This is a genomic window from Streptomyces himalayensis subsp. himalayensis, from assembly GCF_013778455.1.
Lineage (GTDB): Bacteria > Actinomycetota > Actinomycetes > Streptomycetales > Streptomycetaceae > Streptomyces > Streptomyces himalayensis.
The window spans coordinates 115343-230685 of record NZ_JACEHE010000006.1; the positions used below are offsets into that span (position 1 = coordinate 115343).

Consider the following 115343-nt stretch of genomic DNA (forward strand, 5'->3'; position numbering starts at 1 on the left):
CTGGCCGGCAGGGCCACGCTCCGGGTCGGCGGCACCCGCGTCAGGGCCGTACTCGCCGACGTACAGGATGCCGGTGGCCTTGTCGACGCTGAAGCGGAACGGGTTGCGGAAGCCCATCGCGTAGATCTCGGGCCGCGTCTTGTCCGTGCCGGGTGCGAAGAGGTTGCCCTCGGGGACGGAGTACGAGCCGTCGGCGTTCACCTTGATCCGGAGGATCTTGCCCCGCAGGTCGTTGGTGTTGCCGGACGTGCGCTGGGCGTCGAAGGCCGGATTACGGTCGGCACGCTCGTCGATGGGCGTGTAGCCGTCCGACTGGAAGGGGTTCGAGTCGTCGCCGGTCGACAGGTACAGGTTGCCGGCGGCGTCGAAGTCGATGTCGCCGCCGACGTGGCAGCAGATGCCGCGTGAGGCCGGGACGTCGAGGATCTTCGTCTCGCTGGCGGAGTCGAGCGTCCCGTCGGTCTTCAGCACGAAGCGGGAGAGTCGGTTGACGCCGTCGAACTTCGCGAAGTCGGCCGCGGTGCCGGTCTCGGGGGCGTCGCCCGCCGGGGTGTCCAGCGGCGGGGCGTAGTAGAGGTAGATGAAGCGGTTGTCGGCGAAGCCGGGGTCGACGCCGACGCCCTGCAAGCCCTCCTCGTCGTGCGAGTAGACGTCGAGCTTGCCCGCGAGCCGGGTGTTGCCCGCGGCGTCGGTGATACGGAGCTCGCCGTCGCGTGAGGTGTGCAGGACCGAGCGGTCCGGGAGCACCGCGAGGGACATGGGCTCGCCGACCTCGGGCTCGCCCTTGGCGAGGGTGACCTGCTGGAAGTCCTCTGCGGCGGCCGCCGAAGCCGTCTTCGACGCGTTCGTCTCGGGGTCGGCGGCGCCCGCCGGCGGTACGGCGAGGGCGAGCGAGGCGCCGGCGAGGAGCGTGCCGGTGAGGAGTGCGAGTGCCTTGCGGAATCTCAGACGCTCTCTGTTTCCAGTGCTGTTTCCGGATTTCCTGAGCACGAAGTGCCTCCAGGGAGGGTGCCAGTCGTACGTGGCGGGTGCGGGATGCCGGGGTGCGCCGTCACCCCGGAGCGAGCTGTGTCGCGAACGTGTACGCCGTGCGCGGTGCGCAGCGATGCGTGTGTCGCGTACATCTCAGGCGTATGCCTCAAGGACGGTAGCCACGTTTGTCCGTGACCGAAAGCCCTTGGACAGCAAGGAAGTTGGACTTTTTCCTGCATGAGGACAAACCGGGTTCCGGGCAGGCCGGACCGCCCCGGCGCGGACCATTCCGCGCCGGGGACAAGGAGCTCGGTCAGGGTCTGCCGGGGCTGGTCGGCGCTCCCGAACCGAGGCTGGTCGGCGCTTCCGAACTACCGGGGCAAGTCGGCTCTCCCGAAGTACCCGGGCCTAGTCGGCGCTCCCGAACGCCGCGTCGAAGGACGCCGACGGCGGCTCGAAGTCGTACGCCTTCAGGCGCTGCAGGGCCTCAGGTGCGCCCTGCAGACGGTCCATGCCCGCGTCCTCCCACTCGACCGAGATGGGCCCGTCGTACCCGATGGAGCGCAGCATCCTGAAGACGTCCTCCCAGGGGACGTCGCCGTGGCCGGCCGACACGAAGTCCCAGCCGCGCCGCGGGTCGCCCCACGGCAGATGCGAGCCGAGGCGCCCGTTGCGGCCGTCCAGCCGCTTGCGGGCCTCCTTGCAGTCGACGTGGTAGATACGGTCGCGGAAGTCCCACAGGAAGCCGACGGGGTCCAGGTCCTGCCAGACGAAATGGCTCGGGTCGAAGTTGAGGCCGAACGCCGGGCGCCGGTCGACGGCTTCGAGGGCGCGCTGCGTGGTCCAGTAGTCGTACGCGATCTCGCTGGGATGTACCTCGTGCGCGAACCGCACGCCCTCCGCGTCGAAGACGTCCAGGATCGGGTTCCAGCGCTCGGCGAAGTCCTCGTAGCCGCGCTCGATCATCCGCTCGGGAGCGGGCGGGAACATGGCGACGAGGTGCCAGATGGACGAGCCGGTGAAGCCGATGACGGTGTCGACGCCGAAGGCGGCCGCGGCCCGTGCCGTGTCGGCCATCTCGGCCGCCGCCCGCCGCCGTACGCCCTCGGCCTCGCCGTGGCCCCAGATACGCGCGGGCAGGATCGCCTGGTGCCGCTCGTCGATGATCGCGTCGCACACGGCCTGGCCGACGAGGTGGTTGGAGATCGCCCGGCATTTCAGGCCGTACTTGTCGAGCAGCTGCCGCCGGGATGGCAGATACGAGTCGTCGGCGAGCGCCTTGTCCACCTCGAAGTGGTCGCCCCAGCAGGCGAGTTCGAGGCCGTCGTATCCGAAGTCGCGGGCGAGCCGACAGACCTCCTCGAGCGGCAGGTCGGCCCACTGGCCGGTGAACAGGGTGAAGTCGCGGGGCATGGACGGGGCCTCCTAGACCGATGAAACAGATGACGCCGATGAAGCATGGGAATCGGAATCCGTGGCCGTTGCCGCGGCCGGGGCCGGCGGCACGGGCGTGTACACCGAGTTCTTCGCCGCGCTCTCCTCCACCGCCGCCAGGACACGCTGCACACCCAGCCCGTCGGCGAAGGAGGGTTCCGGTACGACGCCCGTCGCGATGGCGGTCACGAGGTCGCGGGCCTGGTGGACGAAGGAGTGCTCGTACCCGAGACCGTGGCCCGGCGGCCACCAGGCCTCGAGATACGGATGGTCGGGCTCGGTGACGAGGATGCGGCGGAAGCCCGCGCTCACACCCGGCTCGGTGTGGTCGTGGAACGACAGTTCGTTGAGCCGCTCCAGATCGAAGGCGAGCGAACCGCGTTCACCGTTGAGCTCCAGACGCAGCGCGTTCTTGCGGCCTGTGGCGAACCGAGTGGCTTCGAAGGAGGCGAGCGCGCCCGAGGCGAACCGGCCTGTGAACAGCGCCGCGTCGTCGACCGTCACGGTGCCGAGTGGCCCGCCGCCTCCCGTAGCGCTGAGCCCCGCCGAAGCCCCGGCGAGCAGCGGCCGCTCCCGTACGAAGGTCTCGGTGAGCGCGGACACGCCGACGAGGGGCTCGCCCGCCAGATACTGCGCGAGGTCGACGATGTGCGCGCCCAGATCGCCGAGCGCCCCCGATCCCGCGACCTCCCGCTGCAGCCGCCAGGTGAGCGGGAAACCGGGATCGACCAGCCAGTCCTGCAGGTACGTGACGCGCACATGACGCAGGGCGCCCAGCCGGCCGTCGGCGACCATCTTCCGGGCCAGCGCGGTCGCCGGCAGGCGACGGTAGTTGAAGCCGACCATGGCGACCTGGCCGCGGGCCCGTGCCTGTTCGGCGGCCTCGGCCATGGCCTCGGCCTCCTCGACGGTGTTGGCCAGCGGTTTCTCGCACAGCACGTGCTTGCCCGCCGCGAGCGCGGCGAGGGCGATCTCCGCATGGCTGTCGCCTGGTGTGCAGATGTCGACCAGGTCGACGTCGTCACGGGCGATCAGTTCCCGCCAGTCGGTCTCCGCGGCCGCCCAGCCGAGCCGGTCGGCCGCGGCCCGTACGGCGTCCGCGTCGCGCCCGCAGATGGCCGCCAGCTCCGGCCGGCACGGCAGGTCGAAGACGCGCCCGACGGTGCGCCAGCCCTGGGAGTGGGCTGCGCCCATGAACGCGTAGCCGACCATGCCCACGCCGAGCCGGCGCTTCATGGAACCGGCACCGGTGCCGACGTCGACTGGCCCGGTGTCGGCGCTGATTCCGACCGGCCCGGCTCCGGCTGCCACCCCGCTCTCGGGCTGCTCCGGCTGTCCCATACGGATTTCCTCCTCGTGGTCGACGCTCTGTGGGGGCGGGCGTACGCATCACTTGAAGCCGGTGGACATGTACTGGTCGACGTTGTCCTTGTCGACGACGGCCGAGTACAGGGTGAGGGATGCCGGGATCTCGAACTCCGCGAGACCCGACACGCCCTTGGACTGCCCGAGCGCACGCGCCAGATCGATGGCCGAGGCGGCCATGGTCGGCGGATACAGCACGGTGGCCTTGAGTACGCCGTTGTCGGCCTTGATCGCCTGGAAGGCGGAGAGCGCGCCCGCGCCACCGACCATCAGGAATTCGTCGCGGCCCGCCTGCTCGATGGCGCGCAGGGCACCGACGCCCTGGTCGTCGTCGTGGTTCCACAATGCGTCGATCTTCGACTGGGCCTGCAGCAGCTGCGCCATCTTGGCCTGGCCCGACTCGACGGTGAACTCGGCGGCCTGGCGCGCGACCTTCCTGATGTTCGGGTAGTTCTTGAGCGCGTCGTCGAAGCCCTGGGTGCGCTGTTTCGTCAGCTCCAGGTTGTCGATCCCGGCGAGCTCCACGACACGTGCGTTCTTCTTGTCCTTGAGCTTCTCGCCGATGTAGTGCCCGGCGTTCAGGCCCATGCCGTAGTTGTCGCCGCCGATCCAGCAGCGGTACGCCTGCGGGGTGTTGAAGATCCGGTCGAGGTTGACGACGGGGATGCCCGCGCGCATGGCCTTGAGGCCGACCTGCGTGAGCGCCTTGCCGTCGGCCGGGAGGACCACCAGGACGTCGACCTTCTTGTTGATCAGCGTCTCGATCTGGCCGATCTGGGCCGCGGTGTCGTTGGAGCCCTCGGTGATCTCGAGGGTCACGTCCTGGTACCTCTCGGCCCGCTTCTTGGCGTTGTCGTTGATCGCGTTCAGCCACCCGTGGTCGGCCTGCGGGCCCGCGAAGCCGATGGTGACCTCCTTGCCGGGCTTGTCGTCCGCGACCGGCTGGTCGTTCGCGGTGGACTCTTCCTTGCTGGGTTCGTTGCTGGTGCAGGCGGTGAGGAGGGCACCGGCGGAGACGGCGGCGGTGCCGAACAGCAATCCTCTGCGGCTCGTGAACTCTGGCATGTCGGTAGACCCTTTCCTCAAGTCGTGCTTGCGGTACGGCGCTGGACCAGCACGGCGGCGACGATGATCGCGCCCTTGGCGATCTGCTGGACGTCGCTCTGCAGGTTGTTGAGGGCGAAGATGTTGGTGATCGTGGTGAAGATCAGGACGCCGAGGACGGAGCCGGTGATGGTGCCCCGGCCGCCGCTGAGCAGGGTCCCGCCGATGATCGCGGCGGCGATGGCGTCGAGTTCGTAGAGGTTGCCGTTGGTGTTCTGGCCCGAGCCGGACGTAGAGGCGCTGACGGCGTACGTCGATGCCCGCCAGTCGTGCCGCCTCCGCGTTCCCGCCGACGGCGACGGTGCGCCGGCCGAAGGTGGTGCGGTTCAGCACCAGCCAGCCGACGACCGTGACGGCCGCGAAGACGAGGACCAGCGGCGGAACACCGAGGATGTACGCGTCACGCTCCCCCAGGTCGAGAATCCCGTCGACGGTGACGACCTGCGTCCTGCCGTCGGTGATCTGCAGGGCGAGGCCGCGTGCGGAGGCGAGCATGGCGAGCGTCGCGATGAACGGCACCATGCCGCCGTACGCGATGAGCAGCCCGTTGACCAGTCCGCAGCCGACGCCGACGAGCACCGAGGTGAAGAGGATGCCCCCGAAGCCGTACTCCTGGGTGGCGACGGTCGTGGCCCACACCGAGGCGAGCGCGACGATCGCGCCCACGGACAGATCGATGCCGCCGGAGACGATGACGAAGGTCATGCCGACCGTGACGACACCGATGACGGACGACTGGGTGAGGACGAGCTGGAGGTTCCTGGTGTCCAGGAACTCGTCGGGCTTGGTGATGCCGCCGACGACGATCAGCGCGGCGAGCACGCCGAGGAGCGACAGCGTCCGGATGTCGGCCCGTGCCCACAGGGTACGGAGCGGACTCCCGCCGTCCGCGGGGTCTGACTTGCGGGGGCCGGTGGATGGGGGCCGAGTCCCGGCGTCCGTCTGGCCCTGCTGCGCCGGAGAGGCGGGCTGCGTCATGACGTCGGACTCCCTTCCGTGGTCACGGGGGCCCCGGTGGTCGTGCTGGTCACGGAGCTTCCTTCCATCACGAGGTCGAGTACACGGTGTTCGTCGAGCTCCCGGGCCGGCGCCGTGTGCACGACGTGACCCTCGCGGAGCACCAGCACACGGTCGGCGAGCCCGAGGACCTCGGGTACTTCGCTGGAGACGAGGAGGACGGCGAGGCCGTCGTCGGCGAGCCGCCGGATGACGGCGTACAACTCGGCGCGGGCGCCGACGTCGACACCCCGGGTGGGCTCGTCGAGCAGGAGGACCCGGCAGCCGCGCAGCAGCCAGCGGGCGAGTACGGCCTTCTGCTGGTTGCCGCCGGAGAGGGTGCGTACGGGAACTGACGGGTTGTCGGGGCGCAGCGACAGCTCCCGCGTGGCCTTCCGAGCCGCGTCACGTTCGGCGGACCGGTCCAGCCAACCGCCCCGCGAGAAGCGGGACATGGACGAGACCGACACATTGCGGGTGACGGACTCGAGCATCAGCAGCGCCTGCGCCTTGCGCTCCTCGGGGGCGAGCCCGAGCCCCGCGCGGACGGCGGCACGGACGCTGCCGGGCTTCAGCGGTTTCCCGTCAACCAGCACCCGGCCCGCACTCGGCTTGCGCGCCCCGTAGACCGTCTCCAGGATCTCCGAGCGCCCGGAGCCGACGAGCCCCGCGAGGCCGACGATCTCGCCGGGACGCAGTTCGAGGTCGAGGGGCGCGAACTCGCCGTCGCGGGCGAGTCCTTCGGTGGTCAGTACGGGTGAGGGACGAGCCGCCCCCGCGCCGGAGGGCCGGTCCGGGAAGACGTACTCGACGTTGCGGCCGGTCATCAGGGCGACGACCTCCCGCGTCGGGGTGGCCTTGGCGGGCAGCCCGACCGCGACGGCACGGCCGTCCTTGAGGACGGTGACGCGGTCGCCGATCGTGCGGATCTCCTCGAGGCGGTGGGAGATGTAGACGACGGCGACACCGTCGGCGGTCAGATCGCGGACGATACGGAAGAGGTTGTCCACCTCGTCCGGGTCGAGGGCAGCGGACGGCTCGTCCATCACGATGAGCCGTACGTCGTGGGAGAGCGCCCGCGCCATCGACACGATCTGTTGCTGGGCGGCGGAGAGATCACCGACGAGCCGGGCCGGGTCGATCTCCGGGTGCCCGAGCCGCTTGAGGAGCGCCGCAGCCCGGGCACGCGCCTCCCGTCCCCGTACGACGAACCCTGCCGCGGTCGGCTCGTGGCCGAGGAAGACGTTCTCGGCCACGGACAGGCCCTCCACCAGGTCGAGTTCCTGGTAGATCGTGGCGATGCCGAGGCGCATGGCGGCGATGGGCGAGCGGAGGACGACGCGTTCGGAGCGCCAGGTGATCGCGCCGTCGTCGGGCTGGTGAGCGCCGGCGAGCACCTTGATGAGGGTCGACTTCCCGGCGCCGTTCTGGCCGAGCAGACAGTGGACCTCACCGGCCTGGACTTCGAGGTCCACACCGTCGAGCGCGCGGACGCCCGGGAACGACTTGGTGATGCCGGACATGGTGAGCAGAGGTGGTTCTGGTGCCATGGCGGTTCCCCTCGGCGGGTGCGGCCGGTGAGCGGGTGCGATTCAGGGCGTGTACTGATATGTCGGGTAGGGCAGAGCAGGGCGCTGTACTGGGTGTGCCGTTCTGCCGGGGGTGCCGGCAGTACTGAGTGTGCTGCGGGTGGTGGTGCGGCTCTTGCGCGTACTACTGGTGCTGGTGCGGCTCTTGCGCGTACTACTGGTGCTGGTGCGGCTCTTGCGCGTACTACTGGTGCGTGTGCATACCGGCCATGGCCGGTACGGCTACCGGTCAGGCCGGTGAGAACAAGTGGTCGCTGATGAGCCGGGCCGCGCCGGTGACTCCGGCCGCGGGTCCCAACTCGCCGAGGACGATGGGGAGGTTGCCGGTCGCGAGGGGCAGCGACTGGCGGTAGACCTGCGTGCGGATGGCGGCGAGCAGCGTGTGGCCGAGGCCTGTCACGCCGCCGCCGATCACCACCAGGCCGGGGTTGAAGAAGCTGACGAGTGAGGCGATGACCTGGCCGGTGCGGTTGCCGCCTTCGCGGATGAGGTCGAGCGCCGTGGCGTCGCCGGCGGCGGCCGCGGCGGCGACATCCGCGGCGGTGAGCCTCCCGGCCGCCTCGAAGCGGGTGGCGAGCTCGGCTGAGCGTCCCTGCTGGGCGGCCTCCTCGGCGTCACGGGCGAGGGCAGCGCCGCTGAAGTGGGCTTCCAGGCAGCCCCGGTTGCCGCAGGCACAGGGCCGTCCGTCCGGTTCGACCTGGATGTGGCCGATGTCGCCGGCGCTGCCCGTCGTACCGCGGTAGACCTCGCCGCCGACGACGATGCCGCAGCCGATGCCCGTACCGATCTTGACGCAGAGGAAGTCGCCGACGGAGCGGGCGACGCCCGCATGCTGCTCCCCCATCGCCATGAGGTTCACGTCGTTGTCGACCAGGACGGGGCAGCCGAGTTCCTGGCTGAGGGCTTCTCGTACGGGGAAGCCGTCCCAGCCGGGCATGATCGGCGGCGCGACCGGCACGCCCTCGGGGAAGCGGACCGGTCCGGGGACGCCGATGCCGGCCCCGTCGAAGCCTTCGGCGAGCCCGGAGGCCTTCAACTTCGCCGCCATGGAGAGCACTTGCTCGAAGACGGCGACCGGGCCCTCGCGTACGTCCATGGGCTGGTTGATGTGCCCGAGCACCTCCAGCTCCGCGTTGGTCACGGCGACGTCGATCGAGGTGGCCCCGATGTCGACGCCGAGGAAGCGCAGGGCGGGGGCGAGGCGGATGTTGTGGGAGCGGCGGCCGCCTCGCGAGGCGGCGAGACCGTCTGCGACGACGAGCCCGGTCTCCAGCAGCCGGTCCACCTCGACGGCGAGCTTGGAGCGGGACAGATCGATCTGGTCGCCCAGCTGTGCCCGCGAGTTGGGGCCACCGTCACGCAACAGCCGCAGCAGTCGCGCCTGATGTGCGTTCGCGGGCCGAGCCGTCATACGTCTCACATGCCCCTCCCCGCCTGATCGGCCTGCCTCCATCGGGCTTTGGAGGGGAACGTAGCAGTGCCTGCCGGGAGTGGGAAGAAGATGCGCAGGAATCGACCATGACTTTTTCCTGCGACAGGACAAAGGGCAGGCGGCCCAGCTTCCAGGAGATCACTGGGCCGGGCTCCGCGCACCGTCCGTCAGTGGACCGAGGCCCATGCAGTTGCGGTCGTCTGATCCGCGGCCCGGGCGGATGGGGGCATCCCGGCCCGGCTGCCCGAGCCGCCGCCCTCAGGACTCCTCGCGCGCGTGATACGTCTTGCGTGTGTGCTCCGTGTGAGCGCGCATGACCTGCGTGGCGCGCTGCTCGTCGCGGGCCGAGATCGCCGCGATCAGGTCCCGGTGCTCGATCCAGGACTGCTTGCCGCGCTGCCGGGCGACCGGCGTGTAGTACCAGCGGACGCGCCGGTCGACCTGCCCGGCGAGTTCGGCCAGGACGAGGTTGCCCGCCAGTTCCATGACCTTGGCGTGGAACGCGGCGTTGGTCGCCACCACCAGGTCCACGTCACCGTCCTCGACCGCCTGCTCGCCCGTCGCGCAGAGCTCTTCCAGCGCGGTGATCCCCGCAGTGCCCGCGTTGGCGGCGGCCAGCCGTGCGGCCTCGGCCTCCAGCAGCGTACGCACCGTCAGAAGCTGGTCCGCCTCGTCCTCGGTCGGCTCGTGCACGAACGCGCCCTGGGCCGGGCGCAGGTCGACCCAGCCCTCGGTGTTGAGGCGCTGCAGGGCCTCGCGCACGGGCTGCCGCGAGACACCGAGATGCCCGGCCAGTTCGCTCTCGACGAGGTGCTGGCCGGGCTGGAGGGCGCGGGTCGTGATGAGTTCGAGCAGCGCCTCGTAGACCCGGTCGCGCAGGGGACCGGGTCGTTCGAGCCTGGGCACCGCTCCCTGCGGCAGTCCTGTGGACAACATCGCGGTCCCCCTCCTGGGCGGCGGACAAGCCAGCATGACGTCAATTGGCTTTCGTCTACAGTCTACTGAGCACAATGGCCAGCACCAGAGAGAGTCGGGCACGTCACACCGCGCCATGGCCGCCCCACCGGCCGGCCACTCACCGCCTCACGGACAGCGCCTCCGGGCACATGGACGGCGTCTCCACCTCAGGGACAACGCCTCCGCCTCAGGCACAGCGCCTCCACATCAGGGACAACGCCTCCGCCTCAGGGACAGCGCCTCCACATCAGGGACAACGCCTCCGCCTCAGGACAGCGCCTCCGCCTCACGGACAGCGGACGACCTGCCCCGCATACGACAGGTTGCCGCCGAATCCGAAGAGCAGCACGGGATCCCCGGTGCCGATCTCGCCGCGCTCGACCAGCTTGGACAGGGCGAGCGGAATGCTCGCCGCCGACGTGTTGCCGGAGTCGACGACATCGCGGGCGACGACCGCGTTCACGGCGCCGATCTTCTCGGCGAGCGGCTCGATGATCCTCAGGTTCGCCTGGTGCAGCACGACCCCGGCCAGGTCCTCCGGCGCGAGGCCCGCACGCTCGCATGCCTGCCGGGCGATGGACGGGAGCCGGGTGGTGGCCCACCGGTAGACGCTCTGCCCCTCCTGCGCGAAGCGCGGCGGGGTTCCCTCGATGCGTACCGCGTGACCCATGTCGGGCACGGAGCCCCACAGCACCGGCCCGATGCCGGGCTCGGCGTCCGGGGCGCTCGCCTCGACGACGGCGGCCCCCGCGCCGTCGCCGACGAGGACGCAGGTGGTGCGGTCGCTCCAGTCCGTCACGGCGGACATCTTGTCGGCGCCGATGACGAGCGCCCGCGCCGAGGCCCCGGCCCGTACGGCGTGGTCGGCCGTGGCCAATGCGTGGGTGAAGCCCGCGCAGACGACGTTGAGGTCCATGACGGCAGGGGACGGGATGCCGAGCCGGGCGGCGACCCGCGCGGCCATGTTCGGGGAGCGGTCCTCGGCCGTGGAGGTGGCGACGAGCACCAGATCGATTTCGCCGGGCGTCAGGCCCGCGGCGGCCAGGGCCTTGGCGCCGGCGTGCGCGGCCAGTTCGTCGACGGGCTCGTCGGGGCCGGCGATATGGCGGGTGCGGATGCCCACCCGGGACCTGATCCACTCGTCGCTCGTGTCGACCATGCCCGCCAGGTCCTCGTTGGTGAGGACCTGGGCGGGCTGGTAATGGCCGACTGCGGCGATGCGTGAGCCGTTCATGGGCGAGCCCCCTCGTGGCGGAGATACGGGACTCACCAGTCTGGTAAGCGACTCACGGGTACGAGGTGACGTAAAGCGACAGGATTGGGGCGCCCCGCTTGTCGGTTTCCCTCATGCCGTACAGCCGTGCCGCGCGGCCTTGCCGTACAGCGCCGGGCGCCCCCGGCAGCCGGAACCTCAGCCGGTGAAGAGCTGCGTCGCCTTCTGCACCAGTTCGTACACCCCGTAGGCGAGCGGCACGCCCACCCACAGCCAGGCGAAGAGGATCAGTCCGCGGCGCCTCGGACTAGGCGGACTGCTCGTGCCGGACGGTGTCGTCATCGGCGGCCTCCCTCGGGGCGGGGATGTGGTGGCGGGGGTGGACGGGGCGTACGAGCTCGTTGGCGACGAAGCCGACGACAAGCAGGCCGATCATGATGGTGAGCGACAGACCGTAGAGGCCGGAGCCGTGCTTGCCGGCCTCCTCCTGACTGTCGGCGACCCAGTTGACGATCAGCGGGCCGAGGACGCCGGCGGTGGACCAGGCGGTGAGCAGCCGGCCGTGGATGGCGCCGACCTGGTAGGTGCCGAAGAGGTCCTTCAGATAGGCGGGGATCGTGGCGAAGCCGCCGCCGTAGAAGGAGAGGATGACCAGCGCGCAGACGATGAACAGGGGCTTGGACGAGTCACCGAACTGCGTGATCAGCAGGTACATCAGGGCACCCACGCCCAGGTACAGCCGGTAGATGTTCTTGCGGCCGATGAGGTCCGAGGTCGAGGACCAGCCGATGCGTCCGGCCATGTTGGCGGCGGAGAGCAGCGCGACGAATCCTGCGGCCGCGGAGACCGACACCGGCGTCTCCGTGTCCGCGAAGAAGTCGGTGATCATGGGCGCGGCCTTCTCCAGGATGCCGATGCCCGCCGTCACGTTCATGCACAGCACGACCCACAGACACCAGAACTGCGGGGTACGTACGGCTTCGCGAGCCGAGACCTGGACGCCCTCGATCGGCGACGGCCCGGACGGGGTGGGACGCGAGTCCGGGCGCGGCACGCGTACGAGCAGCACGCCCAGCGACATGAAGACGGCGTACGTCAGGCCGTGCACGAGGAACGCGAGCGCGATGCCGGACGGATCCGCGCCGAAGGACTCGAGCATCTGAGCCGACCACGGGGAGGCGATGAGGGCGCCACCCCCGAAGCCCATGATGGCGATGCCAGTGGCCATGCCCGGCCTGTCCGGGAACCACTTGATCAGCGTTGATACGGGCGAGATGTATCCGATGCCGAGTCCGATCCCGCCGACGAAGCCGTAGCCGAGCACGATCAGCCAGTACTGCTCGGTGGCGGCGCCGAGCGCGGCGATCAGGAAGCCGGAGGAGAAGCAGCACAGCGCGACCGTCATCGCCCAGCGTGGCCCGTTGCGTTCCACGAGCGTGCCGCCGAACGCGGCGGACAGGCCCAGCATGACGATGCCGAGCTGGAAGGGCAGGGCGCTCTGGGTGCCGCTGAGGCCGAGCGCGGACTCCAGTGGGGGTTTGAAGACGCTCCAGGCGTAGGCCTGGCCGATGGAGAGGTGGACGGAGAGGGCTGCCGGCGGAACGAGCCAGCGGCTCCAACCGGTTGGGGCGACGGGTGGGCTCATGATCCCGAACGATAGAAACCTGTACGGGACTTGGGAAGACGTTCGGGGACACGAACCCGTCGACATGCTTGAGCAGCGCAAAGCCCCGCCGTGTCCCGCCCCGTCTCCCCGCCACCCATTCCCGCTCGTGGTACGGCCGGCATCGGGCGAACTCAGGTGCGTTGCCATGGAAGGCAAAGCAGTTCTGCCTAGGCACGGCGGGGCCGATGAGCGAAGGTCAATGCCGAACGATGGTCCGGGCGATGATCCGGCTCACGAGGCGTGGCGCCATGCGCCGTGCCGTCCACATGGCGTGGGTGCCCCGCCCAGGGAAGGCCCATAACCGGCCTCGCGCCAAGGCACGGTCCATCGAGTCCAGCACCGCATCGGTGGTCAGGCCGGGGCGTGGCCCGAACATGGCAGGCGCGTCACGGCGCATGCGATCCAGCATGGGAGTCTCCACGGCAGGCGGGCAGACACACAGGACCTGGATGCCTTGTTCGCGGCACTCAACCGACAGGGTCTCGGCGAGGAGGTGGACTGCGGCTTTTGCCGCGCCGTACCCCCCTCCCTGGGGTACGGGTACCCAGCCGGCGATGGATCCGAGCAGGATGATCTGCCCGCCGCTGCGGGACGCCATGACGGGGACGACGGCGTGGATCAAATGGAGCGTGCCGCCGTAGATGACGTTCATCAAGCGGAGTGTGTCGGCGGGGTCCTGGTCGAGCAGCTGTCCCACTTTGGCGATCCCAGCGCTGTGAACGAGCCGCCGCGGTGAACCGATTTCGTCGCTGATCCGCTTGACCGCTTCGGCTACTGCCGGCGGGTCGGTGATGTCGCAGACGAACGGGCGGATGTTCGGGCTGCATTCGGCCAGCGAATCGAGCCCGGTGTCGCTGATGTCGACAGCTGCGACAGACCAACCGCTGTCGGCCAGCCGCAGGGCCGCTGCTCTGCCGATACCGCTGGCGGCGCCGGTCACAATGGCTATATCGGGCTGGGAATTTGGCATCCCTTACTCCTGTCGGTTGGGAGCTGTGGACGGATTCCGGGGACGGCCGGCCCGGCCGACGCGTGGGCAATACACCTTCCCCGGCACAGTGCTACCCAGTCGATATGCGACCGACGCCCTGGATGACTCGGGCCGACTGCACCTCTCGCACGGGACGGCCGAGTGACGGTCGCCGTCACAGAGCCGTCGCAGCTGCTGCGCGAACCCTTGCTGGGCCAAGTTCCATACTGTAGACAATATTTCATCGACACTTGCTGTTCCTTTGCTTTCCCTCCGGTTTCCCTCGACCGAACGGAGCGCCCCACAGTGAAAGTCGCAGTTCTCGGTGCCGGTGCGATCGGCGCCTACGTCGGGGCCGCGCTGCACCGCGCAGGCGCCGACGTCCATCTCGTCGCCCGTGGACCGCATCTCGCGGCCATGAGGCAGCACGGAGTGCAGGTTCTCAGCCCGCGCGGCGACTTCACCGCGCGCGCCCACGCCACCGACGACCCGGCCGACATCGGCCCGGTCGACTTCGTCTTCCTGGGGCTCAAGGCCAACTCGTACGCGGCGTGCGGGCCGCTCATCGAGCCGCTGCTGCACCAGGACACGGCCGTCATCGCCGCCCAGAACGGCATCCCCTGGTGGTACTTCCACCGGCACGGCGGCCCGCACGACGGTCAGCGCATCGAGAGCGTGGACCCCGACGGCGCGGTCAGTGCGGTGCTCGCGCCAGAGCGGGCGATCGGCTGCGTCGTCTACGCGGCGACGGAGCTCGAAGGCCCAGGAGTGGTACGCCACTTGGAGGGCACCAGGTTCTCCATCGGCGAGCCCGACCGCTCGGTGTCCGAGCGCTGCCTGGCCTTCAGCGAGGCGATGCAGGCCGGCGGCCTGAAGTGCCCGGTCGAGCCGGACCTGCGGGGCGACATCTGGGTCAAGCTGCTCGGCAACATCTCCTTCAACCCGATCAGCGCGCTCGCCCGCGCCACGATGCGTCAGATGTGCCTGCACGGCGGCACGCGCCGGGTCATCGAGATCATGATGGCCGAGACGCTGGCGGTCGCCGAGGCCCTGGGCTGCAAGCCGGGCGTCTCCATCGAGCGACGCCTTGCGGGCGCGGAGCGCGTCGGCGACCACCGCACCTCCACTCTCCAGGACCTGGAGCGCGGCAAACCGCTCGAACTCGACGTGCTGCTCGCGGCCGTCGTGGAGCTGGCGGGGATCACCGATGTGCCGGTGCCGACGCTCCGTACCGTCCACGCCATCTCGGACCTGCTGGCCGACCGCATGAGGAGCGCGGCATGAGCAACAGGGCACGCAAGAGGGACCGCACGCCCAAGACGTACAACCGGCTGACCCACCCCCTCGTCCGCGACTCCCGGGACGAGCCGTTCCGCCGCGCCACCTGGGACGAGGCGCTGACCCGCGCCGCCGACGGACTCCGTGCGGCGCGGGGAGCCTTCGGGATGTTCTCGTGTGCCCGGGCGACCAACGAGATGAACTATGTGGCACAGAAGTTCACGCGGGTCGTGATGGGCACGAACAACGTGGACTCCTGCAACCGCACCTGTCACGCCCCGAGCGTCGCCGGCCTCTCGGCGGCGTTCGGGTCGGGCGGCGGCACCTCCTCGTACGAGGAGATCGAGCACACCGATCTGATCGTGATGTGGGGCTCCAACGCCCGCTTCGCACACCCGATCTTCTTCCAGCACGTGTTGAAGGGCATCAGGAACGGCGCCCGGATGTACGCGGTCGATCCGCGGCGTACGAGCACCGCCGAGTGGGCGGAGAGCTGGCTCGGGCTGAACGTCGGCACGGACATCCCGATGGCGCACGCGATCGGGAGGGAGATCATCCACGCGGGCCTCGCCAACCACGCCTTCATCGAGCGGGCGACGAGCGGCTTCGAGGAGTACAAGCAGCTCGTCGAGCCGTGGACGCTGTCGCTCGCCGAGAAGGTGACGGGTGTTCCGGCGGCCGCGATACGGGATCTGGCGCACGCGTACGCCCGGGCCGAGCGGGCACAGCTGTGCTGGACGCTGGGCATCACCGAGCACCACAACGGCACGGACAACGTACGGGCGCTCATCAACCTGTCGCTGCTGACCGGGCACGTGGGGCGGTACGGCTCGGGGTTGCAGCCGCTGCGCGGGCAGAACAACGTGCAGGGCGGCGGCGACATGGGCGCGATCCCCAACCGCCTGCCGGGCTTCCAGGACATCCTCGACCCCGACGCACGGGTGAAGTTCGAGTCGGCGTGGGACACGGTCATCCAGCCCCGCTACGGGCTGAATCTGACGGAGATGTTCGAGGCCATGGAGGAGGGCTCGCTCAAGGCCGTCTACTGCATCGGTGAGAACCCGGCGCAGTCGGAGGCGGACAGCGAGCAGGCGATCCGGCGGCTGAAAGCCCTGGACTTCCTGGTGGTACAGGACATCTTCCTCACGAAGACAGCCGAGTTGGCCGATGTCGTGCTGCCCGCCACGGCGGGCTGGGCAGAGACGGACGGCACGACGACCAACAGCGAGCGGCGCGTGCAGCGCGTACGCAAGGCGGTCGAGCCGCCCGGCGAGGCCCGCGAGGACATCGACATCATCTGCGACCTGGCCGCCCGGCTCGGCCACGAATGGAAGTACGCGGACGCCGAGTCGGTCTGGAACGAGCTGCGGTCGGTTTCGCCGGACCACTACGGCATGACGTACGAGCGGCTCGAGGAGCACCAGGGCATCCAGTGGCCGTGCCCCGACACCGAGAGGCTCGAACCGACGTACCTGCACGGACGGTTGTGGGATCCCGACCCGGCGCGGCGAGGCCGGCTCGCGCCCTTCGGGCTGGTCCAGCACGACCCGCCGGTGGACCTCACCGACGAGGAGTTCCCGATCCGGCTGACGACCGGGCGGCGCCTCGACTCGTACAACACCGGTGTGCAGAGCGGCGGTTTCGCGTCTCCGCTGCGGCGCGGCGAGTACGTCGAGCTGTGCCCTGAGGACGCGGAGCGCTACGGGGTCGTGGTGGGCGAGGAGGTCCGGGTGTCGTCGCGGCGGGGCTCGGTGGTGGCTCCGGTGTGGGTCGACCCGGGTCTGCGTCCAGGCCTCGCCTTCATGACCATGCACTTTCCCGACGAGGTGGACACCAACCAGCTGACGATCGAGGCCAACTGCCCGATCGCGGGCACCGCGGAGTTCAAGGCGTCGGCGATCCGCATCGAGAAGCTGACCGAGAAGCCCGCCCAGAAGCTGGCCGAGAACGCGAACGCACCTGTCACGGCCGTGAGGAGCTGAGGTAGCGACATGGATCTGCACTTCGGTGACAGCAAGCCGACGGACGAGGAGCGGGCGGCGGTCGACGCGCTGCTCGGCCCGCCCGAGTCGGCGTGGGAGGGCGCCGACGACCGCACCGACGCCGACCTGAGGTGGGCGCGCGGGGGCCGCGAGGCACGGGAGCGGCGCGACCTGCTGTTGCCGGGGCTGCACGCGGTCAACGACCGCGTGGGGTGGATCAGTGAGGGCGCCCTCGACTATCTGTGCCGGCGGCTCACGGTGCCGCCGGCGGAGGCGTACGGGGTCGCCACGTTCTACTCGATGTTCTCGATGCGGCCACGGCCCGCGACGGTGCTGCACGTGTGCACGGATATCGCATGCGCGGCCGCCGGGGCGGCGGAGGTGTGCGCCGGGGTGGAGGCGCGGCTGGGGCCGGGGAGCGGGGTTTCGGTGGAGCGGAGCCCGTGCCTGGGGTTGTGCGAGCGGGCGCCGGCGGCGTTGGTGGTGCGGGCGGGGGCGCCTGCGGCGGGCTTCTCCCCTGCCCCGCCCCTTCCCGGCAGCATCGATATGCGGCTCCGCCGCGGGGGGGCTGCTGCCCCAGACCCCGCTGTCGGCGGCTCCGCCGCCTCGTCCTCAAACGCCGGACGGGCTGGAATATCCGGCCCCGGCGCGGAAAATTCAGCCCGTCCGGCGCTTGAGGACGAGCCCGAAGGGCGACTTCGGGGGTCCAGGGGGCGGAGCCCCCTGGTTACGGGAAGGGGCGGGGTGGGGGAATCCTCCTACGCGACCGCCGTCGCCGCCCCCGCCACCATCGACTCGACCATAGCCACCGCGACCGCCCCGGAAAGCGCCCCGGCCGAGCCCCCCGCCACCATGGCGGTCCCCCAGGCCGGCCAACCCGGCCTGATCCTCCTCCGCCGCATAGGCGCAGTAGACCCGACCTCCCTGGACGACTACCGCGCCCACGGCGGCTACGAGGCGCTACGCCACGCATTCGCGATCGGCCCCGCCGGCGTGATCCGCGAAGTGACCGACGCAGGCCTCGTCGGCCGCGGCGGCGCCGCCTTCCCCACAGGCCGCAAGTGGCAGGCGACGGCCTCCCAGCCCGACCATCCCCACTACCTCGTCTGCAACGCAGACGAGTCGGAACCCGGCACCTTCAAGGACCGGGTGATCATGGAGGGCGACCCGTACGCGCTGATCGAGTCGATGACGATCGCGGGGTACGCGGTCGGCGCGCACAAAGGCTACGTGTACCTGCGCGGCGAGTACCCGCGCGCCCTGCACAGGCTGACCCACGCCATCGAGCAGGCACGCGCGCGTGGCCTGCTCGGCGACGACGTCCTCGGCCAGGGCTACGCCTTCGACATCGAGATCCGCCGCGGCGCGGGCGCGTACATCTGCGGTGAGGAAACGGCCCTCTTCAACTCCATCGAGGGGTACAGGGGCGAGCCCCGCTCCAAGCCCCCGTTCCCGGTGGAGAAGGGCCTGTTCGGCAAGCCGACGGCCGCCAACAACGTTGAGACGCTCGTGAACGTCCTGCCGATCCTCACCATGGGAGCCCAGGCGTACGTAGCGATCGGCACGGAGAAGTCCACGGGCCCCAAGCTGTTCTGCGTGTCGGGCACCATCGAGCGCCCCGGCATCTACGAGTTGCCGTTCGGCGCCACGCTCGGCGACCTCCTCGACCTCGCCGGCAAGCCCGACAACCTCAGGGCGGTACTGCTGGGCGGCGCCGCAGGCGGCTTCGTACGCCCCGACGAGCTGGACATCCCGCTCACCTTCGAGGGCACCCGCGAGGCCGGTACGACACTCGGCTCCGGTGTCGTCCTGGCCCTGGACGACACCGTCCCGCTCCCCCGCGTCCTGCTCCGCATCGCCGAGTTCTTCCGCGACGAGTCGTGCGGCCAGTGCGTGCCGTGCCGCGTCGGCACCGTCCGCCAGGAGGAAGCACTGCACCGGATCGCGGAGCGCACCGGTGCCGCCGCGGCCGGCGACATCGCGCTGCTGCGCGAGGTGGGCCGCGCCATGCGGGACGCCTCGATCTGCGGCCTGGGCCAGACCGCCTGGAACGCCGTGGAGTCGGCCATCGACCGCCTGGGGGCATACGAATGACCGCGCTCGACCGGCTTGAGGTGTACACGACCGCCGTGGAATCCGTCATCGATCACCTGGGGGCCTGCTCATGACCGCCATACCGCTGGGGTCACCCCGCCGTCTCATCGAGTTCACGCTGGACGGGCAGGAGGCCAGGGTCCCCGAGGGCTCGACGATCCTCGACGCCTGCCGGGCGGCGGGCAAGGACATCCCGACGCTGTGCCAGGGCGACACGCTCACCCCGAAGAACGCCTGCCGCGTGTGCGTGGTCGAGGTGGAGGGCGCCCGCACGCTCGCCCCGGCCTGCTCACGCAAGGCCGAGCCGGGCATGGATGTGCTCACCGACACCGAACGCGCCCGCCACAGCCGCAAGATCGTGCTCGAACTCCTCGCCTCCTCGGTCGACTTGTCGACGACACCGAAGGTCGCCGAGTGGATCAAGGAGTACGAGGCGAAACCGGACCGCTTCGGCCCGGATGCGGCGCGGCTCAACGAGGAACCCAAGGTCGACAACGATCTGTATGTGCGCGACTACGACAAGTGCATCCTCTGCTACAAGTGCGTGGACGCCTGCGGCGACCAGTGGCAGAACACCTTCGCGATCTCGGTCGCGGGCCGCGGCTTCGACGCCCGTATCGCCGTGGAGCACGACGCGCCGCTGACCGACTCGGCGTGCGTGTACTGCGGCAACTGCATCGAGGTGTGCCCGACGGGCGCACTGTCCTTCAAGTCGGAGTTCGACATGCGGGCCGCGGGCACCTGGGACGAGTCCGCCCAGACCGAGACGACCACCGTGTGCGCGTACTGCGGAGTGGGCTGCAACCTCACGCTGCACGTACAGGACAATGAGATCGTGAAGGTCACCTCGCCGCACGACAACCCGGTGACCCACGGCAACCTCTGCATCAAGGGCCGCTTCGGCTACCAGCACGTGCAGAACCGGGACTGATCGAGACTTGGGGCTTGAGACATGGGACGCGTCACCGAGCGACGGCGGGTGATCCGGATCCGGGACGGGGCCGTCAGCACCCGCCCGGACACACTCGTCGCCGAGGAACCCCTCGAGATCCGGCTGAACGGCAAGCCGCTGGCCATCACGATGCGCACCCCGGGCGACGACTTCGCGCTCGCGGCGGGCTTCCTGGTGAGCGAGGGGGTGCTGGGCTCGGCGGCCGAGCTGCAGAACATCGTGTACTGCGCCGGGGCCACGCAGGATGGTTCGAACACATACAACGTCGTCGACGTGAAGCTGGCTCCCGGTGTTCCCGTCCCCGACATCACCCTCGAACGCAACGTCTACACGACCTCCTCCTGCGGCCTGTGCGGCAAGGCGAGCCTGGACGCGGTGCGGACCACCGCCCGCTGGGCCATCGACGACACAGGCGACGGCGACACTCCCCCGGTCCGGCTCGAACCCGAGCTGCTCGCGAGCCTCCCCGACCGGCTGCGCGCCGCTCAGCGGGTGTTCGACCGGACCGGGGGCCTGCACGCGGCGGCACTGTTCACGGAGGACGGGGAGCTCCTTGACATACGCGAGGACGTGGGCCGCCACAACGCGGTCGACAAGCTGGTGGGGCGCGCCCTGCAGAACGGCGGTCTGCCCCTGTCCCGCACGATCCTCCTGGTCTCCGGCCGGGCGTCCTTCGAGCTCGCGCAGAAGGCCGTGATGGCGGGCATCCCGGTGCTGGCCGCGGTCTCCGCCCCGTCCTCGCTCGCCGTGGACCTCGCCGCCGAGACCGGCCTGACGCTGGTCGGCTTCCTGCGGGGCGCCTCCATGAACGTGTACGCGGGTGAGCACCGCATCGCCCTGCGGGCCGCGGCCGCCCAGGGCTGACCGGCTCCCCGCTGCACGGCGGCGGGGCCCCGGCCGACGGGGAGCGCCCCCTGCGCCGGCCGGGCCTCGCCTCACCGGCGCCGAGCAAGTCGCGGCGCTCGGCCTGACATCCGACCGGAGGGGAGGGGCCGTTCCGGTTGCCCGCGCCCGCGGGAGGGCCTGACCCGTCGACCCGACGGGAGGTGTCAGCGTCCCCCCGGCCATCCACTCACGACGAGTCCCGCACCACGAGTTGCGTGGGCAGAACAACGTGCCGACGCGGCGCTTCGGAATCGTTGATCTCCTCCAGGAGGAGGTGGGCGATGGTGCTGCCGATCTCTTCGACGGGCTGGCGCACGGTGGTGAGGGGCGGACTGCTGTGGCGGGCGATGATGGAGTCGTCGAAACCGACCACGGCCACGTCGTCCGGGATGCGGCGCCCGGCCCGGCGCAGCTCCACCATGGCGCCGGCGGCCATGACGTCGGATGCCACGAACACGGCGTCCAGGTCCGGGACTTGTTCGAGAAGTGAACGCATGGCGATCCCGCCTCCCGCCTCGGTGAAGTCGCCCGCGGCCACAAGTTCCTCCCCGGCCGGACGGGCTGCCTCCGTCAGGGCCTCCCGCCAGCCCTGAAGCCTGCTGCGAGCCACGTCCATGTCCAGCGGTCCGGTGATCGTGGCCACTTTCGAGCGCCCGCGTGACAGCAGGTGCCGCACCGCTGCCGCGGCCCCGCCCGTGTTGTCCGAGTGGACGTGGGCCAGCGACTCGCCGGGGCCGCGGCGGCCGGCCAGCACGGTCGGCAGACCCAGGTCCTCAAGGAGCCCCGGCAGGGGATCGTGCTCGTGCACGGATACCAGGAGCACACCGTCCACCCGGCGCTCCGCGACCGACTCGGTGAGCTGGTCGCGTTCCCCCTGGTCACGGACGAGCACGAGCTGCAGCTGCGTCCTGGTCTCGGCGAGCGCGGCGCTGACACCGCGGATGACCGCCGAGAAGTACGGCTCCGACCCGAGGCGGCTCTCCGACTCGGGTATGACGAGGGCTACCGAGTTGGTCTTACTCGTCACGAGGCCTCGGGCCACGGAGTTCGGAACGTACTGGAGCTCGGCGATGGCGGCCAGTACGGCGGCCCTGGCCTTCTCGCTGACGAGTTCGGAGCCGTTGATGACCCGTGAAACCGTGGTCCGCCCGACCCCCGCTCGCGCGGCCACCGTCTTGATGGTCGGCCGCTGCCTTCCCCCCATGGCTCCTCCCTCGCCGCCGTGCCGTGGGGACGGCGTTCACCTGGGCATTGTGCCAGACGGGTGGCCGCGATCCGTCACGTTGCTGCGGGCCTCCCGCTCCATTTCCTGAAAAACAGGTCAGTTCAACTTCTTGACAGGGGTGTTGGGTGGCGGCGACGCTTCGAACCACTTGGTGGGCACGTTCCCACCCGCGTTTGGGAACGTACCCAGTAGACAAATCGGGCCGCTGAGCGGGCCGTACGGCTGAAGTTCCGGCGCGTCGACGCCGCCGCTAGGAGGACGGAATGAGCAAGGCCCGCAAGCAGTTGCGTACAAAAGTCGTGGCCGCAGTCTCGGCTGTGACGGCCCTGGGCATGGTCGTGGGCTGCAGTGGAGGCAGCGACACGGGGACCGGCGGGGGCCGGAAGGACGGCAAGGTCACCATCACCATGGGGCTCTTCGGCGTCATGGGCTTCAAGGAGACCGGCCTCCTCGAGAAGTACATGAAGCTGCACCCGGACGTCGTCATCAAGGCGGATGTCGCCGGTGACGAGCAGACCTACTACACCGCACTGCAGACGCACCTGGCCGCCGGCAGCGGTCTGAAGGACATCCAGGGCATAGAGATCGGCCGCGCCAAGGAACTCGTCGACACGCAGAAGGACAAGTTCGTCGACCTCTCGGACGTCTCCGGAGCCGACCACTTCCTGCCCTGGAAGCTCAGCCAGGTCACCGCATCCGACAAGAAGGTGATCGGGCTCGGCACGGACATCGGCCCGATGGCTGTCTGCTACCGCAAGGACTTCTTCGAGCAGGCCGGACTGCCCACCGACCGCGACGAGGTCGCGAAGCTGTGGGAGGGCGATTGGTCCAAGTACGTCGAGGCAGGCAAGCGCTTCACGAAGAACACGAAGAGCAAGGTCGCCTTCATGGACAGCTCCAGCGGCCTGTTCAACGCCATGATCTACGGCAGTTCGCAGCAGTTCTACGACAAGAGCGGCGAGCTCATCTATGCGAAGAACCCGGTGGTGAAGGATGCCTGGAGCCTGGCGTCCGATGCGGCCACGTCCGGGCTGACCGCCAAACTCCGGCAGTTCCAGCCCGGTTGGGACCCCGGCCTCGCCAACAGCACGTTCGCCAGCACGGTGTGCCCGGCCTGGATGCTCGCCCACATCAGCGAGAAAGCCGGCCCGAAGAACAAGGGCAAGTGGGACGTCGCCAAGGCACCCCAGGGCGCCAACTGGGGCGGATCGTTCCTCGGCGTCATGGAGCAGAGCCCGGTCAAGAAGGAGGCGAAGGAGCTCGTCGCCTGGCTCACGGCTCCCGAGCAGCAGGCCTACCTCTTCGAGAAGATCGGCAACTTCCCGTCGTCCGAGGCCGCCTTGAAGATGCCCGAAGTGGCGGACGGGAAGTCCGACTACTTCGGCGGCGCGCCCATCGGCGAGATCTTCGGCGCGGCGGCCAAGGAGATCCCCGACGAGCAGGTGCTCGGCCGCAAGGACGGCACCATCAAGGACATCTTCTCGCAGGGCCTGACGCTGATCGAGGCGCAGAACAAGAGCCCGGAAGAGGCCTGGAAGACCACTGACGAACGCATCGAGAAGGCCGCCGGCTGAGCGTTCCGCCCTTCGCCGCAGGCGCCCGGCGACGCGCATCCCGCGTGGCCGCCGGGCCCTCGGCCCCCACCCGCTTCCAAGGAAGGATCCCTTCCGGTGGCCACCTCCACCAAGACGTCCCAAGGCGGTGCTCTCGGCACCGCTCCCCCGGCCGGGAACCGCGCGAGCGGGGACCGCCAGGGGCGGCGGAACCTGCTGCACCGCCTCGACCTGCGTGGCGCGCCGTACGCGTTCGTCGCCCCGTTCTTCGTGGTCTTCGCGGCCTTCAGCTTCTACCCGCTGCTCTACACCTCCTGGATCTCGCTCCATCGCGTCGAGATGTCGTCGCTGAACCTGATGGAGTGGGTCGCGTTCGACAACTACACGGCGCTGTGGCACGACGACCGCTTCTGGAACGCGCTGGCCAACACCTTCACCATCGGTGTGATCTCCACCGTGCCGCAGCTGCTGATGGCCCTAGGCCTGGCCCATCTGCTCAACTACAAGCTGCGTGGTTCGACGTTCTTCCGCGTCGCGGCCCTGACTCCGTACGCGACGTCGGTCGGGGCCGCGGCCCTGGTGTTCACGATGCTCTTCGAGCGCGACTTCGGCATGATCAACTGGATGCTGGGCCCGTTCGGTGTGGACAACATCGACTGGGAGAACAACAAGTGGGCGGCGCAGACGGCGATCTCCACCATCGTGATCTGGCGCTGGACCGGCTACAACGCCCTGCTCTACCTCGCGGCCATGCAGGCCATCCCGCAGGACCGCTACGAGGCGGCCGCCATCGACGGGGCATCCCGCTGGCAGCAGTTCCTCAAGGTCACGGTGCCGGGCATCCGTTCCACCATCGTCTTCACCATCGTGCTGTCCACGATCGGCGCAACGCAGCTCTTCGGTGAGCCGCTGATCTTCGGCCAGGGCCCCAACGGCATCACCGGCGGTGCGGACAACCAGTACCAGACGCTGGGCCTGCTGCTGTACGAGGAGGGCTGGAAGAACTACCAGATGGGACGGGCCGCCACCGTCGCCTGGGCGATGTTCCTGCTGCTCATCCTCGTCTTCGTCGTCCAGCGAGTCCTCAAGCGCGCCCTGGCGCGCAGTTCCTGACCAGGAGACCTCCATGACCACTGACAGCCTCCCGGTCCGGACGGCCGACGCACGCACCCGTACCGCGTCCGACGGCACGCCGTACGGCCGCCGCCGCCCACGTCTGTCGCTACGCCAGCGGGCCGGCCGCCAGCACCACGCGGGGCCCGTCGCCTATGTGCTGCTCGGCCTGGCCGCGCTGTTCTCCCTCTTCCCGCTCTACTTCACGATGGTGGCGGCGTCGAGCGACAACACGCGCGTGACGCAGACGCCCCCGCCCTTCCTGCCCGGCCCCCATCTGCTCGAGAACCTGGGCAAGGCGTGGCAGGACGCCGCGCTCGGCAAGGCCATGGTCAACAGCCTCATCGTGGCCGGGGTCATCGCCCTGTCCACCGTGCTGTTCGCCACGCTGGCCGGGTTCGCCTTCGCCAAGCTGCGCTTCAGGGGCCGCAACATCCTGCTGATGCTGGTGATCGGAACGATGATGATTCCGCCCCAGCTCGGTGTCGTGCCGCTGTTCATGATGATGGCGGAGCTGGGGTGGGGGCAGAAGCTGCCCGCCGTCATCTTCCCCACACTCGTCAGCGCGGTCGGCGTGTTCTTCATGCGGCAGTACCTCTCCGAAGCCCTGCCCGACGAGCTGGTCGAGGCGGGGCGCGTGGACGGAGCGCACTCGCTGCGCATCTTCTGGAGCATCGTGCTGCCCGTCGCGCGGCCGGCCATGGCCGTGCTGTTCATGATCACGTTCGTGCACGCGTGGAACGACTTCTTCTGGCCGTTCATCGCGCTGGACATGAGCAACCCGACGGTCCCCGTCGCCCTCACGCAGCTCAGCGCGGGCTATGTACGCGACCAGTCGCTGATCATGGCCGGTGCCCTGCTCGGCACCTTGCCCCTCCTCGCCATGTTCGTCGTCTTCGGACGCCAGATCGTCGGCGGGATCATGCAGGGCGCGGTCAAGGGCTGAGCGCGCCCGGATGCCCCGTGACGGACGCCCGCCAGGCCGGGCGTCGACTCCCCTGCTCCACCCCACCTCATCCGGAAGGACCTCCGTGACCACCGCAACCCGACGTTCCGCGCCCGCCCCGGGGACCGCCGCCGCCCGTACGTTTCCCCTGGGATTCACCTGGGGCACCGCGACTGCCGCATACCAGATCGAGGGCGCCGCCACCGAGGACGGCCGCACTCCGTCCATCTGGGACACCTACTCCCACACCCCCGGCAAAGTGCGCAACGGAGACACCGGCGACGTGGCCTGCAACCACTACCACCGCTGGCGCGAGGACGTCCGGATCATGGCCGACCTCGGTGTGAGCGCCTACCGCTTCTCGCTGTCCTGGTCGCGCGTGCAGCCGACCGGCCGCGGCCCCGCGGTCCAAAAGGGGCTCGACTTCTACCGTCGGCTGACCGACGCCCTGCTCGAGAAGGGCATCCAACCGGTCGTCACCCTCTACCACTGGGACCTTCCGCAGGACCTGGAGGACGCAGGCGGCTGGCCGGAGCGGGTCACCGCCGACCGGTTCGCCGAGTACGCCACCCTGGCCGCGCGGGCGCTCGGGGACCGGGTCAGGACCTGGACGACCCTCAACGAGCCCTGGTGCAGCGCCTTTCTCGGATACGCGTCGGGGGTGCACGCACCCGGGCGCACCGATCCGGTGGCGGCTCTGCGTGCGGCGCACCATCTCAACCTCGCGCACGGCAAGGCGGTTCAGGCACTGCGTGCGGAACTCCCCGCCACCGCACAGACGTCGATCACCCTCAACCTCCACCACGTCCGCTCCCTCACCGACGGCGCGGAGGACAAGGAGGCGGCCCGCCGCATCGACGCGCTGGGCAACCGGATCTTCACCGGCCCGCAGTTGGAAGGCCGTTACCCGGAGGACCTCCTGCAGGACACCGCCCGCCTGACCGACTGGTCCTTCGTTCGCGACGGAGACACCGCCCAGATCAACCAGCCGCTGGACTTCCTGGGAGTCAACTACTACACACCCACCCTCGTGTCGGCCGCGACCGGCGAGGGCAGCCACGGTGCCGACGGCCACGGCCGCAGCGACCACAGCCCCTGGCCCGGCGCCGACGACGTGGCCTTCCACCTCCCGCCGGGCGACACGACGGCTATGGGCTGGGCGGTGGACCCCAGTGGCCTGTACGACCTGTTGCTGCGGCTGAAGGCCGACTTCCCCGCGCTCCCGCTGATGATCACCGAGAACGGCGCGGCCTTCGACGACTACGTCGACCCGGCGGGCCGGGTCGTCGACCCGGACCGTATCGCGTATCTGCGGGGCCATCTCACGGCCGTGCACAGGGCGATCGAGGCGGGCGTCGACGTCCGCGGCTACTTCCTGTGGTCCCTGCTGGACAATTTCGAGTGGGGCTACGGGTACAGCAAGCGGTTCGGCGCCGTCTACGTCGACTACCCGACCGGGCGGCGCATTCCCAAGGCGAGCGCCAGGTGGTACGCCGACGTGGCCCGCTCGGGAAGGGTGCAGGCCGCGGACGACGACGCCCGGTGACGGGGTTCCGGGCCGCCTGTCCGGCGGACGCTCCCGTCAGCTGGGGCGCCCGGATCGGCTGAGGCGGCCGGTCAGCGGGCGCCAGGCGAGGACTGCACCCGCACAGCAGGGGGTGAACGGGGCGGTTGGTCCATGACCGCCGCCCCGAGGGCCCTCGAGGGCCGCCCCTCCGCACCAGCGCACCGTCGCTCCGGCTCACCGTCGCCCCGTCGCTCCGGCCCACCGTCGCCCCGTCGCTCCGGCCCACCGTCGCCCCGTCGCTCGGAGTGTGCGGCAGGCCGGCTCCTGCCTCCGATCCGGCCCGCTGGCGCTTGGTTCGCGGCGTGTGCTGCCGCGGCCCGGTGGGCGAAGCACACCCCTTACGCAGGCGGCATCCCGGAATCGACGCCCTGTGCCCCGGACACTCCGTACCCCCACCCTTCGGCGATCTCCACGAGGCGCTCCGGCAGCCCGGAGCAGTCCGTGGCGGTACGGGCGGGCTGGATGCGGCCGGAGCGGATCTTCTCGCTCCAGTCGCCGATGTGAGGCCGGAACTTGCCGTGGTCCTGGGAGCCGTAGTCGAGCATCGCCTCTTCCCACTCGATCCCCAGATAGGTACATATGCGGCGGGTCTCGCGCTCGGGGTCGGCGGTGAGGTCCTCGTACGCGACCGTGACGCCGTCCAGCGCCTCCTGCGCCTGCTCCAGGCGCTCGGCGTACCGCTGGACCTCGGCGTGGATCTCGTCCAGGTCGGGTTCCTGGCGGCGGGCGGTGAGCGACTCCACGACGGCTGCGGGGTGGCGGATCAGGAAGATGTAGCGGGCCTCCGGCCAGGCACGGCGGAGGCGGGGCCACATCAGGGTGTTGGCCGGGGTCTTGTCGACGATGAGGTCCTTGCCGCTGCGTTCGAGCTCGTGGCTCAGCACGCGGTCCCAGAGCATGTGCTCGAGCTCCTCGCGGTTCAGACCCAGTGCGCGCATGGCGGTGACGGTGAAGTCGCGGTCCTCGCGGACATGGAGGGTGCGCAGGTGCATCTCGTGCGGGGCGCGGATCCGTGAGTGGCTGTTGAGCAGCACCCGCAGCAGCGTGGAGCCGGACCGTACGGGGGAGAGCAGGAACACCGGGGACTCGACGAGACGGCGGGCGGGTTCCACCGCCGGTCCCTCGGGTCGGGGCGCACGCTGGGCGGGAATCCCGTCGAGAGGCCGCGCCTGAGCCGCTGCCGAGGGCTTGGGGGCCGGCGGCTTGAGCGCCTCGCCCAGAAGTCTTCCTCTGCGCCGCAGCCCCTTGCGTACGGCATCCCAACGGGGGTCCTGCACGGTGGTGCCACCTTCCCTGATCGTGATTTCTCGGCCCCTGGCCCACTCTGGCCTCAGCCGTTCCCCCGTCGGGGACACCTCATTGGGTCGAAGAGAATTCCTGGTTAATCACAGGCAAATCGGAGACGGCACATCCCGCACACAGACACCGGGCCGGTCCGCGACGGCACATCAGCCGACGCGGTATCTCCGAGCACCGGGTGGCCCCCGCCCCCGTGCGGCAGGGTTATCCGGCCTCCGCACATCAGCCGGAACGTGTCGCCGTACCGGCCGCGGTTCGTTCAGCCGTGGGCGCCGGCCGAGCCGTGACGGGGTCGGCCGCGTCCGTGTCGCGAGCCCGGCGCCCAGCGATCACCGCGCAGACCATGAGCTGCATCTGATGGAAGAGCATCAGCGGCAGCACGGCCAGCGAGGCCTGCGCACCGAACAGCACGCTCGCCATGGGAAGCCCGGAGGCCAGGGACTTCTTGGAGCCGGCGAACTGGATCGCGATCCGGTCGGCCCGGTCGAAGCCCAGCCGCTTGCTGCCGTACCAGGTGAGCGCGAGCATCACCGCGAGCAGCACCGCTTCCACACCGAGCAGCGCGGCGAGCCGCAGCGGGGTCACCTGGTGCCAGATGCCCTGCACCATGCCCTCGCTGAAGGCCGTGTAGACGACGAGCAGGATCGACACGCGGTCCACCTGCCCGAGGACCTTCTTGTGGCGCCCGACGAATCGGCCGATCCAGCGGCGCAGCAACTGCCCTGCCAGGAAGGGCACCAGCAGTTGCAGCACGATTCTCACCAGCGAGTCCGCCGAGAACCCGCCGCCGGTGCCGCCGAGGAGCGCCGCCGCGAGCAGCGGCGTCAGGACGATTCCGGCGAGCGAGGAGAAGGACCCGGCGCAGATCGCGGCGGGCACGTTGCCGCGCGCGACCGACGTGAAGGCGATGGACGACTGGACGGTCGACGGGACGAGCGTGAGGAACAGGAAGCCGCTGTAGAGGGCGGGTGTCAGCACGTACGGGACGAGCCCCCCGGCCGCGAGCCCCAGCAGCGGAAAGACGACGAACGTAGAGGCGAGAATCGTGACGTGGAGGCGCCAGTGCCGCAGTCCGTCGAGCGCCTCGCGGGTCGACAGCCGCACGCCGTAGAGGAAGAACAGCAGCGCCACGGCGGCCGTGGAGGCGCCCGATGCGACATCGGCGGCGGTGCCCCGGGCGGGGAGCAGAGCGGCGACGGCCACCGTCGCGAGCAACGCCAGGATGTACGGATCGATCGGCAGCCGGCTCGGCCACTGCAGGCGTTTCACGGTGCTCCATGCTCTCGGTGCTCGGTGCGGGGTTCCCCCACGCCGTGCAGGCAGTGGGGGCGGGTCGTGCCCTCTCCATCTTCCTCTTGATCATCGTGATCGGGAATCCGCTATACCGCTCTGACTGTCATCACATATCGCGATGAGCGCGCGCTAGGCTGGCCCTCGTGTACGACCCGTCCCAGCTGCGTACGTTCCTGGCGGTGGCACAGACGCTGAGCTTCACGCAGGCCGCCCGCAGGCTCGGGCTGCGTCAGTCCACGGTGAGCCAGCATGTGCGTCGCCTGGAGGACGCCACGGGTCGGCAGCTGTTCAGCCGTGACACCCACTCCGTGGAGCTGACCGAGGACGGCGAGGCGATGCTCGGCTTCGCGCGCCGCATCCTCGAGGTCCACGAGCAGGCGTCGGCGTTCTTCACCGGTACGCGGCTGCGCGGCCGGCTGCGCTTCGGCGCCTCCGAGGACTTCGTCCTCACCCGGCTCACGGAGATCCTGGAGTCCTTCCGCCACGACCATCCGGAAGTCGATCTGGAACTGACGGTCGAGCTGTCCGGCACGCTGCACGAGCAGCTCGCCGCCGGGAAGCTCGATCTCGTACTCGCCAAGCGGCGCCCGGAGGACCCGCGGGGCGAGACCGTCCGGCACGACAAGCTGGTATGGATCGGGTCGGAGCGGCTACGCCTCGACCCCGACCGGCCCCTGCCGCTCATCGTGTATCCGCCGCCCGGCATCACCCGCGCCCTCGCACTCGAGGCGCTCGAGCGGCAGGGCCGCGCCTGGCGCATCGTCTGCACGAGCGGCAGCCTCAACGGCCTGATCGCGGCGGCCCGCGCGGGCCTCGGCGTGATGGCCCACTCCCGCGGCCTGATCCCGCCAGGCCTGGTGCGCGTCCCGGACCGGGCGGGCCTGCCGGAGCTCGGCGAGGTCGACTTCGTACTGGTCCACGGGCGGCGCCGGCCCTCCGCACAGGCCGCGGCGGACGCGCTGGCGGCGGCGATCCTGGCGGGCGGGGACCGGCTGCACCGGGAGCGCGGCTAGGGGGCCGGGGACGCCCGGTCAGGACCAGCCCCACAGGGGGACCTGCGTGCCGTGCCCCGGGTTCCGCGTGGCGTGACCGCGTCGTACAGATTCCGTGGAGATTACGACGGTGAAGATCGCCGAGCACTCATGATTCTGTCCCGGCCTCCCCCCATGTAGCCCCATTTATAAGCCTGACCTGTGCATATGGCGCCCGGTCCGGCGAAACGTCACCCCTCCCGCGGCCTCCCGTCGTGAGGTACCGTCACCCGCGCTGTGCGGAGCGTCACAAGGAGCATCATTGCGCGAGTTCACCACCCCTCCGTTGGCGCTGCCGCCGCCGGTGGGCGGCCTGGCCGACGCCGTGTTCGACCATGCCCTCGAGGAGCCGCTGCGCATCGCTCTCGGCCGCAAGGGAGACGACGGACAGTGGCATGACGTGACCGCCGGCGAGTTCCGCGACGAGGTGCTCGCGCTCGCCAAGGGACTGCTGGCACAGGGCGTACGGTTCGGGGACCGCGTCGCCATCATGTCCCGTACGCGCTACGAGTGGACGCTCTTCGACTTCGCGCTGTGGACGATCGGTGCCCAGGTGGTGCCCGTCTACCCCACGTCCTCCGCCGAGCAGGTCTTCTGGATGATGCACGACGCCCAGGTGACCGCCGCCATGGTCGAGCACGAGGACCACGCCATGACGATCGGCTCGGTCATAGACCGGCTGCCCCAGCTGCACCGCCTGTGGCAGCTCGACGAGGACGCGGTGCAGGAGTTGTACGAGGCCGGGGCGCACATCGACGACGACGTGGTGCACCGGCACCGCCGCGCAGTCACCCCGGAGTCCGTCGCGACCGTCATCTACACCTCGGGCACCACCGGCCGCCCCAAGGGATGTGTGATCACCCACGGGAACTTCATGTTCGAGGCCGACACGGTGATCGAGCGCTGGGAGCCGGTGTTCCACTCCAAGCGCGGCGACGAGGCGGCCACTCTGCTGTTCCTGCCGCTCGCGCACGTCTTCGGCCGCATGGTGGAGGTCGCGGCGATCCGCGGCCGGGTGAAACTCGGACACCAGCCGCAGCTCAACGCGGCCGCCCTGCTGCCCGATCTGGCCGCCTTCAGGCCGACGTTCATCCTGGCCGTGCCGTACATCTTCGAGAAGGTCTTCAACGCTGCCCGGCGGAAGGCCGAGAAGGACGGCAAGGCAGGGGCGTTCGCCAAGGCGGTCGACGTCGCCGTGCGGTACGCGGACGCCGTGGAGGCCAAGGCCTTCGGTACAGGCCCGGGCCCGTCCCCCGCGTTGCGCATGCAGCACCAGCTCTTCGACAAGCTCGTCTACTCCAAGGTGCGCGACGCGATGGGCGGCCGGGTGCGGCACGCCATGTCCGGCGGCTCGGCGATGGACCGGAAGCTCGGACTGTTCTTCGCGGGCGCGGGCGTCCTCGTCTACGAGGGGTACGGGCTGACGGAGTCGACCGCGGCCGCGACCGCCAACCCGCCCGAGCGCACTCGCTACGGCACGGTCGGACTGCCCATTCCGGGGGCGACCGTGCACATCGCGGACGACGGCGAGGTGTGGCTGCACGGCGGGCATGTCTTCCAGGGATACCTCAACGATCCCAAGGCCACCGACGCCACCCTGCACGACGGCTGGCTGGCCACCGGCGACCTGGGCTCGCTCGACGAGGACGGCTACCTCACGATCAGCGGCCGCAAGAAGGAGATCCTGGTGACCTCCAGCGGCAAGAGCGTGTCCCCGGCCGTCCTGGAGGAGCGGGTCCGCGACCATCCGCTGGTCGCGCAGTGCATCGTCGTCGGCAACGACCGCCCGTACATCGCCGCCCTCGTCACCCTCGATGCGGAAGCCGTGGAGCACTGGCTGCAGATGCGCGGCAAGCCGACGCCGAAGCCGGCCGATCTGGTGCACGACACCGATCTGGAGACCGAGGTACGGCGTGCGGTCGTGGCCGCCAACACGCTGGTCTCGCAGGCGGAGTCCATCCGGACCTTCCGGATACTGGCCCACCAGTTCACCGAGGAGCACGGTCTGCTCACCCCCTCGCTGAAGCTGAAGCGGAAGGCGATCGAGCAGGCGTACGCGACGGAGGTCGAGGCGCTGTACCGCGCGTGATCCCCGGCCGACGGGCTCTCGTCATTTTCTGACGGTCCATCAATTACCGATGCGTCAGTTATTGACGCCTCGTCAGGTCGCACACACAATTTCGGTCACCCTGACGAGGAGGGGACCCGACGTGTTGCGACCCATCCGCACCCTCGCCGCAGCGGCCGCCGCGCTGCTGCTCGCCACCGCCTGCAACTCGGCCGCCACCAGCGGTTCAGGATCCGGGGACGGCAAGACCGGTTCCGTACGCGGAGTGACCGACGACTCCATCAAGGTCGGCGGGATCGTCTCCATGACGACCGCCAGCGGCTACAGCAAGAAGGACACCGACCTGGGCGCGAAGGCCCGCTTCGACCGCGCCAACGCGGAGGGCGGTGTGGGCGGCCGGAAGATCGAGTACCTGGGCGCGGAGGACGACGGGCAGGACCCCGCCAAGAACCTGGCGGCGGCACGCAAACTCGTCCAGCAGGACAAGGTGTTCGCCGTCGCCCCGATGAGCTCGGTCACCTTCTCCGGCGCCGACTTCCTGCAGAAACAGAAGGTTCCCACGTTCGGCTGGGGCACTCTCCCGTCGTTCTGCGGGCCCACGTACATCTACGGCTTCGGCGGCTGCATGGTGCCCTCGCCCGGCGGCACGATCTCCCAGACGTGGCCGGAGGGGCTGAAGGACGTGATGGGCGGCTCCAAGGGCAAGAGCGTGGCGATCCTCGCCACCGACAACGACGCGGGCAACTTCGCCATCCGCACCTACAGCCAGAGTTTCACGTCGGCGGGTTACGAGGTGACGTACGCCAAGGCGGCGGTGCCCGCGACCTCGGTGCCCAGCGACTGGTCCGCGTACACGAAGGAGATCCTGCGCAGCGACGCCGGCAAGGCACCTGATGCCGTGGTCTCCGTGATGCAGACGCCGTACAACATCGGGCTGTTCACGGCGATCAAGCGCACCGGGTACAAGGGCGTGATCACCGATCCGACCGACTACGACCCGGGGCTGCTGGCAAAGAGCGCAACGAGGAAGGCGCTGGACGGGGTGCACGTGCTGCTGTCCTTCCAGCCGTTCGAGCAGGACACCGCGGCGATGAGGCAGTTCAAGGAGGACATCAGGAAGGCCGCCGGTAAGGATGTGCCCCTGAATATGCATATGGTCACCGGTTATATGTCGGCCGACCTCTTCCTCGCTATCGCCGAGAAGGCGGGCGAGGACCTGACCGTCGCGTCCTTCCAGAAGGCGGCGAACGGGTTCTCCGACACCGGCACGCTCGTCGGCGACCGTGCCGAGCCCAAGGGACGGACGGAGTCCTTCGGGTGCGGGGCGCTGGTGCAGCTCAAGGACGGCAGGTACGAGGTGTCGTCGCCGTTCGAGTGCTACGAGCCGATCCCCTTCAAGTAGCCGTCGAGGTCAGGGACTTGAGGGAGACGCCATGTCGGATCTGCTGGGGTTCGTACTGAGCGGACTGGTCTCGGGCGCGCTGTACGCGCTGCTCGCCACGGGCCTGGTCCTGTCGTATTCGGCGTCGGGCCTGTTCAACTTCGCCCACGGCGCCACCGCCTACCTCTGCGCGCTCGCCTTCTACGAGCTGCACTCCGGCTTCGGCTGGCCCGCCGTGCCGACGGCGCTGCTGCTGGTGTGCGTCGTGGCGCCCGCGCTGGGCTGGGGGCTTGACCGGTTGATGTTCCGCAAGCTGGCGCGGGTCGGCGAGACCGCGCAGATCGTGGCGACGATCGGTCTGCTCGTCGCGCTGCCCGCTCTGGGCCTGTGGGTGGTGGAGCTGCTGGAGGGCGCGGGCGCGCCGGTGAAACCCGCCGAGAACCAGTTCGGGCTGCCGGGCGTGGGACCGAGCCCGGCCACGTCATGGCAGCTCGTGGACGGCGTCGGGGTCGACTCCGACCAGCTGATCACCTGGGTGTGCACGGCGGTGGTGGCGGTCGGGCTGTGGGTGCTGATGCGCCACACACCGCTGGGGCTGAAGCTGCGGGCCGCGGTCGACAATCGCACCCTTGTCGAGCTGCGCGGGATGAGCGCGGACCGGCTGTCGTCGGTGGCGTGGATGCTGTCGTCGGCGCTGGCGGGCCTCGCCGGAGTGCTCGCCACTCCCCTGCTGGGCCTGTCGGCGCACGACTTCACGCTGTTCCTGTTCGTCTCCGCGACGGCGGCGGTGCTCGGCCGGTTCGCGTCGATCCCGCTCGCCTTCGCGGGCGGCCTGGGCCTCGGCGTGCTGCAGAACCTCGTCGCGGGATACGCGTCCTTCGCCGACGGCATCACCGGATTCCGTACCGCGGTGCCGTTCCTGATCCTCTTCGCCGGGCTGCTGTTCCTGACGCGACGGCAGCGTACGGCGGGCACGGCGGCCTCCGACGCGCCGCCGATCGACTATCTCGCGGGCCGGTCATGGGCGAGGCGCTGGGGGCCGTGGGCAGTGGCCGCCGTGCTGCTGGCCGTGGCCTTCTACACCGTCACGACTCCTTTCTGGAGCGGCATCCTCGCCCAAGGGCTCGCGATCTCGCTGGTCTTCATCTCGTTCACGGTGGTGACAGGCCTCGGGGCGATGGTGTCGCTGGCGCAGGCGACGTTCGTGACGGGCGCGGCGCTGGTGGCGGGGCTGCTGATGAGCCACGGATGGCCCTTCGCCGCAGCCGCACTGGCCGGCACCTGCGCAGCCGCGCTTCTCGGCGCGCTGGTGGCGCTTCCGGCGCTCCGGCTCGGCGGCCGCTCCCTCGCCCTGGCCACGCTGGCGCTCGCGTTCCTGGCAGACCAGGTGCTGTTCCAGATGGGCTGGTTGAGGAACGGCGACACCGGCTGGGAGATCCCGCGGGCGCTGTTCGGTCCGGTGGACCTCAACGACGACCGGGCCATGGGCGTCGCGATGCTCGTGCTGGTCACGGTGGCGGTGGCGGGCCTGAGCGCCCTGCGCGGCTCGCCGTCAGGCCGCGCCATGCTGGCGGTGCGCTCGGCGCCCGCGGCCGCCATGGCGTCCGGCGTCTCCGTGGTCCGTACGAAGCTACTGCTCTTCACGCTGTCGGCGGGGCTCGCGGGCTTCGGCGGCGTGATGTACGCGTCGTACAACACCCGGATCACCGCGACCGACTTCACGGCGATGACCGGGTTGATCTGGCTCGCCGTGGTGGTCGCGGCGGGCGTGCGCAGGCCGCAGTTCGCGGTGGTCGCGGGTCTTGTCTTCGCACTCGTCCCGCACCTGGTGTCGGACTACGTCACGGAGTCCGTGCACCTTCCGGTGATCCTCTTCGGCCTGGCGGGCCTGGCCCTGGCGAACGACCCGGACGGGTACTGCGCGGCGTTGCCGGTGCGGTTGCATCGGAGGCGGGCGGCGGTCTTCGCCAGCCCGCCCCATCCTGTGACTGGGGCTCCGCCCCAGACCCCGGATCGTCCTTCGGGCTCGTCCTCAAACTCCCCCAGACTTCGTCCGGGAGGTGCCCCCAGACGGGCTGAAGTGGTGACCCCTGCTCTCGAACTCCGCGGGGTCCACGCCGGATACGGCGGTGTCCACGTCCTCCACGGCGTCGATCTCGCCGTACACCCCGGTGAGATCCTCGCACTGCTCGGGCCCAACGGCGCCGGCAAGTCCACCACCTGCAAGGTCGCCGCCGGGCTGCTCGCGCCGAGTGCGGGTGCGGTGCACGTCGGCGGGCGCGATGCCACGCGCGAGGGTGTCGTACGGCGTTCGCGGGCCGGGGTCGTGCTGGCGCCCGAGGGGCGCGGCATCTTCCCGAATCTCACCATCGAGGAGAACCTCGCCCTCCGGCTGACCGGCAAGGACCAACGGGACGCCGTGTACGAGCGGTTCGCGGGTCTCGCGGCGCGTCGCCGCCTCGTGGCAGGCTCGCTGTCGGGCGGGGAGCAGCAGATGCTGGCCCTCGCGCCGCTGCTGCTGCGCCCGCCGCAGGTGCTGATCGCGGACGAGCCGTCCCTGGGGCTGGCGCCACGTGTGGTCGAGGAGGTGTTCCGGCTGCTCGCGGAGTTGCGGGAGGCGGGTACGGCGCTGCTGCTCGTCGAGGAGAAGGCGGCGGAGGTCCTCGGCATCGCCGACACTGTGGCGTATCTCGCCCAGGGGCGGGTGTCCTGGTGCGGCCCGCGCGACCAGGTACAGACGGATCGGCTGACCGAGGCCTACCTCGGTATAGCGGCGCCCGGGACGCACCGCCCGGCACAGGCGCCCGAACCCCAGGGACCGGCGCCCGGGCCTCAGGCATCGCCTACGCGAGGAGTGGTGCGGCCATGAGCGACCATGTCCTCGAGGCCTCCGGCATCGGCGTCCGGTTCGGTGGTGTCCGGGCCCTGGCCGGGGTGGGGGTAACGCTGCGGGCCGGCGAGGTGTGCGGGCTCATCGGCCCCAATGGCGCGGGCAAGACGACCCTCTTCGACGTCCTGTCCGGCATCCGCCGTCCGGACGAGGGCCGAATTCTGCTGGACGGAACGGACATCACGCGCCACTCCCCGGTGTGGCGCGCGCGGCACGGCATGCGTCGCACATTCCAGCGGCAGCAGCTCTTCGGTCAGCTGACGGTCGCCGACAATCTGCTGGTCGCGCAGGAGTGGCGGGGTGGCGGTGGCGGGCTCGCCGCCGATCTGGTGGGGGCGCCGACCCGGCGTACGCGGGAGGCGGCACGGAGGCAACGTGCGGCCGATGTGCTGGGCGTCTGCGGGCTCGACGATCTGACCGAGTCGTACGCGGGCGGCCTGCCCGTCGGCCAGGCGCGGATGGTCGAGCTGGCCCGTGCCGTGGCCGATCCGCCGAGGGTGCTGCTGCTCGACGAGCCCGCGTCGGGGATGGCGGCGGACGAGCGGCGTCATCTGGCGTCGGTGATCCGCCGTCTCGCGGACGACGAAGGCTGCGCGGTCCTCCTCGTCGAGCACAATGTCGCCTTCGTGATGGAGCTGTGCGCCCGTGTCGTCGTCCTCGACCTGGGTTCCGTGCTGGCGGAGGGCCCGGCCGCGGACGTCAGGGCGGATCCCGCCGTACGCGACGCCTATCTCGGCGCGTCGGCCCAGTGACCGACACCGGCGAGGCGGCACTGGGACGGTGACTGGACACCGGCGATCCGGCACTGCCACGGTGACTGGCCACTGGCGAGCCGGCACTGCGACGGTGACCTGACACCGGTGACCGGGCACGGCACCATGTGACCTGGCCATATGTCAGGACCCGATCAATCGCCCGGCCCGGCCCGATAGAATCGAAGCCGTTTCCGCCGAATTCTCGCGGCTCCCTCAACGGCCACGGGGCCCACTGGAACAACCGCACAACCGGACCCTGAACCAGGCCGGACCCTGAACCAGGAATGCACCGCCACCCGTGATCGTTGACGATGGACGTACCACCCGACGACAAAGGATCGAGAGCTCGTGAGCAGCAAGGTCCCCCCGATCATCCTCAACAACGGCATCGAGATGCCGCAGCTGGGTTACGGCGTCTGGCAGGTGCCGGACGACGAGGCCGAGCGGGCCGTCGCCACGGCGCTGGAGACCGGGTACCGCAGCATCGACACCGCCGCGATCTACGGCAACGAGGAGGGCACGGGCAAGGCGATCGCCGCGTCCGGCATCCCCCGCAAGGACCTCTTCATCACCACCAAGCTCTGGAACAGCGACCAGGGCTACGACTCGACGCTGCGTGCCTTCGACGTCTCCCTCGAGAAGCTCGGTCTCGACTATGTCGACCTGTATCTGATCCACTGGCCGCTGCCCGCCCGGGACCAGTACATCGACACGTACAAGGCCTTCGAGAAGCTCCTCGCCGACGGCCGCGTCAGGTCCATCGGCACGTCCAACTTCCTGCCGGAGCACCTGGAGCGGCTGATCGACGCGACGTCCGTGATCCCGGCCGTCAACCAGATCGAGCTGCACCCGCACCTGCAGCAGCGGGCGGCCCGTGAGTACCACGCGGAGCAGGGCATCGCCACGGAGGCCTGGTCGCCGCTGGGCCAGGGCAAGGGCCTCCTCGAGGTCCCGGCGATCATCGCGATCGCCCAGAAGCACGGCCGTACGCCCGCGCAGGTCGTGCTGCGCTGGCACATCCAGCTGGGCAACGTGGTGATCCCCAAGTCCGTGACGCCGTCCCGGATCAAGGAGAACATCGAGGTCTACGACTTCGAGCTGGACATCGAGGACCTCGCCGCGATCAGCGCCCTGAACGAGGAGCGCCGGCTGGGCCCGGACCCGGCGACGTTCGACTACTCCTGAAGCCGGCGAACAGCTGCGTGGCCGCCCGGCTCCCGGGCGGCCACGCTTGCTGTCAGGCCGGAAGGATCGACGTCCGAGGGACCGAAGTCGGACGGATCGGCGTCCGACGGATCAGCGCAGATACGGCCAGTACACCGTCAGTGTCGGGTAGGAGTAGACGTACACCTTGCCGTCGGGCTGGGTGTGTGCGCCCGGGATCTGGTCGTTCCCGAGCCACCGGTACCGCGGTCCCCCGAAGGGAAAGGAAGGGGCCTTGAGCGGTTTCGGTCCCCACCAGCCGCCGTTCGGACCGAGCCTGATCGATCGCAGGCACCAGTCGTCGTCGCCATCGTTGCCGTCCGGGCCGAATTTGCGGAACTCGACGGAGTAGGTCAGGTCCCAGCCGACAGGCGGGTCGGCGAGGTCGTACACATCGCGGGCGCCCCGCTCGAAGTCGTTGTAGTCCGGATGGTCAAGCAGTTGCCACTGCGTGCTCAAGCCGTTGTAGCTGTGCAGCCTGACGTACACGTGGTCATTGGTTCCGGCACCGCTGACGTTGCAGGTGCTGACGGTCAGGTCGCCAGTCAGACCGGACTTCGCTGTGGCCGCCGAAGCCGATGGGATCGCTGGAGCGCTCAGGGCTGCCAGGGTCGCGATCGCCGCCGCAGCCGTACGGATTTTCATGAAACTCGACTCCTCACGCCGGGAAAGCATCGGATGCGAGGCCGAGCATCAGTGCCCACGGCGCGGTGGGCGGGAAAGCGCGCCACGAAGATCGGCTGGTCGGTCCCAGGAATTCAGCCGGACGGTCGTCCGAGCACCCGGCGCCGCTGGTCCTGTCGGGTTCCCTCCGTCGTGCTATTCGCTGGTCCGTTGTTCCTGTTCGTCGAGCCCTGGACGGACTACGCCTCCGGGACCCGACGGCGGGAGCTGGTCCGCCGGGCCCCGGAGCTGGTCCGCCGGCGCCGGCCGTGAGGGCCGGCACCGGCGGACCTGGCGTCACAGCGCCGGGTACGCGTTCTTCATGAGCTCCTGGAACTGGGCGGAGAACCAGTGCCCGGACAGGGGCGCGTCCCCGAGGGCACCGGACATGTTGTAGCCGTTACGGGCGTTCCCCTCGTACGTCGGGTCGCACATCCGGTCGAAGCCCTTGCCCTCCTCGTTGTCGATCTGCTTGCTCGCACCGTCCGACTCGCCCGGGGGCTTCATCCACACGTAGGCGTCGATGCCGGGCTCGGGGGAGGCCTGCGGGCGTTCGCCGAGGCCGGCTCCGGACTGGTTGCACCAGTTGCCGGGGTTGATGCGGCGGTCGTAGCGGCCGCCGTCGACGTAGGTGTCGACGTCGGTGGTCGCGCCCGGTCCGGTGGGCCGGTCCGCGCCGCCCCAGCCGTTGCGCGAGGTGTCGATCAGCATGCCGATGCCGGAGTTGAAGCCGATCGAGACGAGCTCTTCACGCAGGGCCTGGGAGAAGGACAGCTCGTCCGTGTACTGGTTCCAGTCGACCCAGTTGGACTCGCGGACAGACTTGCCCGCCACGGTGTCCGTGATCTTGAAGTTCTCCTCCTTCAGGGCGCTGTAGTTGGCGGTGTTGGCGATGAAGCCGTGGACGTCGTCGACCGTGGCACCCTCGGCGGTGGCGGCCTTCTTGAACATCTCCGCGGACGGGGTGAAGTTGCTGTCCCAGCCGATCCAGCCGTGGTGCCCGGCATCGACGTAGTTGTAGACGTTGGGGACGTCACCGAGCTTGTTCAGGGCGTAGCCGACGCCCTTGATGTAGTTGCCGTTCGCCAGCATCGTGTCGCACTGCGGCGTGGCCGTCTCCCGGCTGCCGGTGTTCGTGACGAGGTTCGGCAGCGAGTCGATCTCGACCGTCGTGACGATGCGCAGGTCCGCGTACTTCTCGTCGGCGAGGATCGCGGCGATCGGGTCGATGTACTCCGTCTTGTACCGGTCGATCTCGTCGTCCTTGAGCTCGCCGTTGGAGGCGAGCGCCGCGCAGTCGCGGCCGGGCAGGTTGTAGATGACGAGCTGGACGACCATCTCGTCGGAGCCCTTCTGCTCCAGCGCCGCGTCGAGGTGGTCGCGCAGGCCCATCTTTCCGCTGGCGCCGTTGATGGCGGCGATCCGGTCGAGCCAGACACCGGTGGGCTGGTTGGCGATCCGGTCGCCGCCCGGCTCGGCGGCGGCCTTGGCGGACCACTCGGGGTTCACGTACACCTTGGCCCCGGAGTACGGGTTGTCCACGCGCTCACCCGGCTCCGTGGGCGGGTCGGTGGGCGGGTCGGTGGGCTCACTGCCGCCGCCGTCGTCGACGTTACAAGTGACACCGTCGAGCGTGAAGGTGGTGGGCAGGGCGTTGGTGCCGGTGTAGGTGCCGTTGAAGCCGAAGCTGATGGAACCACCGGTGGCCAGCGACCCGTTGTAGCTCTCGTTCTTCGCCGTGACGTCGGCACCGCTCTGGCCGATCTGGGCGTTCCAGCCGTTGGTGACCTTCTGGTTGCCGGCGAACGTCCACCCCAGGGACCACGACGACTTGGCGGCGCCGTGATTGGTGATCGTGACGGCGGTGGTGAAGCCGGTGTCCCACTGGTTCTGCACCTTGTAGTCGACGGTGCAGGGGACGGCGGCGGTGGCGACGTCCGCCAGCGTCAGGGCGCTGCCCGTAGCCCCTGCGACCAGGGCGAGCGAGGCCAGTAGTGCTGTTCTCTTGCGACTCATGTGCGGGTTTCCTTTATCCCTCGAGGGCGCGCAGGTGATCGCGCAGCCCGATGCCGAACGACGTCGGAGTACCGTCGTAGTTACTGATCAGGGCGGGTCCGGAGTTGCAGTTCCAGGTGTTCCAGGTCCAGCCCAGGTAGGACTGGCCCCGGTCGTCGAACCACTGCATGACGCGGTCGATGAACGAGTGCGCGCAGGTGTTCTCGCCGATCTCGCCCGCGACGAGCGGGACTTCGGCGGCGACCGGAGCGAGCGTGGAGTTCCAGCAGCTCTCGTTGGCGCAGGTGTTGAAGTTGTACACGTGCCAGGCCGCGGCGAGATTGCCCGCCGGGTCTGACGGCTTGTACGTCAGCCACTGGCTGAGGTCGTTGGAGTAGGCGAGGCCGCCCGCCAGGATCAGGTTGGTGGCGCCCGTGTCCCGGACGGCGTCGACCAGGTCCTGCATGCCCGCGACCTCGTACTCGATGCCGGGGCACGTGCCGCCGTCGCGCCAGCAGGTCCAGGCCTGCTCGGCGGTGGGGGTGGGGCGGTCCGCGTACGGCTCGTTGAACAGGTCGAAGACGACGGCCTTGTCGTCCTTGAAGGTGTTCGCCACCGAGGCCCAGAAGGACGGCGTGTACTGCATGTTGGGCATCGGCTTCTGGCAGCTGGCGTGGACGTCGGAGCAGCCGGCCGAGTTGCCGGTGTACTGGCCCCACGACCAGTGCAGTTCCACGACCGGCGTCATGCCGTGCGCCTTGACTCGCGCCACCAACTCCTTCACGGCATTGATGTAGTTGGCGCCCGCGTACTCGGGTTTGATGTTGTCCAGGCCCAGCCAGCACTCCTCGTTGAGCGGGATGCGGACGGTGTTCACGTTCCAGTCGGCGATCGCCTTGACGGAGGCGTCGTCGACCGGGCCGTCCCAGATGCCGTATCCCTGGACGCACATGAACTCGCCGCCGGAGCGGTTGACGCCGAGCATGCGGCGGGTGGCGCCGTTCGCGTCCACGAGCTTGTTGCCGGAGACCTTGAGGGCGGGCGGCCCCTCCTCAGGGTCCGACGGATCGGTCGGCGGATCAGTGGGCGGATCGGTCGGTGGATCCGTGGGTGGATCGGTCGGTGGATCGGTGGGATCCGGGTCGGGCTCGGACTCCACATTGCAGGTGGCGCCGTTCAGCTTGAACGTGGTGGGCGCGGTGTTGCTCCCCGACAAGGAGGCGAGGAAGCCGGCACTGGTGCTCGCGCCCGTGCCGAGGGAGCCGTTGTAGCTCTCGTTGGCCGCCGTGGCGGTCGTGCCGGACTGGGACCACTTGGCGTTCCAGCCCTGCGTGACCTTCTGACCGTCGGCGAAGTCGAAGGTGAGCTCCCAACTGCTCACCGACGGACCGTTGTTGGTGAGGGTGACGGCTCCCTGGAAGCCGCCGTCCCACTGCCCCACGGTCTCGTACTCGACCGTGCAGACGGGTTCGGCCCCGGACGCCGTGACCACGGGTGCCACCGCGGTGCCCACCAGGGCCAGCCCGGCCGAGATGAGCAGCGCGGATAATCGCGGGGGGTGTCGCATGAGCGACTCCTTACAGATCGTGCGTCGTCCGTGACGGACGCGTCGACTGATGGAACCGCTCCCACTGGTGCGTAAGAAGCTAGCGCCAAGTGACGGCAAAAACCAGGGGAGTTAGTTTCTTCATCCATCGAAACAGTTCGACTCTTCAAGAACCTTGACCCCTCCAGCCCCTCTCCCCAATATGGGAGCGCTCCCACTGGTTCAAAGCTTGTTGCGCCACCCCCCTGTTGTTTCGAGCCGCAAGGAGAAACCAGCGCATGCACCAGAGAAGGAGACGCCGCGCCGCGCGGCGGTTATGGACCGCCGTGGTGGCGGCTCTAGCCATTCCCTTGACGACGGTGGCCACCGGCCAGAGCCCCGCACAGGCGGCGGCCGTGCAGTGCAGCGTCGACTACACGACGAACGACTGGGGCTCCGGCTTCACCGCCGAGCTGACGGTCACCAACCGGGGCACCGAGGCGATCGACGGCTGGACCCTGACGTACGACTACACCGGCGATCAGAAGCTGACCAACGGCTGGAGCGGGATCTGGTCGCAGTCCGGCAAGACCGTCACCGTCAAGAACGAGTCCTACAACGCGAAGATCGCCGCCGGGGCCGCCATCTCCACCGGCGGCCAGTTCACCTACAGCGGCACCAACGCCGCGCCGACGAGCTTCGCCATCAACGGCACCACGTGCGCCGGCGCCCATCAGCCACCGGTGACCGTGCTGACCAGCCCGGAGGCGGGCGCGATCTTCAGCGAGGGCGACACCGTGCCCATGGCCGCGACCGCCGCGGCCGCCGACGGTGCCGACATCGAGAAGATCGAGTTCTACAACGACACGGAGTTGCTTGGCACGGACACCACCGCGCCGTACACGTACGACGCGGACGGTCTGGCGGCAGGCAACCACTCGCTGTACGCCAAGGCGTATGACAGCCTCGGCGCGGCCGCGGAGTCCACGCCTGTGGGCATCACGGTCGCCGAGGGACCGGCCGTCGTCGCGTCGCCCACCCAACTGGGCGTCAAGCAGGGCGAGTCCGGGAGCTTCGAGGTGAAGCTGTCGACCAAGCCCTCCTCGAACGTGACGGTGTCGGTGGCCCGGACCGAGGGCAACTCGGGCCTGTCGGTCACCGATGGCGAGAGCCTCACCTTCACCGAGTCGAACTGGAGCACAGCGCAGAAGGTGACGATCAGCGCCGACTCGTCCGGCACGGGTGCCGCGACGTTCACGGTGTCGGCCCCCGGCCACGCCAAGGCCGAGGTCGTCGTCACGCAGCTGGGCGCCGGCAAGGCGTACGACGCCCGCTTCCTCGACCTGTACGGGAAGATCACCAACCCGGCGAACGGCTACTTCTCGCCGGAGGGCATCCCGTACCACTCGGTCGAGACCCTGATCGTCGAGGCGCCCGACCACGGCCATGAGACGACCTCGGAGGCGTACAGCTATCTGATCTGGCTGCAGGCGATGTACGGGAAGATCACCGGCGACTGGTCCAAGTTCAACGGGGCCTGGGAGATCATGGAGAAGTACATGATCCCCACGCACGCCGACCAGCCGACCAACTCCTTCTACAACGCCTCCAAGCCGGCCACCTACGCACCCGAGTGGGACCAGCCGTCGCCGTACCCGGCGAAGCTCGACTCCTCGGTCACATCGGGCTCCGACCCGATCGCGGCCGAACTGAAGAGCGCGTACGGCACGGACGACATCTACGGCATGCACTGGATCCAGGACGTCGACAACGTCTACGGATACGGCAACGCGCCCGGCAAGTGCCAGGCGGGTCCGTCCGACACCGGGCCGTCGTACATCAACACCTTCCAGCGCGGCCCGCAGGAGTCCGTCTGGGAGACCGTCACCCACCCGACCTGCGACAACTTCACCTACGGCGGCGACAACGGCTACCTCGACCTGTTCACGGGCGACGCCTCGTACGCCAAGCAGTGGAAGTTCACCAACGCCCCCGACGCCGACGCGCGTGCCGTGCAGGCCGCGTACTGGGCCGACCTGTGGGCCAAGGAGCAGGGCAAGGGCGGTGAGGTGTCGGCGACCGTCGGCAAGGCCGCCAAGATGGGCGACTACCTGCGCTACGCCATGTACGACAAGTACTTCAAGAAGATCGGCGACTGCGTGGGCCCGTCCGCCTGCCCGGCGGGCACCGGCAAGAACAGCTCGCACTACCTGATGTCCTGGTACTACGCCTGGGGCGGCGCCACCGACACGTCGGCGGGCTGGTCCGTGCGCATCGGCTCCAGCCATGCGCACGGCGGCTACCAGAACCCGATGGCGGCCTACGCGCTGAGCTCGTACGACGCGCTCAAGCCGAAGTCGGCGACGGGCCAGTCCGACTGGGCGACCAGCCTGGACCGGCAGCTCGAGTTCTACGAGTGGCTGCAGTCCGCCGAGGGTGCCATCGCGGGCGGCGCGACCAACAGCTGGCAGGGCCGTTACGCGACCCCGCCGGCCGGTACGCCCACCTTCTACGGCATGTACTACGACGAGAAGCCCGTCTACCACGACCCGCCGTCCAACCAGTGGTTCGGCTTCCAGGCGTGGTCGATGGAGCGGGTCGCCGAGTACTACCACGAGACGGGTGACGCGGGGGCCAAGGGCGTCCTCGACAAGTGGGTCGACTGGGCGCTGTCGGAGACGACCGTCAACCCGGACGGTTCGTTCCAGGTACCGAACACCCTGCGGTGGTCGGGTGCCCCGGAGACCTGGAACCCGTCGAGTCCCGCCGAGAACACGGACCTTCACGTCACCGTCGCGGACTACACCAACGACGTGGGCGTGACCGCCGCGTACGCCAAGACCCTGACGTACTACGCCGCCAAGTCCGGTGACACGGAGGCGAAGACGACGGCGAAGGCGCTGCTCGACGGCATGTGGGAGAACAACCAGGACGCGCTGGGCATCGCCGTCCCGGAGACCCGCGCCGACTACAACCGCTTCGACGACGCCGTGTACGTCCCGAGCGGCTGGACCGGCACCATGCCGAACGGCGACACGATCGACTCGTCGTCGACCTTCGCCTCGATCCGTTCCTTCTACGAGGACGACCCGGCCTGGTCGAAGATCGAGTCCTACCTGGCGGGCGGTGCCGCGCCCACCTTCACGTACCACCGGTTCTGGGCCCAGGCGGACATTGCCCTCGCCATGGGCTCGTATGCGGAGCTCCTCGAATAGTCCCCCGCCGCTCCGTGTACACCCGCCGGGCGGGCCCCAGCTTCCCGGGGCCCGCCCGGTCTCGGTTCCTCCCTTCCTCCCCCCTGTTCCCCCGCATTTCGGAGAGGACATCACCGTGCGAAGAACCCGCACTCTCACGGCCGCGCTCGCCCTGGCGGCCGGCCTGCTCGCGGGCACCCCGCCCGCGGTCGCGGCCGCCGACGATCCTGTGGCGATCGCCGCCGACACCTACACCTGGAAGAACGTCCGGATCGACGGGGGCGGCTTCGTCCCCGGCATCGTCTTCAACCGCACCGAGAAGAACCTCGCCTACGCCCGCACCGACATCGGCGGCGCCTACCGCTGGCAGGAGTCGACCAAGACCTGGACACCGCTGCTCGACTCGGTGGGCTGGGACGACTGGGGGCACACGGGTGTGGTCAGCCTGGCCTCCGACTCGGTCGATCCCGACAAGGTGTACGCGGCCGTCGGCACGTACACCAACGACTGGGACCCCGGCAAGGGCGCCGTACTGCGGTCGTCGGACCGCGGGGCGAGCTGGCAGAAGGCCGAGCTGCCGTTCAAGCTGGGCGGCAACATGCCGGGCCGCGGTATGGGTGAGCGCCTGGCCGTCGACCCGCACGACAACAGCGTGCTGTACCTCGGCGCACCCAGCGGCAAGGGCCTGTGGCACTCCACGGACTCGGGCGCCACCTGGTCCGAGGTCACGAGCTTCCCGAACCCCGGCAACTACGCGCAGGATCCGGGCGACACCAGCGGCTACGCCTCCGACAACCAGGGCATCGTCTGGGTCACCTTCGACGAGTCGACGGGCACGGGCTCCTCGAAGACGCAGACCATCTACGTCGGGGTCGCCGACAAGGAGAACGCCGTCTACCGCTCGACCGACGCGGGCGCCACATGGTCCCGCGTGGCGGACCAACCGACGGGCTACCTCCCGCACAAGGGCGTACTGGACGCGGAGAACGGCTTCCTCTACCTCGCTTACAGCGACACGGGCGGACCGTACGACGGCGGAAAGGGCCAGGTGTGGCGGTACGCCACCGAGAGCGGTGAGTGGAAGAACATCAGCCCCGTCGCGGAGGCCGACACGTACTACGGCTTCAGCGGCCTGTCCGTCGACCGGCAGAACCCGGGCACGGTCATGGTCACGGGCTACAGCTCCTGGTGGCCGGACACTCAGATCTTCCGCTCTACGGACAGCGGCGGCACGTGGACGAAGGCCTGGGACTACACGTCGTACCCCAACCGCGAGAACCGCTACACGATGGACGTGTCGTCCTCGCCCTGGCTGACCTGGGGCGCGAACCCCTCGCCTCCCGAACAGACCCCGAAGCTGGGGTGGATGACGGAGTCCCTGGAGATCGACCCGTTCAACTCCAACCGCATGATGTACGGAACGGGCGCGACCATCTACGGCACCGAGAACCTGGGCCAGTGGGACAGCGGCAGCAAGTTCACCATCAAGCCGATGGTGGAGGGCCTGGAGGAGACCGCGGTCCTCGACATCGCCTCTCCCCCCTCCGGCGCACCGCTGCTCAGCGCGCTCGGCGACATCGGCGGCTTCCGGCACACGGACCTCACCAAGGTGCCGCCGATGATGTACACCTCGCCGAACTTCACGTCGACTACAAGCCTGGACTTCGCCGAGACGAAGCCCGACGTGGTGGTGCGCGTCGGCAACATCGACTCGGGTGCGCACGTCGCCTTCTCCACGGACAACGGCTCCAACTGGTTCGCGGGGCAGGACCCTTCGGGTGTGACGGGCGGCGGAACGGTCGCGGCGGCGGCTGACGGCAGCCGCTTCGTGTGGAGCCCGGACGGCGCGGGCGTGCAGACCACGTCCGGATACGGCTCGTCGTGGACCGCTTCATCGGGCATCCCGGCGGGCGCGATCGTCGAGTCGGACCGGGTGGACCCGAAGAAGTTCTACGGCTTCAAGTCCGGGAAGTTCTACGTCAGTACGGACGGCGGCGTCTCGTTCAGCGAGAGGGCCTCGACCGGCCTGCCGGCGGAGGGAAACGTCCGCTTCAAGGCGGTGCCGGGCAAGGAGGGTGACATCTGGCTGGCCGGCGGCTCGACGACCGGCGCGTACGGCCTGTGGCACTCGACGGACGCGGGCGCCACCTTCACCAAGGTGTCCGGCGTCGAGCAGGCCGACACCATCGGCTTCGGCAAGGCGGCACCCGACGCCTCGTACCAGACGCTCTACACCAGCGCGAAGATCGGCGGTGTGCGCGGCATCTTCCGCTCCACGGACGCGGGCCAGAGCTGGGTGCGGATCAACGACGACGCGCATCAGTGGGGCTGGACGGGCGCCGCGATCACGGGTGATCCGCGGGTCTACGGGCGCGTGTACGTGTCGACGAACGGCCGCGGCATCATCTACGGCGACACGGCGGACACGGGCGGCGGCGAGACCGATCCCCCTGGCGATGGGGATGGCGACGGGGACGGTGACACCGATCCGCCTGCCGACGGTGCCTGCACCGTGACGTACAAGATCACCAACGAGTGGTCGGACGGTTTCCAGGCGGACGTCACGCTCACCAACACGGGCGATGAGGCCTGGTCCGGCTGGTCACTCGGCTGGTCCTTCCCCGACGGCCAGAAGATCAGCCAGATGTGGAACGCGTCGCACACGCAGGACGGTTCGGCGGTGACGGCGAAGGACGTGGGCTGGAACGCGAACGTGGCGCCCGGGGCGTCGGTGGCGTTCGGCTTCACCGGCAGCTCGTCCGGGACGAACGGGAAGCCGACGGCGTTCAAGGTCGGGGAGGAGGGGTGCGCGGTCAGCTGACGCTCGTCCGAGTCCCCAGGCACAGACGGAGGGCGCGTGCACGGGCACGCGCCCTCCACCAGCATGCGGCACCCTCGACAATCGACGTGACCGTTCACCTATTTGACTGTTAAGTCAGCTATGGATATCTCTCGTTCGAGGAGACGGGCCGTCACCGGCGCTGTCGCATCACTGCTGCTCCTCACCGTCACGGCCATGGCCGGTCCCACAGCCACCGCCGGCAGCCACTCGAAGCCTTCGGCGGACCCCGCGGCGATCCGCGAATGGAACGCCATCGCCACCGACACCATCAGCACCAACCTCGGCGCCACCCACCCCTCCGGGCAGGCGGTCATCTGGCACGGGTTCGTCTCGGCTGCCGTCTACAACGCCGTGGTCGGCATCGAGGGCGACTACGCCCCGTACAAGTGGCAGGTGCGCGGGCCCTCTACCGCATCGCCCGAGGCGGCGGCCGTGACCGCCGCCCACCACGTACTGGTCACCTGCTTCCCCGCCTCCCAAGGCCCGCTCGACGCCGCCTACGCCGACTCCCTCGCCAAGATCCCCGACGGCACCGCGAAGAGGCAGGGCGTGGCCTTCGGCGAACGCGCCGCCGACCACATCATCGACCTGCGGGAAGGCGACGGCCGGTTCGAGCCGGTGGAGTTCACCGTTCCGCCCGCGCCCGGCGTCTGGCGGCCCACCCCGCCCGCTTACCGGCCCTTCCTCGACACCTGGCTCGGCAGGATGCGTCCGATGGCGCTCACCTCCCCGTCCCAGTTCCGTCCCGGCGGGCCGCCCGCCCTGTCCTCGGCCCGCTACGCCGAGGACGTGAACGAGGTGAAGACGATGGGGGCGAGGACCGGATCGCCCCGTACGGCGCACCAGACCGAGACCGCCCTGTTCTTCGGGGGCAATCTGGTGGTGCAGTTCCAGACGGCGTTCCGGGACTACACCGCCCGGCACCGTCTGGGCATCGCCGAGACAGCACGGTTGTTCGCCGCGGCGAACACGTCGGCGACCGACGCCGTCGTCGCCACATGGGACGCCAAACTCCACTACGGATTCTGGCGGCCGATCACCGCCATCCAACTGGCCGACACCGACGACAACCCCGCGACCGAAGCCGATCCGCAGTGGCAGCCGCTGCTCGTCACGCCACCGCACCCCGACTACGTCAGCGGCCACGCCGCGGTCGCCGGCGCCGTGACCCGGACCCTGACCGGGATCCTCGGCACCCCTCACCTCGACCTCAACATCTCCTCCGAGGCCACGGACACAACCCGGCACTACGATCACGCCGACCAGCTCAACGAGGACATGATCAACGCCCGTGTCTGGGCCGGAATCCACTTCCGCACAGCGGACATCGCCGGGCGTGAGACCGGCAGCCGCATCGGCGTCTGGACGCTCAACCACCACTTCCAGCCGCTGCGCTGAGCATGCCGCAGACCACCCCCGCGCGCGGCGGGGGTGGTCAATGGAGGCCGCTGTGTGGGGCGAAGGTGCCGCTACGGCGTGGTGATGGTCGGCCGCGGTGCCGTCGGCATGCCGTTGCCGATGAAGAAGCTCGGGTGCGGTGGCTGGTTGTAGGCCGTGTTCTGCCAGGCCAGGCCCGTGCGGTACATGGTGTCGTGGAGCAGTGTGGTGATCTTCGTGTTCGTCTCGTTCGGCGTCGAGTAGATCCGCAGCGCGGTGTTGTTGGACGTGGCCCAGACGACCTCCTCGCGCCAGTCGCCGAGGATGTCACCGGAGAGTGCGGGGGTCGCCTTCGTGCCGTTGTTGGAGTGGACGGAGGCGCCGGTCAGCAGACGCGTGTCGGACGACGTGCCGTACTTGTCGATGTGCGTGCCGTCGAGGAGTTCGCGGGTGGTGTCGCCGTCCCACCAGGACAGGAAGTTCGCGGAGGACGGTTCGCGGCCCTTCGTGGCGCCCGCCTCGTCGCGGATGGACGTGTCGGAGGCCGACCACACCTCTGCGCCGTCGTTGCCCGCGTGGATATCGCCGGCGACGCCGCGGCCGTTGTCGCAGCAGGCCGCCAGCTGCCAGCGGATGGATCCGTTCGACGGGTTGATGTACAGCTCGGCGGGCTGGGACGTCGACTCCGAGACCTTGAAGTACTCCAGGCCGGACGTGGACGGGTCTAGGTCGCCCAGGTGCTGCGCGTCGCCGTGCCCGGTCTTCGTCGTCCACAGGCCATAGCCGTTGTCGTCGACGGCCATCGAGCCGTAGACGATCTCGTCCTTGCCGTCGTTGTCGACGTCGCCGACGGACAGGCTGTGCGAGCCCTGCCCGTCGAAGCCCTTGCCCGTGTTCGTGGAGGAGTTGGTGTCGAAGGTCCAGCGGCGGGTGAAGGCGCCGTTCCGCCAGTCCCAGGCGGCGATCACCGTACGGGTGTAATAGCCGCGCGCCATGATCAGCGAGGGGCGGGCGCCGTCCAGGTAGGCGGTCCCGGCGAGGAAGCGGTCGACGCGGTTGCCGTAACTGTCGCCCCACGACGACACGGTGCCGCGCGCGGGGACGTAGTCGACCGTGCCCATCGCCGCGCCCGTCTGCCCGTTGAACATGGTCAGGTACTCGGGTCCGGACAGGATGTAACCGCTGGAGTTGCGGTAGTCGGCGCTCGCGCTGCCGATGGTGGTGCCCCGGCCGTCCACCGTGCCGTCGGCCGTCTTCATGGCGACCTCGGCCTTGCCGTCGCCGTCGTAGTCGTACACCTGGAACTGCGTGTAGTGCGCGCCCGAGCGGATGTTCCTGCCCAGGTCGATGCGCCACAGCCGGGTGCCGTCCAGCTTGATGCCGTCGATGATCGTGTTGCCGGTGTAGCCGGACTGCGAGTTGTCCTTGGCGTTGGTGGGCTGCCACTTCAGGACGAACTCCAAGGCGCCGTCGCCGTCGAGGTCGCCGACGGAGGCGTCGTTCGCCTCGTACGTATAGGCCACGCCGTCCGGTGTCGTGCCGCCGGCGGGGGGCGTGATCGGGACGTCCTTGTAGCCGGCGCGGAACTGGATGGCGTGCACCGAGTCGCCCTGCTCGACGCCGTTCACGATCGCGCGGACCGTGTAGTCGGCCGAGTTGGGCGCGCCGGAGTGGAAGTAGTTCGTGGAGCCGGCGATCGGCGACGAGTTGACCTTCGTACCGGCCCGGTAGACGTTGAACGACACGTTGTCCGGGTCGGTGCCCAGCCAGCGCCAGCTCACGAGGTTGCCGCTGCCTGTGTGGACGCTGACGACGCCCCGGTCCAACTTCTCGGCCTGCCGGGCCGTCGCCGCGGACGACGTGCCCGACAGCGCGGTGAGCCCGGCGGCGGCCATCGCACCGGCCACGACGGCCGTCACGAGGACGCGGGTGCGGGTGAGCCGGCGTCTGCGGTGGTGCGGACGTGCGTACGGGTGCGGGTGCTCGGTCTGCACGGTTTCCTCCCCGGTGGACGGATGGGTTCCGGTCCCTCAGTTGCCGCCGGGCACTTGGGGGTTGCCGCCAACTGCCGGAAAAATCAAGGGGGTTTCGGCTGCCGCACCTCGTGGGCGAGGACTGTCCGGGAGACATCGATTTCATCGGTGCCTGTCCGCCGGGGCGGGCGCCCTCCGGTGATCGTGAGCCCCCCGGTCGGCCATCCCGATCACGGCATTAGGGTCGGGGGAATGAGCTCGCAGACATACCTCTCCGACCTGTTCTCACTGGACGGCCGGGTCGCCGTCGTGACCGGCGGCAGTTCCGGCATCGGCCGGGCCATCACGGAGGCGCTCGCGCGCGCGGGCGCGCGCGTCGTGGTCGTGGCGCGCACGGAGACCTCGCTGAAGGCCACGGTGGACGAACTGGCGGAGCACGGCTGCCGGGCTGCCTGGGTGAGCGCCGACCTGGCGACCCGCGACGGCATCCGCGCGGGGGCCGAGAAGGCGGCCAGGGCGTTCGGGGAGCCTGACATCCTCGTCAACTGCGCCGGGGTGAACCTGCGGCCGCCGATGGGCGAGCTGACCGACGAGGAGTGGGACACCACGATGACGGTGAACCTGGAGGCGCCCCATCTGCTGGGGCAGCGCTTCGGGCCCGGAATGGCCGACCGGGGCTTCGGGCGGATCATTCACATCAGCTCCCAGCAGGCGCATCGGGCGTTCGTCCAGAGCGGCGCCTACGGTGTGTCCAAGGGGGCTCTGGAGTCGCTGGCGCGCTCACAGGCCGAGGCATGGTCGCCGTACGGCGTCACCTGCAACACGCTGGTGCCGGGGTTCGTCATGACACCCCTCAACACGCGACTCTCGTCCGACCCCGAGAAGGTGGCGGCGCTGGCTGAGCGGACCTTGATCGGGCGCAACGGTCTTGCCGAGGACTTCGCGGGGGCGGCCGTCTTCCTGGCGAGCCGCGCCTCGTCCTATGTCACCGGACAGGCGATCTTCGTCGACGGCGGTTTCTCGGTTCACTGAGCCGGCTCGAGGCGGAGCCGCGGTCCCGACTCGAGGCGGAGCCGCGGTCCCGACTCGAGGCGGAGCCGCGATGCCGACACGCAGGCCTGGCGCTCTTTCATGCCTGGCGCTCTCTCATGCCTGGTAGCGGAACGCCCGAAGCCGGTAGACCGGTTCCGCGCGCGGCATGTCCGGGTCCGGCAGGGCCGCGACGCGGTCCGCGAGGGCCTGGCCGCCCGTGGCGTACACCCTGCCGCGCAGTATCTCGTCGGCGAGACGGCGCGGAGTACGGCCCTGGCCGTGGCCCCGGAAGCAGGCCTCGCCCCACGGGCGCAGGCCGTGCGCGGCGGCGTACTCCGTGATGCGCGCGGACTCGTCCGCGGCGCGCGCCGAACGGTGTGGGGCGACCAGTACGTCGATGTCGCTGCCCACGTCGTGCGCGGCGTTCTTGTCGACGGTCGTCACGAACACCCCGCCGGGCCGCAGCACACGCGCCGCCTCTGCGACCACGGGCGCCGCGTCCGGCAGCAGATGCAGCAGCCAGATGGCGGTGACCGCGTCGAACGAGCTGTCCGCAAAGGGGAGTCGGCGGCTGTCGCCGAGCACCACGGCGCCGTCCAGACGCCGCGCTGCGACGCTCAGCATGCCGGGTGAGATGTCGACGCCCAGCGTCCGCATCCCGGGCCGGGTCAGCCGACCGGTCACCAGACCGGTGCCGCACGCGACGTCGAGCAGGGTGCGCGAGGTGCTGGGCACGAGTCCGAGGACGGCCTCGGCAGCGGCGCGCGCCCGCGGTACGCCCCCGCGCGTACGGTCGTAGACCGCGGCTTCTTTGTCGTAGTCCAGCACCTATTCCCCCACTACCTGTGCGCCGCTCAGCGGATACCGTGCCCCGCCGCCAGCTCCTCCACCTTGTGGGCCAGCTTGAAGTCGAGTTCGGTGACGGCGCCGCCCACGCTGTGGGTGTTCACGGTGAGGGAGACGGTGTTGTAGCCGAGGGTGAGGTCCGAGTGGTGGTCGAGCTGGTCCTGGACCTGCGCAATGTGCACGACCAGCGCGGTGGCCGCGAAGTGGGAGCCGAGCCGGTACGAGCGGGCCAGGCGGTCGCCGTCGAGCGACCAGCCGGGCAGCTCCGCGAGCCGGTCCTCGATGTCCTTCTGCGACAGCGGTTCGACGGCCATGGCCGCGCTCCTTCCGTACAGCGTCGTACGAGCGAATGGGTGCTGCGGGGTCGTACAACCACGTGCCCGTGGTCCTCGGTCACATGCCTGCAGGTCGTCCTCGTCCTCAGCCTGCCACAGGGCGGGTGACCGGTCGCCCCGGCGGACTCCTCCGGCTCCTTCGATGACCACACCTCTCCTGCAGTCGGGCTACTACGGTCGGGTGTATGAGATCGAGTACGGGAGCCACAGGCGTCGGCCGGTTGCTGCGCGACTGGCGCGAGCAGCGCAGGATCAGTCAGCTGGAGCTGGCGCTGCGAGCCGGCTCGTCGGCGCGGCACATCAGCTTCGTGGAGACGGGCCGGTCCCGGCCCAGCGAGGAGCTCGTACTGCGCCTCGCCGAGCATCTGGACGTTCCCGTGCGGGAGCGCAACGCGCTGCTGCTCGCGGCCGGTTACGCGCCCCGCTATCCGGAGACCCCGCTGGACGACCCGGCGCTGGGTGCGCTGCGCGAGGGCCTGGAACGGCTGCTCGGGGGATACGAGCCCTATCCGGCGCTCGTGGTCGACGCGACGTACCAGGTGGTCGCGGCCAACCTCGGTATCGCGATGCTGCTCGACGGCCTCCCGGACCATCTGCTCACCCCGCCCCTGAACGCGATGCGGCTGACGCTGCACCCGCAGGGCCTGGCGCCGAAGATCCGGAACCTGCGCGAGTGGCGCGGCCATCTGCTGGCCCAGATGGAGCGCCAGATCGCGCTGAGGCGTTCGGAGGCGCTACGGGCGGTCTACGAGGAGGTCGCCGCGTATCCGGCGCCGGATCTGCGAAGGGACGACGACGCCGAGGAGCCCTTGGATCCGGTGCCGTGCTTCGCCCTTCCGCTGCGGATCGAGCACGACGGCCGTGTGCTGTCGTTCATCTCGTCGATCTCGACGTTCAACACACCGATGGACGTGACCGTCGCCGAGCTGGCCATCGAGACGTTCCTCCCGGCCGACCCTGCGACGGCCAAGTATCTGCAGTCCCTCATGCCCTGAGGCCGGGCACGGTCACACGGTCCTCAGCTTCCGCAGCGCCGCGTACTGCAGGGCAGCGAAGCCCGCGACCGTCATGGCCTGCAACGGGACCCAGACGGCACCGGCGGTGGTCGGCGAGAGCCAGACGGCGAGGGCGACGAGGCTGAGCGCCGCCCAGATCAGGTTGGCCTCGATCACGGCACGGACGGCGAAGACCGCCGGGCGCCTGCGCCCGGCGAGCACACCGACGCCGGCTCCGAAGACCACCAGGAACACACCGAGGGCGAGCAGCAGCCCCGGGTGCACGCCGAGCAGCCGCCCGAGGGGCCCGGACGCGGCGACGTAGGCGACGCCGTTGGCGGTGGTCGCGACGGCATCGAGGGCGAGGAAGCGGCGCAGCATGGTCCCCGGGTCCGAGGTACGGGCGATACCGGCGAGCGGGGACGCGGAGGTGGGCGTGGACGGCGTGGGCGTAGGCGTGGCGGACATGGCGAACTCAGCCTCCATCGAGGTCGAAAGCGCTGGTCGGGACCTGTCCCCCGGGCCGCAGTGCGGCGGCCCGGGGTCCAGTGCGACCACCATGCCCGGGCGTCGCGTCACGGTCGATTACGTGCGAGGTAATGGAGGTAATGGCGGTGAGGCCCCGGCCGGCAGCCCGACCCGTCGACGCCCTGGAGACTCCTCCGCCTCACCCCGTGGGACACGGTCTTGTCAGGGCGGTCCGTACGGAGGGCCAGGAGGCGAGGACCTCCCGTTCGGCGTCGCCGGCCGTGGCGACCGCCTCGCGGTGCGCGGCGTCCAGGACCTCGTCCACGTGCACCCGCCGGTCCTCGGTCGCGGACAGGACCGCGGAGTCGACCATGGCCAGGCTCATGACGTTCTCGTGGATCTCGCCCCTGGGGACGGTGCCGGTGCGCAAGGCGTGTACGAACTCGGTGAGGGCGCCCTCGATACTCTCCGCGGTGTCCGGGATTCCGCTGTCCTCGGCCGGCGGTGTGCCGTTCGCGTCGATCCGAGGCGGAGTGTCGCCGTCCCAGACGGCGGTGCCGTGCGCGCCGCTCAGGCGCCAGGCGCCGTTCCACGACGTCTCAAGGCCGGGGCTGCACCAGCTGCCGGTGTAGACGTAGCGGACACCGCCGGTCATCTCGAAGACGGCGGTGGCGGCGGCGGCGCCTGCGTACCAGCTCCAGGCGGGGTTGTAGCCGTGGCAGTAGACGGACACGGGCTCGGCATCCAGGAGGAACCGCGCGGTGTCGAAAGGGTGTATGGCCATGTCAAGGAGCAGCGGGTGCGCCATGGCGTCGCGGAAGCCGCCGAAGCGCGGCGCAAGGAAGAACTCGGTGGTGAGGATGCCGAGGTCGCCGAGCCGGCCAGCCAGTTCCCGGAATCGGAACAGCTGCCCGTTGTAGCGGCGTGACTGGCTGACCATGAACAGCAGGCCCGACCGCTCAGCCGCCGCCGCCAGCCGCAGCGCCTCGGCCACGGAGGCGGCCGCCGGCTTCTCGCCGAGCACGGGCAGGCCGAGGTCGAGTGCCCGGAGAGTGACGGGCAGGTGGGCGGCGGGGCTGGTCACATCGACGACGGCCTCGGCACCGGTTTCGGCGGCGAGCGCGGCCAAGTCCGTGCCGGTCGGGGTGTCGGGTGCGCCCACCGCGGCGACGGCGATACGGGCCGCCTCCGGGTCGAGGTCCACGACTCCGGCCAACTCGGTGTCGGGGGACGTCAGGACGGCGTGCAGCCAGGCCCGGCCCATCCCCCCGGCGCCCACGACGATCACCCGAAGCGGAGCGCCGGTCGCCGGCAGGCTGCTGAACACGTGCGCGTTCACGACCGGTTGCCTTCGCCCTCGAACCAGCCGGTCTCGCTGTGGGCCAGCCGTGGGGTCCGGCGTTCCGCCGCTGGGGCTGCCCACGTGACGGCGTTGGCGATGACGCGCCGCACATCGGGGTGGTGGTAGACGGGATAGTCCTGGTCCCCGGGGCTGAAGTAGAAGATCCTCCCGTGGCCCCTGCGGAACGTGCAGCCGCTGCGGAACACCTCGCCGCCCGAGAAGGAGCTGATGAACACCAGCTCGTCGGGGGCGGGGATGTCGAAGAACTCCCCGTACATCTCCTGCTCGTCGATCACGATCGGGTGCGGCACACCGGCTGCGATCGGGTGGGCCGGGTCGACCGTCCACACCAGCTCGCGGTCCCGTTCGGCGCGCCAGCGCAGGGTGCAGGTCGTGCCCATCAGCCGGGTGAAGATCTTCGACCAGTGCCCGGAGTGCAGCACGATCAGGCCCATCCCGGCCATGACGTGCCGGTGTACGCGGTCGACCACCTCGTCCGACACCTCGTCGTGAGCGATGTGCCCCCACCAGGTCAGGACATCCGTGTCGGCGAGCACCTCCTCGGTGAGGCCGTGCTCCGGCTCGTCCAGTGTCGCGGTACGGACCCGCGCGCCGTCGCCGAGATGGAGACGGACGCCCTCGGCGACCGCTCCATGCATGCCCTGCGGATACAGCCGCGCGACGTGCTCGTCCCGCTGCTCGTGACGACCCTCACTCCATACGGTGACCCGCAACGGATCGGCGGACATCTTGGGCGACATAGGGGCTCCGATCCCACACAGTTACGAAAATTTTTTCGCGACAAACCAGCCCTAAGGCTGGCCGACAGAGAAGCTAGGTCTGGCGGGTAAGCGTGTCAAGGCATACAAAATCGAGCGAGGAGAGCAAGTCGTTCTTGTCAGCAGACGCCACGCCGGCCTAGATTATTTGCGAAAACTACCGGGACCAACAAGGAGCCCCTTCATGACCGGTGGCCGGACGTCCCGCCCGACCCTCGCCCAGATCGCCGAAACGGCCGGCGTCTCGGTCTCCACCGTCTCCAAGGTCCTCAACGGCCGCGACGACGTCTCGCAGGACACCCGGGACAAGGTCGACTCCGCCCTCCGTAGCCACCGGTACATCCGCCGGGGGGTCTCCCTCGCCGACCCGTCCACCCGCACCGTCGACCTGGTCCTGGGAGGGCTGGACGGCTCCTGGCCGGCGAGCGTCGTCAGCGGCATGGAGGCGGCGGCGTACGAGGCGGGACTGCATGTGGCGATCTCCCTTGCCCGGGCGCCTGTCGCCACCGGCGGCCAGTACGCCCCGGATTGGGTCGACCGGGTCCTGGAGCGCGGCAGCGCGGGAGTGGTGCTGGGCCTGACCGAGCCCACGGACGAGCAGCTCGCCCGGCTCCAGCAGGCCCAGGTCCCCTGCGTGGTCATCGATCCGCTCAGCGATCCGCCCCTCGGCGTGCCGTCCGTCGGTACCACCAACTGGGCCGGTGCCTACGAGGCGACCACCCACCTGCTGGACCGCGGACACGAACGCATCGGTCTGGTGACCGGCCCGCCACACCACCTGTTCGCCCGGGCTCGCATCGCCGGCTACCGCTCGGCCATGGCGGCGGCGAGCGTCGACACGCCGCCCGAACTCGTACGTCACGGCACCTACGACCGTGCCAGCGGCAGGCGGCAGGTCGAAGAGCTGCTGCGGCTGCCCGTGCCGCCCACGGCCCTGTTCATCTGCTCCGACCACATGGCCATCGGCGGCTACGAAGCGCTGGCCGAGGCCGGTCTTGAGGTGCCGCGGGACGTCAGCGTCGTGGGCTTCGACGACCTGCCGGAGGCCCGCTGGGTCACCCCGCCCCTGACGACCGTGCGCCAGCCGCTGAAGGAGATGGGCGGCACCGCCCTGCGGACGCTCGTCCGGCTGATCGGCGGCGAGGAGCTGGAAAGCCCCCGGGTCGAGCTGGCCACGTCGCTCGTCGTCCGGGGCAGCACGCGCGACCGTCACTGACTCCGGCGTCCCGGGCCCGGGGGCAGTAGGCCACTGCCCGTCTCCCGAAGAGGGCGATGGGGGCGCGCGGCGAACGGTCAGTGCGCGCGCGGCGCGTACATGATCACGGCCATCCCCGCGAGGCAGATCAGCGAACCGATGACGTCGAAACGGTCGGGGCGGTAACCGTCGGCGATCATGCCCCAGGCGATCGAGCCGGCGACGAAGATCCCGCCGTACGCGGCCAGGATGCGGCCGAAGTTCGCGTCGTGCTGGAACGTGGCCACCACGCCGTACAGGCCGAGGGCGATGATGCCGGCGCCGATCCAGATCCAGCCCCGGTGTTCACGGATTCCCTGCCAGACCAGCCAGGCCCCTCCGATCTCGAAGAGGGCGGCGACGACGAACAGGGCGACGGAGCGGGCGACGAGCACGGCGGGTGGGGTCTTTCCGGCAGGGGGCGGAGGCTGGCACCAGCACCGTAACCCGTACGGACGCAGTGAGCGGGTGGCAGTCCCTCAGCACGCCTACGTTTCGAGGCATGCGCCACCAAGGGAGCTCACGGTGACAGAGACCACGGGGACCCCCACCGAACCGGGTGCGGTGCTTCTGCGGACGGGAAAGTTCTTCCGGCGCGGGACCGCGGCACCCGATCTGCACAGTGTGCAGTTCAAGGGCGGCCGCCAGGGGGACGCCTTCTACCGCGACCGGTGGAGCCACGACAAGGTCGTGAACTCGACGCACGGTGTGAACTGCACGGGTTCGTGCCGCTGGAAGGTGTACGTCAAGGACGGCATCATCACGTGGGAGACCCAGGAGACCGACTATCCGTCGGTGGGTCCCGACCGCCCCGAGTACGAGCCGCGGGGCTGCCCCCGGGGCGCCGCGTTCTCCTGGTACACGTACTCGCCGACGCGCGTGCGCTACCCGTACATCCGGGCCGTGCTGCTCGGGATGTACCGGGAGGCCAAGCAGCGTCTGAAGGACCCCGTGCTGGCGTGGGCGGACATCCAGGGCGACGCCGAGCGCCGGCGCGGATACCAGCGCGCGCGCGGCAAGGGCGGCATGGTGCGGGCTACCTGGGACGAGGCCCTGGAGATCGTGGCGGCGGCACACGTCCACACCATCAAGACCTACGGCCCGGACCGCATCGCGGGGTTCTCGCCCATCCCCGCGATGTCGATGGTGTCGCACGCGGGCGGGGCCCGTTTCATGGGTCTGATCGGCGCTCCGATGCTCTCCTTCTACGACTGGTACGCGGACCTGCCGGTCGCCTCGCCGCAGGTGTTCGGCGACCAGACCGACGTACCGGAGTCGGGCGACTGGTGGGACGCGGCGTATCTGATGATGTGGGGCTCGAACGTGCCCGTCACGCGGACGCCGGACGCGCACTGGATGGCCGAGGCCCGCTACCGCGGCCAGAAAGTCGTGGTCGTCGCGCCGGACTACGCGGACAACGCCAAGTTCGCCGACGAGTGGCTGCATCCGCATCCCGGCACCGACGGGGCGCTCGCGCTGGCCATGGGCCATGTGGTCCTCAAGGAGTTCTTCGTCGACCGCGAGACGCCGTTCTTCGCGGACTACGTACGGAAGTTCACGGATCTGCCGTTCCTCGTCACGCTCACCGAGCGGGACGGTGCGTACGTTCCGTCGAAGTTCCTGCGGGCCTCCGATCTCGATCAGGCCGGGGAGGGCGCGGAGTGGAAGACGGTCGTCCTGGACGCTGCGACCGGGCATCCCGCCGTCCCGAACGGGTCGCTCGGCTTCCGCTGGACGGACTCCGGCAAGGGCCGGTGGAACCTTGACCTGGGCGACATCAGCCCGCGGCTGACGCTGCACGGCACGTTCCGCGCGATGCCGGTCGAGGTGCTGCTGCCGCGCTTCGACACGGAGGGCGGTGAGCACGGGCAGGGGCGCGGCGAGGTCATGCGCCGCGGCGTGCCGGCCGTCAGGATCGGCGGGCCGGGAAGCCCGCTGGTCACCACGGTGTTCGATCTGCTGCTCGCCCAGTACGGAGTGGGGCGGCCGGGTCTGCCGGGTGACTGGCCGTCGTCGTACGAGGACGCGGGCGCGCCCTGCACCCCGGCCTGGCAGGAGGTGCACACCTCCGTGCCCGCCGCCCAGGCCATCAGGATCGCCCGGGAGTTCGCGCGGACCGCGGAGAAGTCGCAGGGCCGCTGCATGATCCTCATGGGCGCCGGAACCAACCACTGGTTCCACTCCGAGACGATCTACCGTGCCTTCCTCGCGCTGCTGCAGCTCACGGGCTGCCAGGGCCGCAACGGCGGCGGCTGGGCGCACTACGTCGGCCAGGAGAAGTGCCGCCCGTTCACCGGGTGGGCCACGCTCGCGGGTGCGCTGGACTGGCAGCGGCCACCGCGGCAGATGATCGGCGCCGCGTACTGGTTCCTCCACACCGACCAGTGGCGCTACGACAGGTTCTCGGCCGATGTGCACGCGTCCCCGCTGGGCAGCGGGCAGTTCGCGGGCATGACGGGTGTCGACTGCCTGGCGCTGTCCGCGCGCTCCGGCTGGATGCCGTCGTACCCGACGTTCGACAAGAATCCGCTGGACCTCGGGGACGTGTTCGGCGATCCGATCGCGCACGTCGTGGCGCAACTCAGAAGCGGCGAACTGAAGTTCGCGGTCGAGGATCCCGACGCGCCACAGAACTGGCCGCGTGTGCTGACCCTGTGGCGCGCGAATCTGCTCGGCTCGTCGGCGAAGGGCGCCGAGTACTTCACCAAGCACTTGCTGGGCACGCACTCGTCGCTGCGGGCCGAGGAAGCCGACGAGGGCGAACGGCCTAGGGATGTGGCCTGGCGGGACGAGGCGCCCGAGGGAAAGCTCGACCTCCTGCTGTCGCTCGACTTCCGGCAGACCTCCTCCACGCTCCTGTCGGACGTCGTACTGCCGGCCGCGACCTGGTACGAGAAGCACGACCTGTCGACCACGGACATGCACCCCTACGTGCATGCCTTCTCACCAGCCGTGGACCCGCCCTGGCAGGCCCGCACCGACTTCGACACGTTCCATGCGCTGGCCCGTCGGCTGAGCGAGCTCGCGGTGGGCCATCTCGGCGTCCGCAGGGACATCGTCGCGACCGCGCTCCAGCACGACACACCGGGCGAGACGGCGCAGCCCGGCGGCGTCGTCCTGGACTGGAAGCGGGGTGAGTGCGATCCCGTGCCCGGCCAGACGCTGCCGAATCTGGCCGTCGTCGAGCGCGACTACACGGCGATCGGCGCCAAGTTCGCGGCACTCGGTCCCCTGGCGGAGGGTCTGGGTCTGCCCGTCAAGGGCATCGCGCTGCGGCCCGATCAGGAGGTGGAGGACCTCAAGGCCCGCAACGGTGTCGTACGCGGTGGTCCCGCCGACGGGCGCCCGGCCCTGGACACCGCCGTCAAGGCGGCGAACACCATCCTCGCGCTGTCCGGCACGACCAACGGCCGCCTGGCCACGCAGGGTTTCCACACCCTGGAGGCGCGCACCGGCCAGGAGATGGCGCATCTGGCGGCCGAACACGAAGGCAAGCGCATCACGTACGCGGACACGCAGGCCGCACCCGTGCCGGTCATCACCTCACCGGAGTGGTCCGGGAGTGAGTCCGGCGGGCGCCGCTACACCGCGTTCACGCTCAACACCGAACATCTGAAGCCCTGGCACACGCTCACCGGACGGCAGCACTTCTTCCTCGACCACGACTGGATCCACGAACTGGGCGAGGCGCTGCCCGTCTACCGGCCGCCGCTGGACATGAACCGCCTGTTCGGCGAGCCGCGCCTCGGCCCGGACGGCCATCGGGAGGTGACGGTCCGTTATCTGACCCCGCACAACAAGTGGTCGATCCACTCCGAGTACCAGGACAACCTGTTCATGCTGTCGCTCTCCCGTGGCGGCCAGAACATCTGGATGTCCCCGCAGGACGCGGACGCGATCGGCGTCCGGGACGACGACTGGATCGAGGCTGTCAACCGCAACGGCGTGGTCGTCGCCCGCGCGGTCGTCTCGCACAAGATGCCCGCCGGCACGGTCTACATGCACCACGCCCAGGAACGCACCGTGAGCGTCCCGAAGACGGAGACGACCGGCAAACGGGGCGGCATCCACAACTCCCTGACCCGCGTGCTTCTCAAGCCGTCCCACCTCATCGGCGGGTACGCCCAGCTGTCGTGGGGCTTCAACTACCTGGGCCCGACGGGCAACCAGCGCGACGAGGTGACGGTCATCCGCCGCCGCTCGCAGGAAGTGGAGTACTGAAATGCCCCGTGGCGAAGCCACTATCGGACGCGTTATGGCTCAGATCGCGATGGTCATGAATCTCGACAAGTGCATCGGCTGCCACACCTGCTCAGTGACCTGCAAGCAGGCGTGGACCAACCGCACCGGCATGGAGTACGTCTGGTTCAACAACGTCGAGACCCGGCCAGGGCAGGGCTATCCGCGCCGGTACGAGGACCAGGAGCGGTGGCGCGGCGGCTGGGAGCTGAACAAGCGGGGCGCCCTGAAGCTCAAGGCGGGCGGCCGGTTCCGCAAGCTCGCCGGGATCTTCTCCAACCCCGTGCTGCCGGAGATCAAGGACTACTACGAGCCCTGGACGTACGACTACCAGAACCTCACCGACGCGCCGCTCGGCGACGACTTCCCCGTGGCCCAGCCGCTGTCGCAGATCACCGGCAAGCCGATGAAGATCGAGTGGTCCTCGAACTGGGACGACAGCCTCGCGGGCGCGCCCGAGCACGGGGATCTCGACCCGATGGTCGCCAAGGTCCGCGAACAGGCCGCCGAGAAGGTCAAGTTCGCGTTCGAGCAGACCTTCATGTTCTTCCTGCCGCGGATCTGCGAGCACTGCCTGAACCCGTCGTGCGTGGCGTCGTGCCCGTCCGGCGCCATGTACAAGCGGGCCGAGGACGGCATCGTGCTGGTCGACCAGGACCAGTGCCGCGGCTGGCGCATGTGCGTCACCGGCTGCCCGTACAAGAAGGTGTACTTCAACCACCGCACCGGCAAGGCCGAGAAGTGCCACTTCTGCTATCCGCGCGTGGAGGTGGGCCTGCCGACGGTCTGCTCGGAGACGTGCGTGGGGCGGCTGCGCTACCTCGGGGTGATGCTGTACGACGCGGACAAGGTGACGGCGGCCGCGTCCGTGAAGGACGAGAAGGCGCTGTACGAGGCCCAGTTGGGGGTGTTCCTGGATCCGGAGGATCCGGGTGTCCAGCGGGCGGCCGAGGAGGCGGGCATCGCGTACGACTGGATCGAGGCGGCACGCCGCTCCCCCGTGCACGCCCTCATCAGCAAGTACAGGGTCGCCCTTCCGCTGCATCCCGAGTACCGCACGATGCCGATGGTCTGGTACATCCCGCCGCTGTCGCCGGTCGTGGACGCGCTGGCCGAGACGGGCTTCGACGGCGAGGAAGCGGGCAACCTCTTCGGCGCCATCGACACGCTCCGCATCCCGCTCGAGTATCTGGCGGAGCTGTTCACGGCGGGTGATGTGGGTCCGGTACGGGCCTCGCTGGAGAAGCTCGCCGCCATGCGCTCGCACATGCGCGCGATCAACCTGGGCGATCAGCCGGACCCCTCCGTCGCCGCGTCGGTCGGCATGGAGGCGACGGAGATCGAGGCGATGTACCGGCTGCTGGCGATCGCCAAGTACGAGGAGCGCTACGTCATCCCGACCGCCGCGGTCGGCGACGCGGCCCGCCTGGAGGAGACGGCTCTCCCGGCCGAACTGCCGGACTCCTGCAGCCTCGACTTCCCCGGTGGTCCGGGCATGGGCGGTGACGGCCCGTTCGGCCAGGACTCCGGGCGCCGGCACCTGCCGCTGGTCTCCGTGGAGAACTTCCACGTACTGGCGAAGCGGCAGACGGCCGACGAGGAGAACGAGCTGAAGGAGCTGCCGCCGTGACGTCCCCCGCCGTGCTGTACCAGGCCGCCGCGTACTGCCTGGGCTATCCCGACGACGAGTTCCGTGTGCGGCTGCCGCTGCTGCGGGCCGCCGCCCCCGAGCTGGGCGAATTCCTCGACCACGTGGCGGCCGAGGACCCCTCGGATCTCGCCGCCCACTACGTCAAGGTCTTCGACTTCAAGAACCGGCACAGTCTGTATCTGAGCTGGTGGCGGGACGGGGACACGCGGCGGCGCGGCATGTCGCTGGTCCGCTTCAAGGCGACCTACCGGACGCACGGCCTGGAGTTCACCGGCGAGGAGCTGCCCGACTTCCTGCCGGTGGTGCTGGAGTTCTCGGCGCACGCCGGACCGGTGCTGCTCAAGGAGCACCGCGGCGGCCTGGAGCTGCTGCGCCTCGCCCTCACCGACTTCGGCACGCCGTACGCGCGCGTGCTCGACGCTGTGTGTGCGACGCTGCCGGGCCCGTCCCCGAAGGACCGGGCCGAGGCGCTGGCACTGGCCCGGTCGGGCCCGCCGCGCGAGGAGGTGGGCCTGGAGCCCTTCGGGCTGATCAGAGAGCCACCCATCGGAGAGCCCCCTGTCGGAGAGCTCGGAGAGCCACTCATCGGAGAACGGTCATGAACGCACTGCTGTGGGGGGTCCTGCCGTACGTCGCCTTCGTACTGCTCGTCGCGGGCACGATCTGGCGGTTCCGCTACGACAAGTTCGGCTGGACGACACGCTCGTCGCAGATCTACGAGTCGAAGCTGCTCAACATCGCGTCGCCGGTGTTCCACTACGGCATCCTCTTCGTGCTGGTCGGCCACCTGGTGGGCCTGTTCGTTCCGGAGTCGTGGACGGACGACATCGGCCTGAACGAGCACACGTACCATCTGCTGTCGCTCTACGGCGGGACGGCGGCCGGGGTGCTGGCACTGGCCGGCATCGGGCTGCTCGTGTACCGGCGGCGCACCAAGGCCCCGGTGTTCCGCGCCACGACGGCCAACGACAAGCTCATGTACCTGGTGCTCGTGGCCGCGCTCGTGCTGGGCATGGTCGCCAAGCTGATGCACGTCTCCGGCGAGGGCTACAACTACCGTGAGACGATCGCCCCATGGTCCCGCAGCCTGTTCATCCTGCAGCCCAAGACGGAACTGATGGCGGGCGTGCCGGTGATGTACCAGATCCACGCGGTGGTGGGCATGGTCCTCATCGCCATGGTCCCGTTCACCCGCCTCGTGCACATGTTCAGCGCCCCGGTCCAGTACCTGTTCCGCCCGTACGTGGTGTACCGCACCCGCGACCCGGAACAGCTGGGGGTACGGCCGGAGAGGCGGGGGTGGGAACGGACGGGGGTGTAGGTCCGCCGCCCCGCTGTGGGCAGTCGTTCCGCTGGGGCGATGGGGGTACCTCCCACGCCCTTAAGGCAATGGGGGAGGGTGGGCACAGCGGAACCGCGCGACGGCGGGCACCGGACCAACCCCGGGCGACCCCGACGCAGGGCACACCCGCCTAAGCGGCACCGCCCTTAGCGTCCTTCTCGTCGTCGACGATCTCGGCATCGACGACGTCCTCGTCCGCCTTGGGACCCTCGGTCCCGGTACCTGTACCCGTGCCGCCGTCCCCGCCGGAGGCGGCCGCCTGTGCGTACATCGCCTGCCCCATCTTCTGGCTGACGGAAGCCAGCTTCTCCACGCCGGCGCGCAGCGCCGCCGTGTCCTCGCCGCCCGACTCGAGCAGCCCCTTCAGTTCGCTCACCGCCCCCTCCACCTCCGCCTTCGTGTCGCCCGGAATCCGGTCGGCGTTGTCGGCGAGGAAGCGTTCGGTCTGGTAGACGAGTTGCTCCGCCTGGTTGCGGGTCTCGGCGGCCTCGCGGCGCCGGCGGTCCTCGTCGGCGTACTGCTCGGCCTCGCGCATCATGCGGTCGATGTCGTCCTTGGGCAGCGCCGAGCCGCCCGTGACGGTCATCTTCTGCTCGCGGCCCGTCGCGAGATCCTTCGCCGAGACATGCATGATTCCGTTGGCGTCGATATCGAAGGTGACCTCGATCTGCGGGACGCCCCGCGGCGCGGGCGGCAGCCCGGTGAGGTCGAAGACGCCGAGCTTCTTGTTGTACGCGGCGATCTCGCGTTCGCCCTGGTAGACCTGGATGCCGACGGACGGCTGGTTGTCGGTGGCCGTCGTGAAGATCTCCGAACGCTTCGTGGGGATCGTCGTGTTGCGCTCGATGAGCTTCGTCATGATGCCGCCCTTGGTCTCGATGCCGAGGGACAGCGGCGTCACGTCGAGCAGCAGCACGTCCTTGACGTCGCCGCGCAGCACGCCGGCCTGGAGCGTGGCTCCGACGGCCACGACCTCGTCCGGGTTGACGCCCTTGTGCGGATCCTTGCCGGTGAGCTGCCTGACCAGGTCCGTGACGGCGGGCATGCGTGTCGAGCCGCCGACCATGATCACATGGTCGATCGCGGAGAGATTGATTCCTGCGTCCTTGACGGCCTGGTGGAACGGGCCCTTGCAGCGGTCCAGCAGATCCGAGGTGAGCTCCTGGAACTGGGCGCGCGTCAGCTTCTCGTCGAGGTGCAGCGGGCCTTCGGGCGAGGCGGTGATGTAGGGGAGGTTGATGGTCGTCTCGGTCGACGAGGAGAGCTCGATCTTCGCCCGCTCCGCGCCCTCGCGCAGCCGCTGCAGCGCCATCTTGTCCTTCGCGAGATCGAGGCCGTACGCGTTCTTGAACTGCTTGACGAGATGGTCGACGATCCGCTGGTCCCAGTCGTCGCCGCCCAGATGCGTGTCGCCGTTGGTGGCCTTCACCTCGATGACGCCGTCGCCGATGTCGAGCAGCGACACGTCGAAGGTGCCGCCGCCGAGGTCGAAGACGAGGACGGTCTGCTCCTCGCCGCGGTCGAGGCCGTAGGCGAGGGCCGCGGCCGTCGGCTCGTTGATGATCCGCAGCACCTTGAGACCGGCGATCTCACCGGCCTCCTTGGTGGCCTGGCGCTGGGCGTCGTCGAAGTACGCGGGGACGGTGATCACGGCGTCCGTGACGTCCTCGCCCAGGTACGACTCGGCGTCCCGCTTCAGTTTCTGCAGGACGCGCGCGGAGAGCTCCTGTGCGGTGTAGCGGGTGCCGTCCACGGAGCCCTGCTCGGGGAAGCGCCAATGGGCGTCGCCCATGTGCCGTTTGACGGAGCGTGCGGTGCGCTCCACGTTGGTGACCGCCTGCCGCTTGGCCACCTCGCCCACGAGGACCTCGCCGTTCTTGGCGAAGGCGACCACCGAGGGCGTGGTGCGCGCGCCCTCGGCATTGGCGATGACGGTGGGCTCACCGCCCTCCAGCACGGCCACCACCGAGTTCGTCGTACCGAGGTCGATACCGACCGCACGTGACATGTCCGTCCCCTTCCGCCCAACCGGGGTTCCGCCGAACCGGGGTTTCCACTCTCAGCACAAAACTTGAGTGCCTTCTTGTCAATCCCCGGGTTACCGGCCTCCGGGTTCGCGGGTACCCCGATCCCCCGGATACGACCGTGCCGCCGTCCGGTTCGAGCCGGACGGCGGCACGGTCGAGGGGTGAACGAGCCGCTGTTCAGCCGACGAGCTTCGCGTCCAGCGTGATCGTCGTGCCGGTCAGCGCCTGGCTCACCGGGCAGTTCTTCTTGGCGTCCTCGGCAGCCGAGACGAACGTGGCCTCGTCGATGCCCGGCACCTGACCCTCGACGGTCAGATGGATGCCGGTGATGCCCGTACCGGGCTGGAAGGTCACGTCCGCGGAGGTGGTCAGCCGGGTCGGCGGGTTGCCGGCGCCGGTCAGGCCGTGGGACAGCGCCATGGAGAAGCAGCTGGAGTGGGCAGCGGCGATCAGCTCCTCGGGGCTGGTCTTGCCGTTCGCCTTCTCGGCCCGGGACGGCCAGGACACCGCCTGCTCGCCGATGCCGGAGGAGTCGAAGGTGACGACGCCGTTGCCCTCGAGCAGATTGCCTTCCCAGACGGTGTGTGCGGTGCGCGTGGTTGCCACGATGTATCCCTTCAATGAGGTCCCGTGTCGTGTCCGGGTTCCGTACCTCCATCCGATCACACCCGGGCCCGGTGCACCCGTAAGACGGCGCACCCGTAAGACGGCGCACCCGTAAGACAGGTCCACGGGACACCGCGGCCCCGGACCTGGGTCACGCCTCGCCGTCGCGCACGGCCTCGTCCCGGGCGCCCTCGTGTCCGCCCACCGGCACCTGAGGCCCGTCGCCCTCCCCCAGCCAGCGCCGGAAGACCTTGTGCAGCTGTTCGGCGCCGGTCAGCTCCTGGCCGTCGTCGACCGGCGCTGAGAGCGCGTACGGCGAGAGCACGAAAGGCTGGTTCTGTGCGCCGCCGAGCCCGCCGTGCGAGCCGATCTGCTCCTCGAAGGCGTGGACTTCGCCCTCCTCCGGGTCGTACCAGGAGTTGACCATGATGTCGGCGGCGCGCGGGAAGGAATGGGTGCGGCGTACGGCGTCGGCGGCGCCGGGCCCGAAGGCCGCGAGTGGGCCGGGGTTTCCGTCGAGCTCGTCCAGGGAGATCTCCGCGCCCCGCGCGCCGAGCAGGAGCCCGCCTCGCTCCTCGCTGCTGACGAGCACGAAGCCGATGCCCGGGTGGTTGGCGAGGGTGGAGAGCAGCGCGGGATGGCGCCGGTCGATCTCCTCCCGTGTCATGCGGTGCGGCACGTCCGGGAAGGAGATGAGCCCGAGGTTGCCGGATGCGAGCACGAGCGGTCCCGAGCGGCGGGGCGGGTGGTGCTGCCCCGCCTCCTCCTCGACGGGCCGGTGCAGCGCGGCACGGACCGCGGCCCGCGCTTCCGCACCGCTGCGCGTACGCTCGACGCGGCGCCGCACGGGCAGCCCGCATCCGGCCCTGACCAGGTCGGCGAGGGTGAGGCCGTAGCGGGCGAGGAAGGTCTCGCCGGGGCTCTGCCCGTGGTCGGAGAGCACCACGATGCGGTACGGCCGCGGGGCGTGCTCGGCGACCTTGGCGATCAGCGCGAGCGACCGGTCCAGCCGCTGGAGCACCCTCTCGGCGTCGCGGCTGCGCGGCCCGGAGTGGTGCGCCACTTCGTCGTACGCGACGAGGTCGGCGTACACCGCGCTGCGGCCGACGAGCATGTCTCCGATGACCGCGGCGACCACGACGTCCCGCTCGACGACCGTCGCGAAGGCCCGGACGAACGGATAGAGGCCGCCGCGGGAGACGCGCGGCCGCCGCTTCGTCAGCCGGGCGTGCGTCGACTCGGCGATCTCCCGGCAGACCTCCGCGATGAACGACATGGCGGTACGGACGGCGTTGGCGGGATCGGAGAAGTACGCGAAGTAGCCGGCGCGGGAGCGGTTCTCGCGGCCGCGGCGTGCGGAGACCGAGAGGACGAGGGCGAGCTGGTCGGCGCCGCCGCTGAACAGATTGCCGCGGCTGGCGCCGTCGAGGCTGAGCAGACCTCCGTCGCCGGTGTACGCGATGGCGCGGCGCTGGAGTTCGGCGGCGCTGCTGGGGCGGTTGCAGACCATGACCTCGCGGGTGTCCTTCTCGTACCAGCGGAAGGCCGGGATGTCGTGATTGGTTCCGTGCAGGATGCCGAGCTGGCTGGCGCCGGTCTGACTGGACCAGTCGGTACGCCAGGGGGTGAGCCGGTGGGTGGGTTCGCGGGGTGGCGCGTCGCAGTCGCCGTCGCTCTCCGCCACATCCTCGTCCGGGCCCTTGGCGAGCCATGAGGCGACGGTGGGCATGAGGCCCTTGCCGACGGCGTCCAGGAGCACGTCGTGGCCGACGCCGTCGAGCTGGATGAAGAGGGTGCCGGGGGTGGACGGGCAGACTCCGTCCACGGCCCGCCTGCGCCGGCGGTCGGCGAGCCGGTAGAGCCTGCGGCGGTACGCGTCGTCGTCGCGGACGGCGAGCGCGGTGCCCGTCGCGGACGCCACGGCGGACATCACCGCGGCCACGACGACGGCGGTCTCGGGGGCGACCGTGCCGCGGCCGGACGGGTTCAGCTGCAGGGCGAGCAGCAGCAGCGAGCCGTTGAGGAAGAACACGAGCAGCCCGAGGACGAGGGCGGGCACCAGCAGCAGCGCTCTGACGAGCAGGGGCCACACCAGGGCCGACAGCAGACCGAAGGCTCCGGCGCCGAGCGCGGCCGTGATCGCGATGTGCGTGCCGCTGTCGCCGTCGGCGGACTGCAGCCGGAAGTCGGGCAGGATCCCCGCGAGTACGAGCATGGTGACGGTGCTGACCGCCCACACGGCGATCACGCGCCACGAGGCGCTGCCGATCCTCCGCCACCGCCAGTCCGCCACGCCCTGCTTCACCTCACGTCCTGCCCCGCCCGGAACGGACGGTCGATGTCCAGCCTTTCACAGCCGGGTAAGGGGCTGACCGTTGTGGGCAAACGTTCCGCAGGGGCGATGGGGGTACCTCCCATGCCCTTAAGGCAATGGGGGAGGGTGGGCACAACCCTCGACGGCGGGGGCCGTGAAACGTCTGGTCGGCCACCGGCTACGGCGGCCGACCTCAGCAGCCGTCGTACCCCGCCGTCGGCATCGACAGCCGGCGGTGGATCCGCGCCTTCATCTCCGCGTCGTACGCCGGTTCGACCAGACCCGCCGTCTCCAGACGCACCCCCCGGCGAGCGCACTCGGCGGTGAACTCGTCCACGGACTGGAGAGCGCGCTCCAGCACGCGTCGGCTCGGTACGACGAACAGGTCCACCAGTCCCGCGTCGACGTCCGCCCACAGCGCGCGGTGGTCGGGGCGGAGGCCGTGCACGACCAGTTCACGGGTGACGACGTAGCCGTGCTCGGCGGCCCAGCGGGCGCACATCGCATGCTGGCTGCGCGAGTCCACCAGGAAAGGGTCGGCGTCGAGCTCCTCGAGAGGAGTCAGGCTCGCGATCGCCGTGACACGTACGCTGGGCACGCGGTCGGCAGCGCTCACCGCGTCCTCCATGGCGTCCACCTCACCCCCGGTTTCGTCCGCTGACCCTACCCCTGCCCGTAGGCTCGGGGGGAGTTACACGAAGGAGGAACCGCGTGCCGGTGGAGATCACCTGGTGGGGTCACGCCACCTGCACCGTCGAGGACTCGGGCACCCGCGTGCTGACCGACCCGCTGTTCACGCGGCGCCTGGCCCATCTGCGGCGCCGGCGCGGCGCGCTGCCGCCCGCCGAGGCGTCGATCGCGGACGTGGTGCTCGTCTCGCATCTGCACGCCGACCATCTGCATCTCCCGTCGCTCGTCCGGCTTGAGCCGGGCACCCGGCTGCTGGTGCCGCGCGGGGCACTGCGGGCCGTGCCGGGCCTGCGGAAGCTGAACCATCTGCATCTGACGGAGGTCCGGCCAGGCGACGAGACGGTGGTCGGCGAGCTCGTCGTACGCGCCGTGCCCGCACTGCACGACGGGCGGCGGCTGCCGTTCGGGCGGCAGCGCTCACCCGCCCTCGGCTATGTGATCGACGGCGAGGCGCGGACCTACTTCGCCGGGGACACCGGGCTGTTCGACGACATGGCCAAGGAGGTGGGCAACGTCGATGTGGCGCTGCTACCCGTGGGCGGCTGGGGTCCGTATCTCGGCCACGGCCATCTGGACGCGGGCCGCGCGGCCGAGGCGCTCGCCCGGCTGGCGCCCGGCAGCGCGGTGCCCGTGCACTACGGGACGTACTGGCCGATCGGCATGGACGCGGTACGGCCCCACGAGTTCCATGCGCCGGGCGACGAGTTCGTACGGCTGGCGGCGGCGCGGGCGCCCGAGGTGACGGTGCACGTGCTGGGGCACGGGGAGAGTGTGCGACCGGGGGACCCGCGGTCGGAGGCCCCGCCGGGCACGCGGTCCACGGGGTACGGCGGTTCGCCCGTCGGCACGTACGGTCCGGCGGCGGCGCGCCGAGCACGCGGCGACGACTCGTCGCGTGACCGGACCGGCGATACGCCGTCGCGCAGAGGGATCGGCGATGCGTCGTCACGTGAGCGGGCCGGCGAGGGGTCGTCGCACAGCCGGACCGGCGACGCCTCGTCACGCAGCAGGCCCGGCGAGACGTCGTCGCCCAGCCCGAGCGGCTATACGTCGCCGCGCAGCCGGACCGGCGACGCCTCGTCACGCAGTCGGGCCGACGATGCCTCGTCAGGTGGCCGGACCGGCCATACGTCGTCGCGTGACCGGAACGGCGAGGGACCGGAGGGCGGGGCCAGGTGAGCCGTGCGTTCCCCGGAGCGGTCGCCCTCGCGGCCGCGGCTCCGTCCACGGCCCAGCTGCCGCAGTGGGCAGCGGCGGCGGTGCCGCCGGAAACCACGCAGCAGGCGGTCGGATACCCGTCGCTGTTCCTTCTGGTGCTGATCGGCGCGCTGGTGCCCGTCGTGCCGACCGGGGCGCTCGTCAGCTCGGCGGCAGTGGTGGCGTTCCACCAGACGGCGCCGTTCTCGCTGCTGCTGGTCTTCGTCGTGGCGGCGCTGGCCGCGTTCCTCGGCGATGTGACCCTGTACTGGCTGGGGCGGCGCGGGATGCGGTCGAAGAACGGTTCGCGCTGGCTGGAGGCGATCCGCAGCCGCGCCCCCGAGGACCGGCTGGCACAGGCGCAGCGGAAGCTCGACGACCACGGGGTGATGGTGCTCGTCCTGTCCCGGCTGGTGCCCGCGGGCAGGCTCCCGGTGATGCTGGCCTGTTTGCTGGCGAAGATGCCGCTGCGCCGGTTCGCGCATGGCAATGTACCGGCGTGCCTCGCCTGGACGGCGACGTACCAGCTCATCGGCATCCTCGGCGGTTCCCTGTTCCCGGAGCCGTGGGAGGGTGTCGCGGCGGCGGTGGTGCTCACACTGCTGATCAGCATGGCACCGTCGGTGTGGCGGCGCCTGCGCGGGTCGACGGCCTAGCCGACGGTTCGGCCGGACCGGGCGGACCGGGCGGACCGGGCGCACGAGGTCACACCTCGAGCACCCGTGACCCGCCGACCGGCAGATCCCACAGGTCCTCGCGCGGGAGGCCCGCCTTCTCCCAGGCGGTCCGTACGCGCATCAGGGGTTCCATGACGGGTTCGGCCGAGAGCAGGAACGTCGCCCAGTGCATGGGCACCATGCGGCGCGCACCGAGATCCCGGGCCGCCTGAACCGCTTCCTCCGGATTGCAGTGGACGTCCCTGAGCCACCACCGAGGGTCGTACGCACCGATCGGCAGCAGCGCGAGGTCGATGCACGGGTAGCGGTGGCCGATACGCGAGAACCAGTGGCCGTAGCCGGTGTCCCCGGCGAAGTAGAGGCGCTGCCCGGCCGGATCGGTCAGCACCCAGCCGCCCCAGAGCGAGCGGCAGGTGTCGTTGAGGCGGCGCTTGGACCAGTGGTGGGCCGGGACGAAGTCGAATCGCACTCCGCCCAGCTCCGCGGCCTCCCACCAGTCGAGTTCCGTGACCCGCCTGAAGCGACGCCGCCGGAACCAGCGGGCGAGCCCAGCCGGCACGAACAGCGGGGTGTCACGCGGAAGCCGGGCAAGCGTGGGAGCGTCGAGATGGTCGTAGTGGTTGTGGCTGATGACGACCGCGTCGACGGCCGGCAGGGCGTCCCAGGCGACGCCCACCGGCGTCATACGGGCCGGCGTGCCGAGGATCTTGCGGGACCAGACGGGGTCGGTGAGCACGGTGAGCCCGCCGATACGGAGCACCCAGCTGGCGTGACCGGCCCAGGTGAGGGCGACGGTGTCGGAGTCGACGACGGGCAGCGGCCCCGGCTCGAACGGCAGCCGCGGAATGTCGAGGAGGTCTTCGGGCCGGGGCCGGAGCGCCCCTTCCCGAGCGAACCGCGCGAAGGCCCGGATCCCGGGCAGGGGCGCGGTCAGCCGGTCGACGAAAGATCTCGGCCAGAGGCGGAGCTCCCCGAGGGGCCGGGGCGAGGGGAGGGCGCCCGGCGGGGCGAGGGCCCCCGGCGCGGCAGGTCGGCCGGGCGCAGTGGTGCGGCTGATGGTTCCCCTGGCACCGTGGGCGGTGCGCTGCCCGGGCGTGTCGGCCTCCCCGAGGGCGGCGGGGCGAGTGACGGTTGCGCCTTGCGCGCCAAGCCCCTCGACGGCGTCGAGCTGGACCGGCGCCGCGGACTCCGCCAGCGATTCGGCCCCGGCGGACGCACCGCGCTCGCCCGCCCGTGTCCCGACGGGCGCCCCTGGCGCGGCGTCGCCCTCCCCGGTCGAGCGCCGTGCCGACGGCGCGGCGTCCGTCCCGGTAGCCCCCTCTCCTGACGGCTCGTCGGTCTGCTCGGTCTGCTGCGTCGTCGACGGGTGGTGCTGCGTCATCTAGGCGGCTCCATTCGCTGGGCGTCGGCGCGGAGATCGTCCAGTACCGATCCGAACATGCTCAACGCACGCTCGACAGACGGCAATTCCAGCGGGTCCGCTGCCGTGAGCGACTCGGCCCGCTCCTCTTCCGTGGCGCCCAGCAACGGCCCGGTGGACATCCGGATGCGCAGCTCTCCGATGTGGTCGCCGAAGCGGTGGCCGCCGGGTACGGGCAGGTCCAGGCGCCGGGTGAGGAAGTCCTCCAGTTCCTGCGCGTCGCTGACGCCCCGCGCGGCGAGCGCGGACCGCAGCGGCCCGAGGTCGGCGTAGAGATGGCGTCCGGCCTGCGGGGGCAGGGCCAGTCCGCCCGCCGCCAGCACGGCCTGGTGCGCGGCGGCCGCCACGCGCGCGTGCACCCGCACCTCGGCGGCCAGGCGCGCCGTGACCGCCTCGGGCTCACCGAGGGTGTACGCGGCGGCCGCGGCGGTCGGCGTGGCGACGTGGGCGCCGATCGCGGTGAGCACGTCGAGCACCCGGTTCCGCAGGTCGAAGCCGTCGTCCGTGGCGGGGAAGCGGGCGATCGCAGCCGGCCAGCCGACGGGCAGCAGCGCCCCGGAGAGGTCGCACAGGACCGTGACCTGCGCGGGCAGCATGTCGGCCGGGCTCACGACGACGGTCTCGTGCGGCCGGTGCACCGTGTCGCGCCACGTCTCGTCGCTGACGATGTGCAGACCCTCGCCCACGGCGGCCTCGACGGTCTCGTGGAGCACCTCCGGCGGCGGCACGGTCGCGGTGGGGTCGTCCGCGACGCCGAGCACGAGCACCCGCGGGTTTCCGCCTTCGGCACGGACCCGGCGTACGGTCTCGAGCAGGGCGTACGGATCGGGGATGCCGCCACACTCGGCAGGCGTCGGTACGTGGAACACCGACCTGCCCAGCAGTCGCGCCGTCGGCGCCCACCAGGCGGGGCAGGGACGTGGCAGGAACACGTCGCCGGCGAGCGCGCCGGTCAGGGCAAGCAGCAGCGCGGGTGCGCCGGGAGCGGCAGCGACATGGCCCGGGTGGCAGGACAGACCGCGGCGCTGCCAGTAGCCGCCGACGGCCTCCAGGAGTGCCGGGCCGCCACCGGTCGGTTCCGCGTGACCGACGCCCGCCGCCGCTGCCAGCACCGCGGACAGCTCAGGCAGTACCGGCAGCCCCTGCTCGGTGATCGGCGGGCCGTACCGGACGGGGCCGTGCCCCCCTTGGTCCGTCCGCCGCATGCGTTACCTCCGCGCGCCCGCTGTCGTCCTGCCGGTTGCTGTTCGGTTCCCGTGCCTTCGGTGTCCGTACGGCTGTTCTCACGTGCTCGCACGCCCGCCGCGGCACGTGACCGAACGCTTGTCCATACGGCCCCGTTGGCTCTTCATGGCCTCTCAGTACCCAGCGTCCCGCTGCTCCAATTCGGCGGCACGTGCCGCAGGCTGTCCCACGGCCGGCACCGCGACTGCCGCCTCGACGTTCCCGCACGCCGCCGTGGCCGTTGCGCGAAAGGCGGGCCGATTGCGTACCGCGACTGTCGCGGGGTGTGCGAGCCGCGCGTACGGCGGGTCCGACCGCCGGTCGTCCGACGGCCGCCGGGCGCGTCAGCGATACTCGCTCCCCTCCCGGCGGTACACCCTGTAGACACCGGCACCGACGGCCCCCGCGATCAGCACACCACCGCTGATCATCGCGGCTGGGGATCCGGCGAAGGTGCCGCCGTCCCCTGCGTGTACGCCGCGCGGCATGTTCCCGTCGGTGTTCCCCACGTCGTCAGGGCTCCTGGGACCGGCCGGGTCGGGGTCCTCAGGCCCCGTGGGATCCTTCTGGCCACCGGGATCCTTGCCGAGAGGTTCCTCGCGTCCGGGGTCTTTGCCTCCGGGGTCCTTGCCTCCTGGGTCCTTGCCTCCGGGGTCCTTGCCTCCGGGATAGCTGCCGCCGGCGTCCTTGCCGACGGGCTCGTCGGGCGTCCCGGAATCTCTCCCGCCACCAGGTTTCTCGGACGCCTCCGGATCTCTGCCGCCACCAGGCTCCTTCGGCGCGCCACCAGGTTGCCTGGGCGCGGCCGGGTCGTTCCGGCCCTCGGCGTCCTTCTGGCCGCCGGGTGCCTCCGGACCCCCGGATTCCTTCAGCCCTTCGGGCTCCTTTGGTACGTCTGGTACGTCGTATTCATCCGGGCCTTGGGACTCGCCCACACCCTCGTACGTGGACCCACCCTCGTGCTCGTCCGGGACCTCGGTTTCGTCAGTGCCCTCTGTTGCCTCTGTGCCCTCGGTTTCGTCTGTGCTCCCGTATGCGTCCTCGTCCTCGTCCCCGGATCTGCCCCCGTCGTATTCGTATTCGTCCACGCTCTCGGACTCGACCGGCCCCGCGGACTCCACCGGACTGTCGTACTGTTCCAAGCCCTCGGTAGCACCCGACTCCCCCTCATAGCCCTGGACTTGGGGATCCTTCACCCCACCGGATCTCTTCGGCGCCTTGGGCTCCTCCGGGCCCCCGGATTCGCGTGCCTCGGGAGCCCGGGACTTTTCCGGCCCCTCCGGCTCGCCCTGCCCACGGGGATCCCGCGACGCGTCCCCCTCCCCCGGACCCGCCTCGTACGGCCCGGCGTCAACCCCGTACGCCTCAGTCCCCACCGCTTGGGCGACGGGCGCGGTGCCGGCCACGGCGGCCGAGGCCAGGACGGTGGCGGCGAGGGCGCGGGCAGTGCGCATGAGCGGGCTCCTTCGACCGGCGTCGCGGCGGGCACGGCGGGTCCGTGCCCCGCACCCCCCATCAGAGCCCGCCCACCGGCGATGCGCGCGCGGCCTTGCCCCATTCGCGCTACCTACGAAGCCAGCCGTGTGACGACAGGGCTCCGGCACAGCAAGCACAAACGACACAGGCTGGTCCCGGCCGGAGGGCCGGGACCAGGGCGCTGTCAGCTCGCCGACCAGGGGCGCCGTCAGCCCGCCAGCGACATCAGTTCCTTCTCGAGTCCCCGGCCGCGCGTGTCCACCAGGCCCGACGCCACATCGGAGAGTTTGCGGTTGGTGGCCTGGGAGATCCGCTTGAGGATCGCGAAGGCCTCGTCGGCGTCGCAGCCCAGGACATGCATGACGATGCCGCAGGCCTGGTCGACCAGGGGGCGCGAACGCAGGGCGGCGCCGAGGTGGTCGACCTCGGTGAGTGCCGCCCGGTAGGAGCGGTCGCGTACGAGGCAGCTGGCGGCGAGATCACCAAGTGCCTGGGCGGGCCCGTGCGCGGCCCCTTCCAGGGCGCCGGGGCGGAAGCTGTACAGGCTGAGCGTGACCGTGAGATGGGGGCGCCGGAACGGCAGCGTGACACAGGCACGCACGCCCGAGTCGAGGGCTACGGCGCGGTACTCCGGCCACCGGCGTTCGTTCAGCAGATCCTCGGCGCCCACCGGTTCGCCGCGCTCCTCAGCCGCCGGTATCGGCCCCTCGCCGGAACGCAGCTGGACGGAGACGAGCCCGGCCAGATCAGGGTGGGTCACCGCGGCGGGCCGCTCCGAGCCGCCGTCGGACGCCGTCGTACCCGCGCCACAGCAGGCGGTGGTACAGCGGGCCGCCTGTTCGGCGAGTTCCGAGAGCCTTCGCCCCGGAAGGGCGGATTCGGGGGATTCCGGTCCGAGGAATTCGGGTTCCGGCATGCTGTGGCCTCCTCTCCTGCTGATGCTTTCGCTGATGCTCTCGTGTGCTGATGCTCGCGTGCCGATGCACTCTTGCTGATGCTTTCGCTGGTGCTCTCTGGCTGGTGCGCGCTGTTCTCCTGCCGCTGGCCGGCTCTTGCTGCTGCTGCCCGGACGAACGACCGAAAAACGCACGGTCCGGATTTCTGCCGCCTCCCCGAACGCGGTCTCGACGGGATACGTTCATGGCATGGCGCAGACGGACGAGTTCGGTGAGGAGCTCGCGGATTTCGTACGCCGCGTCGCGGAACTGAAGGCGGCCCGCTCCGTCCCGACGCATGAGCTGTCTCCGGTTCTCGATGCGGCGATCTTCGAGCTCGATCATGTAGCCGACCAGCTGTGGCCCTGGTACGAGCGGCTTACCGCCGGCGCCTCTGGGGGCGCTTCCCCAGGCACCCGTCCGGCCAACGACCGTCAGGAGCAGCAGTTGCTGCGCGCGGTCTTCCAGCGGTTTCCGCTGCCGGTGGCGCTCGTGGACAGGGAGACGGTCGTACGCCGACTGAACTTCGCGGCGACCGGGTTCTCCGGTGTCCGCGCGGGATACGCGACCGGGCGCCCTCTCACCGGATTCCTCGCGCACGCCGACCGTGCCGCGTTCCGGTCCCAGGTGGCGGCCGTGGCGCGGGGTGACGGTGACCGGAGCCTGACCGTCCATCTGCAGCAGCGCCCTTCGGCACCAGTCCGTGCGTCGCTCACCGCGCTGCGGCCGAGCTCGGAACCGCGTACCGCGGTCCTCGTCGTACTGCAGCCCGGCGCCGGCAGCCGGCTGGCCATGCCCGACAGCTCGCCGGGCCCGGGCGCGGTGCCCGATCTCGCCGAGACGACGCGGCACGCGGCGCTGATGGACCTGGTGGACGCGATGGCCACGTCCTTGCTGTCCGCGCCGCCCGGCGACGCGGCCGACGCGCTGGAGCGGGCGGCCCGGGTTCTCCACGGCCGGTTCGCCGACTGGGTGGTGGCCGACTCGGGCGCCGCGCATCTGACGCGTACGACGGTGCTCGGCCCGCCGGGCGCGGACATCGCGGCCGTCACGGAACAGGACCCCGCCGCGTGCCCCCTCGTCGTCGAGGCGGCACGCGGCGGGTCCACGGCCCTGCAGGTGCGTCCGGAGGACCCGGAGGGCTTCGGCGTGGACACGACCGGCGCCCCCGTTCTCGTACGGGCGGATGTGACCTCGCTGCTGTGCGTCCCGCTGGCCGCCCATACGGGCGGGGCGGTGCAGGGGGTCCTCACGCTCTTCCGGACGGGTGCGCGGCTGGCGTTCTCCCTGGCCGAGGCGAAGGCCATCGACATGATGTCGCGCCATATCGCCCTGGCGATGCGCCGCCGCGGCTGACCGCCCACCGGCAGGAAGCCACCCAGCGGCTACGCCGCCTCGCTCAGTACCTGGTCGCGCATCTTCTCGCAGCAGCGGCTGATCAGCCGGGAGACGTGCATCTGGGAGATGCCGAGCTGCTCGGCGATGCGGCTCTGTGTCATGTCGCCGAAGAACCGCATGTAGAGGATCGTGCGCTCGCGCTCGGGCAGCTGCTGCAGACGCGGCTTGACGGCCTCGCGGTCGATGACCACGTCGAGCGCCGGGTCCGGGGCGCCGAGCGCGTCGCGCAGCGCGTATCCGTCCTCGCTGCCCGGCAGTTCGGCGTCCAGGGACAGGGCGGTGAAGCTCTCCAGCGCCTCCAGACCGACCAGCACGTCCTCATGGCTCATGTGGGCGTGCTCGGCGATCTCGGCGACGGTGGGCATCCGCCCGGAGACGGACTGGGACAGGTCCTGGCACGCGAAGCGCACCCGGTTACGGAGGTCCTGGACGCGGCGCGGTACGTGGAGGGTCCACATGTGGTCGCGGAAGTGCCGCTTGATCTCACCGGTGACGGTGGGCACGGCGTAGCTCTCGAAAGCGGAACCGCGTGCCGGGTCGTACCGGTCCACCGCCTTGACGAGGCCGAGCGCAGCGACCTGGCGCAGATCCTCCAGGGACTCGCCGCGGCCGCGGAACCGTCCGGCGAGCCGTTCGGACATGGGGAGCCAGGCCTCGACGATCTCCTGGCGCAACGCGTCACGCTCGGGTCCGTCGGGCAGCTCTGCGAGCTTGCGGAAGGCCTCAGAGGTGTCGGGTGCGTCGTCGTGCGGGTGCTGCTTCTTCGCTTGTGCCTGGGTTCGCATGGTGCGTCGCGCTCCCTTGTGTGGGTGCCTGCGATTGGCCGGTCACCGTGGGAGGGGCACTCGAGCCGCGCGGACACACCCGGGGCGAATGATCTCCGTCTCCCACGGACGTGCCTCCGGTCCGAAGCACTGATCTGCGCCTGCCCCTATGCGGGGGACGCAAACACCGGCTGCGCCGTCGGGTTCGCCGTCGATGTGCCGGACGGTGCCGGGGGGCGCCGCTGCCCGGCCACTGCCGCGGGCGAGGCGCGGGCAGGTATCACGGCTACCGCCGCGGCCGAGGCGCGGCCAGGCATCGGTCACCGCCTCGGGCGAGGCGCGGCCAGGTACTCGGCCACCGCCCCGGGCCGAGGCCCGGCCAGGTTTCCGCGCAGGCGGCGTGGTGACCCGGTGCGGTGGTGTCACCGTCCGTCCCCACCCCGTTCCGGGAGGTCCCTCATGAGCACCAAGGTCGCCGATCACATCCTCGCCAGGCTGCGCGAGTGGGGTGTGGAGCATGTCTTCGGATATCCCGGGGACGGCATCAACGGCCTGCTCGCCGCCTGGGGCCGGGCCGAGAACCAGCCGCGCTTCATCCAGTCGCGGCACGAGGAGATGTCCGCGTTCGAGGCGGTCGGCTATGCGAAGTTCGGCCACCGGCTCGGGGTGTGCGCGGCCACGTCAGGGCCAGGCGCGATCCACCTCCTCAACGGCCTCTACGACGCCAAGCTCGACCATGTGCCGGTGCTGGCGATCGTCGGGCAGACCCACCGCACCGCGATGGGCGGCTCCTACCAGCAGGAGGTCGACCTGCACACACTCTTCAAGGACGTCGCCTCCGACTTCGTGGAGACGGTGACGGTGCCCGAGCAGCTGCCGAACGTCCTGGACAGGGCCATCCGCACCGCGTACGCGCGCCGCTGCCCCACCGCCGTGATCATCCCGGGCGATGTCCAGGAGCTGGACTACTCACCGCCCACACACGAGTTCAAGATGGTGCCCTCCAGCCTCGACCGCAGCGGCTGGACGGCGGTGCCGTCCCAGACGTCGCTGGAGCGGGCCGCCGAGGTGCTGAACGCGGGCGACAAGGCCGCGATCCTGATCGGCCAGGGCGCGGCGGGTGCTCGGGCCGAGGTCGAGGAGATCGCCGAGCTGCTCGGCGCGGGCGTCGCGAAGGCGCTGCTCGGCAAGGACGCGCTCAGCGACGAACTGCCGTACGTCACGGGCGCGATCGGCCTGCTGGGCACCCGCCCTTCGTACGAAATGATGCGCGACTGCGACACCCTCCTGACGATCGGCTCGTCCTTCCCCTACACACAGTTCCTGCCGGAGTTCGGCAAGGCGCGCGCGGTGCAGATCGACATCGATCCGCACATGGTCGGGATGCGCTATCCGTACGAGGTGAATCTGGTCGGCGACGCGAAGGCCACGTTGCAGCGGCTGATTCCGCTGCTGGACAGGGACCGCGGGCGCGAGTGGTTCGACGAGCTGTGCGCGAGTGTCGCGCGGTGGCGTGAGGTGATGGAGCGGCGCGCGGGCCTGTCGGCGGACCCGGTGAACCCCGAGTACGTGGCACAGGCCCTGGACCCGATGCTGCCGGACAACGCGATCATCACCTCCGACTCCGGCTCGGTCGCCAACTGGTACGCCCGGCACCTGACGATGCGGGGTGACATGCGGTCTTCGCTCTCGGGGACGCTGGCGACGATGGGCTGCGGAGTGCCGTATGCGATCGGTGCGAAGTTCGCGCATCCGGACCGGCCCGCGCTTGCGCTCGTCGGGGACGGTGCGATGCAGATGAACGGCTTGGCCGAACTGATCACCGCGGCCAAGTACCGGCATCAGTGGGAGGACCCGCGGCTGGTCGTCGGGGTCTGGAACAACGGGGACCTGAACCAGGTGACGTGGGAGCTGCGCGCCATGGGCGGCGCCCCGTCGTTCCTGCCCTCGCAGGAGCTGCCGGACGTGCCGTACGCGGCGTTCGCCCGGTCGATCGGGCTGACCGGCGTACGCGTGGAGAAGCCCGAGGACGTCGAGGCGGGCTGGCGCGCGGGCCTGGAGGCCGAGGGGCCCGCGGTGATCGAGTTCCTCACGGATCCGTCGGTGCCGCCGATTCCGCCGCATGCGACGTGGGAGCAGATGGAGGCGACGGCCGAGTCCCTGCTCAAGGGCGACGCGGAGCGTAAGTCGGTACTCCGGCAGGGGCTGAAGGCGAAGGTGCAGGAGTTCCTGACGGGGAGCGGCAGGCAACGCTAGTCGGCTGTTGAACGGCAGCGAAGAGTCCTCCGTACCCCCACCGGGCCGCCGCTGTCCCGCCGGGATGGGGTCGGCCTGCCGCGTCCGGTCCCGCCGGGATGGGGTCGGCCTGCCGCGTCCGCCGCCGCCCGCACAGGGCGGGGGCGGACGTGCGTCACAGCGGGCGCACACCTGGACAGCGCACGCGGTGTTCAGGTGTGTCGCAGGGCGGCGCCGTGAGGTTGCTGCTCCGCGTCCTCGGCGGGCGGCAGCACCCATTCCTCGTACCGGCCGAGCGCCAGGACCGCCCCGAGCATCAGTACCGGAATGATCACTGCGAGCACCATCATGGCCGTGTCCCTTCCCCGATGTTCCCGAGGGTGGTCGCGGGGGGTGTCCGCACCGGGTCTCCCCGTGTCTGCCAGGCAAACCACAGCCGTGGAAATCAAGCGCAGTCGGAGACAAGAGCAATCGGAAACCAGCCAGTCGGACACGGCGATGCCGGGACGACTTCGGTCGCGTGCCCGCGCGCGTGTCGACGCCAGTCGGTCGGGTACTCGTAGACAACTCCCCCGAGCGACTGGAGGGAAAAAGATGCAGCGAGGCAGCGACCGGCTCAGCGTCCACAAGGACGAGGAGATGAAGCACGAACTGAAGGGCTGGCTCCGGTCGGGCCACCCCACCCGGACGGAGGAGTGGCACGACCCGGAGCCGACCGCCGACGACGATCCGGAGGTCGTCAACGGGCCGGTGACACCGGGCCGTTCACCGGGGCCAGTGGCGGTCATGCGCTACGAGCTCGCGCGGCACCTGGGACGCACCGCCTTCCCGGCCGACTCCGCCAAGCTTGCGCGCACGCTGCGCAAGCGGCACGCGCCCGACGCGCTGATCGAGCCGGTCGAGCGGCTCCGCCGGGGCACCGTCTACCAAACCGTGCAGGAACTCGCCCATGCCCTGGTCCGTGAGCAGGAGGGGCCGCGGCAGACGCCAGGCCGGTAGGAGGAATGAGGCCTCGCCACAAGGGTACTGCGGGCGGGGTCACGGTCAAGTGGCCGTACCCCTGCAGGCGATGGAACGCAGAAAGGTCCAGGAACATGGCCGATTTCGTGAGGGAAGTCATGACGTCGGGCGTCGTCGCGGTACGTCCGGACGCCTCGCTCGTCGAAGCCGCGCAGCTCATGCGGGCACAGGACATCGGCAATGTCCTGGTCGCCGACGACCAGAACGTCCTGGGGGTGCTCACGGACCGGGACATCGCATTGCGTGCGGTCGCCGACGGAGCCGACCCCCTGACCGTGAGCGCCCAGTCCGTGTGCACCCCGAACCCGGTCGTCATCGGGCCGGACGACGCGGTGTCGGCCGCCGTGCACCTGATGCGGGACCACGCCGTGCGCCGGCTGCCGGTCGTCGATAACGGCCGTCCGGTGGGGATGGTGAGCCTCGGGGACCTGGCGGTCGCGCAGGACCCGTCCTCCGCGCTCGCCGACATCAGCCGTGCGGAGCCAGGCAGTTCGGGCGCGACGGCCCGCTCCTGACCGGCGCACGTGCACAGCAGGGCAGACAGCAGACCGCCCGGCAGGGCAGACAGCAGACACAGTGCAGCCAGCAGACTGCAGATTTAACTGCAGATTCAGGGGCTGAGCGGCCTTACGGTCGCCGCCCCAGCAGGCACAGCAGCTTGGTCTGCACATCCGCACCCGCCGGCGCTTCCACCGGCGCGGCGAACAGGCCGCTCTTCTCCAACTCGGCCGCGTACGGCGTGATTTCCCGGACCGCGAAGTTGACCAGCTCCACAGGAAGGCGCTCGTCGGCCCCGATCGCGCGTGACAGGTCCCAGGCGTGCACCACAAGGTCCGCGGTCATCTGCGAGCAGTAGTTCGATGCGCGGGTGTCGCCGTACGAGAGATGGACGATGCGGTCGAGGGCGGCGTGGGTGTGGAAGGCCCTTCGCGACGCATCGGCCGCATGCTCCCAGGACGCGACAGGCTCGTGGCCCAGCATGTCGCCGTCGAAGGTGTCGCCCACCGCCTCGATGGCCGCGCCGTACACGACCAGCGGCGACACCCACAGCTGCTCGGCTGTCACGTGATTGACCAGGTCATGGACGGTCCACTCGGTACACGGAGTCGGCGCGTCCCACTGGTCCGAACGGACGGCCCGCACCCGTTCCGTGAACAGATCCAGCGCTTCGGAGTGCCGCGCGAGCAGCGGATTCTCTGCCCTCGCCTTCTCTGCCATCGCCGTCACCGTCCGCATTCCCTCTCCCGCGCGCCCGCACGGGTACGGCCATGGGCCACGGGCCTGCGCGGGTGGCGGCGCAGGTACTCGCCCTCCAGCTGCGCCATGCGCTCGTTGTGGGCGCGCAGCGCGTCGTTGGACCCGTGCAGCAACGTGTCGTGACGGGTGCGGTGGATCGTCTCCAGCTCCTTCATGAGCTGCTGGTCGTCCAGTCGGACCGGGTCGACTCCATCCATGTCGGCACCCCATTCGCAATCGTGTCGTTCCCTACGTACCGGGTACCCGAACCGCCACGAACGGCACAGGACGGCGTCCGGGAGGAAGCCATGGATCTCGAGTTCCTCAATCCACTCTACGAACATCCCGGGCCGTGGGCCTCCGTGTACGCCGACACCTCGCGGCGCACCGAGTCCACGCCCGACGAGCGATCACTCGAGGCCCTGTCCGTGTCCCGCACCCTGGCCGAGCAGGGGGCCGACGAGGCCACGTGCCGAGCCGTCCGCACGGCGATGGAGGACCTGCGGCTCTCCACCGAGCCGTTCGGGCGAGCCCTGTTCGCCACGGCCGGAACCGTCGTCCTGGATCCGCCCCTGACCGTGGCGCCGGGCGGCGACCAGGTGCACTGGGGAGCCTTGCCGCACACGGCGCCGCTGCTGGAGCTGGCCGGGGAGGACCCGGTGTGCCTGGTGGCGTACGTCGACCGGCGGGGCGCCGATTTCGAGCTGCGCGCCGCGCGGGGCACCCAGGACGCCGGTGCGGTGGCCGGACGGCAGTGGCCGGTGCACCGTACGGCCTCCTCGGACTGGTCCGAGCGCCACTTCCAGCTGCGGGTCGAGAACACCTGGGAGCACAACGCCGCGGAGATCGCCGACGCGCTCACCGTGTGCCAGGAGGAGACCAGGGCCGAGCTGCTGATCCTGGTGGGCGACGACCGCCAGCGGCGTGCGGTGCACGAACGGCTGCCGCAGCGGTTGCACCCCCAGACGGTGGAGGCCGCGCACGGCGCGACGAGCCGGCTGCTTGACGAGGAGGTCGACCAGGCCCGCGCCGACCATGCGCGGCGCCGGGCGGCGGAGGACCTGGAGCGGTTCCTGGCCGCCCTCGCCCCGGACGAGGAGGGCCGCACCGGCGCGGTGGAGGGGGTGCCGGCGCTGATCGAGGCCGCACGGGAGCACCGCATCGCCGAACTGCTGGTCCGGCCGGGCGCGCCCGACGCCCGGCGCGAGGTCTGGGTCGGCCCGGACCCGGACCAGCTGGCCGTACGCCGTACGGAGGTCAAGGAGCCGCTGGGCGAACCGGAGCCTCAGCCGGCCCGCGCGGACGACGCGCTGCTGCGTTCCGCGGTGGCGACGGACGCCGAGGCCCGCTCCCTCGCGACGGCCCGCCCACTGGACTCTCCAGCGGGCGGCCTGGGGGCGCTACTGCGCTGGAGGTGACACGTCAGCGGGTGCGCTCCACCCGCCTCTCGTCCCACACGGGCTCCGCGGTCTCGCGCACACGACCATCGCTGCCGAAGACCAGATACCGGTCGAACGAACGAGCGAACCATCGGTCGTGGGTCACGGCGAGCACCGTCCCCTCGTACGCCTCAAGGCCCTCCTGAAGCGCTTCGGCCGACTCCAGGTCGAGGTTGTCCGTCGGCTCGTCAAGCAGGAGAGCCGTCGTGCCCGCGAGCTCGAGGAGCAGGATCTGGAAGCGGGCCTGCTGCCCACCCGACAGCCTCTCGAAGCGCTGTTCCGCCTGCCCGGTCAGCTCGTAGCGGCGCAGCCGTGACATGGCGGCCCCCCGGTCCTTGGCGTGCTCGCGCCACAGGATGTCGAGCAGCGTACGTCCCTCCAGTTCCGGGTGGGCGTGCGTCTGCGCGAAGTGCCCGGGCACAACGCGGGCCCCCAGCTTCCACTCCCCCGCATGGCGGACGCCGTCTCCGGCCAGCAGCCGCAGGAAGTGGGACTTGCCGGAGCCGTTCGAACCGAGCACCGCGACCCGCTCGCCGTAGAAGACCTCCAGGTCGAACGGTTTCATCAGGCCCGTGAGCTCCAGGCCCTTACAGGTGACGGCGCGTACGCCGGTGCGGCCGCCGTGCAGGCGCATCGTGATGTCCTGCTTGCGCGGCGGCTCGGGCGGCGGGCCCGCCTCCTCGAATTTCCGCAGCCGCGTCTTCGCCGCCTGGTAGCGGGACGCCATCTCGTCGCTCCGCTTCGCGTACTGCTGCATGTCGAGGACGAGCTTCTTGAGCTGTGCGTGCTTCTCGTCCCAGCGCCGCCGCAGCTCCTCGAACCGCTCGAACCGCTCACGCCGCGCCTCGTGGTACGTCGCGAACGAGCCGCCGTGCACCCAGACGTCGCTGCCGGCCGGGCTCGGCTCCACGCTTGCGATCTTCTCGGCAGCCCGGGCGAGGAGTTCACGGTCGTGCGAGACGAAAAGCACCGTCTTGCGGGTCTCGCGAAGCCGTTCCTCGAGCCAGCGTTTGCCGGGCACGTCGAGGTAGTTGTCCGGCTCGTCGAGGAGCAGCACCTCGTCGGTGCCGCGCAGCAGCGCCTCCAGGACGAGGCGTTTCTGCTCGCCGCCGCTGAGCGTGCGCACCTCGCGCCACTGCGCCTTCTCGTACGGGACGCCGAGCGCGGCCGTGGTGCACATGTCCCAGAGCGTCTCGGCCTCGTACCCCCGCGCCTCGGCCCAGTCGGAGAGCGCCTGGGCGTACTGCAGCTGCGCGGCCTCGTCGTCGACCGTCATGATCGCGTGCTCGGCTGCGTCGACCGCCTCGGCGGCCTGGCGGATACGGGGTGGCGCGACCGAGACGAGCAGGTCGCGCACGGTCGTGGCATCGCGCACCGAACCCACGAACTGCGGCATCACTCCGAGCCCGCCGCTGACCGTGACGGTGCCGCCGTGCGGCTTGAGCTCGCCGGAGATCAGCCTCAGCAGGGTCGTCTTGCCCGCGCCGTTCGGCCCCACCAGGGCGACCGCCGCCCCTTCGCCGACCCTGAACGAGACATCGCCGAGCAACGCCCTCCCGTCCGGCAGGTAGTACTCGAGATGCGCCGCTTCCAGATGCCCCATGGTCGCGGATTGTGACGGGCCCCGAGGGGCGTCGGCAACGGGTTTTCGCCCAACGCCGAACGCAAGCCGAACGCAAGCCGAACGCAGCGGCTCCCCACGACGCGGGCGTCACGGGTCGCGAATGCTCAGGTGTCCCGGGCGCGGTCCGTGTCACAGCCGGGTGGCAGTCCCGGCGACGCGGGTACCCGTGCTGCATGTCTACCGACGTCGACCTCACCGTCCCCGAGTTCCAGCAGCGCCACACCGTCCTCAGCCGGCTGGTCGCCCTCGACTGCCGCCTCTTCGAGGCGGCCGCCTCGCGGCACTGGCCCGGCGCCGACCCGTTCCTGCCCCGGCTCAGCCGAAGCGCCAACCACGGGCTGCTGTGGTTCGGCACGGCCGCGGCCATCGCCGCGACCCGGTCGCCACGGGCCCGGCGGGCCGCGCTCCGCGGGACGGCATCGCTGGCGCTCGCCTCCGCGACCATCAACACCGTCGGCAAGCGTTCCATACGCCGCGCCCGGCCCATTCTCGACGTGGTGCCGCTGACCCGGCAGCTGAAGCGGCAGCCGATCACGACGTCCTTTCCCTCGGGCCACTCGGCGTCCGCCGCCGCCTTCGCCACCGGTGTGGCCCTGGAGTCGCGCCGCTGGGGCTCGGCCGTCGCTCCGGTCGCGGCCGCTGTCGCCCTCTCCCGCGTCTACACCGGGGTGCACTTCCCGAGCGATGTGCTGGCCGGTGCGGCGCTGGGGGCGGGTGCGGCATTCGCGGTACGCGGCCTCGTCCCGACCCGCGACCAGCTGCAGCCCGCTGTCCGCCCGGCCGCCGAAGCCCCCGCGCTGCCACAAGGACAGGGCCTGGTCGTCGTGGTGAACACGGCTGCGGGCCAGCCGGATCGTATCCGCGCACTGCACGACGCCCTGCCGCTCGCCGAGGTCGTGGAGTGCGAACCAGCCGACATCAAGGACGAGTTGGAGCGCGCGGCCCGCCGGGCTCTGGCCCTCGGCGTGTGCGGCGGCGACGGCACCGTGAACGCGGCCGCGCGGGTGGCGCTGCGCCACGGACTGCCCCTCGCGGTGGTCCCGGGCGGCACGCTCAACCACTTTGCGCAGGACATCGGCATCGAGGACGTACGGAACGTCTGCCAGGCCGTGGAGCGTGGTGAGGCGATCGCGGTCGACGTCGGCCGGTTCGTCGTACGCGACGGCGTCGGAGACGAGACAGAGGGAAGCGAGGGCTCCGGCACCGACGAGAATTCCGGGGGCGGCGAGGCCTCCGGCACCGGCGTGGGAGCGGGCATCAGCGAGGCTTCCGGGGTCAGCGAGGGCTACTTCCTCAACACCCTCAGCCTCGGGGTCTACGCCGAACTCGTCCGGGAGCGCGAGCAATGGGCCCCGCGCATCGGCGGATGGGCGGCCGGGGTGTTCGCGACGGTACGCGTCCTGCAGGCGCACCGGCATCCATTGCGGGCGGGGTTCGCGATCCGCGAGCAGCCGTTATGGCTGCTGTTCGCGGGCAACGGCACGTACCACCGTACGGGTCTGGCCCCCGGCCGCCGCTTCGACCTCGCGGACGGGCTGCTGGACGTGCGCCTGGTGCACGGCGGCCGCAGGCCGGGCCCGCGGCTGCTGGCCGCAGCGCTCGCCGGCCCGCTGACGCGCTCTCCCTTCCACGCGGCAGTGCGGCTGCGCCGGCTCCGGGTGAGCGGCATCACCGAGGGCACCCCCATGGCGTACGACGGCGAACTCACCACGATCGGCGGCGAGTTGATGCTCGACAAGCTCCCCGGGGCGTTGATCACCTATCGACCGCTTCCCCGGACCGGCCTCTGACCTCTGACCACATAGCGAGATAGCAGTCTCATTATTCGGCGCCGCCGCGTACGCTGATCGTCATCGCCCCGCGTGGCAGCCTCACCCGGGTCCGCATTGCGCGGGCTCCCAGGAGGCCGGCCCGCGAGGGACCGAGCGACGCGAAAGGGAGAACGCCATGCCGAAGGAGACCGCCGTCTACACACACGGCCACCACGAGTCCGTGCTGCGCTCGCACACCTGGCGGACCGCCGCCAACTCGGCCGCCTATCTGCTCGGTTCGCTCAAGCCCCATATGCGGATCCTGGACATCGGATGCGGGCCCGGCACCATCACCGCCGACCTGGCGGCGCTGGTCCCGGACGGGCACGTCACGGGCGTGGACCATGCGCCGGGAATCCTGGACCAGGCCCGCGCCACGGCGGCCGAACGGGGCCTGGACAACGTCGACTTCACCGTCGCCGACGTCCATGCGCTGGACTACCCTGACGACTCCTTCTGCGTCGTCCACGCGCACCAGGTGCTCCAGCACGTCGGCGACCCGGTACAGGCACTGCGGGAGATGCGCCGGGTCTGCAAGCCGGGCGGCGTCATCGCCGCACGCGACTCGGACTACTCGGCGATGACCTGGTATCCGCAGTCTCAGGGAATGGACGACTGGCTGGACCTGTATCTGCGGGTGGCGCGGGCCAACGGCGGTGAGCCCGACGCGGGACGCCGTCTCAAGTCCTGGGCGCTGCAGGCCGGTTTCACGGATATCACCGCCACGTCGGCCACCTGGTGCTTCGCCACCGCGGAGGAGCGTGCCTGGTGGAGCGGGCTGTGGGCCGACCGTACGACGGCTTCGGCATATGCGGACCGCGCTGTGGCGGGCGGCCACGCGACAGCGGAGCAGTTGACCGCCGTCTCGGAGGCCTGGCGGGAATGGGGGAGGCAGGAGGACGCCTGGTTCTCCGTGCTGCACGGAGAAATCCTCTGCCGAAAGTGAACGCCGCAAAAGCGAACGTCACGAAAGCGAACGCCGTGAAAGTGAACGCCCTTGAAAACAGGCGGCGTAAAGAGACGGCAGCCGCTGTGTAAGCGGGCCGCTGCGGGAAACCCGTTCGGCAGGAGGTTGAAAACTATGGTTCCCATCCTGCTGGTCCTGCTGTTGGCGCTGGTGTTGTTCGGTGCCGGTTTCGCAGTCAAGGTGCTCTGGTGGATCGCACTCGCGGTCCTGGTCGTCTGGCTGCTCGGATTCCTGACACGGAGCACCACCGCCACCGGAACGAGGTCCCGCTGGTACAGGTGGTAGAGACCGTTGTGGTAGAGACCGTTACGGAATCCCGTAAGGCAATTCCGTGACGAAAGCACATCCCTGACGAAGGGTAATCCGTGACCAGCTCCCGATCAGTCCCTCGGGAGCAGCGGTCCCAGCGGCCCGAGGTCGATGTTGAGGTCCTCGGGCCGCAGGCCGTACCGCTCGCGCAGTTCGGTCATACGCTCTTCCAGCAGCATCAGGGTCAGCCCGATCCGCTCCTCCTGCTCCTCGCTCAGCTCGCCCGTATCGACGCGGCGCAGCGCCTGCCTCTCCATCAGCTGGCGCAGCAATTCGACGACCGTCAGGACGAGTTTGACGAGATCGCGTTCCACGGTGTCGGGCTCGAGGTCGAGCCGGTTGCGCGCCCTTTCCTGCGTCGCCTTGCGCGTCCTGTCCTGTGTCACTTCTGGTGTCACCTCAGGCCTGTCGTGTGTCACTTCAGGACACCTCCGGCAGCGCCCGGGGCAGATCCTCGGGCAGCGTCTCCGGCCAGGGCGAGGGCACCTGCTTGTTCACCGAGCTGATGAGGGCGTTCAGGTCGATGCGTACGAGATCGACGTCCGCGATCCGCAGAGTGATGTCGCCGGTGATGACCACACCCCCGGCGAGCAGCCGGTCGAGGAGATCCACGAGGGCGATCTCACGTCGTTCGACGACGGTCATCGACGGTCCTCCCCCTCATACGCGCCACGGGCGCCCTGGTCGTACTCGCCCTCGGCGGCCCTCTGCCCGTAGTCGTCAAGACTGGAGAACGAGTACGCGGCCCACGGCCCGGTCAGTTCGACGCGCAGACCCGGCTCCTCGTCCTTCGTGCGGTCCACCAGCTCGACGAATTCCTCGGAATGGGAACGGTCGACGAGGTACGCGGCATTGAGCACATTGCGGCCCGGGGCACGCGAAAGGACTGGATTCTGGGGCGGGTGCAGTCGTGTCGCCTGCGCATGCCGGGAAAGGTGTTCGTGCAGTCGCCGGGCGAAATTCTCGGCGCGTTCCCAGGTGGTCTCCTGCCGTTCGTGCTCCGCGCGCTTGCGGCGGAGATAGTCGCGGCCGGTCGCGGGTTTCGCCTTCGGCTCGGCTGCCGGGCTCTGCGGCGCGGATTTCTCCGGGTCCACATACACCTTGACGCCCCACTCGACTCGGCCGGCTATCCGTTCCAGCGCGGTGTGGAGGCGTTCTCCCTCGTCCTCCATCATGGTGCGTACACCGCTGTCGTCGCGGAACACGGTGGCCAGCCGCAGCGGCAGCGGGCTCGTCACGGTGGTGAGCGCCGCGATCACCTTCTCGTGGGCGCGGGCGGTGTCGGACAGCCAGTCCAGGTCCTCCAGATGCCTGCGCAGGGGCTCCTCGGCGAAGTCGCCCTCCGGTACGGCGCTGACGACGGCGACCAGGTCACCGTGGCGCAGCAGCTTCGGGGGGTTGCCCGCGACTCCCGTGAGCTCGGCCTGCAGTGGCGCTTCGAAGGGCCGGCAGACGGCGTACACATAGCGCAGACCGCTCATGTCGCTCATCCCCTCTCCTCGTCCTGGCCGCTGTCACCGTCCTGGCCGTACTCACCGTCCTGGCTGTCCTGGGCGTCCTCACCGACGTGGTGCACGTCGTCGGACTCGCGAGCCTCCTCGGACCGACGGACCTTCTCGGACCGGCGGACCTCGTCGGCCCGGTGTGGCTTCTCCGACCGGCCCTCGGCGGCGGCGGACCGGCGAGGCCTGTCCGGATGACGGCCCTCGCCCGGATATCTGTCCTCGCCCGACCGGCGTGCCTCTCCCGGATGACGTCGCTCGCCCGGATGGTGACCCTCGCCCGTCCTGCGGACCTTCTCCGGCCGATGGCCTTCGCCGGAGCGGCGTACCTCACCGGGCCGCCGAAGCTCGCCGGAACGGTGGGGGCCCTCGTCGGTCCGGCGCATCTCGTCGGTCCGGCGCCCCTCGTCTGGCCGGCGCCCCTCGTCTGGCCGGCGTGCCTCGCCGGTCCGGCGTGCCTCGCCGGTCCGGCGTATCTCCTCGGTCCCCGGCATCTCGTCGGACCGGCGGCGGTCCTCGTACTCGCGAATCTCCTCGTACTCGCGAATCTCCTCGTACTCGGGGATGTCCTCGTATGCGGGAACCTCCTCGGCCCTGCGCCGCTCCTCGTATTCCGGGACCTCCTCGGCCCTGCGCCGCTCCTCGTATCCGCGGATCTCCTCGGGCCTGCGCCGCTCCTCGTATCCGCGAATCTCCGCGGGCCTGCGTGGCTCCTCGTATCCGCGAATCTCCGCGGGCCTGCGTGGCTCCTCGTACGCGTGGAGCTCCTCGAGTCGACGCCTCGCCTCGAGTTCCTCCACGCGTGCCTGGAGCTCCGCGTTCTCGCGGGCGAGTTCGTCGCGGCGGGCACGGGTCGAGAGCGCCGGATCGGACTCCCACCAGTCGATGCCCATCTCCTTCGCCTTGTCGACCGAGGCGATGACGAGCCGCAGCTTCACGGTGAGCAGCTCGATATCGAGCAGGTTGATGCGGATGTCGCCGGCGATCACGATGCCCTTGTCGAGCACTCGTTCAAGGATGTCGGCCAGATTGGCCCCGCTGCCCTGCCCGTACGGCTCGGGAAGCCTGCTTGCTGTCGTCATGTGCGTCGGCTCACTCTCCGAAGGGCCGTTGCATCAGATACGCCTGGGCCTGCTCGAGCCGGTCGAGGAGCTCGTCCTCGAGCCGGTCGAACTCGTCGGCGTCGATCTCGCCCGCCTCCAGCTTCTGCTCGAGGCGGGCGAGTGCGCCGCGTATCGCCGCCGGGTCGTAGTACACCCGCTCGGCCTCGGCGAGTACCCGTCTGATCACCCACATGCTGCCGCGCACCGGGGCGGCGGGCAGCAGCAGGACCTCGCTCAGCAGTCCCATACGCTCACTCCGTTGTCGTTGGACGTGAAGCCGTGGTCGTCGGACGTCACGCCGTGGTCGTCGGACGTCGCGCGCACTCCGTCCGCGCTCATGGACCTCGGACTCACTCCGCGCTCGCGGACGCCGTGGCTTCGGCGGGTTCGGACGGCCCGGGCTCGACGAAGCTGTAGGGCGGCAGCGGGCCGTTGACGCGCAGCTCCAGATACGGATGGGACTTGCGCACCTCCTCGACGGCGGCGAGGAACTGCTCGGCGGAGTCCTGGTTCACCAGGAACGACACATTCGCCACCCAGCCCGTCGACTCCGGGCCCACACTGACCGCATCAGCGACCGGTTCCAGCGTGTGCTGCAGTTCGACGGCGTCCGCGGCCTCGCGCGTCTGCAGTGCGGCCACCACCATTTCACCGAGGCGCAGCCGGTCCTCGTAACTTCCGCCGCCCGCCTTGCGGTTGGACTCCGTCATGGCGCGGATCTCAGGGTTCTCCGCCATGACGCGGTGCAGCACGGCCTCCTCGTTGTGCACGGCCTTGACGTTGTACTCGACCTTCCCCTCGAGGGTCCTCAACCGCTCCACGTAGTGACCGGCGCGCTCCTGCAGCACATGACGGACCGCCTCGTCGTCGGGGGCGATGCTGCCGAACCGCATGGGCAGTACCGGACCGGCGGCGCCCGCCTCGCTCAGCACCCTCTGGTGGGCGAGCAGGTCGCTCCGTTTGGGCCGCAGCCCCTCGGGCGCCTCGCTGACGATCGCGGCGAGCTCACCCTCGGCGACGATCCGCACAGGGCGCGGCGGGTCGCCGATGCCTTCCATGCCGTCCGGGAGCGACCGGTGAGCGCGGCGAGCGATGCCGTAGACGTAAGTGCTCACTCCTGCTCCTCCTCCCTCTTCTCCTCCGCCTTCGCCCGCCTCGTACCCTCCGGGCGGCGAGCGCGTGCGCCGTCGGCCGCCGCCTGCTCGGCCTTCTCGCGGACCGAACCGATGGCGTCCTGCACGGTCTGGGCGGCGCCGGACAGCGCGCCCTTGGTCTTCTGGCGCGCGCCGGACTCGGTGATCTCTCCCACCATCTCGGGCAGTCCGGGCCGGGCCTTCTTCCCGGCCTCCAGGTCGAGCCGGTTACAGGCCTCGGCGAAGCGCAGATAGGTGTCGACACTGGCGACGACGACCCTCACATCGATCTTGAGAATTTCGATTCCGACGAGAGAGACCCGTACGAAGGCATCGATGACGAGTCCTCGGTCGAGGACGAGCTCCAAGACGTCGTACAGGCCGCTGGTGCCGCCTCCGCCTCCGGTCTGTGCTGCCGGGACTACGGTCATGACGACCGGTCCTCCTTGTCCGTCTGTGGTTTCGGCGCGGGACGAGTGGCCGCCTAGCGGCCGCCGGACCGGTGGGTGTCGGCCCTCCCGCGTTCGTAGCGGCGGACGCGCCGGTAGCCGATGAGCTCGCCCTGTGGATCGAGATCCACCTCGTAGCTCGCCATCAGGCTCATCGTGTCGGGCACCCGTTCGAGTTCGAGCACCTCGACGTCCAGTTTCCAGCCGTCGTCGGTCCGCTCGAAGGACGAGACGGACTCGGCGCTCATACCCGTGAGCTCCTCCAGCTGGGCGCGTGCGTTGCGCAGCACCACCATCGGGCCAGGCAGGTCGTCCGCCGCTGCGGGCTGTTCTCTTTGTCGTCTGTGTTCTCTGTTCGGTGTGTTCCCCATGGCCACCTCCTCGCCCGAGTGGCCAGTGGGGATTGGTCCAAACCTCGACGGCATCAAGGCGTCAAGGCGTGGCGGCGTGCTCAGCCGCGGTGCGCGTCGAGCCTGCGCCGGGCCGGGCCGAGCACACACCCGCGCCGTGGCAGTCCGGCTGGGGGCACCTCCCACGCCCTTAAGGCAGTGGGGGAGGGTCGGTACGGTCGGTACGAGCCTGCTCCGCGGCGTCCTTGATCGTCCAGTGGCGGGCGTCGACGGCCGGATCGTCGAGCTGACTCCAGGCGAGGGGCACGGCCACGGGTGCGCCGGGCCGGGCACGGACGGTGTAGGGCACGACAGCGGTCTGGGACCACGGGATCCCGTGGTCATCAGGGCCGACGGCAGCCTCAGCTCGTCGAGCAGTCCGCCGAGCAGCCGCGCTCCCTCGCGTACCGGCTCGAAGTCGTCCTGCGGAGGGTCCAGGTCGAAGACCATGCGGTCCGGCCGGTCGATACGGCCCCCCGTGTGTCGCTCACAGGAGTCTCTCCCTCCACAGTTCTGGCCCGTCCGGGGATTTCAGGCCGTCCGGGGATCTCAGCCCGTCCAGCCCTTGAGGACGAGCCCGCAGGGCGATCAGCGGGGGGCGGAGCCACACCACGCGGTTGGAGCCGCATATCGATACAGGCGGCAACGGGTGGGTTCGGGGACTACCTCACCACGGCCTGCTCCACGAGCAGCCGCACAGCCGCCGCGATCGACTCCGCATCGATGCCCGCGGCATGCAGCTGCTCCTCCGGAGCAGCAGACCCCGGCATCGTGCGAACAGCGAGCCGCACCACCCTCGGCACCGGCCCCCCGTCCACGAACGCATCCATGACCGCGTCCCCGAGGCCGCCCTCCGGCCGGTGGTCCTCGACGGTGAGCAGGCATCCGGTGCGCTCGGCGGCGGTCCGCAGCGTGCGCCGGTCGACGGGCTTGACCGAGTACAGGTCGATGACCCGCACCGGAATCCCCTCCCGCTCCAGCAGCCGGGAGGCCGCCAGCGCCTCGTGGACGGTCACCCCGGCCGCGACGACCGTCAGCCGGTCCGCATCGGACATCCGCAGCACCTTGCTGCCTCCCACCGGGAACTCCTCGCCGGGCCCGTAGAGGACGGGCATCTCGCCCCGGCTCGTACGGAGATAACTGATCCCGCGCTGCTCGGCCATCGCCGCGACGAGATGTGCGGTCTGGTTGGCGTCACAGGGGTACAGCACGGTGGAGTCGTGGACGGCGCGGAATATCGCGAGGTCCTCGAGACCCATCTGCGAGGGCCCGTCCGCTCCGATGGCGACCCCGGCGTGCGACCCGGCCAGATTGATGTCGGCGCCGCTGATCGAGGCCATTCGGATGAAGTCGTACGCGCGCGTGAAGAACGCCGCGAACGTCGACGCGTACGGCACCCAGCCACGCGCCGCCAGCCCCACCGCGGCGGCGACCATCTGCTGTTCGGCGATGTAGCACTCGAAGAACCGCTCGGGGTGCTCCTTGGCGAAGAACTCTGAGCGCGTGGAGTCGCTCACCTCGCCGTCCAGCGCCACCACGTCGTCGCGGGCCGTGCCGAGCGCGGCGAGGGCCTGCCCGTAGGCGTCGCGGGTGGCCACCTTGTCGCCGGTCTCGAAGCGCGGCAGTTCGAGGTGGCCGCTGCGGACGGCGTGCAACATCCGTGCGGCGGGCGGCGATTGGACCTCCACGCGCACGTCGTGCACCCCGCCGAGCTCCTCGATGGCCTCCTCGGCGTCCGGCAGCGGCTTGCCGTGCAGCCCCTCCCGGTTCTGGACGGACTCGACGCCCTTGCCCTTCACCGTGCGGGCGAGGATCGCGGTGGGCTGCCCCAGGGTCGAGCGGGCCTCGGCATACGCGCGGTCGATGTCGTCGACGTCGTGGCCGTCGACCTTGATCGTGTGCCAGCCGAAGGCCTGGAACCGGCGTGCGTAGGCGTCCAGGTCCCATCCGTGGCGCGTCGGGCCGCGCTGGCCGAGCCGGTTGACGTCGACGATCGCGGTGAGGTTGTCCAGGTGCTCGCACCCGGCGTGCTCGGCCGCCTCCCAGACGGAGCCCTCGGTGAGTTCGCTGTCGCCGCACAGCACCCACACCCGGTAGCCGATCCGTTCGAGCCGCTTGCCGGACAGCGCCATGCCGACGCCGACGGGCAGACCCTGCCCGAGGGACCCGGTGGCCACCTCGACCCACGGCAGCCGCCGCGGCGTCGGATGCCCCTCGAGGCGGCTGCCGAGCCGGCGGTAGGTGAGCAGTTCCGTCTCGTTGATCGCCCCGGCGGCCTTGTACGCGGAGTACAGCAGGGGCGAGGCGTGGCCCTTGGACAGGATGAAGCGGTCGTTGCCGGGGTGTTCGGGGCGCTCGAAGTCGTAGCGGAGGTGGTGGGCCAGCAGGACGGCCATCAGGTCGGCGGCGGACATCGACGAGGTGGGATGGCCGGAGCCCGCCGCGGCGGCCGCGCGCACCGAGTCGACGCGCAACTGCCGGGCGAGCGCGGTGAGTTCACCCGTCTTGGTGGCGGTCATCGCGAGTCCTCCCTGGGGGCTCCGGACATGCGGGCGAGTTCGGGCGACGCGGTGTCGAGCGGCACCGCCCAGGAGCGCACCAGGCCGAGTTGCACCGCTTGGCGCGGCAGTACGGCGTCCAGCAGCCAGTCGGCGGCGACGCGGACGCGGTTGCCGGGCATCGCGGCCAGGTGGTAGCCGTGGGTGACGGCTCCGGCGAGCGGGCCGGACAGCGGCACGCCGAAGGGGTTGGCGGCGGCCTTGACTCCACCGAGGTCGACGGTGAAGCCCACGGGGCGGTGCCGGTACGCACGCCGCTCGCCGAACCCGAGCGAGGCGGCGACGTTGCGGGCGGCGACCTTGCCCTGCCGCCAGGCGTGCTGCCCGGTCATCGTCGTGTACTGCCCGGGGTTGTACAGATCGGGCACGGCGGCCGCGTCGCCGCACGCGAACACGTCGGGGTGCCCCGGCACGTTGAGGAACGGGTCGACGAGCAGCCGCCCGCGCTCCAGCGGCCTCCCGAGGTCGCCGACGAGCGGGTCGGGCCGTACGCCCACGCACCAGACGAGGGTGCGGGTGTCCACGAACTGGCCGTCGTCGAGCAGGACCCCGTCCCGCGTGGCCTCCTTCACGGACGTCCGGGTGCGTACGCCGACGCCGCGGCCGCGCAGCACGCGGTCGGCGGTGTCGGACAGCCGGCGGTCGAGCTCCGGCAGCACGCGGGGCGCGATGTCGAGCAGCATCCAGTGTGGCCGTATGCCCTTGCGCAGCGCATGCTTGCGCACCAGTTCGTCGGTGAACAGCTGCCCGTGCGCGGCGACCTCGGTGCCGGTGTAGCCGGCGCCGACCACGACGAAGGTGCTGCGGGCGCGGCATGTCTCGGGGTCCGGGGCGATCGCGGCCAGCTCTATCTGGCGGGTGACGTGGTCGCGCAGGTACAGCGCCTCGGGCAGTCCGCGGAAGCCGTGTGCGTGCTCGGCGACACCGGGGACGGGCAGCAGCTTGTTGACACTGCCGACGGCGAGTACGAGCCGGTCGTACGACAGCTCGCCCCGATCGCCCTCCGGGCCCTGGTAGCGGACGGTGCGCCGGTCCAGGTCGATGTCGTCGGCCTCGCCGAGCACGAGTCGTACGTGCGGCAGGGTGCCGGACAGCGAGACGGTGACCCGGCGCGGTTCGAGGACGCCGGCGGCGACCTGGGGCAGCAGCGGCAGATACAGGAAGTAGTCGGTCGGGTTGAGCAGCGTGATGTCCGCCTTGCCGCGGCTGAGGCGGGACAGGGTGCGGGCGGTCCGGTAGCCGGCGAAACCGGCTCCGACGATCACGATTCGGGATCGGCTCACGAGGGCCTCCGGAACGGTCGGGAAGGGGTGGCGGGTCGCCTGGCGGGCGCGGCCGGCGGTTCCGGCGGGTACGGCCGTCGACTACGGGGGACGCCCGCCACGGGGCTACGACGGCCAGGGGCCGTCGACCGCAGCGCTTCCCGCGTCCCCCCGCAGGGGTTCGGCAAACGTCGCGGGCCCGCCACGGCCACCGTTTCAGCCCGAGCCGCCACGGCCACCGTCTCCGCCCCTGCCGCCCCTGCCGCCGTCTCCTTCCGCGCCGCCGCGCCCCGGGTTTCCGTCCATGCCGCCGTGGTTACCCGGGATGCGACCTCGAACCGCCCTTCCGGAGGTGACGCCATGGCCGAGTACGGCTACTTCATGGCAGCGGAGGAATTCGGCCCGGCAGCCCTCGTGGAGCAGGCGCGGATGGCCGAGCAGGCTGGATTCCAGTCGCTGTGGATCTCCGACCACTACCACCCGTGGAACGACGCACAGGGGCAGAGCCCCTTCGTCTGGTCGGTGATCGGCGCGCTGGCCGAGGCGGTCTCGCTGCCCGTCGAGACGGCGGTCACCTGCCCCACGATGCGGATCCACCCGGCGGTCGTCGCCCAGGCCGCGGCGACGAGCGCGGTCATGACGGGCGGTAACTTCCGGCTGGGCGTCGGCAGCGGCGAGGCGCTCAACGAGCACATCATCGGCGCCGCATGGCCTCCGGCCCACAAACGCCTGGAGATGCTCGAAGAGGCGATCCTCGTCATGCGCGAGCTCTTCGAGGGCAAGTGGGTCAACCACTACGGCAAGCACTACACCGTGGAGAACGCACGCCTGTACACCGTGCCCGACGAGCCCGTACCCATCGACGTCTCCGGCTTCGGCCCCCAGGCCACGGCCCTCGCGGCACGGGTGGCCGACGGCTACATCACGATGACACCCGACGAGTCGATGGTGTCCCAGTTCCGCAAGGGCGGCGGGGGAGCCAAGCCGGTGCTCGGCGGTACGAAGGTGTGCTACGGCACTGACCGGGACGCCGCGGTCGCCACGGTGCGCCGGCTCTGGTCGAACCAGCTGCTGCCCGGCGAGATGGGCCAGGTGCTGCCCAGCCCGCGCCACTTCGAGCAGCTGGAGCCGCTGATCACCGACGAGATGGTCGCGGAGAACGTGGTGTGCGGCGACGACGTCGAGCAGCACGTCCGGGCGCTGCTGGCCTTCGAGGAGGCAGGGTTCGACCGCATCTACGTCAACCAGATCGGCCCCGACCAGCAGGCGTTCTTCGACTTCTACCGCACGAAGGTGCTGCCGCAACTGCAGCGGGGGTGAGCGTCCCCCCGGCCCCGTGACCCGGCTCGCCGGCGGTCCCGCCTGCCTGAGACGATGGCGGCGGCGATCAACCCTGTCTGCCGAGCGGAGTCATCCATGGTCCGAGACCTGCGCAACGTACGCATCCTGTCAGGCGACGACGCTCCGACGCCGCTCACGGACGAGGACTACCGGACACCCACGGACGAGGACTACCGGACACCGTTCACGCCCGACGAGGAACACCGGTTCCGGGTCAACCTCGTGCAGCACATGGCCCAGGAGCTGGCCGAAAAGGGGTGGGCGCGCTTCCCCGCGTACAGCCCGGAGGAGCGCATCCGGCTGTACGCCCTCGCTCCCGCGCTCGGCGAGCACTTCGGCCGCCCGGTGACGGCCGAACCGGAGGACATCACGAGGGTGCGCTTCGCGTTCGGCGATCTGCCGCTGAGGCCCGGCGCGGTCACTGACACGCCCGGCGTCTGAGGCGGCTCGTACCTGCTTGTTGTCAGCGGCAGCGGCTACGTGGCTGTCAGCGGCGCAGCGTGATCCGCGGCAGCGAGAACCGCGTGGGGCGCGTCGGGCGGGTCAGCCTCGTGAACCGGCGTCCTGCCAGCGCCGCCGCAGCAGCGGCCGCAGTCGCGGTCACGCCCAGGCCCACGCGGTCGCGGTTGCGGGAGAACCACTCCTGCACATCGCCCGGCTGGGCCTCGGCGTCGAACCGTCCGTGCGCCCCGTAGTCGTGGCCGTGCGGCCCGTCGGCGGGGGCCCACAGGTTGGCCGTCTCGGGCGGTGGGAGGCCCGGGGTCTGCTGCGCGTCGTACGCGGTGCGGGCCAGGTAGCGCTCCACCATGCCTGGTGCGACCGCGTTCGCGACGAGGGCGGCGGCGGTGGAGCCGCCCACCCAGTACTCGCGGCGCCGCGGATGCACGGCCGCGTGGACGATGGCGCGGGCGGCCACTTCGGGCTGGTAGATGGGGGCGACGGGCCGCGCACGGCCCGGCAGCCGGTCCAGCACCCAGTCGAACTGGGGAGTATTGACGGCGGGGAGCTGCACCATCGTGGTGCGTACCTTGCTGCCCTGGTGCAGAAGTTCGCAGCGCAGTGACTCGTTGAAGCCCTGGATGGCGTGCTTGGCACCGCAGTACGCGGTCTGGAGCGGGATGCCGCGATAGGCGAGCGCGGAGCCGACCTGGACGATCGTGCCGCGATCGCGCGGCAGCATATGGCGCAGGGCGGCCCGTGTGCCGGACACGTACCCGAGATACGTCACTTCCGTGACCCGGCGGAACTCGTCCGCGCTGATCTCCATGAAGGGCGCGAACACGCCTGCGAACGCGTTGTTGACCCAGACGTCGATGGGCCCCAGCGTCTCCTCGACCTGCTCCGCGGCGTCCTCAACGGCCTTGGGGTCGGCCATGTCGACGGGCACGACGAGCGCTTCGCCGCCCGCGCGCTGCACCTCGTCGGCAGCCGCCGCGAGCCCGTCCCGGCCGCGGGCCAGCAGCGCGACGCGGTCACCACGGGCGGCGAAGGCACGGGCGGTGGCCCGGCCGACGCCCGCGCTGGCGCCGGTCACCACGACGGTCCTGCGGCTGCCGAACCTCATGGCCCACTACGCCCGGTGGTGCGGGGCCTCGGGCCCGGTCGCGCCGGTGCCCGGTGACGGCGGCACGGCGGGCGGCACCGGCGGCACCGGAGGCGCACCGGTACCCCCCGTGGGCGGCACGACCGGCACAGAGGGCACGCCGTAGGAGGTGCCGGGCGTCTCACCGGCGCGTTCGGCTTCGGCGAGGCGCTCGGGAGTGGCCTGGCCGGCCGAGGGGCGTGCCGTGTTGCGCAGCACGACGGCGGCGACGGCGAGCAGCGCGGCCGTGATCAGGGCGGCCGCCCAGCCGGGCAGGGCGAGGGCCAGGGCGAGTCCGACGGCCAGTGCGAGGGCGGCGCCCGCGTACAGCGCCGCGGCCCCGGACGCCGCATACAGCGCGGCAGTGCGGCGCCGCTTCCTGCTCTGCTCGCGCAGTTCGTCCCGCACGGTCTCGCGGGCGACCTGGGCGAGCTCGTCGACAAGACCCTTGTCCAGGTGTTCCAGATGATCCAAGCGGTTCATGGCGCCCGGGTACCCGGGCGCCACCGTGTGTAACGCCGCGCAGACGGGTGCCCACCGGCGGACGATCGCCCGAATCGATCTCGCCCCCGGCCGGCCCCAACTAGGCTCACCCGTATGGAGATCCTCGGAACAACTCTCCGTGTCTGCGTCGAGGACCTGGAGGCCTCGGTCCCCTTCTACGAGCGGATAGCGGGCAGCGAAGCCCTCCGTTTCGAGCGTGGGGGTGTGTCGGTCGCCGCGGTCGGGTGCTTTCTGCTGATGAGCGGCCCCGAGCAGGAACTCGAGGTACTGCGGAAGGTGTCAGCGACGATCGCGGTGAAGGACGTCGACGAGGCCGGCGACGTGCTGAGCGCCTCGGGCGCCCGCATCCTCGCCGGCCCGCTCCGCACCCCGGCGGGCCGCAACCTGATAGCCCTGCACCCGGACGGGTCCGTCTTCGAGTACGTGGACCGGCGCACCGTGATGTAAGCCCGCGATGCAGCCCCTGGGGAGCGCCCGGGGCCGTGCGCGGCCGAACCCGGAGCACTCTCACGACGGCCGCGCAAAACCCATGTGACCCCGCCGCCCAAGCCCCGTATCGTCGACGCGCTTCCTGGTGGAAGCCCCGGCTCGGCCGGGACCAGGACCATGACGTGGAGGATTCAGGGTGCGCTACCGCGAGCTGGGACGCAGTGGACTGTCCGTGTCCGAGATCGGATACGGCGCGTGGGGTATCGGCGAGTCGGCCTGGGTGGGTGCCACGGAGGACGAATCCGTGCGCGCCCTGCACCGTGCCATCGACCTGGGCGTGAACTTCATCGATACCGCGCGCGGTTACGGCGAGAGTGAGCGGATCGTCGGCCGCGTGATCCGCGAGCAGGCCGGCGACGAGGTGCTCGTCGCGACCAAAGTGCCGCCGAAGAACGGCATCTGGCCGGCACCCGACGGCCTGGACCCGGCCGAGACGTTCCCCGGCGAGCACATCCGTACGAGCCTGGAGACCAGCCTGCGCGCGAGCGGCCTGGACCACTTCGACGTACTGCAGTTCCATGTCTGGAGCGATGAATGGGTCGGCCGTGGCGACTGGCTGGAGACGATCGCCGATCTGAAGCAGGAGGGGAAGATCCGCCTGTTCGGCGTCTCCGTGAACGACCACCAGCCCGACAACGCACTCGCGCTCGTACGCAGCGGCGCCGTGGACAGCGTGCAGGTCATCTACAACATCTTCGACCAGGCGCCCGCCGACGCGCTGCTTCCGGCCTGTGAGGAGCACGGCGTCGGCGTCATCGTGCGGGTGGCACTGGACGAGGGCGGTCTCACCGGTCGCATCACCGCTGACACCACGTTCCCCGAGGGCGACTGGCGCAACCGGTACTTCCGCGACGACCGCCCGGCACAGGTCGAACAGCGGGTTGCCGCGATCGTCGCCGACCTCGGCATCGCGCCTGACGAGATCGCTGCGACCGCGTTGCGGTTCGTACTGAGTTCGCCGGCCGTCTCCACCGTCATCCCCGGCATGCGCACCGTACGCAACGTGGAGCGCAACACGGCCGTGAGCGACGGGCGGCCGCTCACCGCCGACCAGCTCGCGGTCCTGGCCAAGCACAGGTGGCAGCGGAACTTCTACGCCTGATCCGCGGAGGGCCGTCGCAGGGCCCCCGCCATGGCACAGCCGGTCACGCCGTGCCCTCGGCCGGCAGCTCCAGACGCAGCTGGTAGCCGCCCTCGGGTGTCGGGCCGGAGGTGACCGTGCCACCGAGGAGGGCGGCGCGCTGCCGCAGACCCACCAGACCGTAGTGCGCACTCGGCAGAGGGAGCGCGGGCCGGGTCGGTGCGGTGTTGGTGACGGTGACGCGGACGGCGCCGCCCTCGTGGGCGATGTGCACCGTCGCGGTGGCTCCGGGGGCGTGCTTGCGCACGTTGGTCAGCGCTTCCTGGACGGTGCGGTAGATGGCGCGCTGAACGGTCGGCGGAGGGCTGCCGGGCAGGTCCGTCGTGAGCTCGGCCTCGATGCCGCTGCTGTCGACCAGCCGCTGGAGGTCGGCCAGGGACGGCTGCGGGGTCAGCTCCGCGGGGCGGCCGCCCGAGGCGCGCAGGACGCTGACCATGTGCCGCAGCTCGTCCAGGGTCTGCACGCTCAGCCGCCGGATGGTGGCCGCGGCTTCCTTGGCTTCCGCGTCCCGGGTGCCGACCTGGAGTGCTCCGGCACGCACCGCGATCAGACTGACCTGGTGGGAGACCACGTCGTGCATCTCCCGGGCGAGCTGAGCGCGTTCCTTGGCCAGCACGGCCTGGGCGGTCAGCAGCCGCTCGTGGTCGCGGGCCTCGGAGATCTCGGCCAGCCGCAGCGACAGATCACGCCGTGCCTGGACCAGCTGGCCCAGGAAGACGGGAGCCGCCGCCGTCGCCGCGGTGTAGCCCAGAGTGATCAGGGTCGGGGGATGGAAGAGGTCGAGGTTCGGCGATGGCCACGAGGTCATGTCGCTCAGCGTGAACGCCAGCGCGCAGACGGCCAGCAGGATGCGGCTGCGGGTGAGCGAGGCGAGCGTGTACAGCGCGGCCAGCGCGGCGAAGATCGCGTCGGAGAGCAGGACGGCGGGAAGGGAGAGCAGGAAGGTGAGCAGCGGCAGGCGTCGGCGCAGCAGAAGCGCGACGGCGGCGGCCAGGGCCCATGTCATGCGCAGCGTCGCGGCAGGGTCGACATTGACCCAGACATCGACCAGTGCCGCCGCGACGAGGGTGGCGTTCAGCAGCGGGGCGGTCAGGCGGCGCGGAATCATCCCGCCTCCTCGTCCCGTGGCGGCTTGAGGAGTCCGGCCCGTTCGGCGAGCAGGGCGGCCTGGACGCGGCCGCCCACCTCCAGCTTGGTGAGGATGGCGCTCACATGGTCCTTGACCGTGCCGGTGCTCAGGTGCATCCGTGTGGCGATGTCCGCGTTGGACAGCCCCTCGGCGATGAGGACCAGTACGGCGCGCTCGCGGTCGGTCAGCCGGTCGAGGCTCCGGGCCGCGGATTCCTGGGAGCCCGCCCCCAGATAGCCGTCCACGACCGTCCGGGTGACCTTGGACGACAGTACGGCGCCGCCGTCGGCCAGCGCGCGCACCAGATACGGGAGCTCCTCGGGATCGGTGTCCTTCAGCAGGAAGCCCGCGGCACCCGAGCGAAGCGCCGTCGCCACGTACTCGTCCATGTCGAACGTCGTGAGCATGGCCACCACCGGCGGATGGGGCAGCCGGAGCAGATCGGTCAGGACGGTGAGTCCGTCGACGTCCGGCATCCTGATGTCCAGCAGCACGACGTCGGGGCGTGTCTCCTGCACCGTCCGGACGGCCTGGCCGCCGGGGACGGCACCCACGACCTCGATGTCGTCCGCCGCGTCGAGGATGTGCTGGAAGCCCGTACGGATCAGGGCCTCGTCGTCGACCACCACTACCCGGATCACGCGTGCTCCACTCGCCACCGGACCACTGTCCGATTCGTACCATGCGGAGGGCCACCCGGCGCGTGCCCGACACCCGGTCCGGCCGGGAGGCGGGGCGAGGCCAGCCAGTCGGCGGGGGCGACTCCGGACATCTGCCGGATGGTTGAAACCGGATGCACCACCAATCCTTGAGAGCATGACGCGCGACGCATCACAGGCCGTGCTGCCCCGGGCGACACCCGCCGCCCGTGCAGGCCGCCGCGCACCGACCATCCGGCGCCATGCCGGGCTGGGAAGGAGAGCAGCCCTATGACCGTCCGCCTGACACTCCTGTGTGCGAGCACCTGGGACGCCACGAGGGAAGCGGTCTTCGGTGAGGGTGCTCTGAACGAGCTCGCTCTGCTCGAGGCGGGCGCCGCCCGAGCAGTGCTCCCTCCGTACTCCCCGGCCGTCCGCGCGCCTTCGGTCCGCTGCGCGCAGATCGCCGAGGCCCTCGGCCTGGAGACCGCGGTCGAGCCCGCGCTGCGCGACCTGGACCACGGCGACTGGGGCGGCCGCACAGTCGCCGAAGTCGTCGCCGACGACCCCTACGGATTCCATGCATGGCTGACGGACCCGGATGCCGCGCCGCACGGAGGCGAGTCCGTACGCGGGCTCTGCCGCCGAACGGCGAACTGGCTGCGCAGCATGGAGCCCGGTACGGGCCACGCCTTGGTCATCGCCGGCCAAACCGCCGTCCGTGCCCTGCTCCTCCAAGCTCTGGGCGTGCCGGCGAGGGCCTTCTGGCATCTCGATGTACCGGCCCTGTCGACGGTTTCCCTCACACCGAGCAGTGACTGCGGCACCACACGGCTCGATCCCGGCCTGTACGGCCTGCACTACGTGACCGACGGGCACCCGGTCACCGACGCGATCGCCAGGGCCTCCTGAGGATTCAGCGGCGTCTGCTGATGAAGCTCATCGGCGTCTGCTGATGCGGCTCATCGGCGTCTGCTGAGGAAGAGGGCCCCGCAGAGCGCACCGATCACGCCCGTGCCGAGCAGCGCCAGCCACAGCGGCATGATCACCTCGGGGATCAGCACGCGGATGGTGGTGCTCTGGGTGTTCTGGAAGATGAAGACGATGGCGAGGACGGCGAGCACGAGGACGATGATCCTGCCCGCCGTCACCGCCGAGCCTCGCGAACCGTGCGTGCCGCCGCCCACGGAACTCTTCGCCCTCATGAGCGGCCCCTTCCATCGGAGGTACGTGCGGCCTCCCCCGACCAGCATGGACCGCAGGCCGGGGGTGACGCGTGGACGTCGCTCGGGGGTGGACCAGGGGCCGTACGGGGCCGGGGCCGGGAAAATCAGCACTGACACTCGCCGGGTCACGTCAGTGCCGGCACATCCAGGGTGAGAGTCCCGGCATCCGCGTCCAGTTCGGCCGCCACCCCGAACGGAACCGTCAAGGCCCCCTCGCAGTGCCCGAACCCGAACTCCTCCAGAACAGGCACCCCGAGTCCGCCCAGCCGGTCGGCGAGGACGGCGCGCACCTCCTCGGGCGGCCCGCACTCCACCCACGAACCGAGCGCGATCCCGGCGACACCGTCCAGCCATCCGGCGCGCAGCAGCTGCGTGAGGATCCGGTCGAGCCGGTACGCCTCCTCGCCGATGTCCTCGATCATGAGGATGCCGCCGCCCGCGGAGCGTCGCGCGAACGGAGTGCCGAGGTCGGCGGCGAGCAGACTGACGCAGCCGCCGAGCGTGATGCCGTGCGCGCGGCCGGGCACCAGGGGCGCCCCGGACGAGGAGATGGTCCGGACGCTCTCGGGGTCGAACAGCGTGGCCCGCAGCTGCTCCTGCGCCCGCGTGTTCTTGAGGAAGTCGACGCCCGCGACCATCGGCCCGTGCAGGGTGACGAGCCCCGTCCGTATCGCGAACGCCTCGTGCAGCGCCGTGATGTCGCTGAACCCGAGGAACACCTTGGGTCCGGCGGCACGCATCGCGTCCCAGTCGAGCAGGTCCACCATGCGCTGGGCGCCGTAGCCGCCGCGGGCACACAGCACCGCGTCCACGGAACGGTCGCACCAGGCGCTCTGGAGGTCGGCGGCCCGGTCCTCGTCCGCGCCCGCGAGGTAGCTGAACTCCGCGTGCCGGTCCAGGACATGAGGCCCCACGACGACGTCCAGGTCCCAGGCCCGCAGGATGTCGACACCTGCCTGCAGGCGCTCCTCGGGGACCGGCCCGCTGGGTGCGACGACGGCGACTCGGGCGCCGGGGGTGAGCCGGGCGGGGCGCGTCAGAGGGATCACGCGGCGGACTCCGTATCAGGTGCGGGACGGTTCACTTGGTGAGCTCCAGGAGCGGTATGCCGGGCACGTCCAGGCCGAAGACCTGGGCGTACAGGGAGAGTTCGGACTCCAGGGCGCGGATCATCGTGTCCGCGCGCCGGAACCCGTGCCCCTCGCCCTCGAAGGCGATGTACGCGTGCGGAACGCGCCGCCCTTGCATGCGCGCGAGGAACCGCTCGCACTGGGCGGGCGGGCAGATCACGTCGTCCAGTCCCTGCAGCAGCAGGAAGGGCGCGGTGATCCGGTCGGCGTGCTCCAACGGGGACCGCTCCTCGTATCGTCCGGGCACATCGGCGAGCGGCCCGATCAGTGACTCCAGATACTGCGACTCGAAGTCGTGGGTGCCCCCGGACACCCACCCGGCCAGGTCGAGCACCGGATAAATGATGGTGCCGCAGGCGTAGACGTCGTTGCTGGTCAGTGAGGCGGCCGCGGTCCAGCCGCCCGCGCTGCCGCCGCGGATTGCGAGCCGGTCCCGGTCCGCGGTGCCCTCGTCGGCGAGGGCGAGGGCGACGGCCGCGCAGTCCTCGACGTCGACGACGCCCCACTGTTCCCGCAGCCGGTTGCGGTACTCGCGGCCGTGCCCGGTGGAGCCGCCGTAGTTGACCTCCGCGACGCCGATGCCGCGTGAGGTGAAGTAGGCGATCTCCAGGTCGAGGACGAGCGGGGCGCGGCCGGTGGGGCCGCCGTGCGCCCACACCACGTAGGGCGGCAGCTCGTTGGCGGGCGCGACATGGCCGGGGTGGCGCGGCGGATAGACATGGGCGTGGATGTCGCGGCCGTCGGGGCCGGTGAAGGTGCGGATCTGCGGCTCCGGGTAGTACGCGGGGTCCACCGGGTCGTCGTGCGCGGCTCCGATCACCCGGGCGTGGCCGGTGCCGGTGTCCAGCTCCACGACCTCGCCCGCGCTGCGAGGGCCGGCTGCGACGCCCAGTACGCGGGTGTCGTGCACGGCGACCGTGGGTGCCCACTCGGTCCAGGGGCCCGCCGTGTCGACGACCTCACCGGTCTCGGGGTCGAGTACACCGAGGCTGGTGGCTCCCGCGCCGTGGACGACGGCGAACAGTCCGCTGTCGAGCGGCGCGAACCACCTGAGTCCGATCTTCCACAGCGGACCGGCGAACTCCTCGTCGCGCGGACACAGCGGGGTGGCTCCACGGCCGTCGGGGCCGGCCCGGTACAGGTTCCACCAGCCCGAACGGTCACTCGCGAACAGCAGCCGCCCGTCGGCGGCCCATTCCACCTGCGGGATGGACTCCTCGGGGCCGCCCGCGACGGGCACCGCGTCGCCGATCGTGCCGTCCGCAGCGACATCCGCGAGCAGGATCTCCGTCCCGTCCCACGGCATCCGCGGGTGGTCCCAGGCCAGCCATGCGGCGCGCGTTCCGTCGGGCGAGAGGCGGGGGCCGGTGACGAACCGGTGCCGGTCGTCGGAGAGTTCACGCACGGCGGCACGGTCCTGGGCCGCCGAACCGTCGAGTGGCACCGCGGCGATGACCCGCCGCACATCGGCCGGCCCGTCCCCGGTGAACTCCTCCAGTACGCACCAGACCTCGCCCCGGTCGAGGTGCAGGCTCGGATCGGCCCAGCGCAGGCCCCCACCCACCCACGAAAGCGGCGTGAGCGGGCGCGGCTCAGCGCCCGGAGCGTCGGGCTCGTAGACGTACAGCCGCTGGTCCGCGAAGTCGACGAACACCAGCAGAGGCCCTTCGGGGCGCTCGGCGGCGGCCCAGGGCCGACCGCCGTACTCGATGACGCGGCTGCGTACGTTCCAGGGGGCGGGCAGCACCGACTCCTCGCGGCCGTCCGGGCGTCGCCGCACCAGCGCGCGTCGGCCGCCCTCCTCGGGCCGCGGCTCGGTCCACCATGCCTCGACCCCGACGTAGCCCACGTACTCGGGCTGCCCGTCATGCGCGGCAGCCAGGTCCGCACCGATCGGCGACGGCCATGATCCGTACGGCCGGGTCTCCACCGAGTCCCCCACTCCCCTAGGCCGTTCGCAGAAAGCGGTCCAGGACGCGGACGCCGAAGTGCAGCGCCTCCACCGGTACGCGCTCGTCCACGCCGTGGAAGAGGGCCGCGTAGTCGAAGCCCTCGGGCAGCTTCAGCGGGGCGAACCCGTAGCCGGTGATACCGAGCCGGGAGAACTGCTTGGCGTCCGTGCCGCCCGGCATGCAGAACGGCACCACACGCCCCTCGGGCGCGAACTCCTCGACCGCCGCCCGCATCGCGGCGAACGCCGCCGAGTCGACCGGTGACTGGAGGGCCACCTCGCGGTGGTGGAACTCCCAGTCCACGTCGGGCCCGGTCAGCTTGTCGAGGGTGGCGCGGAACTCGTCCTCCGTGCCGGGGAGATAGCGGCCGTCGATGTAGGCGGTCGCTTCTCCCGGGATGACGTTGACCTTGTAACCGGCGTCCAGCATGGTCGGGTTGGTGCTGTTGCGCAGCGTCGGCTCGACGATCGCGCGGGCCCTGCCGAGCAGTTCGACCAGCGCGTCCGCGTCGAAGAACTCGTCGTCTACGTCCAGCGGGCGGCCGTCGATCTCGTCGATGCCGTACACGGCGGCGAGTTCACGCAGGGCGGCCTTCACCGTCGGGGTGAGCCGCAGCGGCCACGGGTGGGCGCCGATGTCCAGGACAGCCCTCGACAGACGCATGATCGCGTTCTCGTGGTTCATCTTCGATCCGTGTCCGGCCCGGCCGCGCGCGGTGATCTTGAGCCAGGCGGTGCCGCGCTCCCCCGCCCCGATCGGGTACAGCTCGTTGCCGAGGCCGTCGTGGAAGGTGAACGCACCTGACTCGCTGACGCCTTCCGTGCAGCCCTCGAAGAGGGCTGCGTGCTCGTCGGCGAGGAAGCCGGATCCGTCGGCGGCGCTGGCCTCCTCGTCCGCGGTGAAGGCGATCACGATGTCGCGCCGGGGCCGCACTCCCGCTCGTGCCCACTGGCGTACGACCGCGAGGATCATCGCGTCCATGTTCTTCATGTCGACCGCGCCGCGGCCCCATACGACGCCGTCGCGGATCTCCCCGGAGAACGGGTGCACGCTCCAGTCCTCGGCCTGCGCCGGCACCACGTCGAGATGGCCGTGGACGAGCAGGGCGTCGGCGGACGGATCGGTGCCTTCGAGGCGTGCGACCACGTTCGTACGGCCCGGGGTGCGCTCGAGCAGCACCGGCTCCAGGCCCGCGCCTGACAGCTGCTCCGCCGCGTACTCGGCGGCGGGCCGCTCGCGGCAGTCCCCGCCGCCCCGGTTGGTCGTGTCGATGCGGATGAGGTCGGACGTGAAGGTGACGACCTCGTCCAGCGCCTGCTGATCCACCTGCTGATCCACCTGGTCAGCCATACTGCTCCTCCATCGCGGCCGAGACGATCGTGGTGACCGCCTTGAAGGTGCGAATGGTCTCGTACATGGTCTCGTGGGTGTAGGCCACCTTCCGCTCACCGGAGAGCGCCACACCCGGCACCACGGTGGCCGCCATGGACAGTTGATCGGCGTCGAACTCCAGCTCCACGGTGAACGGCCCGCCCCGGGCGGGCTCATGACGCACGGCGAGCGCCGCCGCCTGCTTCGCCGCGGCCCTGATCTCGGCGGCGGTACGCGCGGGTGTACGGCACACCGCGGCGTACCGGGACACATGGTCCTTGACGGCCACCTTGAGCGCCCCCGGTGCGTACCCGAGGGCGTCCTCGCAGGTCAGGTCGTCACCGGTGACGAGCACGACCGGCACACCGAACTCGGCGACCACGTGCGCGTTCAGCAGGCCCTCGCTGGCACGGACTCCGTTGAGCCACACACCGGTGATGGAGTTGGCGAGGTACGTGTGCGCGAGGACGCCCTCCATGCCCGCCCCGGTGTGGTACCCGAGGAACGCCACGCCGTCGACGTCGCCGTGCTGCACGCCCTCGACCATGGACAGCGCCTTGTGGCGGCCGGTGAGCATCTGCGCCCGGTCGTCGAGGCGCTCCAGCAGCAGATTGCGCATGGTCGAGTGCGCCTCGTTGATGAGCACCTCGTCGGCGCCGCCGTCGAAGAAGCCCAGCACGGCGGCATTGACGTCCGAGGTGAACATCGAGCGGCACCGCTCCCACTGCGCAGCGCCCGGCATCACGTCGGCAGGCCAGGTCACTCCCGTGGCGCCCTCCATGTCGGCGCTGATGAGGATCTTCATGCGGCCTCACGCTACGCACCATCAAGCGCCCGCACCACCAGGCCTGAGTGGGCGGAACCGGGCCTTCGGTGCGCAGCCGTCTGTGTGAACCGGAGGGAGAGGTCCTCCGTGTCGGGCGCACCGTCCCGCCGGCTGACTGTCAGATGGTTACGGTCCGCCCGCCATCACTCACCGTGAGCACGCGTGAGTCCGCCCCCATCAGCCGCACCCCCAGCAGGCGACGGGGCGTCGCCGTCTGCCGCCGGGCCGACGGAAAGGCTGCCGGGCCGTCCCGCACATACACGCCACAGAGAAGGGAACTCCATGACCAGCAACACCGAGACCGGCGAGGTCACGGGTACGAAGGACAAGGACTACAACCTGATCTGGTACGTCGAGTCGTGCCTGAACAACGCTCTGCGGCTGGAGACCTACATCCGCGACGCGGAACGCGAGAAGGACAACGAAGTCGTGGAGCTGTTCCGCAAGGCGCAGTCCGACAGCCGGAAGGGCGCCGAGCTGGGCAAGCAGCTGTTGCGCACCCGGCTCGGCTGACACCGCACCTCAGGGGGCAGGCCGGCCGGGACGGTGAGCCGGCCGGCCTGCCCCGCCACCTGCGAGGGAGTGCCCCGTGATGAGCACGTCATCCTGGTCCACCATCGCCCAGGTACGCATCCTCGACGGCAGTGCGGCGGCCAGGGAAGCCGTACGGACTGCGATCACTCGCTCATTCGACACGCTCGAGGTTCCCGTCGGCGCCGCCGGGGCGGGGGGAGCCGAGCCGGCCGCCCGGCCCTCCGGCGTCGCAGTCGAACAGCCCTTCGGCGTCGAAACAGCCGGCAGGCGGTTCACCACCGGCCGGGCTCCCCTCGCGCCCGCCGGCTCGGGCCCGGTCACCGTCGAGCTTCTCGGCGACGTGGACGCGGTGGACCGCGTGGCCGCCGTGCTGGGCGCCGCGTTCGCCATGGAGCACGTCTTCGACGATCCGACGACCCTGACGCTGCGCGTCCACCCGGACACACATACCGGACGGGACGCGCACACCGGACCCTAGGGCGTCCGCGAGTCCGGTCCTGGCGCCCGAGCCGCTCAGTCCTCGTGCCCGAGCTGCAGGTCCCGCTCCGTACGCCCGCCCGCGGCCACCCGCAGGACCGTGGCCACCGGCGGGTAGCCCGCCGCGATCACCGTGTACTCGCCGGAGGACAGATCGACGAACCGGAACGTTCCGTCGTCGCCGGTCGTCAGC

At 70.5% G+C, this 115343-nt stretch carries 97 protein-coding genes and 4 pseudogenes (2 of these 101 running past the window's edge); 42 read left to right on the forward strand and 59 right to left on the reverse strand.

Annotated features, from left to right (window positions below; all coding sequences use genetic code 11):
• The 12 genes and pseudogenes from H1D24_RS12250 to H1D24_RS12305 all read right to left on the reverse strand — a co-directional run.
• Nucleotides 1–990, reverse strand: partial view of a PQQ-dependent sugar dehydrogenase gene (locus H1D24_RS12250; protein ID WP_181657492.1) — the start only. The gene continues 1515 nt to the left of window position 1, outside the view; only the first 990 of its 2505 coding nucleotides appear in the window; the start codon lies at nucleotides 988–990; its stop codon lies beyond the left edge, outside the window.
• Between the two features lie 390 nt (nucleotides 991–1380).
• Nucleotides 1381–2385 carry a sugar phosphate isomerase/epimerase family protein gene (locus tag H1D24_RS12255; protein ID WP_181657493.1) on the reverse strand — a complete coding sequence of 335 codons (1005 nt, stop codon included), beginning with the start codon at nucleotides 2383–2385 and terminating at the stop codon, nucleotides 1381–1383.
• Nucleotides 2386–2397: 12 nt separating this feature from the next.
• On the reverse strand, nucleotides 2398–3747 hold the full coding sequence (locus H1D24_RS12260; protein WP_181657494.1) for a Gfo/Idh/MocA family protein: 1350 nt from the start codon (nucleotides 3745–3747) through the stop codon (nucleotides 2398–2400).
• Between the two features lie 48 nt (nucleotides 3748–3795).
• A complete protein-coding gene (locus H1D24_RS12265; RefSeq protein WP_181657495.1) occupies nucleotides 3796–4836 on the reverse strand; it encodes a substrate-binding domain-containing protein in 1041 nt (346 codons plus the stop codon).
• A gap of 17 nt (nucleotides 4837–4853) precedes the next feature.
• Nucleotides 4854–5853 (reverse strand): annotated as a pseudogene (locus tag H1D24_RS12270) (ABC transporter permease).
• On the reverse strand, nucleotides 5850–7421 hold the full coding sequence (locus H1D24_RS12275; RefSeq protein ID WP_181657496.1) for a sugar ABC transporter ATP-binding protein: 1572 nt from the start codon (nucleotides 7419–7421) through the stop codon (nucleotides 5850–5852). The pseudogene H1D24_RS12270 and the gene H1D24_RS12275 overlap by 4 nt, the downstream one beginning before the upstream one ends.
• 268 nt (nucleotides 7422–7689) lie before the next feature.
• A complete protein-coding gene (locus H1D24_RS12280) occupies nucleotides 7690–8871 on the reverse strand; it encodes an ROK family transcriptional regulator (RefSeq protein WP_181657497.1) in 1182 nt (393 codons plus the stop codon).
• A 279-nt stretch (nucleotides 8872–9150) separates the two neighbouring features.
• Nucleotides 9151–9828, reverse strand: a complete 678-nt coding sequence (locus tag H1D24_RS12285; protein ID WP_181657498.1) for a GntR family transcriptional regulator — start codon at nucleotides 9826–9828, stop codon at nucleotides 9151–9153.
• A 307-nt stretch (nucleotides 9829–10135) separates the two neighbouring features.
• The gene (locus H1D24_RS12290) at nucleotides 10136–11083 is read right to left on the reverse strand and encodes a beta-ketoacyl-ACP synthase III (RefSeq protein ID WP_181657499.1); all 948 of its coding nucleotides are present in this window, start codon (nucleotides 11081–11083) and stop codon (nucleotides 10136–10138) included.
• Between the two features lie 177 nt (nucleotides 11084–11260).
• Nucleotides 11261–11404 (reverse strand): MFS transporter small subunit, encoded by a 144-nt coding sequence (locus H1D24_RS12295; RefSeq protein ID WP_181657500.1) that lies wholly within the window; start codon nucleotides 11402–11404, stop codon nucleotides 11261–11263.
• Nucleotides 11370–12707: an OFA family MFS transporter gene (locus H1D24_RS12300; protein ID WP_181657501.1), complete on the reverse strand. Its 1338-nt coding sequence runs from the start codon at nucleotides 12705–12707 to the stop codon at nucleotides 11370–11372. The genes H1D24_RS12295 and H1D24_RS12300 overlap by 35 nt, the downstream gene beginning before the upstream one ends.
• A 217-nt stretch (nucleotides 12708–12924) precedes the next feature.
• A complete protein-coding gene (locus H1D24_RS12305; RefSeq protein ID WP_181657502.1) occupies nucleotides 12925–13668 on the reverse strand; it encodes an SDR family NAD(P)-dependent oxidoreductase in 744 nt (247 codons plus the stop codon).
• Nucleotides 13669–14004: 336 nt separating this feature from the next.
• Between H1D24_RS12305 and H1D24_RS12310 the strand changes: the two genes are divergently transcribed.
• The 5 genes from H1D24_RS12310 to fdhD all read left to right on the forward strand — a co-directional run bounded on the left by H1D24_RS12310 (nucleotide 14005) and on the right by fdhD (nucleotide 20868).
• A complete protein-coding gene (locus tag H1D24_RS12310) occupies nucleotides 14005–14982 on the forward strand; it encodes a 2-dehydropantoate 2-reductase (protein ID WP_181657503.1) in 978 nt (325 codons plus the stop codon).
• Entirely contained in the window at nucleotides 14979–16958 is a 1980-nt protein-coding gene (locus tag H1D24_RS12315) for a molybdopterin oxidoreductase family protein (RefSeq protein ID WP_181657504.1), read from the forward strand. Before H1D24_RS12310 ends, H1D24_RS12315 begins: the two co-directional genes overlap by 4 nt.
• Before the next feature lie 9 nt (nucleotides 16959–16967).
• On the forward strand, nucleotides 16968–19052 hold the full coding sequence (locus H1D24_RS12320) for an NAD(P)H-dependent oxidoreductase subunit E (protein WP_181657505.1): 2085 nt from the start codon (nucleotides 16968–16970) through the stop codon (nucleotides 19050–19052).
• Between the two features lie 70 nt (nucleotides 19053–19122).
• Complete coding sequence (locus tag H1D24_RS12325; RefSeq protein WP_181657506.1) at nucleotides 19123–19983, forward strand: 2Fe-2S iron-sulfur cluster-binding protein; 861 nt, start codon at nucleotides 19123–19125, stop codon at nucleotides 19981–19983.
• A gap of 21 nt (nucleotides 19984–20004) precedes the next feature.
• The gene (gene fdhD, locus H1D24_RS12330; protein ID WP_181657507.1) at nucleotides 20005–20868 is read left to right on the forward strand and encodes a formate dehydrogenase accessory sulfurtransferase FdhD; all 864 of its coding nucleotides are present in this window, start codon (nucleotides 20005–20007) and stop codon (nucleotides 20866–20868) included.
• Between the two features lie 208 nt (nucleotides 20869–21076).
• Here the strand turns inward: fdhD and H1D24_RS12335 are convergent, their stop codons facing one another.
• Complete coding sequence (locus H1D24_RS12335; RefSeq protein ID WP_181657508.1) at nucleotides 21077–22093, reverse strand: LacI family DNA-binding transcriptional regulator; 1017 nt, start codon at nucleotides 22091–22093, stop codon at nucleotides 21077–21079.
• Nucleotides 22094–22377: 284 nt separating this feature from the next.
• Between H1D24_RS12335 and H1D24_RS12340 the strand changes: the two genes are divergently transcribed.
• The 4 genes from H1D24_RS12340 (at nucleotide 22378) to H1D24_RS12355 (ending at nucleotide 27272) form a co-directional block, all read left to right on the forward strand.
• Entirely contained in the window at nucleotides 22378–23688 is a 1311-nt protein-coding gene (locus H1D24_RS12340) for an ABC transporter substrate-binding protein (protein ID WP_181657509.1), read from the forward strand.
• Between the two features lie 96 nt (nucleotides 23689–23784).
• A complete protein-coding gene (locus H1D24_RS12345) occupies nucleotides 23785–24780 on the forward strand; it encodes a carbohydrate ABC transporter permease (protein WP_181657510.1) in 996 nt (331 codons plus the stop codon).
• Between the two features lie 13 nt (nucleotides 24781–24793).
• Complete coding sequence (locus H1D24_RS12350; RefSeq protein WP_181657511.1) at nucleotides 24794–25726, forward strand: carbohydrate ABC transporter permease; 933 nt, start codon at nucleotides 24794–24796, stop codon at nucleotides 25724–25726.
• Between the two features lie 85 nt (nucleotides 25727–25811).
• Nucleotides 25812–27272: a GH1 family beta-glucosidase gene (locus tag H1D24_RS12355; protein ID WP_181657512.1), complete on the forward strand. Its 1461-nt coding sequence runs from the start codon at nucleotides 25812–25814 to the stop codon at nucleotides 27270–27272.
• A 359-nt stretch (nucleotides 27273–27631) separates the two neighbouring features.
• Here the strand turns inward: H1D24_RS12355 and H1D24_RS12360 are convergent, their stop codons facing one another.
• Together H1D24_RS12360 and H1D24_RS12365 are read right to left on the reverse strand one after the other, a co-directional pair.
• Nucleotides 27632–28570: a sulfotransferase family protein gene (locus H1D24_RS12360; RefSeq protein ID WP_181657513.1), complete on the reverse strand. Its 939-nt coding sequence runs from the start codon at nucleotides 28568–28570 to the stop codon at nucleotides 27632–27634.
• A 244-nt stretch (nucleotides 28571–28814) separates the two neighbouring features.
• A complete protein-coding gene (locus tag H1D24_RS12365; RefSeq protein ID WP_181657514.1) occupies nucleotides 28815–29861 on the reverse strand; it encodes a bile acid:sodium symporter family protein in 1047 nt (348 codons plus the stop codon).
• Nucleotides 29862–30028: 167 nt separating this feature from the next.
• Here H1D24_RS12365 and H1D24_RS12370 point away from each other — a divergent pair, with 167 nt between their 5' ends.
• The 6 genes from H1D24_RS12370 to H1D24_RS12395 all read left to right on the forward strand — a co-directional run bounded on the left by H1D24_RS12370 (nucleotide 30029) and on the right by H1D24_RS12395 (nucleotide 39195).
• Nucleotides 30029–30898 (forward strand): LysR substrate-binding domain-containing protein, encoded by an 870-nt coding sequence (locus tag H1D24_RS12370; RefSeq protein WP_181657515.1) that lies wholly within the window; start codon nucleotides 30029–30031, stop codon nucleotides 30896–30898.
• 280 nt (nucleotides 30899–31178) lie between these two features.
• Nucleotides 31179–33005, forward strand: a complete 1827-nt coding sequence (locus tag H1D24_RS12375) for an AMP-dependent synthetase/ligase (RefSeq protein WP_181657516.1) — start codon at nucleotides 31179–31181, stop codon at nucleotides 33003–33005.
• 121 nt (nucleotides 33006–33126) lie between these two features.
• Nucleotides 33127–34386: an ABC transporter substrate-binding protein gene (locus tag H1D24_RS12380; protein WP_181657517.1), complete on the forward strand. Its 1260-nt coding sequence runs from the start codon at nucleotides 33127–33129 to the stop codon at nucleotides 34384–34386.
• A gap of 31 nt (nucleotides 34387–34417) precedes the next feature.
• Entirely contained in the window at nucleotides 34418–37234 is a 2817-nt protein-coding gene (locus H1D24_RS12385) for an ABC transporter permease subunit (protein ID WP_181657518.1), read from the forward strand.
• Nucleotides 37231–38007, forward strand: coding sequence for an ABC transporter ATP-binding protein (locus H1D24_RS12390; protein WP_181657519.1), 777 nt, complete (start codon nucleotides 37231–37233; stop codon nucleotides 38005–38007). The genes H1D24_RS12385 and H1D24_RS12390 overlap by 4 nt, the downstream gene beginning before the upstream one ends.
• Nucleotides 38008–38358: 351 nt before the next feature.
• Nucleotides 38359–39195: an aldo/keto reductase gene (locus tag H1D24_RS12395; protein ID WP_181657520.1), complete on the forward strand. Its 837-nt coding sequence runs from the start codon at nucleotides 38359–38361 to the stop codon at nucleotides 39193–39195.
• A gap of 111 nt (nucleotides 39196–39306) precedes the next feature.
• On the opposite strand, the gene H1D24_RS12400 is transcribed toward H1D24_RS12395, so the two are convergent.
• From H1D24_RS12400 to H1D24_RS12410, 3 genes are all read right to left on the reverse strand, one after another.
• Complete coding sequence (locus H1D24_RS12400; RefSeq protein ID WP_181657521.1) at nucleotides 39307–39858, reverse strand: PLAT/LH2 domain-containing protein; 552 nt, start codon at nucleotides 39856–39858, stop codon at nucleotides 39307–39309.
• 315 nt (nucleotides 39859–40173) lie between these two features.
• Nucleotides 40174–41892 carry a glycoside hydrolase family 6 protein gene (locus H1D24_RS12405; protein WP_181657522.1) on the reverse strand — a complete coding sequence of 573 codons (1719 nt, stop codon included), beginning with the start codon at nucleotides 41890–41892 and terminating at the stop codon, nucleotides 40174–40176.
• A gap of 13 nt (nucleotides 41893–41905) precedes the next feature.
• Nucleotides 41906–43438, reverse strand: coding sequence for a cellulase family glycosylhydrolase (locus H1D24_RS12410; protein ID WP_181657523.1), 1533 nt, complete (start codon nucleotides 43436–43438; stop codon nucleotides 41906–41908).
• A 257-nt stretch (nucleotides 43439–43695) separates the two neighbouring features.
• On the opposite strand from H1D24_RS12410, the gene H1D24_RS12415 reads away from it, so the two are divergent.
• The 3 genes from H1D24_RS12415 (at nucleotide 43696) to H1D24_RS12425 (ending at nucleotide 50830) form a co-directional block, all read left to right on the forward strand.
• On the forward strand, nucleotides 43696–46611 hold the full coding sequence (locus H1D24_RS12415) for a glycoside hydrolase family 48 protein (protein WP_181657524.1): 2916 nt from the start codon (nucleotides 43696–43698) through the stop codon (nucleotides 46609–46611).
• Nucleotides 46612–46726: 115 nt separating this feature from the next.
• On the forward strand, nucleotides 46727–49411 hold the full coding sequence (locus tag H1D24_RS12420) for a cellulose binding domain-containing protein (protein ID WP_181657525.1): 2685 nt from the start codon (nucleotides 46727–46729) through the stop codon (nucleotides 49409–49411).
• Between the two features lie 195 nt (nucleotides 49412–49606).
• Entirely contained in the window at nucleotides 49607–50830 is a 1224-nt protein-coding gene (locus tag H1D24_RS12425) for a vanadium-dependent haloperoxidase (RefSeq protein ID WP_258564019.1), read from the forward strand.
• A gap of 71 nt (nucleotides 50831–50901) precedes the next feature.
• Here H1D24_RS12425 and H1D24_RS12430 read toward each other — a convergent pair whose 3' ends face one another.
• On the reverse strand, nucleotides 50902–52803 hold the full coding sequence (locus H1D24_RS12430) for a rhamnogalacturonan lyase (RefSeq protein WP_445194915.1): 1902 nt from the start codon (nucleotides 52801–52803) through the stop codon (nucleotides 50902–50904).
• Nucleotides 52804–53034: 231 nt separating this feature from the next.
• On the opposite strand from H1D24_RS12430, the gene H1D24_RS12435 reads away from it, so the two are divergent.
• Complete coding sequence (locus H1D24_RS12435; RefSeq protein ID WP_181657527.1) at nucleotides 53035–53814, forward strand: SDR family NAD(P)-dependent oxidoreductase; 780 nt, start codon at nucleotides 53035–53037, stop codon at nucleotides 53812–53814.
• 114 nt (nucleotides 53815–53928) lie between these two features.
• On the opposite strand, the gene H1D24_RS12440 is transcribed toward H1D24_RS12435, so the two are convergent.
• Both H1D24_RS12440 and H1D24_RS12445 read right to left on the reverse strand, forming a co-directional pair.
• Nucleotides 53929–54642, reverse strand: a complete 714-nt coding sequence (locus H1D24_RS12440) for a class I SAM-dependent methyltransferase (protein WP_181657528.1) — start codon at nucleotides 54640–54642, stop codon at nucleotides 53929–53931.
• A gap of 26 nt (nucleotides 54643–54668) precedes the next feature.
• A complete protein-coding gene (locus H1D24_RS12445) occupies nucleotides 54669–54974 on the reverse strand; it encodes a 4a-hydroxytetrahydrobiopterin dehydratase (RefSeq protein WP_181657529.1) in 306 nt (101 codons plus the stop codon).
• A gap of 206 nt (nucleotides 54975–55180) precedes the next feature.
• Here H1D24_RS12445 and H1D24_RS12450 point away from each other — a divergent pair, with 206 nt between their 5' ends.
• A complete protein-coding gene (locus tag H1D24_RS12450; RefSeq protein WP_181657530.1) occupies nucleotides 55181–55990 on the forward strand; it encodes a helix-turn-helix domain-containing protein in 810 nt (269 codons plus the stop codon).
• A 12-nt stretch (nucleotides 55991–56002) separates the two neighbouring features.
• On the opposite strand, the gene H1D24_RS12455 is transcribed toward H1D24_RS12450, so the two are convergent.
• From H1D24_RS12455 to H1D24_RS12465, 3 genes are all read right to left on the reverse strand, one after another.
• A complete protein-coding gene (locus H1D24_RS12455; RefSeq protein ID WP_181657531.1) occupies nucleotides 56003–56458 on the reverse strand; it encodes a hypothetical protein in 456 nt (151 codons plus the stop codon).
• 199 nt (nucleotides 56459–56657) lie between these two features.
• Nucleotides 56658–57797, reverse strand: a complete 1140-nt coding sequence (locus tag H1D24_RS12460; protein ID WP_181657532.1) for a Gfo/Idh/MocA family protein — start codon at nucleotides 57795–57797, stop codon at nucleotides 56658–56660.
• On the reverse strand, nucleotides 57794–58561 hold the full coding sequence (locus H1D24_RS12465; protein ID WP_181657533.1) for a ThuA domain-containing protein: 768 nt from the start codon (nucleotides 58559–58561) through the stop codon (nucleotides 57794–57796). The genes H1D24_RS12460 and H1D24_RS12465 overlap by 4 nt, the downstream gene beginning before the upstream one ends.
• Before the next feature lie 202 nt (nucleotides 58562–58763).
• Between H1D24_RS12465 and H1D24_RS12470 the strand changes: the two genes are divergently transcribed.
• Nucleotides 58764–59795, forward strand: coding sequence for a LacI family DNA-binding transcriptional regulator (locus tag H1D24_RS12470; protein ID WP_181657534.1), 1032 nt, complete (start codon nucleotides 58764–58766; stop codon nucleotides 59793–59795).
• Nucleotides 59796–59872: 77 nt separating this feature from the next.
• Here H1D24_RS12470 and H1D24_RS12475 read toward each other — a convergent pair whose 3' ends face one another.
• Complete coding sequence (locus H1D24_RS12475) at nucleotides 59873–60208, reverse strand: YnfA family protein (RefSeq protein WP_181657535.1); 336 nt, start codon at nucleotides 60206–60208, stop codon at nucleotides 59873–59875.
• 130 nt (nucleotides 60209–60338) lie between these two features.
• On the opposite strand from H1D24_RS12475, the gene H1D24_RS12480 reads away from it, so the two are divergent.
• Genes H1D24_RS12480 through narI form a run of 4 tightly spaced genes read left to right on the forward strand, consistent with a single transcriptional unit; the run spans nucleotide 60339 to nucleotide 67024 of the window.
• Nucleotides 60339–64034, forward strand: coding sequence for a nitrate reductase subunit alpha (locus H1D24_RS12480; RefSeq protein WP_181657536.1), 3696 nt, complete (start codon nucleotides 60339–60341; stop codon nucleotides 64032–64034).
• 34 nt (nucleotides 64035–64068) lie between these two features.
• Nucleotides 64069–65682, forward strand: a complete 1614-nt coding sequence (gene narH, locus H1D24_RS12485) for a nitrate reductase subunit beta (protein WP_181657537.1) — start codon at nucleotides 64069–64071, stop codon at nucleotides 65680–65682.
• The gene (gene narJ / locus H1D24_RS12490) at nucleotides 65679–66305 is read left to right on the forward strand and encodes a nitrate reductase molybdenum cofactor assembly chaperone (protein ID WP_181657538.1); all 627 of its coding nucleotides are present in this window, start codon (nucleotides 65679–65681) and stop codon (nucleotides 66303–66305) included. The genes narH and narJ overlap by 4 nt, the downstream gene beginning before the upstream one ends.
• Nucleotides 66302–67024, forward strand: coding sequence for a respiratory nitrate reductase subunit gamma (gene narI, locus H1D24_RS12495; RefSeq protein WP_181657539.1), 723 nt, complete (start codon nucleotides 66302–66304; stop codon nucleotides 67022–67024). Before narJ ends, narI begins: the two co-directional genes overlap by 4 nt.
• 151 nt (nucleotides 67025–67175) lie before the next feature.
• On the opposite strand, the gene dnaK is transcribed toward narI, so the two are convergent.
• The 4 genes from dnaK to H1D24_RS12515 all read right to left on the reverse strand — a co-directional run bounded on the left by dnaK (nucleotide 67176) and on the right by H1D24_RS12515 (nucleotide 72620).
• On the reverse strand, nucleotides 67176–69053 hold the full coding sequence (gene dnaK / locus H1D24_RS12500) for a molecular chaperone DnaK (RefSeq protein ID WP_181657540.1): 1878 nt from the start codon (nucleotides 69051–69053) through the stop codon (nucleotides 67176–67178).
• Nucleotides 69054–69249: 196 nt separating this feature from the next.
• Complete coding sequence (locus tag H1D24_RS12505) at nucleotides 69250–69678, reverse strand: OsmC family protein (protein WP_181657541.1); 429 nt, start codon at nucleotides 69676–69678, stop codon at nucleotides 69250–69252.
• A 151-nt stretch (nucleotides 69679–69829) separates the two neighbouring features.
• Nucleotides 69830–71971 (reverse strand): phage holin family protein, encoded by a 2142-nt coding sequence (locus H1D24_RS12510; protein WP_181657691.1) that lies wholly within the window; start codon nucleotides 71969–71971, stop codon nucleotides 69830–69832.
• A 214-nt stretch (nucleotides 71972–72185) separates the two neighbouring features.
• Nucleotides 72186–72620, reverse strand: a complete 435-nt coding sequence (locus tag H1D24_RS12515) for a recombinase family protein (RefSeq protein ID WP_181657542.1) — start codon at nucleotides 72618–72620, stop codon at nucleotides 72186–72188.
• 83 nt (nucleotides 72621–72703) lie between these two features.
• Between H1D24_RS12515 and H1D24_RS12520 the strand changes: the two are divergent.
• Nucleotides 72704–73462 (forward strand): annotated as a pseudogene (locus H1D24_RS12520) (MBL fold metallo-hydrolase); the annotation flags it as partial.
• Between the two features lie 455 nt (nucleotides 73463–73917).
• Nucleotides 73918–74535, forward strand: a complete 618-nt coding sequence (locus H1D24_RS12525; RefSeq protein ID WP_181657692.1) for a DedA family protein — start codon at nucleotides 73918–73920, stop codon at nucleotides 74533–74535.
• A gap of 49 nt (nucleotides 74536–74584) precedes the next feature.
• On the opposite strand, the gene H1D24_RS12530 is transcribed toward H1D24_RS12525, so the two are convergent.
• From H1D24_RS12530 to H1D24_RS12545, 4 genes are all read right to left on the reverse strand, one after another.
• On the reverse strand, nucleotides 74585–75937 hold the full coding sequence (locus H1D24_RS12530; RefSeq protein WP_258564020.1) for an MBL fold metallo-hydrolase: 1353 nt from the start codon (nucleotides 75935–75937) through the stop codon (nucleotides 74585–74587).
• Complete coding sequence (locus H1D24_RS12535) at nucleotides 75934–77181, reverse strand: aminotransferase class I/II-fold pyridoxal phosphate-dependent enzyme (protein WP_181657543.1); 1248 nt, start codon at nucleotides 77179–77181, stop codon at nucleotides 75934–75936. Before H1D24_RS12535 ends, H1D24_RS12530 begins: the two co-directional genes overlap by 4 nt.
• Nucleotides 77182–77544: 363 nt before the next feature.
• Entirely contained in the window at nucleotides 77545–78654 is a 1110-nt protein-coding gene (locus H1D24_RS12540; protein ID WP_181657544.1) for a hypothetical protein, read from the reverse strand.
• A 230-nt stretch (nucleotides 78655–78884) separates the two neighbouring features.
• Nucleotides 78885–79592, reverse strand: coding sequence for an ANTAR domain-containing response regulator (locus H1D24_RS12545; RefSeq protein WP_181657545.1), 708 nt, complete (start codon nucleotides 79590–79592; stop codon nucleotides 78885–78887).
• 229 nt (nucleotides 79593–79821) lie between these two features.
• On the opposite strand from H1D24_RS12545, the gene H1D24_RS12550 reads away from it, so the two are divergent.
• A complete protein-coding gene (locus H1D24_RS12550) occupies nucleotides 79822–80967 on the forward strand; it encodes a PAS domain-containing protein (protein ID WP_181657546.1) in 1146 nt (381 codons plus the stop codon).
• Between the two features lie 29 nt (nucleotides 80968–80996).
• Here H1D24_RS12550 and H1D24_RS12555 read toward each other — a convergent pair whose 3' ends face one another.
• Entirely contained in the window at nucleotides 80997–81794 is a 798-nt protein-coding gene (locus H1D24_RS12555) for an RNA polymerase sigma factor SigF (protein ID WP_181657547.1), read from the reverse strand.
• A 438-nt stretch (nucleotides 81795–82232) separates the two neighbouring features.
• Here H1D24_RS12555 and H1D24_RS12560 point away from each other — a divergent pair, with 438 nt between their 5' ends.
• Nucleotides 82233–84029, forward strand: coding sequence for a thiamine pyrophosphate-requiring protein (locus H1D24_RS12560; RefSeq protein ID WP_181657548.1), 1797 nt, complete (start codon nucleotides 82233–82235; stop codon nucleotides 84027–84029).
• Nucleotides 84030–84220: 191 nt separating this feature from the next.
• On the opposite strand, the gene H1D24_RS12565 is transcribed toward H1D24_RS12560, so the two are convergent.
• Complete coding sequence (locus tag H1D24_RS12565; protein WP_181657549.1) at nucleotides 84221–84358, reverse strand: hypothetical protein; 138 nt, start codon at nucleotides 84356–84358, stop codon at nucleotides 84221–84223.
• 244 nt (nucleotides 84359–84602) lie between these two features.
• On the opposite strand from H1D24_RS12565, the gene H1D24_RS12570 reads away from it, so the two are divergent.
• Together H1D24_RS12570 and H1D24_RS12575 are read left to right on the forward strand one after the other, a co-directional pair.
• Entirely contained in the window at nucleotides 84603–85007 is a 405-nt protein-coding gene (locus H1D24_RS12570; RefSeq protein ID WP_181657550.1) for a DUF2795 domain-containing protein, read from the forward strand.
• Between the two features lie 95 nt (nucleotides 85008–85102).
• Nucleotides 85103–85543, forward strand: a complete 441-nt coding sequence (locus tag H1D24_RS12575) for a CBS domain-containing protein (RefSeq protein WP_181657551.1) — start codon at nucleotides 85103–85105, stop codon at nucleotides 85541–85543.
• 112 nt (nucleotides 85544–85655) lie between these two features.
• Here the strand turns inward: H1D24_RS12575 and H1D24_RS12580 are convergent, their stop codons facing one another.
• The gene (locus tag H1D24_RS12580; protein ID WP_181657552.1) at nucleotides 85656–86246 is read right to left on the reverse strand and encodes a TIGR03086 family metal-binding protein; all 591 of its coding nucleotides are present in this window, start codon (nucleotides 86244–86246) and stop codon (nucleotides 85656–85658) included.
• Nucleotides 86247–86251: 5 nt separating this feature from the next.
• A complete protein-coding gene (locus tag H1D24_RS12585; RefSeq protein WP_181657553.1) occupies nucleotides 86252–86482 on the reverse strand; it encodes a DUF6158 family protein in 231 nt (76 codons plus the stop codon).
• A gap of 90 nt (nucleotides 86483–86572) precedes the next feature.
• Between H1D24_RS12585 and H1D24_RS12590 the strand changes: the two genes are divergently transcribed.
• Nucleotides 86573–87682: a baeRF2 domain-containing protein gene (locus H1D24_RS12590; protein WP_181657554.1), complete on the forward strand. Its 1110-nt coding sequence runs from the start codon at nucleotides 86573–86575 to the stop codon at nucleotides 87680–87682.
• A 4-nt stretch (nucleotides 87683–87686) separates the two neighbouring features.
• Here H1D24_RS12590 and H1D24_RS12595 read toward each other — a convergent pair whose 3' ends face one another.
• Entirely contained in the window at nucleotides 87687–89306 is a 1620-nt protein-coding gene (locus H1D24_RS12595) for an ATP-binding cassette domain-containing protein (protein WP_181657555.1), read from the reverse strand.
• Between the two features lie 194 nt (nucleotides 89307–89500).
• Between H1D24_RS12595 and H1D24_RS12600 the strand changes: the two genes are divergently transcribed.
• The 3 genes from H1D24_RS12600 to H1D24_RS12610 all read left to right on the forward strand — a co-directional run bounded on the left by H1D24_RS12600 (nucleotide 89501) and on the right by H1D24_RS12610 (nucleotide 92390).
• Nucleotides 89501–91117, forward strand: a complete 1617-nt coding sequence (locus H1D24_RS12600; protein ID WP_181657556.1) for a bifunctional phosphatase PAP2/diacylglycerol kinase family protein — start codon at nucleotides 89501–89503, stop codon at nucleotides 91115–91117.
• Between the two features lie 157 nt (nucleotides 91118–91274).
• Nucleotides 91275–92084 carry a class I SAM-dependent methyltransferase gene (locus tag H1D24_RS12605; RefSeq protein WP_181657557.1) on the forward strand — a complete coding sequence of 270 codons (810 nt, stop codon included), beginning with the start codon at nucleotides 91275–91277 and terminating at the stop codon, nucleotides 92082–92084.
• A gap of 135 nt (nucleotides 92085–92219) precedes the next feature.
• On the forward strand, nucleotides 92220–92390 hold the full coding sequence (locus H1D24_RS12610; RefSeq protein WP_181657558.1) for a hydrophobic protein: 171 nt from the start codon (nucleotides 92220–92222) through the stop codon (nucleotides 92388–92390).
• Nucleotides 92391–92485: 95 nt separating this feature from the next.
• Here H1D24_RS12610 and H1D24_RS12615 read toward each other — a convergent pair whose 3' ends face one another.
• From H1D24_RS12615 to H1D24_RS12665, 11 genes and pseudogenes are all read right to left on the reverse strand, one after another.
• Entirely contained in the window at nucleotides 92486–92800 is a 315-nt protein-coding gene (locus H1D24_RS12615) for a gas vesicle protein K (protein WP_181657559.1), read from the reverse strand.
• 34 nt (nucleotides 92801–92834) lie between these two features.
• Entirely contained in the window at nucleotides 92835–93059 is a 225-nt protein-coding gene (locus H1D24_RS12620) for a gas vesicle protein (protein WP_181657560.1), read from the reverse strand.
• Nucleotides 93056–93895, reverse strand: coding sequence for a GvpL/GvpF family gas vesicle protein (locus H1D24_RS12625; RefSeq protein WP_181657694.1), 840 nt, complete (start codon nucleotides 93893–93895; stop codon nucleotides 93056–93058). The genes H1D24_RS12620 and H1D24_RS12625 overlap by 4 nt, the downstream gene beginning before the upstream one ends.
• Before the next feature lie 785 nt (nucleotides 93896–94680).
• A pseudogene (locus H1D24_RS12630) lies at nucleotides 94681–94998 on the reverse strand (gas vesicle protein); the annotation flags it as partial.
• Between the two features lie 10 nt (nucleotides 94999–95008).
• Complete coding sequence (locus H1D24_RS12635) at nucleotides 95009–95266, reverse strand: gas vesicle protein GvpG (RefSeq protein ID WP_181657561.1); 258 nt, start codon at nucleotides 95264–95266, stop codon at nucleotides 95009–95011.
• A 103-nt stretch (nucleotides 95267–95369) separates the two neighbouring features.
• Nucleotides 95370–96134: a GvpL/GvpF family gas vesicle protein gene (locus H1D24_RS12640; RefSeq protein ID WP_181657562.1), complete on the reverse strand. Its 765-nt coding sequence runs from the start codon at nucleotides 96132–96134 to the stop codon at nucleotides 95370–95372.
• Complete coding sequence (locus tag H1D24_RS12645; RefSeq protein WP_181657563.1) at nucleotides 96131–96583, reverse strand: gas vesicle structural protein GvpA; 453 nt, start codon at nucleotides 96581–96583, stop codon at nucleotides 96131–96133. Before H1D24_RS12645 ends, H1D24_RS12640 begins: the two co-directional genes overlap by 4 nt.
• Nucleotides 96584–96636: 53 nt before the next feature.
• Nucleotides 96637–96972: a gas vesicle protein GvpO gene (locus H1D24_RS12650; protein WP_181657564.1), complete on the reverse strand. Its 336-nt coding sequence runs from the start codon at nucleotides 96970–96972 to the stop codon at nucleotides 96637–96639.
• 80 nt (nucleotides 96973–97052) lie between these two features.
• Nucleotides 97053–97464 (reverse strand): annotated as a pseudogene (gene ligD / locus H1D24_RS12655) (non-homologous end-joining DNA ligase LigD); the annotation flags it as partial.
• Between the two features lie 188 nt (nucleotides 97465–97652).
• Nucleotides 97653–99509 (reverse strand): transketolase, encoded by a 1857-nt coding sequence (locus H1D24_RS12660; protein ID WP_181657565.1) that lies wholly within the window; start codon nucleotides 99507–99509, stop codon nucleotides 97653–97655.
• Nucleotides 99506–100831 (reverse strand): NAD(P)/FAD-dependent oxidoreductase, encoded by a 1326-nt coding sequence (locus H1D24_RS12665; protein WP_181657566.1) that lies wholly within the window; start codon nucleotides 100829–100831, stop codon nucleotides 99506–99508. The genes H1D24_RS12660 and H1D24_RS12665 overlap by 4 nt, the downstream gene beginning before the upstream one ends.
• A 339-nt stretch (nucleotides 100832–101170) precedes the next feature.
• Between H1D24_RS12665 and H1D24_RS12670 the strand changes: the two genes are divergently transcribed.
• A complete protein-coding gene (locus H1D24_RS12670) occupies nucleotides 101171–102130 on the forward strand; it encodes an LLM class F420-dependent oxidoreductase (protein ID WP_181657567.1) in 960 nt (319 codons plus the stop codon).
• A gap of 96 nt (nucleotides 102131–102226) precedes the next feature.
• The gene (locus H1D24_RS12675; RefSeq protein ID WP_181657568.1) at nucleotides 102227–102592 is read left to right on the forward strand and encodes a hypothetical protein; all 366 of its coding nucleotides are present in this window, start codon (nucleotides 102227–102229) and stop codon (nucleotides 102590–102592) included.
• 46 nt (nucleotides 102593–102638) lie between these two features.
• Here H1D24_RS12675 and H1D24_RS12680 read toward each other — a convergent pair whose 3' ends face one another.
• A complete protein-coding gene (locus H1D24_RS12680; protein ID WP_181657569.1) occupies nucleotides 102639–103715 on the reverse strand; it encodes an SDR family oxidoreductase in 1077 nt (358 codons plus the stop codon).
• Between the two features lie 6 nt (nucleotides 103716–103721).
• Nucleotides 103722–104216: a phage holin family protein gene (locus tag H1D24_RS12685; RefSeq protein ID WP_181657570.1), complete on the reverse strand. Its 495-nt coding sequence runs from the start codon at nucleotides 104214–104216 to the stop codon at nucleotides 103722–103724.
• Nucleotides 104217–104330: 114 nt separating this feature from the next.
• Between H1D24_RS12685 and H1D24_RS12690 the strand changes: the two genes are divergently transcribed.
• Together H1D24_RS12690 and H1D24_RS12695 are read left to right on the forward strand one after the other, a co-directional pair.
• A complete protein-coding gene (locus tag H1D24_RS12690) occupies nucleotides 104331–104684 on the forward strand; it encodes a VOC family protein (RefSeq protein WP_181657571.1) in 354 nt (117 codons plus the stop codon).
• 178 nt (nucleotides 104685–104862) lie between these two features.
• On the forward strand, nucleotides 104863–105828 hold the full coding sequence (locus H1D24_RS12695) for an aldo/keto reductase (RefSeq protein WP_181657572.1): 966 nt from the start codon (nucleotides 104863–104865) through the stop codon (nucleotides 105826–105828).
• Between the two features lie 43 nt (nucleotides 105829–105871).
• On the opposite strand, the gene H1D24_RS12700 is transcribed toward H1D24_RS12695, so the two are convergent.
• Nucleotides 105872–106975 carry a sensor histidine kinase gene (locus H1D24_RS12700; RefSeq protein WP_181657573.1) on the reverse strand — a complete coding sequence of 368 codons (1104 nt, stop codon included), beginning with the start codon at nucleotides 106973–106975 and terminating at the stop codon, nucleotides 105872–105874.
• Nucleotides 106972–107637 carry a response regulator gene (locus H1D24_RS12705; RefSeq protein ID WP_181657574.1) on the reverse strand — a complete coding sequence of 222 codons (666 nt, stop codon included), beginning with the start codon at nucleotides 107635–107637 and terminating at the stop codon, nucleotides 106972–106974. The genes H1D24_RS12700 and H1D24_RS12705 overlap by 4 nt, the downstream gene beginning before the upstream one ends.
• Before the next feature lie 288 nt (nucleotides 107638–107925).
• Between H1D24_RS12705 and H1D24_RS12710 the strand changes: the two genes are divergently transcribed.
• Nucleotides 107926–108546, forward strand: coding sequence for a histidine phosphatase family protein (locus tag H1D24_RS12710; protein WP_181657575.1), 621 nt, complete (start codon nucleotides 107926–107928; stop codon nucleotides 108544–108546).
• Nucleotides 108547–108596: 50 nt separating this feature from the next.
• On the opposite strand, the gene H1D24_RS12715 is transcribed toward H1D24_RS12710, so the two are convergent.
• From H1D24_RS12715 to H1D24_RS12735, 5 genes are all read right to left on the reverse strand, one after another.
• Nucleotides 108597–108839 (reverse strand): lipopolysaccharide assembly protein LapA domain-containing protein, encoded by a 243-nt coding sequence (locus tag H1D24_RS12715; protein WP_181657576.1) that lies wholly within the window; start codon nucleotides 108837–108839, stop codon nucleotides 108597–108599.
• 146 nt (nucleotides 108840–108985) lie between these two features.
• Entirely contained in the window at nucleotides 108986–109909 is a 924-nt protein-coding gene (locus tag H1D24_RS12720) for a S66 peptidase family protein (protein WP_181657577.1), read from the reverse strand.
• A 31-nt stretch (nucleotides 109910–109940) separates the two neighbouring features.
• Nucleotides 109941–111920, reverse strand: coding sequence for a dipeptidyl-peptidase 5 (locus H1D24_RS12725; RefSeq protein ID WP_374064220.1), 1980 nt, complete (start codon nucleotides 111918–111920; stop codon nucleotides 109941–109943).
• A 16-nt stretch (nucleotides 111921–111936) separates the two neighbouring features.
• On the reverse strand, nucleotides 111937–113292 hold the full coding sequence (locus tag H1D24_RS12730) for a M20/M25/M40 family metallo-hydrolase (protein ID WP_181657579.1): 1356 nt from the start codon (nucleotides 113290–113292) through the stop codon (nucleotides 111937–111939).
• Nucleotides 113285–114118 (reverse strand): M55 family metallopeptidase, encoded by an 834-nt coding sequence (locus H1D24_RS12735; RefSeq protein ID WP_181657580.1) that lies wholly within the window; start codon nucleotides 114116–114118, stop codon nucleotides 113285–113287. Before H1D24_RS12735 ends, H1D24_RS12730 begins: the two co-directional genes overlap by 8 nt.
• A gap of 303 nt (nucleotides 114119–114421) precedes the next feature.
• Between H1D24_RS12735 and H1D24_RS12740 the strand changes: the two genes are divergently transcribed.
• Together H1D24_RS12740 and H1D24_RS12745 are read left to right on the forward strand one after the other, a co-directional pair.
• Nucleotides 114422–114652: a hypothetical protein gene (locus H1D24_RS12740; protein ID WP_181657581.1), complete on the forward strand. Its 231-nt coding sequence runs from the start codon at nucleotides 114422–114424 to the stop codon at nucleotides 114650–114652.
• A 79-nt stretch (nucleotides 114653–114731) separates the two neighbouring features.
• Complete coding sequence (locus H1D24_RS12745; protein WP_181657582.1) at nucleotides 114732–115151, forward strand: hypothetical protein; 420 nt, start codon at nucleotides 114732–114734, stop codon at nucleotides 115149–115151.
• Between the two features lie 35 nt (nucleotides 115152–115186).
• On the opposite strand, the gene H1D24_RS12750 is transcribed toward H1D24_RS12745, so the two are convergent.
• Nucleotides 115187–115343: the 3' end of an MFS transporter gene (locus tag H1D24_RS12750; RefSeq protein ID WP_374064221.1), read on the reverse strand. Its footprint extends 2342 nt past the window's final position; the window shows 157 of its 2499 coding nt (coding positions 2343–2499); its start codon lies beyond the right edge, outside the window — the gene reads right to left on this strand; its stop codon occupies nucleotides 115187–115189.

Excerpts from the sequence above, each read along its gene's own strand:
- H1D24_RS12710 (WP_181657575.1), top strand. The coding sequence starts at position 107,926 with ATGACCGTCCGCCTGACACTCCTGTGTGCGAGCACCTGGGACGCCACG.
- H1D24_RS12590 (WP_181657554.1), top strand. The coding sequence starts at position 86,573 with ATGGATCTCGAGTTCCTCAATCCACTCTACGAACATCCCGGGCCGTGG.
- H1D24_RS12735 (WP_181657580.1), bottom strand. The coding sequence starts at position 114,118 with ATGAAGATCCTCATCAGCGCCGACATGGAGGGCGCCACGGGAGTGACC.
- narI (WP_181657539.1), top strand. The coding sequence starts at position 66,302 with ATGAACGCACTGCTGTGGGGGGTCCTGCCGTACGTCGCCTTCGTACTG.
- H1D24_RS12605 (WP_181657557.1), top strand. The coding sequence starts at position 91,275 with ATGCCGAAGGAGACCGCCGTCTACACACACGGCCACCACGAGTCCGTG.
- H1D24_RS12290 (WP_181657499.1), bottom strand. The coding sequence starts at position 11,083 with ATGAACGGCTCACGCATCGCCGCAGTCGGCCATTACCAGCCCGCCCAG.
- H1D24_RS12300 (WP_181657501.1), bottom strand. The coding sequence starts at position 12,707 with ATGAGCCCACCCGTCGCCCCAACCGGTTGGAGCCGCTGGCTCGTTCCG.
- H1D24_RS12675 (WP_181657568.1), top strand. The coding sequence starts at position 102,227 with ATGGTCCGAGACCTGCGCAACGTACGCATCCTGTCAGGCGACGACGCT.
- H1D24_RS12400 (WP_181657521.1), bottom strand. The coding sequence starts at position 39,858 with ATGAAAATCCGTACGGCTGCGGCGGCGATCGCGACCCTGGCAGCCCTG.
- H1D24_RS12255 (WP_181657493.1), bottom strand. The coding sequence starts at position 2,385 with ATGCCCCGCGACTTCACCCTGTTCACCGGCCAGTGGGCCGACCTGCCG.
- H1D24_RS12275 (WP_181657496.1), bottom strand. The coding sequence starts at position 7,421 with ATGGCACCAGAACCACCTCTGCTCACCATGTCCGGCATCACCAAGTCG.
- H1D24_RS12730 (WP_181657579.1), bottom strand. The coding sequence starts at position 113,292 with ATGGCTGACCAGGTGGATCAGCAGGTGGATCAGCAGGCGCTGGACGAG.
- H1D24_RS12550 (WP_181657546.1), top strand. The coding sequence starts at position 79,822 with ATGGCGCAGACGGACGAGTTCGGTGAGGAGCTCGCGGATTTCGTACGC.
- H1D24_RS12650 (WP_181657564.1), bottom strand. The coding sequence starts at position 96,972 with ATGGGGAACACACCGAACAGAGAACACAGACGACAAAGAGAACAGCCC.
- H1D24_RS12325 (WP_181657506.1), top strand. The coding sequence starts at position 19,123 with ATGACCGCCATACCGCTGGGGTCACCCCGCCGTCTCATCGAGTTCACG.
- H1D24_RS12535 (WP_181657543.1), bottom strand. The coding sequence starts at position 77,181 with ATGCGGCGGACGGACCAAGGGGGGCACGGCCCCGTCCGGTACGGCCCG.
- H1D24_RS12425 (WP_258564019.1), top strand. The coding sequence starts at position 49,607 with ATGGCCGGTCCCACAGCCACCGCCGGCAGCCACTCGAAGCCTTCGGCG.
- H1D24_RS12295 (WP_181657500.1), bottom strand. The coding sequence starts at position 11,404 with ATGACGACACCGTCCGGCACGAGCAGTCCGCCTAGTCCGAGGCGCCGC.
- H1D24_RS12470 (WP_181657534.1), top strand. The coding sequence starts at position 58,764 with ATGACCGGTGGCCGGACGTCCCGCCCGACCCTCGCCCAGATCGCCGAA.
- H1D24_RS12515 (WP_181657542.1), bottom strand. The coding sequence starts at position 72,620 with ATGGAGGACGCGGTGAGCGCTGCCGACCGCGTGCCCAGCGTACGTGTC.
- H1D24_RS12740 (WP_181657581.1), top strand. The coding sequence starts at position 114,422 with ATGACCAGCAACACCGAGACCGGCGAGGTCACGGGTACGAAGGACAAG.
- H1D24_RS12285 (WP_181657498.1), bottom strand. The coding sequence starts at position 9,828 with ATGTTGTCCACAGGACTGCCGCAGGGAGCGGTGCCCAGGCTCGAACGA.
- H1D24_RS12265 (WP_181657495.1), bottom strand. The coding sequence starts at position 4,836 with ATGCCAGAGTTCACGAGCCGCAGAGGATTGCTGTTCGGCACCGCCGCC.
- H1D24_RS12635 (WP_181657561.1), bottom strand. The coding sequence starts at position 95,266 with ATGGGACTGCTGAGCGAGGTCCTGCTGCTGCCCGCCGCCCCGGTGCGC.
- H1D24_RS12280 (WP_181657497.1), bottom strand. The coding sequence starts at position 8,871 with ATGACGGCTCGGCCCGCGAACGCACATCAGGCGCGACTGCTGCGGCTG.
- H1D24_RS12575 (WP_181657551.1), top strand. The coding sequence starts at position 85,103 with ATGGCCGATTTCGTGAGGGAAGTCATGACGTCGGGCGTCGTCGCGGTA.
- H1D24_RS12700 (WP_181657573.1), bottom strand. The coding sequence starts at position 106,975 with ATGATTCCGCGCCGCCTGACCGCCCCGCTGCTGAACGCCACCCTCGTC.
- H1D24_RS12715 (WP_181657576.1), bottom strand. The coding sequence starts at position 108,839 with ATGAGGGCGAAGAGTTCCGTGGGCGGCGGCACGCACGGTTCGCGAGGC.
- H1D24_RS12690 (WP_181657571.1), top strand. The coding sequence starts at position 104,331 with ATGGAGATCCTCGGAACAACTCTCCGTGTCTGCGTCGAGGACCTGGAG.
- H1D24_RS12660 (WP_181657565.1), bottom strand. The coding sequence starts at position 99,509 with ATGACCGCCACCAAGACGGGTGAACTCACCGCGCTCGCCCGGCAGTTG.
- H1D24_RS12450 (WP_181657530.1), top strand. The coding sequence starts at position 55,181 with ATGAGATCGAGTACGGGAGCCACAGGCGTCGGCCGGTTGCTGCGCGAC.
- H1D24_RS12745 (WP_181657582.1), top strand. The coding sequence starts at position 114,732 with ATGAGCACGTCATCCTGGTCCACCATCGCCCAGGTACGCATCCTCGAC.
- H1D24_RS12465 (WP_181657533.1), bottom strand. The coding sequence starts at position 58,561 with ATGTCGCCCAAGATGTCCGCCGATCCGTTGCGGGTCACCGTATGGAGT.
- H1D24_RS12585 (WP_181657553.1), bottom strand. The coding sequence starts at position 86,482 with ATGGATGGAGTCGACCCGGTCCGACTGGACGACCAGCAGCTCATGAAG.
- H1D24_RS12600 (WP_181657556.1), top strand. The coding sequence starts at position 89,501 with ATGTCTACCGACGTCGACCTCACCGTCCCCGAGTTCCAGCAGCGCCAC.
- H1D24_RS12540 (WP_181657544.1), bottom strand. The coding sequence starts at position 78,654 with ATGCGCACTGCCCGCGCCCTCGCCGCCACCGTCCTGGCCTCGGCCGCC.
- H1D24_RS12445 (WP_181657529.1), bottom strand. The coding sequence starts at position 54,974 with ATGGCCGTCGAACCGCTGTCGCAGAAGGACATCGAGGACCGGCTCGCG.
- H1D24_RS12530 (WP_258564020.1), bottom strand. The coding sequence starts at position 75,937 with ATGACGCAGCACCACCCGTCGACGACGCAGCAGACCGAGCAGACCGAC.
- H1D24_RS12390 (WP_181657519.1), top strand. The coding sequence starts at position 37,231 with ATGAGCGACCATGTCCTCGAGGCCTCCGGCATCGGCGTCCGGTTCGGT.
- H1D24_RS12670 (WP_181657567.1), top strand. The coding sequence starts at position 101,171 with ATGGCCGAGTACGGCTACTTCATGGCAGCGGAGGAATTCGGCCCGGCA.
- fdhD (WP_181657507.1), top strand. The coding sequence starts at position 20,005 with ATGGGACGCGTCACCGAGCGACGGCGGGTGATCCGGATCCGGGACGGG.
- H1D24_RS12625 (WP_181657694.1), bottom strand. The coding sequence starts at position 93,895 with ATGAGCGGTCTGCGCTATGTGTACGCCGTCTGCCGGCCCTTCGAAGCG.
- H1D24_RS12335 (WP_181657508.1), bottom strand. The coding sequence starts at position 22,093 with ATGGGGGGAAGGCAGCGGCCGACCATCAAGACGGTGGCCGCGCGAGCG.
- H1D24_RS12260 (WP_181657494.1), bottom strand. The coding sequence starts at position 3,747 with ATGGGACAGCCGGAGCAGCCCGAGAGCGGGGTGGCAGCCGGAGCCGGG.
- H1D24_RS12405 (WP_181657522.1), bottom strand. The coding sequence starts at position 41,892 with ATGAGTCGCAAGAGAACAGCACTACTGGCCTCGCTCGCCCTGGTCGCA.
- H1D24_RS12560 (WP_181657548.1), top strand. The coding sequence starts at position 82,233 with ATGAGCACCAAGGTCGCCGATCACATCCTCGCCAGGCTGCGCGAGTGG.
- H1D24_RS12385 (WP_181657518.1), top strand. The coding sequence starts at position 34,418 with ATGTCGGATCTGCTGGGGTTCGTACTGAGCGGACTGGTCTCGGGCGCG.
- H1D24_RS12415 (WP_181657524.1), top strand. The coding sequence starts at position 43,696 with ATGCACCAGAGAAGGAGACGCCGCGCCGCGCGGCGGTTATGGACCGCC.
- narH (WP_181657537.1), top strand. The coding sequence starts at position 64,069 with ATGGCTCAGATCGCGATGGTCATGAATCTCGACAAGTGCATCGGCTGC.
- H1D24_RS12645 (WP_181657563.1), bottom strand. The coding sequence starts at position 96,583 with ATGACCGTAGTCCCGGCAGCACAGACCGGAGGCGGAGGCGGCACCAGC.
- H1D24_RS12350 (WP_181657511.1), top strand. The coding sequence starts at position 24,794 with ATGACCACTGACAGCCTCCCGGTCCGGACGGCCGACGCACGCACCCGT.
- H1D24_RS12555 (WP_181657547.1), bottom strand. The coding sequence starts at position 81,794 with ATGCGAACCCAGGCACAAGCGAAGAAGCAGCACCCGCACGACGACGCA.
- H1D24_RS12545 (WP_181657545.1), bottom strand. The coding sequence starts at position 79,592 with ATGCCGGAACCCGAATTCCTCGGACCGGAATCCCCCGAATCCGCCCTT.
- H1D24_RS12580 (WP_181657552.1), bottom strand. The coding sequence starts at position 86,246 with ATGGCAGAGAAGGCGAGGGCAGAGAATCCGCTGCTCGCGCGGCACTCC.
- H1D24_RS12565 (WP_181657549.1), bottom strand. The coding sequence starts at position 84,358 with ATGATGGTGCTCGCAGTGATCATTCCGGTACTGATGCTCGGGGCGGTC.
- H1D24_RS12680 (WP_181657569.1), bottom strand. The coding sequence starts at position 103,715 with ATGAGGTTCGGCAGCCGCAGGACCGTCGTGGTGACCGGCGCCAGCGCG.
- H1D24_RS12320 (WP_181657505.1), top strand. The coding sequence starts at position 16,968 with ATGGATCTGCACTTCGGTGACAGCAAGCCGACGGACGAGGAGCGGGCG.
- H1D24_RS12620 (WP_181657560.1), bottom strand. The coding sequence starts at position 93,059 with ATGACCGTCGTCGAACGACGTGAGATCGCCCTCGTGGATCTCCTCGAC.
- H1D24_RS12315 (WP_181657504.1), top strand. The coding sequence starts at position 14,979 with ATGAGCAACAGGGCACGCAAGAGGGACCGCACGCCCAAGACGTACAAC.
- H1D24_RS12410 (WP_181657523.1), bottom strand. The coding sequence starts at position 43,438 with ATGCGACACCCCCCGCGATTATCCGCGCTGCTCATCTCGGCCGGGCTG.
- dnaK (WP_181657540.1), bottom strand. The coding sequence starts at position 69,053 with ATGTCACGTGCGGTCGGTATCGACCTCGGTACGACGAACTCGGTGGTG.
- H1D24_RS12340 (WP_181657509.1), top strand. The coding sequence starts at position 22,378 with ATGAGCAAGGCCCGCAAGCAGTTGCGTACAAAAGTCGTGGCCGCAGTC.
- H1D24_RS12595 (WP_181657555.1), bottom strand. The coding sequence starts at position 89,306 with ATGGGGCATCTGGAAGCGGCGCATCTCGAGTACTACCTGCCGGACGGG.
- H1D24_RS12435 (WP_181657527.1), top strand. The coding sequence starts at position 53,035 with ATGAGCTCGCAGACATACCTCTCCGACCTGTTCTCACTGGACGGCCGG.
- H1D24_RS12685 (WP_181657570.1), bottom strand. The coding sequence starts at position 104,216 with ATGAACCGCTTGGATCATCTGGAACACCTGGACAAGGGTCTTGTCGAC.
- H1D24_RS12610 (WP_181657558.1), top strand. The coding sequence starts at position 92,220 with ATGGTTCCCATCCTGCTGGTCCTGCTGTTGGCGCTGGTGTTGTTCGGT.
- H1D24_RS12570 (WP_181657550.1), top strand. The coding sequence starts at position 84,603 with ATGCAGCGAGGCAGCGACCGGCTCAGCGTCCACAAGGACGAGGAGATG.
- H1D24_RS12455 (WP_181657531.1), bottom strand. The coding sequence starts at position 56,458 with ATGTCCGCCACGCCTACGCCCACGCCGTCCACGCCCACCTCCGCGTCC.